The 112622-nt window shown below is 66.8% G+C and carries 108 protein-coding genes and 2 tRNA genes; 55 read left to right on the top strand and 55 right to left on the bottom strand.

The genetic code is table 11. From position 1 onward, the window contains the following. Positions 1–573: 573 nt before the first annotated feature. Positions 574–1401 carry an inositol monophosphatase family protein gene (locus tag ACJ7C5_RS02445; protein WP_049435104.1) on the bottom strand — a complete coding sequence of 276 codons (828 nt, stop codon included), beginning with the start codon at positions 1399–1401 and terminating at the stop codon, positions 574–576. Positions 1402–1521: 120 nt separating this feature from the next. Here ACJ7C5_RS02445 and ACJ7C5_RS02440 point away from each other — a divergent pair, with 120 nt between their 5' ends. The 3 genes from ACJ7C5_RS02440 to ACJ7C5_RS02430 are packed head-to-tail and all read left to right on the top strand — an operon-like array spanning position 1522 to position 5394. Then, positions 1522–2292: an RNA methyltransferase gene (locus tag ACJ7C5_RS02440; protein ID WP_088026604.1), complete on the top strand. Its 771-nt coding sequence runs from the start codon at positions 1522–1524 to the stop codon at positions 2290–2292. A 46-nt stretch (positions 2293–2338) separates the two neighbouring features. After that, positions 2339–3271 (top strand): phosphate/phosphite/phosphonate ABC transporter substrate-binding protein, encoded by a 933-nt coding sequence (locus tag ACJ7C5_RS02435; RefSeq protein WP_093999886.1) that lies wholly within the window; start codon positions 2339–2341, stop codon positions 3269–3271. Further along, positions 3268–5394 (top strand): putative bifunctional diguanylate cyclase/phosphodiesterase, encoded by a 2127-nt coding sequence (locus ACJ7C5_RS02430; RefSeq protein WP_093999887.1) that lies wholly within the window; start codon positions 3268–3270, stop codon positions 5392–5394. The genes ACJ7C5_RS02435 and ACJ7C5_RS02430 overlap by 4 nt, the downstream gene beginning before the upstream one ends. A gap of 69 nt (positions 5395–5463) precedes the next feature. On the opposite strand, the gene epmB is transcribed toward ACJ7C5_RS02430, so the two are convergent. Then, positions 5464–6480, bottom strand: a complete 1017-nt coding sequence (gene epmB / locus ACJ7C5_RS02425; protein ID WP_412702959.1) for an EF-P beta-lysylation protein EpmB — start codon at positions 6478–6480, stop codon at positions 5464–5466. A gap of 120 nt (positions 6481–6600) precedes the next feature. Here epmB and efp point away from each other — a divergent pair, with 120 nt between their 5' ends. The 5 genes from efp to ACJ7C5_RS02400 all read left to right on the top strand — a co-directional run bounded on the left by efp (position 6601) and on the right by ACJ7C5_RS02400 (position 10863). Next, on the top strand, positions 6601–7167 hold the full coding sequence (gene efp, locus ACJ7C5_RS02420; protein WP_014037874.1) for an elongation factor P: 567 nt from the start codon (positions 6601–6603) through the stop codon (positions 7165–7167). Between the two features lie 202 nt (positions 7168–7369). Next, positions 7370–8713: a TRZ/ATZ family hydrolase gene (locus ACJ7C5_RS02415; RefSeq protein ID WP_014037873.1), complete on the top strand. Its 1344-nt coding sequence runs from the start codon at positions 7370–7372 to the stop codon at positions 8711–8713. A gap of 25 nt (positions 8714–8738) precedes the next feature. Next, entirely contained in the window at positions 8739–9455 is a 717-nt protein-coding gene (ubiG, locus tag ACJ7C5_RS02410) for a bifunctional 2-polyprenyl-6-hydroxyphenol methylase/3-demethylubiquinol 3-O-methyltransferase UbiG (protein ID WP_014037872.1), read from the top strand. Then, positions 9452–10147, top strand: a complete 696-nt coding sequence (locus tag ACJ7C5_RS02405) for a phosphoglycolate phosphatase (RefSeq protein ID WP_014037871.1) — start codon at positions 9452–9454, stop codon at positions 10145–10147. The genes ubiG and ACJ7C5_RS02405 overlap by 4 nt, the downstream gene beginning before the upstream one ends. Before the next feature lie 11 nt (positions 10148–10158). Next, the gene (locus ACJ7C5_RS02400; protein WP_412702958.1) at positions 10159–10863 is read left to right on the top strand and encodes an isoprenoid biosynthesis enzyme family protein; all 705 of its coding nucleotides are present in this window, start codon (positions 10159–10161) and stop codon (positions 10861–10863) included. A gap of 89 nt (positions 10864–10952) precedes the next feature. Here ACJ7C5_RS02400 and ACJ7C5_RS02395 read toward each other — a convergent pair whose 3' ends face one another. From ACJ7C5_RS02395 to yidD, 3 genes are read right to left on the bottom strand one after another with little or no spacing between them, the layout of a single operon-like run. Beyond that, the gene (locus ACJ7C5_RS02395; RefSeq protein ID WP_071229709.1) at positions 10953–11801 is read right to left on the bottom strand and encodes a M23 family metallopeptidase; all 849 of its coding nucleotides are present in this window, start codon (positions 11799–11801) and stop codon (positions 10953–10955) included. Continuing rightward, positions 11801–13147, bottom strand: a complete 1347-nt coding sequence (locus ACJ7C5_RS02390) for a dihydroorotase (RefSeq protein WP_412702957.1) — start codon at positions 13145–13147, stop codon at positions 11801–11803. The genes ACJ7C5_RS02395 and ACJ7C5_RS02390 overlap by 1 nt, the downstream gene beginning before the upstream one ends. A 1-nt stretch (position 13148) precedes the next feature. Continuing rightward, positions 13149–13403: a membrane protein insertion efficiency factor YidD gene (gene yidD / locus ACJ7C5_RS02385; RefSeq protein WP_005414016.1), complete on the bottom strand. Its 255-nt coding sequence runs from the start codon at positions 13401–13403 to the stop codon at positions 13149–13151. A 272-nt stretch (positions 13404–13675) separates the two neighbouring features. Between yidD and dksA the strand changes: the two genes are divergently transcribed. Beyond that, positions 13676–14905 (top strand): RNA polymerase-binding protein DksA, encoded by a 1230-nt coding sequence (gene dksA / locus ACJ7C5_RS02380; protein WP_412702956.1) that lies wholly within the window; start codon positions 13676–13678, stop codon positions 14903–14905. A 369-nt stretch (positions 14906–15274) separates the two neighbouring features. On the opposite strand, the gene ACJ7C5_RS02375 is transcribed toward dksA, so the two are convergent. The 3 genes from ACJ7C5_RS02375 to cysS are packed head-to-tail and all read right to left on the bottom strand — an operon-like array spanning position 15275 to position 18402. After that, positions 15275–16522 (bottom strand): MFS transporter, encoded by a 1248-nt coding sequence (locus tag ACJ7C5_RS02375; RefSeq protein WP_088026594.1) that lies wholly within the window; start codon positions 16520–16522, stop codon positions 15275–15277. Further along, positions 16519–16971: a SufE family protein gene (locus ACJ7C5_RS02370; protein ID WP_412702955.1), complete on the bottom strand. Its 453-nt coding sequence runs from the start codon at positions 16969–16971 to the stop codon at positions 16519–16521. The genes ACJ7C5_RS02375 and ACJ7C5_RS02370 overlap by 4 nt, the downstream gene beginning before the upstream one ends. Before the next feature lie 54 nt (positions 16972–17025). Next, a complete protein-coding gene (gene cysS, locus ACJ7C5_RS02365; RefSeq protein ID WP_412702954.1) occupies positions 17026–18402 on the bottom strand; it encodes a cysteine--tRNA ligase in 1377 nt (458 codons plus the stop codon). A 188-nt stretch (positions 18403–18590) separates the two neighbouring features. On the opposite strand from cysS, the gene ACJ7C5_RS02360 reads away from it, so the two are divergent. The 11 genes from ACJ7C5_RS02360 to ACJ7C5_RS02310 all read left to right on the top strand — a co-directional run bounded on the left by ACJ7C5_RS02360 (position 18591) and on the right by ACJ7C5_RS02310 (position 30024). Beyond that, entirely contained in the window at positions 18591–19160 is a 570-nt protein-coding gene (locus tag ACJ7C5_RS02360; protein ID WP_093999895.1) for a glycine zipper 2TM domain-containing protein, read from the top strand. A 319-nt stretch (positions 19161–19479) separates the two neighbouring features. After that, positions 19480–20490: an N-acetylornithine carbamoyltransferase gene (locus tag ACJ7C5_RS02355; protein ID WP_014037861.1), complete on the top strand. Its 1011-nt coding sequence runs from the start codon at positions 19480–19482 to the stop codon at positions 20488–20490. 120 nt (positions 20491–20610) lie between these two features. Then, entirely contained in the window at positions 20611–21807 is a 1197-nt protein-coding gene (locus ACJ7C5_RS02350; RefSeq protein ID WP_412702953.1) for an argininosuccinate synthase, read from the top strand. A gap of 152 nt (positions 21808–21959) precedes the next feature. Next, on the top strand, positions 21960–23048 hold the full coding sequence (locus ACJ7C5_RS02345) for an acetylornithine deacetylase (RefSeq protein ID WP_412702952.1): 1089 nt from the start codon (positions 21960–21962) through the stop codon (positions 23046–23048). A gap of 75 nt (positions 23049–23123) precedes the next feature. Continuing rightward, on the top strand, positions 23124–24452 hold the full coding sequence (locus ACJ7C5_RS02340) for an acetylglutamate kinase (RefSeq protein ID WP_412702951.1): 1329 nt from the start codon (positions 23124–23126) through the stop codon (positions 24450–24452). Between the two features lie 3 nt (positions 24453–24455). Further along, on the top strand, positions 24456–25058 hold the full coding sequence (locus ACJ7C5_RS02335; RefSeq protein ID WP_088026588.1) for a GNAT family N-acetyltransferase: 603 nt from the start codon (positions 24456–24458) through the stop codon (positions 25056–25058). After that, entirely contained in the window at positions 25055–26008 is a 954-nt protein-coding gene (argC, locus tag ACJ7C5_RS02330; protein WP_412702950.1) for an N-acetyl-gamma-glutamyl-phosphate reductase, read from the top strand. Before ACJ7C5_RS02335 ends, argC begins: the two co-directional genes overlap by 4 nt. A gap of 20 nt (positions 26009–26028) precedes the next feature. After that, a complete protein-coding gene (gene argH / locus ACJ7C5_RS02325; RefSeq protein WP_412702949.1) occupies positions 26029–27324 on the top strand; it encodes an argininosuccinate lyase in 1296 nt (431 codons plus the stop codon). Then, entirely contained in the window at positions 27324–27587 is a 264-nt protein-coding gene (locus ACJ7C5_RS02320) for a YciI family protein (RefSeq protein WP_412702948.1), read from the top strand. The genes argH and ACJ7C5_RS02320 overlap by 1 nt, the downstream gene beginning before the upstream one ends. A gap of 11 nt (positions 27588–27598) precedes the next feature. Continuing rightward, positions 27599–28756, top strand: coding sequence for a glutamate 5-kinase (proB, locus tag ACJ7C5_RS02315; protein WP_412702947.1), 1158 nt, complete (start codon positions 27599–27601; stop codon positions 28754–28756). A gap of 20 nt (positions 28757–28776) precedes the next feature. Next, entirely contained in the window at positions 28777–30024 is a 1248-nt protein-coding gene (locus tag ACJ7C5_RS02310) for a glutamate-5-semialdehyde dehydrogenase (RefSeq protein WP_412702946.1), read from the top strand. Between the two features lie 137 nt (positions 30025–30161). On the opposite strand, the gene pgaD is transcribed toward ACJ7C5_RS02310, so the two are convergent. The 10 genes from pgaD to ACJ7C5_RS02260 all read right to left on the bottom strand — a co-directional run bounded on the left by pgaD (position 30162) and on the right by ACJ7C5_RS02260 (position 40852). Further along, entirely contained in the window at positions 30162–30632 is a 471-nt protein-coding gene (gene pgaD, locus ACJ7C5_RS02305) for a poly-beta-1,6-N-acetyl-D-glucosamine biosynthesis protein PgaD (protein ID WP_093999903.1), read from the bottom strand. Further along, positions 30629–31885 carry a poly-beta-1,6-N-acetyl-D-glucosamine synthase gene (gene pgaC, locus ACJ7C5_RS02300; protein WP_412702945.1) on the bottom strand — a complete coding sequence of 419 codons (1257 nt, stop codon included), beginning with the start codon at positions 31883–31885 and terminating at the stop codon, positions 30629–30631. Before pgaC ends, pgaD begins: the two co-directional genes overlap by 4 nt. Position 31886: 1 nt before the next feature. After that, on the bottom strand, positions 31887–33773 hold the full coding sequence (gene pgaB, locus ACJ7C5_RS02295; protein WP_412702944.1) for a poly-beta-1,6-N-acetyl-D-glucosamine N-deacetylase PgaB: 1887 nt from the start codon (positions 33771–33773) through the stop codon (positions 31887–31889). A 1-nt stretch (position 33774) separates the two neighbouring features. Beyond that, entirely contained in the window at positions 33775–35802 is a 2028-nt protein-coding gene (gene pgaA / locus ACJ7C5_RS02290) for a poly-beta-1,6 N-acetyl-D-glucosamine export porin PgaA (protein ID WP_412702943.1), read from the bottom strand. Between the two features lie 341 nt (positions 35803–36143). Next, a complete protein-coding gene (locus ACJ7C5_RS02285) occupies positions 36144–37349 on the bottom strand; it encodes a CynX/NimT family MFS transporter (RefSeq protein ID WP_093999907.1) in 1206 nt (401 codons plus the stop codon). A gap of 222 nt (positions 37350–37571) precedes the next feature. Then, positions 37572–37648, bottom strand: a tRNA-Pro gene (locus tag ACJ7C5_RS02280). Positions 37649–37788: 140 nt separating this feature from the next. Then, a tRNA-Pro gene (locus ACJ7C5_RS02275) sits at positions 37789–37865 on the bottom strand. A 55-nt stretch (positions 37866–37920) separates the two neighbouring features. Further along, positions 37921–38037: a cytochrome bd-I oxidase subunit CydX gene (gene cydX, locus ACJ7C5_RS02270; protein ID WP_005410354.1), complete on the bottom strand. Its 117-nt coding sequence runs from the start codon at positions 38035–38037 to the stop codon at positions 37921–37923. Positions 38038–38095: 58 nt separating this feature from the next. After that, positions 38096–39247: a cytochrome d ubiquinol oxidase subunit II gene (cydB, locus tag ACJ7C5_RS02265; protein ID WP_412702942.1), complete on the bottom strand. Its 1152-nt coding sequence runs from the start codon at positions 39245–39247 to the stop codon at positions 38096–38098. Positions 39248–39262: 15 nt separating this feature from the next. Next, the gene (locus tag ACJ7C5_RS02260) at positions 39263–40852 is read right to left on the bottom strand and encodes a cytochrome ubiquinol oxidase subunit I (RefSeq protein ID WP_071229725.1); all 1590 of its coding nucleotides are present in this window, start codon (positions 40850–40852) and stop codon (positions 39263–39265) included. Positions 40853–41080: 228 nt separating this feature from the next. Here ACJ7C5_RS02260 and cydD point away from each other — a divergent pair, with 228 nt between their 5' ends. Together cydD and cydC are read left to right on the top strand one after the other, a co-directional pair. Beyond that, positions 41081–42826 (top strand): thiol reductant ABC exporter subunit CydD, encoded by a 1746-nt coding sequence (gene cydD, locus ACJ7C5_RS02255; protein ID WP_412702941.1) that lies wholly within the window; start codon positions 41081–41083, stop codon positions 42824–42826. After that, the gene (cydC, locus tag ACJ7C5_RS02250) at positions 42823–44502 is read left to right on the top strand and encodes a thiol reductant ABC exporter subunit CydC (protein WP_412702940.1); all 1680 of its coding nucleotides are present in this window, start codon (positions 42823–42825) and stop codon (positions 44500–44502) included. The genes cydD and cydC overlap by 4 nt, the downstream gene beginning before the upstream one ends. 55 nt (positions 44503–44557) lie before the next feature. On the opposite strand, the gene ACJ7C5_RS02245 is transcribed toward cydC, so the two are convergent. The 11 genes from ACJ7C5_RS02245 to ccmA all read right to left on the bottom strand — a co-directional run bounded on the left by ACJ7C5_RS02245 (position 44558) and on the right by ccmA (position 53139). After that, positions 44558–44902: a DUF1294 domain-containing protein gene (locus ACJ7C5_RS02245; protein WP_135966624.1), complete on the bottom strand. Its 345-nt coding sequence runs from the start codon at positions 44900–44902 to the stop codon at positions 44558–44560. After that, positions 44903–46015 (bottom strand): homoserine O-acetyltransferase MetX, encoded by a 1113-nt coding sequence (gene metX, locus ACJ7C5_RS02240; RefSeq protein WP_412702939.1) that lies wholly within the window; start codon positions 46013–46015, stop codon positions 44903–44905. A 161-nt stretch (positions 46016–46176) separates the two neighbouring features. Continuing rightward, positions 46177–47163, bottom strand: coding sequence for a tetratricopeptide repeat protein (locus ACJ7C5_RS02235; protein ID WP_412702938.1), 987 nt, complete (start codon positions 47161–47163; stop codon positions 46177–46179). Further along, entirely contained in the window at positions 47160–47609 is a 450-nt protein-coding gene (locus ACJ7C5_RS02230; RefSeq protein WP_412702937.1) for a cytochrome c-type biogenesis protein, read from the bottom strand. Before ACJ7C5_RS02230 ends, ACJ7C5_RS02235 begins: the two co-directional genes overlap by 4 nt. A gap of 4 nt (positions 47610–47613) precedes the next feature. After that, positions 47614–48231 carry a DsbE family thiol:disulfide interchange protein gene (locus ACJ7C5_RS02225; protein WP_014037838.1) on the bottom strand — a complete coding sequence of 206 codons (618 nt, stop codon included), beginning with the start codon at positions 48229–48231 and terminating at the stop codon, positions 47614–47616. Between the two features lie 8 nt (positions 48232–48239). Continuing rightward, positions 48240–50159, bottom strand: a complete 1920-nt coding sequence (locus ACJ7C5_RS02220; RefSeq protein WP_412702936.1) for a heme lyase CcmF/NrfE family subunit — start codon at positions 50157–50159, stop codon at positions 48240–48242. Next, positions 50160–50621 carry a cytochrome c maturation protein CcmE gene (ccmE, locus tag ACJ7C5_RS02215; protein WP_014647764.1) on the bottom strand — a complete coding sequence of 154 codons (462 nt, stop codon included), beginning with the start codon at positions 50619–50621 and terminating at the stop codon, positions 50160–50162. Beyond that, a complete protein-coding gene (locus tag ACJ7C5_RS02210; protein ID WP_088026569.1) occupies positions 50618–50806 on the bottom strand; it encodes a heme exporter protein CcmD in 189 nt (62 codons plus the stop codon). Before ACJ7C5_RS02210 ends, ccmE begins: the two co-directional genes overlap by 4 nt. Then, positions 50803–51573, bottom strand: coding sequence for a heme ABC transporter permease CcmC (gene ccmC, locus ACJ7C5_RS02205; protein WP_087923100.1), 771 nt, complete (start codon positions 51571–51573; stop codon positions 50803–50805). The genes ACJ7C5_RS02210 and ccmC overlap by 4 nt, the downstream gene beginning before the upstream one ends. Positions 51574–51616: 43 nt before the next feature. Then, positions 51617–52312: a heme exporter protein CcmB gene (gene ccmB / locus ACJ7C5_RS02200; protein ID WP_006456616.1), complete on the bottom strand. Its 696-nt coding sequence runs from the start codon at positions 52310–52312 to the stop codon at positions 51617–51619. Continuing rightward, positions 52309–53139: a heme ABC exporter ATP-binding protein CcmA gene (ccmA, locus tag ACJ7C5_RS02195; RefSeq protein ID WP_412703034.1), complete on the bottom strand. Its 831-nt coding sequence runs from the start codon at positions 53137–53139 to the stop codon at positions 52309–52311. Before ccmA ends, ccmB begins: the two co-directional genes overlap by 4 nt. Here ccmA and ACJ7C5_RS02190 point away from each other — a divergent pair. From ACJ7C5_RS02190 to ACJ7C5_RS02180, 3 genes are all read left to right on the top strand, one after another. Then, the gene (locus tag ACJ7C5_RS02190) at positions 53126–54274 is read left to right on the top strand and encodes a pyridoxal phosphate-dependent aminotransferase (protein WP_093999917.1); all 1149 of its coding nucleotides are present in this window, start codon (positions 53126–53128) and stop codon (positions 54272–54274) included. The two genes, ccmA and ACJ7C5_RS02190, sit on opposite strands and share 14 nt — an antisense overlap. Before the next feature lie 14 nt (positions 54275–54288). After that, positions 54289–55095, top strand: a complete 807-nt coding sequence (locus tag ACJ7C5_RS02185) for an amidohydrolase (protein ID WP_049447367.1) — start codon at positions 54289–54291, stop codon at positions 55093–55095. Positions 55096–55198: 103 nt separating this feature from the next. Further along, positions 55199–55633: a hypothetical protein gene (locus ACJ7C5_RS02180; protein WP_049447368.1), complete on the top strand. Its 435-nt coding sequence runs from the start codon at positions 55199–55201 to the stop codon at positions 55631–55633. Here the strand turns inward: ACJ7C5_RS02180 and ACJ7C5_RS02175 are convergent. Continuing rightward, complete coding sequence (locus tag ACJ7C5_RS02175) at positions 55620–55913, bottom strand: hypothetical protein (protein ID WP_412702935.1); 294 nt, start codon at positions 55911–55913, stop codon at positions 55620–55622. The genes ACJ7C5_RS02180 and ACJ7C5_RS02175 overlap by 14 nt on opposite strands. A gap of 353 nt (positions 55914–56266) precedes the next feature. Here ACJ7C5_RS02175 and ACJ7C5_RS02170 point away from each other — a divergent pair, with 353 nt between their 5' ends. After that, positions 56267–56674, top strand: coding sequence for a hypothetical protein (locus ACJ7C5_RS02170; RefSeq protein ID WP_012511621.1), 408 nt, complete (start codon positions 56267–56269; stop codon positions 56672–56674). A gap of 77 nt (positions 56675–56751) precedes the next feature. On the opposite strand, the gene ACJ7C5_RS02165 is transcribed toward ACJ7C5_RS02170, so the two are convergent. Continuing rightward, complete coding sequence (locus ACJ7C5_RS02165) at positions 56752–57906, bottom strand: MFS transporter (RefSeq protein ID WP_412702934.1); 1155 nt, start codon at positions 57904–57906, stop codon at positions 56752–56754. A gap of 90 nt (positions 57907–57996) precedes the next feature. Between ACJ7C5_RS02165 and ACJ7C5_RS02160 the strand changes: the two genes are divergently transcribed. Next, on the top strand, positions 57997–58785 hold the full coding sequence (locus tag ACJ7C5_RS02160) for an AraC family transcriptional regulator (protein ID WP_412702933.1): 789 nt from the start codon (positions 57997–57999) through the stop codon (positions 58783–58785). A 116-nt stretch (positions 58786–58901) separates the two neighbouring features. Here the strand turns inward: ACJ7C5_RS02160 and ACJ7C5_RS02155 are convergent, their stop codons facing one another. The 3 genes from ACJ7C5_RS02155 to ACJ7C5_RS02145 are packed head-to-tail and all read right to left on the bottom strand — an operon-like array spanning position 58902 to position 62323. Further along, complete coding sequence (locus tag ACJ7C5_RS02155) at positions 58902–60536, bottom strand: pseudouridine synthase (RefSeq protein ID WP_197578428.1); 1635 nt, start codon at positions 60534–60536, stop codon at positions 58902–58904. Beyond that, positions 60529–61404 carry an SMC-Scp complex subunit ScpB gene (scpB, locus tag ACJ7C5_RS02150; RefSeq protein ID WP_088026564.1) on the bottom strand — a complete coding sequence of 292 codons (876 nt, stop codon included), beginning with the start codon at positions 61402–61404 and terminating at the stop codon, positions 60529–60531. The genes ACJ7C5_RS02155 and scpB overlap by 8 nt, the downstream gene beginning before the upstream one ends. A gap of 13 nt (positions 61405–61417) precedes the next feature. Further along, positions 61418–62323 carry a segregation and condensation protein A gene (locus tag ACJ7C5_RS02145; protein WP_088026563.1) on the bottom strand — a complete coding sequence of 302 codons (906 nt, stop codon included), beginning with the start codon at positions 62321–62323 and terminating at the stop codon, positions 61418–61420. A gap of 368 nt (positions 62324–62691) precedes the next feature. On the opposite strand from ACJ7C5_RS02145, the gene ACJ7C5_RS02140 reads away from it, so the two are divergent. The 10 genes from ACJ7C5_RS02140 to ACJ7C5_RS02095 all read left to right on the top strand — a co-directional run bounded on the left by ACJ7C5_RS02140 (position 62692) and on the right by ACJ7C5_RS02095 (position 76578). Next, positions 62692–62997: a YciI family protein gene (locus ACJ7C5_RS02140; RefSeq protein WP_412702932.1), complete on the top strand. Its 306-nt coding sequence runs from the start codon at positions 62692–62694 to the stop codon at positions 62995–62997. Positions 62998–63017: 20 nt separating this feature from the next. After that, positions 63018–63269 (top strand): BolA family protein, encoded by a 252-nt coding sequence (locus tag ACJ7C5_RS02135; RefSeq protein ID WP_088026562.1) that lies wholly within the window; start codon positions 63018–63020, stop codon positions 63267–63269. Between the two features lie 149 nt (positions 63270–63418). Then, positions 63419–64456, top strand: coding sequence for a LacI family DNA-binding transcriptional regulator (locus ACJ7C5_RS02130; RefSeq protein ID WP_032129774.1), 1038 nt, complete (start codon positions 63419–63421; stop codon positions 64454–64456). Between the two features lie 79 nt (positions 64457–64535). After that, positions 64536–67613 carry a TonB-dependent receptor gene (locus tag ACJ7C5_RS02125; protein ID WP_412702931.1) on the top strand — a complete coding sequence of 1026 codons (3078 nt, stop codon included), beginning with the start codon at positions 64536–64538 and terminating at the stop codon, positions 67611–67613. Positions 67614–67863: 250 nt separating this feature from the next. Further along, complete coding sequence (locus ACJ7C5_RS02120; RefSeq protein ID WP_088026560.1) at positions 67864–69468, top strand: glucoamylase family protein; 1605 nt, start codon at positions 67864–67866, stop codon at positions 69466–69468. Further along, positions 69437–70813: a sugar ABC transporter substrate-binding protein gene (locus ACJ7C5_RS02115; protein ID WP_412702930.1), complete on the top strand. Its 1377-nt coding sequence runs from the start codon at positions 69437–69439 to the stop codon at positions 70811–70813. Before ACJ7C5_RS02120 ends, ACJ7C5_RS02115 begins: the two co-directional genes overlap by 32 nt. Then, positions 70810–71691: a carbohydrate ABC transporter permease gene (locus ACJ7C5_RS02110; protein WP_125427280.1), complete on the top strand. Its 882-nt coding sequence runs from the start codon at positions 70810–70812 to the stop codon at positions 71689–71691. Before ACJ7C5_RS02115 ends, ACJ7C5_RS02110 begins: the two co-directional genes overlap by 4 nt. After that, positions 71688–72524: a carbohydrate ABC transporter permease gene (locus ACJ7C5_RS02105; protein WP_006378064.1), complete on the top strand. Its 837-nt coding sequence runs from the start codon at positions 71688–71690 to the stop codon at positions 72522–72524. Before ACJ7C5_RS02110 ends, ACJ7C5_RS02105 begins: the two co-directional genes overlap by 4 nt. Further along, positions 72521–75688 (top strand): discoidin domain-containing protein, encoded by a 3168-nt coding sequence (locus tag ACJ7C5_RS02100; protein WP_412702929.1) that lies wholly within the window; start codon positions 72521–72523, stop codon positions 75686–75688. The genes ACJ7C5_RS02105 and ACJ7C5_RS02100 overlap by 4 nt, the downstream gene beginning before the upstream one ends. Before the next feature lie 62 nt (positions 75689–75750). Continuing rightward, on the top strand, positions 75751–76578 hold the full coding sequence (locus ACJ7C5_RS02095) for an endonuclease/exonuclease/phosphatase family protein (RefSeq protein ID WP_412702928.1): 828 nt from the start codon (positions 75751–75753) through the stop codon (positions 76576–76578). 386 nt (positions 76579–76964) lie between these two features. On the opposite strand, the gene rne is transcribed toward ACJ7C5_RS02095, so the two are convergent. After that, complete coding sequence (rne, locus tag ACJ7C5_RS02090; RefSeq protein WP_412702927.1) at positions 76965–80213, bottom strand: ribonuclease E; 3249 nt, start codon at positions 80211–80213, stop codon at positions 76965–76967. Positions 80214–80620: 407 nt separating this feature from the next. On the opposite strand from rne, the gene ACJ7C5_RS02085 reads away from it, so the two are divergent. Next, positions 80621–81595 carry an RluA family pseudouridine synthase gene (locus ACJ7C5_RS02085; protein ID WP_049433696.1) on the top strand — a complete coding sequence of 325 codons (975 nt, stop codon included), beginning with the start codon at positions 80621–80623 and terminating at the stop codon, positions 81593–81595. 98 nt (positions 81596–81693) lie between these two features. Here the strand turns inward: ACJ7C5_RS02085 and zupT are convergent, their stop codons facing one another. From zupT to ACJ7C5_RS02070, 3 genes are all read right to left on the bottom strand, one after another. Further along, a complete protein-coding gene (zupT, locus tag ACJ7C5_RS02080) occupies positions 81694–82503 on the bottom strand; it encodes a zinc transporter ZupT (protein ID WP_006456115.1) in 810 nt (269 codons plus the stop codon). Between the two features lie 98 nt (positions 82504–82601). Further along, a complete protein-coding gene (locus tag ACJ7C5_RS02075; RefSeq protein ID WP_088026554.1) occupies positions 82602–83018 on the bottom strand; it encodes an energy transducer TonB in 417 nt (138 codons plus the stop codon). Continuing rightward, on the bottom strand, positions 83015–83365 hold the full coding sequence (locus tag ACJ7C5_RS02070) for a 4a-hydroxytetrahydrobiopterin dehydratase (RefSeq protein ID WP_006456031.1): 351 nt from the start codon (positions 83363–83365) through the stop codon (positions 83015–83017). The genes ACJ7C5_RS02075 and ACJ7C5_RS02070 overlap by 4 nt, the downstream gene beginning before the upstream one ends. Before the next feature lie 90 nt (positions 83366–83455). On the opposite strand from ACJ7C5_RS02070, the gene ACJ7C5_RS02065 reads away from it, so the two are divergent. Together ACJ7C5_RS02065 and ACJ7C5_RS02060 are read left to right on the top strand one after the other, a co-directional pair. Further along, a complete protein-coding gene (locus ACJ7C5_RS02065; RefSeq protein WP_088026553.1) occupies positions 83456–84055 on the top strand; it encodes an NfuA family Fe-S biogenesis protein in 600 nt (199 codons plus the stop codon). A gap of 10 nt (positions 84056–84065) precedes the next feature. Next, positions 84066–85835 (top strand): hypothetical protein, encoded by a 1770-nt coding sequence (locus ACJ7C5_RS02060; RefSeq protein ID WP_412702926.1) that lies wholly within the window; start codon positions 84066–84068, stop codon positions 85833–85835. Between the two features lie 150 nt (positions 85836–85985). Here ACJ7C5_RS02060 and ACJ7C5_RS02055 read toward each other — a convergent pair whose 3' ends face one another. Beyond that, positions 85986–86399 (bottom strand): barstar family protein, encoded by a 414-nt coding sequence (locus ACJ7C5_RS02055; protein ID WP_032129660.1) that lies wholly within the window; start codon positions 86397–86399, stop codon positions 85986–85988. Next, positions 86396–86869 (bottom strand): guanyl-specific ribonuclease, encoded by a 474-nt coding sequence (locus ACJ7C5_RS02050; RefSeq protein WP_412702925.1) that lies wholly within the window; start codon positions 86867–86869, stop codon positions 86396–86398. Before ACJ7C5_RS02050 ends, ACJ7C5_RS02055 begins: the two co-directional genes overlap by 4 nt. A 220-nt stretch (positions 86870–87089) precedes the next feature. Between ACJ7C5_RS02050 and ACJ7C5_RS02045 the strand changes: the two genes are divergently transcribed. Next, a complete protein-coding gene (locus ACJ7C5_RS02045) occupies positions 87090–87701 on the top strand; it encodes a superoxide dismutase (RefSeq protein WP_005410310.1) in 612 nt (203 codons plus the stop codon). 174 nt (positions 87702–87875) lie between these two features. Here the strand turns inward: ACJ7C5_RS02045 and ACJ7C5_RS02040 are convergent, their stop codons facing one another. Beyond that, positions 87876–88724, bottom strand: a complete 849-nt coding sequence (locus tag ACJ7C5_RS02040; RefSeq protein WP_088026550.1) for an endonuclease/exonuclease/phosphatase family protein — start codon at positions 88722–88724, stop codon at positions 87876–87878. Between the two features lie 162 nt (positions 88725–88886). On the opposite strand from ACJ7C5_RS02040, the gene ACJ7C5_RS02035 reads away from it, so the two are divergent. Further along, on the top strand, positions 88887–90452 hold the full coding sequence (locus tag ACJ7C5_RS02035; protein ID WP_088026549.1) for a POT-type proton-dependent oligopeptide transporter: 1566 nt from the start codon (positions 88887–88889) through the stop codon (positions 90450–90452). 7 nt (positions 90453–90459) lie between these two features. Continuing rightward, a complete protein-coding gene (locus tag ACJ7C5_RS02030) occupies positions 90460–91086 on the top strand; it encodes a rhomboid family intramembrane serine protease (protein ID WP_088026548.1) in 627 nt (208 codons plus the stop codon). A gap of 43 nt (positions 91087–91129) precedes the next feature. Here ACJ7C5_RS02030 and ACJ7C5_RS02025 read toward each other — a convergent pair whose 3' ends face one another. Continuing rightward, a complete protein-coding gene (locus ACJ7C5_RS02025) occupies positions 91130–91315 on the bottom strand; it encodes a hypothetical protein (protein WP_088026547.1) in 186 nt (61 codons plus the stop codon). A gap of 185 nt (positions 91316–91500) precedes the next feature. Between ACJ7C5_RS02025 and ACJ7C5_RS02020 the strand changes: the two genes are divergently transcribed. From ACJ7C5_RS02020 to cfa, 3 genes are all read left to right on the top strand, one after another. Next, positions 91501–91803 carry a GNAT family N-acetyltransferase gene (locus ACJ7C5_RS02020; RefSeq protein ID WP_006455911.1) on the top strand — a complete coding sequence of 101 codons (303 nt, stop codon included), beginning with the start codon at positions 91501–91503 and terminating at the stop codon, positions 91801–91803. A gap of 64 nt (positions 91804–91867) precedes the next feature. Further along, entirely contained in the window at positions 91868–92722 is an 855-nt protein-coding gene (locus tag ACJ7C5_RS02015; RefSeq protein WP_412702924.1) for a DUF3298 and DUF4163 domain-containing protein, read from the top strand. A 19-nt stretch (positions 92723–92741) separates the two neighbouring features. Beyond that, a complete protein-coding gene (gene cfa, locus ACJ7C5_RS02010) occupies positions 92742–93857 on the top strand; it encodes a cyclopropane fatty acyl phospholipid synthase (protein WP_412702923.1) in 1116 nt (371 codons plus the stop codon). A 152-nt stretch (positions 93858–94009) separates the two neighbouring features. Here the strand turns inward: cfa and ACJ7C5_RS02005 are convergent, their stop codons facing one another. Continuing rightward, a complete protein-coding gene (locus ACJ7C5_RS02005) occupies positions 94010–96178 on the bottom strand; it encodes a M3 family metallopeptidase (RefSeq protein WP_412702922.1) in 2169 nt (722 codons plus the stop codon). A gap of 130 nt (positions 96179–96308) precedes the next feature. Here ACJ7C5_RS02005 and ACJ7C5_RS02000 point away from each other — a divergent pair, with 130 nt between their 5' ends. After that, positions 96309–96788 (top strand): glutathione peroxidase, encoded by a 480-nt coding sequence (locus ACJ7C5_RS02000; protein WP_088026543.1) that lies wholly within the window; start codon positions 96309–96311, stop codon positions 96786–96788. Positions 96789–96823: 35 nt separating this feature from the next. Here ACJ7C5_RS02000 and ACJ7C5_RS01995 read toward each other — a convergent pair whose 3' ends face one another. The 5 genes from ACJ7C5_RS01995 to ACJ7C5_RS01975 form a co-directional block, all read right to left on the bottom strand. Continuing rightward, positions 96824–97357, bottom strand: a complete 534-nt coding sequence (locus ACJ7C5_RS01995; RefSeq protein ID WP_093999933.1) for a TlpA disulfide reductase family protein — start codon at positions 97355–97357, stop codon at positions 96824–96826. A gap of 133 nt (positions 97358–97490) precedes the next feature. Continuing rightward, a complete protein-coding gene (locus tag ACJ7C5_RS01990) occupies positions 97491–98270 on the bottom strand; it encodes a ferredoxin--NADP reductase (protein ID WP_049434844.1) in 780 nt (259 codons plus the stop codon). Positions 98271–98349: 79 nt separating this feature from the next. Beyond that, on the bottom strand, positions 98350–100227 hold the full coding sequence (locus tag ACJ7C5_RS01985) for an ABC transporter ATP-binding protein (RefSeq protein ID WP_412702921.1): 1878 nt from the start codon (positions 100225–100227) through the stop codon (positions 98350–98352). Between the two features lie 190 nt (positions 100228–100417). Continuing rightward, on the bottom strand, positions 100418–100867 hold the full coding sequence (locus tag ACJ7C5_RS01980) for a carboxymuconolactone decarboxylase family protein (protein ID WP_049398766.1): 450 nt from the start codon (positions 100865–100867) through the stop codon (positions 100418–100420). A 36-nt stretch (positions 100868–100903) separates the two neighbouring features. Beyond that, positions 100904–101800 (bottom strand): RNA polymerase sigma-70 factor, encoded by an 897-nt coding sequence (locus ACJ7C5_RS01975; protein WP_412702920.1) that lies wholly within the window; start codon positions 101798–101800, stop codon positions 100904–100906. A 149-nt stretch (positions 101801–101949) separates the two neighbouring features. Between ACJ7C5_RS01975 and ACJ7C5_RS01970 the strand changes: the two genes are divergently transcribed. The 4 genes from ACJ7C5_RS01970 (at position 101950) to ACJ7C5_RS01955 (ending at position 105086) form a co-directional block, all read left to right on the top strand. Beyond that, complete coding sequence (locus ACJ7C5_RS01970) at positions 101950–103467, top strand: fumarate hydratase (protein ID WP_006377486.1); 1518 nt, start codon at positions 101950–101952, stop codon at positions 103465–103467. Between the two features lie 117 nt (positions 103468–103584). Next, the gene (locus tag ACJ7C5_RS01965) at positions 103585–103980 is read left to right on the top strand and encodes a hypothetical protein (RefSeq protein WP_088026538.1); all 396 of its coding nucleotides are present in this window, start codon (positions 103585–103587) and stop codon (positions 103978–103980) included. Positions 103981–104057: 77 nt separating this feature from the next. Further along, positions 104058–104393, top strand: coding sequence for a hypothetical protein (locus ACJ7C5_RS01960; RefSeq protein ID WP_097049301.1), 336 nt, complete (start codon positions 104058–104060; stop codon positions 104391–104393). Between the two features lie 57 nt (positions 104394–104450). Beyond that, positions 104451–105086 (top strand): glutathione S-transferase family protein, encoded by a 636-nt coding sequence (locus ACJ7C5_RS01955; RefSeq protein ID WP_097049300.1) that lies wholly within the window; start codon positions 104451–104453, stop codon positions 105084–105086. A 96-nt stretch (positions 105087–105182) separates the two neighbouring features. Here the strand turns inward: ACJ7C5_RS01955 and arsC are convergent, their stop codons facing one another. The 3 genes from arsC to ACJ7C5_RS01940 all read right to left on the bottom strand — a co-directional run bounded on the left by arsC (position 105183) and on the right by ACJ7C5_RS01940 (position 107282). Next, entirely contained in the window at positions 105183–105524 is a 342-nt protein-coding gene (arsC, locus tag ACJ7C5_RS01950) for an arsenate reductase (glutaredoxin) (protein ID WP_125431678.1), read from the bottom strand. After that, positions 105524–106678, bottom strand: a complete 1155-nt coding sequence (locus ACJ7C5_RS01945) for a phospholipase A (protein ID WP_094001008.1) — start codon at positions 106676–106678, stop codon at positions 105524–105526. The genes arsC and ACJ7C5_RS01945 overlap by 1 nt, the downstream gene beginning before the upstream one ends. A 118-nt stretch (positions 106679–106796) precedes the next feature. After that, on the bottom strand, positions 106797–107282 hold the full coding sequence (locus tag ACJ7C5_RS01940; protein ID WP_088026533.1) for a DUF456 domain-containing protein: 486 nt from the start codon (positions 107280–107282) through the stop codon (positions 106797–106799). Positions 107283–107517: 235 nt separating this feature from the next. Between ACJ7C5_RS01940 and ACJ7C5_RS01935 the strand changes: the two genes are divergently transcribed. After that, positions 107518–107727 (top strand): cold-shock protein, encoded by a 210-nt coding sequence (locus tag ACJ7C5_RS01935; protein ID WP_010486802.1) that lies wholly within the window; start codon positions 107518–107520, stop codon positions 107725–107727. A gap of 72 nt (positions 107728–107799) precedes the next feature. Here ACJ7C5_RS01935 and ACJ7C5_RS01930 read toward each other — a convergent pair whose 3' ends face one another. Both ACJ7C5_RS01930 and ACJ7C5_RS01925 read right to left on the bottom strand, forming a co-directional pair. After that, positions 107800–108294 carry a glycine zipper 2TM domain-containing protein gene (locus ACJ7C5_RS01930; RefSeq protein WP_010486804.1) on the bottom strand — a complete coding sequence of 165 codons (495 nt, stop codon included), beginning with the start codon at positions 108292–108294 and terminating at the stop codon, positions 107800–107802. Positions 108295–108430: 136 nt separating this feature from the next. Next, positions 108431–108865, bottom strand: a complete 435-nt coding sequence (locus ACJ7C5_RS01925) for a cytochrome c (RefSeq protein WP_097049298.1) — start codon at positions 108863–108865, stop codon at positions 108431–108433. An 80-nt stretch (positions 108866–108945) separates the two neighbouring features. On the opposite strand from ACJ7C5_RS01925, the gene ACJ7C5_RS01920 reads away from it, so the two are divergent. After that, on the top strand, positions 108946–109773 hold the full coding sequence (locus ACJ7C5_RS01920) for a tRNA threonylcarbamoyladenosine dehydratase (protein WP_094001006.1): 828 nt from the start codon (positions 108946–108948) through the stop codon (positions 109771–109773). Between the two features lie 78 nt (positions 109774–109851). Here the strand turns inward: ACJ7C5_RS01920 and ACJ7C5_RS01915 are convergent, their stop codons facing one another. Continuing rightward, a complete protein-coding gene (locus ACJ7C5_RS01915) occupies positions 109852–110619 on the bottom strand; it encodes a TatD family hydrolase (RefSeq protein ID WP_412703033.1) in 768 nt (255 codons plus the stop codon). 2 nt (positions 110620–110621) lie between these two features. Next, complete coding sequence (locus tag ACJ7C5_RS01910) at positions 110622–110840, bottom strand: DUF6116 family protein (protein WP_088026530.1); 219 nt, start codon at positions 110838–110840, stop codon at positions 110622–110624. A 163-nt stretch (positions 110841–111003) separates the two neighbouring features. Between ACJ7C5_RS01910 and ACJ7C5_RS01905 the strand changes: the two genes are divergently transcribed. Both ACJ7C5_RS01905 and ACJ7C5_RS01900 read left to right on the top strand, forming a co-directional pair. Beyond that, positions 111004–111849: a glycine zipper 2TM domain-containing protein gene (locus tag ACJ7C5_RS01905; protein WP_412702919.1), complete on the top strand. Its 846-nt coding sequence runs from the start codon at positions 111004–111006 to the stop codon at positions 111847–111849. Between the two features lie 126 nt (positions 111850–111975). Further along, on the top strand, positions 111976–112518 hold the full coding sequence (locus ACJ7C5_RS01900) for a GNAT family N-acetyltransferase (protein WP_097049296.1): 543 nt from the start codon (positions 111976–111978) through the stop codon (positions 112516–112518). The last annotated feature ends 104 nt before the right edge of the window (positions 112519–112622 follow it).

Here is a 112622-nt window from a genome sequence, read left to right as displayed (position 1 = left end):
TCACTTTCTTTGCTCGTGCAAAGAAAGTAACCAAAGAAACACGCCGCCAGGGCGCGAGCCGTCGCTACGCGCCGGTACCCTGCGCTTCTCGGCGAATCAGGGGACGGCGCCGAACTCGCTGCGCTCAAACACCGGCGCCTCTTCGCCCCTGATCCCCCTGCGATGCTCGGCTCGCTCAAGGCGGACCCAAGGTCAAATGCTACAGCTGCACCCCGTAGATTCACGCCATGCGTGGATGCTGTTGCTCTTGATCTTGACCTTCCAGTCCGCCTTCAAGCGAGCCGAGCACCGCAGGTCCGGCGAGGGCGAAGAGGTGCGGGTGTCTGAGCGCAGCGAGTTCCCGCACCGTCCCTCGACGGGCCGAGGAGCGCAGGGCACCGGCGTGCGCAGCACGTCGGCTCGCGGCCGGCGGAGCGTTTCTTTGGTTACTTTCTTTGCGCGCAAAGAAAGTGACACCCCACCGCGGTCGCGGAAATGATCCCCAGGCATCGCCTGGCGCGCCAATGCGTCGGCGCGCAAACGAAAACGGCACCTTCGCAGGTGCCGTCTCCATGAACCGCGTCTACGCGTAGATCAGAACTTCGCGTCGAACTCCGCCGCGTAGCCAGTGTTCACCAGCACCTTCTGCAGCGACTCGGCCACCTTCAGGTTGCCGGCCACGATCTGATGGGTGTCCGGGCCACGGTTGTCCATGCGGCCCAGGGTCGCGCCCTTGAAGTCGCAGACCTTGCCGCCCGCTTCGCGGACCAGCAGCAGGCCGGCGGCGATGTCCCATGCCTTCACGCCGGCTTCGAAGTAGGCGTCGGCGCGGCCGCAGGCCACGTAGGCCAGGTCCAGTGCGGCCGAGCCGGTGCGGCGGATGTCCTCGCCGTGCACCAGCAGGGCGTCCACCGCCTTCAGCTGGGCGCTGGCGCGGCTGCGCTCGCGCGGGGCGAAGCCGGTGTGGATCATCGTGCCTTCCAGATCCTTGCGGTCGGCCACGCGGATGCGGCGGTCGTTCAGCACGGCACCAGCGCCACGGCTGGCGGTGAACAGTTCATTGCGCAGCGGGTCGAAGATGACCGCATCGGTCGGCTCGCCGTTTTCGACCAGGGCGATCGACACGCAGTAGTGCGGCACGCCGCGCAGGTAGTTGCTGGTGCCGTCCAGCGGGTCGATGACCCACATCTGGCGGCGCTCGCCCTGCACACCACCTTCTTCACCGAAGATGCCGTAGTCCGGGTAGGCGCGCTTGAGTTCCTTGACGATGACCTTTTCCGCGTCCGCATCCACTTCGCTGGCGTAGTCCATCCGGCCCTTCTGCACCACGTTCAGTGCCTCGAGCTTGTTGATGTTGCGCAACAGGACGTTGCCGGCGAGGCGGGCGGCCTTGACCATGACGGTTACGGCGGGTTTCTGCATGGCGTGGGCTCCCGGAAAGGCAGAAGAGATGGACTGGCGGGGGAAAAGAGCGGGTCCGGCGCAGTGGCCGGCCGCACAGTTTACCATTGGTCATCGTCCAGCTCGACCTTTTCCCTGTTCATGTCCCAGTTTCCTGCCGCCACCCGCCTCCGATTCGTCCTGGTCGGTACCCAGCACCCCGGCAACATGGGTGCTGCCGCCCGTGCCCTGAAGACCATGGGCCTGGCCCGCCTGGTCCTGGTTGCCCCCGAAAAGCCGCTGGATGAGGAGGCCTTCCGCCGCTCGGCCGGTGCCGAAGACGTGCTGGGGGACGCCCCGGTGGTGGCCACCCTGGCCGAAGCCGTGGCTGACTGCCGCCTGGTGCTGGGCTGCACCGCCCGTGCCCGCCGCGTGCAGCTGGAGGAGTACCTGCCGGCCGATGCCGCTGCCCGCGCGGTGGCCAAGGCCGGCGAGGGGGCCGAGGTGGCGCTGGTGTTCGGCCGTGAGCGCACCGGCCTGACCAACGAGGAACTGCAGCTTTGCCATGCAGCGGTGCACATCCCGTCCGACCCGGAGTTCAGCTCGCTCAACCTGGCTGCCGCCGTGCAGGTGCTGGCCTATGAAACGCGCATGCAGCTGCTGGGTGCGCAGCCTGCGGCCGACGCCGAGCCGGGCTTCCGCGAGCAGGCGGCCAGCCACGAGCAGATGGAGAGCTTCTTCGCCCAGCTTGGCGACACGCTGGACGAGATTGATTTCCACAAGGGCCGCGCCCCGGAATCGGCGATGCGCAAGCTGCGCCGCCTGTTCCTGCGCAGCGAGCCCAGCGAGCAGGAAGTGCGCCTGCTGCGCGGCATCCTCGCCGACACCCAGCGCATGGCGCGACTGGCCCAGGCAGGCGGCAAGGACAGCTGACGACGTTCTCATTTTTTCGGGTAGTCTGTCTGGATACCCAGGGGGGATGAAGCCTGTGTCGGGTCTGCGAAAGGCAATGCAGGGGGGACTGCTGAGCCTGGCCATGGTCCTGCTGGCCGGGACGGTGCATGCAGCACCGGACCCGGTGCTGGTGCTGGGCCGGATCAGCGATGATCCCAAGGCCCACTACGAGCAGCTGCAGCCCTTGCTGGACTATGTGGTGGCGCGCATGCACGACGTTGGCATCAAGGAAGGGAGGATCCTGATGGCACGCGACCCGCAGCAGATGGCCAGCTATCTGCGGCGGGGCAGGGTCGACTGGGTCACCGAAACCTCGGGTACGGCGGTGGCGCTGGGCCAGCGCAGTGGCGCACGGCCGCTGCTGCTGACCGAGCGCAATGGCGTGCGCGAGTACCAGACAGTGTTCTTCGTGCGCAGCGACAGCCCGATCCAGCGCGTGCAGGATCTGCGCGGGCACCGCCTGGCGCTGCAGAACACGGCGTCGACCAGCGCCTATCTGGTGCCGGTGATGACCCTGCTGCAGGAAGGGTTGTCGCCGCAGATCCTGGCGGGGACGTGGGACATGCCGGGGCGGGACAGCGTGGGCTATGTGTTCGCGCGCAGCGAGTTGAACATCGCGACGTTCGTGCACAAGGGCGTGGTCGATGTGGGGGCGGTGAGCAGCGTGGACTGGAATGACGAGCGGCGGGTGCCGGCTGCGTTCCGCCGCGACTTCCGCGAACTGCTGCGTACCGAACCCTACCCCCGCGCGGTGGAAATGGTCCGCGCCGACCTTGATCCGCGGGTGCGGGATCGCTTGCAGGAAGTGCTGCTGCAGGCGGCCAGCGACCCACAGGCACAGGGAGCGTTGCATCGGTTTTTTGGCACTTCCGGTTTCCATCGCGTCGATGCGCATGCGCAGCAGCGGTTGGATGAATTGAAACAAGGATTGACGCGCGTGCGGATGGAAGTGGAATGAAGTGGCTCGGCTCGGGAATGCAGGCCCGGTTCCTGCTCGCGATGGGCGGGGCGATGGTCGTGGTGGTGGCGATTCTGGCGGTGCTGCTGGGACGGCAGGCAGCGATGCAGGGCGAGGTGCGCAACCTCAGTGGTGGCGTCATCCATGAACTGTTCGACCGCAGCGTGCGCAGCCGCGGCGAAGCGATGGCGCGCGAGTTGTCCGATTCACTGGCCAATCCCCTGTACTACCGCGATCTGGACCAGGTCGGCGCGCTGGTACGCGGCACCGCGCGGCAACCGGTGGTGCGCTATGTGCTGGTATTCGACGAACGTGGCCGGCTGGTGCATGACGGTTCGATCGAGGTATCCGGATTCGGCCAGCCGATGGCCGATCCACTGGCACCCGGGGCTGCCGCCGCGCAGGCGTTGGTGGTGCAGGAATCGCCGAAGGTGCTCGACAACGCGATGCCGATCATGATCGGCAACCAGCGCATTGGTGGCGTCCGGGTCGGCATGGCGCTGGATGAGGTGCAGCAGCGCGAGCAGGCGGCCAACGCCACCCTGGGCGAGCGCCTGCAGCAGGTCGGCAGCCGCCACCTGGGCTGGCTGCTGCTGATGCTGGGCCTGCTGGTGGTGATCGGCGTTGTGGTGATCCTGTACGTGCAGCGCACCCTGGTTGCGCCGATCCGTGATCTTGCCATCGCCGCCCGTCGCATCGAAGCCGGTGACTACCAGACGCCCCTGGCCGAGAACACCCGCGACGACGAGGTCGGCGAGCTGGTGCGCGGTTTCGCCCGGATGCGTGATGCGATCGCCCGCCATGACCGCGAAGTGCGGCGCATGGCCTATACCGACGCGCTGACCGGGCTGACCAACCGGCTGGCATTCCGCGAGGCGCTTGATCATCGGCTGATGGCTGCCCGTGCCGCCAATCACCGGTTGGGCCTGTTGTTCGCCGATATCGACGATTTCAAGCGGGTCAATGACACCCTTGGCCACGAAGCCGGCGATGAGGCATTGCTGCAGTTCGCCCAGCGTATTGGCCGCGCGGTTACCGAGGCCGGGGGCGATGAAGCCCTGCTGGCCCGCTTCGGCGGCGACGAGTTCGTGATTCTGGTGGGCGACGGTGATGTGGCCGCCAACGCGCGGCTGCTGGCCGAAGTGCTGGTGCGCGAGCTGGGCAAGCCGTTGGTGGTGCAGGGCAGGGAACTGTTCCTGGGCACCTCGATCGGCGTGACCCTGTTCCCCGACGATGCGGCCGATGCGACCACCCTGCTGAAGAACGGCGACATCGCCATGTACCAGGCGAAAATGGCCGGCAAGAACTGCTATCGCTATTACAGCCGGGCGATGGACCACGCGGTCGAGCGTCGCGTGCATATGGAACAGGAGCTGCGCGGTGCCTGGGAGCGCGGCGAACTGCGGCTGGCCTACCAGCCGATCTTCCGCATGCGCGACCGCCGCATGGTCGGCGTCGAAGTGCTGCTGCGCTGGCAGCATCCGACCCTGGGTACGATTCCGCCGTCGGTGTTCATCGAAGTGGCCGAGCAGAGTGGGTTGATCGAGATCATCGGCCCGAAGGTGCTGCGTGCGGCCTGCATGGAGGCCTCGCAGTGGCCACGCGGGGCGAGCGGTGATGATCTGTTCGTGTCGGTCAATGTGTCGCCGCGGCAGCTGCGCGGCGGCGAGCTGCCGGCACTGGTTGCGCAGTGCCTGCATGAATCCGGGCTGCCGGCCTCGCGCCTGCATCTGGAGCTGACCGAAACCGCCGTGATCGGCGACGAGATGGTTGCCGCGCAGCTGCTGGACAAGCTGCACCGCACCGGCGTGAAGGTCTGGCTGGATGATTTCGGTACCGGCTTCTCCGGTCTCAGTCACCTGCGCCAGGTGCCGGTGGATGGGGTGAAGATCGACAAGAGCTTCGTGGCCGACATGCAGCGCGATCCCGACGACCTGGCGCTGACCACGGCAATCATCGCCATGGCCCACGCGCTGGGCATCACGGTGGTGGCCGAGGGCATCGAGCAGCAGGCGCAGTACGAGCTGCTGGCCCAGCGCGGCTGCGACCTCGGCCAGGGCTATTGGCTGAGCCACCCGGTGACCGCCACCGAAGTGGTGCGGATGATCGAATCGGGCGTCTGACCGATTGACGTTGTGCTGGGGTCAGATCCCTTTTCCGCGGGAAAAGGGATCTGACCCCCGGTAGTGCTCTTACACCGGCCGCTTGCTCGGGTCGCCGGGCAGTTCGCGCACCAGTTTCGGGATCAGATAGCCGGACAGGCGTGCGGTCAGGCCGGCAATCAGCGCCTTGGCCTGGGCATCGTCCACTTCGAAGTGGGCTACGCCCTCGACCCGGTCCAGCTGGTGCAGGTAGTAGGGCAGCACGCCGGCGGCGAAGCTGCGCTCGCTCAGGTCCTGCAGGGCCTGCACGCTGTCGTTGACCCCGCGCAGCAGGACGGCCTGGTTCAGCAGCTGGGCACCGACGCCGCGCAGGCGGCCCATCGCCGCGTCCACGCTGGCGTCAAATTCGTTGGCATGGTTGGCATGGACCACGATCGCCAGCGGCCACGGCAGGCTGCCCAGCCAGGAGACCAGTTCATCGTCCACGCGCTCGGGCAGCACGATCGGCAGGCGGGTATGGATGCGCAGGCGGCGGATGTGCGGTATCTGGCGCAGGGCGTCGGTCAGTTCCACCAGCTTGTGCGTGGCCAGCGACAGCGGGTCACCGCCAGACAGGATCACCTCGTCGATGTCCGGGTCGGCCGCGATGGCGGCTACGGCCTCCTGCCAGCCACCCTTGGCGGCGTTCTCCGCGCCATAGTCGAAGTGGCGGCGGAAGCAGTAGCGGCAATTGATCGCGCAGCTGCCGGTGGCGACCAGCAGGGCACGGCCACGGTACTTCTGGATGACGCCGGTGGCCTTCTTGGCCGCGCCATCGCCCACCGCGTCGAAGCTGAACCCGGGCGCCGGGCGCATTTCCGCGTCGATCGGCAGCACCTGGCGCAGCAGCGGGTCGGCCGCATCGCCCGGGCGCATGCGGGCCACGAAGCCCTCGGGTACGCGCAGCGCGAACTGGGCCATGGCCGCCTCCGAGACGCCCAGCGCGGCCGGGTCCAGCTGCAGCCGGGCCAGCAGCGCGTGCGGGTCGCGCAACGCCTGGCGCCAGAGCTGCTGCCAGCGCGCGGGCGCACCTGGCGACTGGGGCCGTGGGAAGGCGGAAAGCTGCATGGAGAGGGGGCCTGCGGTTATCATGGGGGCAGAAAAACAGTCGCCCACCGGCATCCGGTGGGCTTTCCATTCTAACGGCTCGCCGCACCCGCGGCGTTTTTGCCACTCAGGAGTTTACGCATGGCCAGCTACGGCATGAACGACGTCAAGAACGGGATGAAGATCCTGGTCAACAACCAACCGGCCGTCATCATCGACACCGAATACGTCAAGCCGGGCAAGGGCCAGGCCTTCACCCGCGTGAAGTACCGCCTGATCAAGGACGGCCGTACCCAGGAAGTCACCATGAAGTCGACCGACTCGCTGGATGCAGCCGACGTCGTCGATACCGACATGAACTTCATGTACAGCGACGGCGAGTACTGGCACTTCATGGACCCGGAATCCTTCGAGCAGGTCCAGGCCACCAAGGCCGGCATGGGCGGCGCCGAGAAGTGGCTGAAGGGCGAAGAGTCCTGCGTGGTCACCCTGTGGAACGGTGAGCCGATCTTCGTGCAGCCGCCGAACTTCGTTGAACTGAAGATCACCGAAACCGATCCGGGCGTCCGTGGCGACACCTCGGGCGGCGGCGGCAAGCCGGCCACCCTGGAAACCGGCGCCGTGGTCCGCGTGCCGCTGTTCGTGAACCAGGAAGAAGTGATCCGCGTCGACACCCGTTCGGGCGAATACTCCGCACGCGTCAAGTAATCCGGCGCAGCCGGATCATGGTAGTGCCGGCCGCTGGTCGGGTACGCGCCATCGCATTCGCGCTGGCGCTCCCATGATCTGCTTCGGCAGATCATGGGCCCCGCTTCACGAGTCTCCAGACCCCGCCGCTTCGCGGCAGCCCCTGACTCAGGGGCGTGTCCCCCAGAAGTATCTCGCCGCCCCCCCCAGCCAGTGAGCCCGCATGAGCGATAGCCCGCACCTCCCCGAAGCCTGCGACCTGCTCATCGAAGCCGGTTACGTCGTTCCGATCGAGCCGCACGCGGTGGTGCTGGAAGACCATGCCGTTGCCGTGCGTGGCAGTGAAATCGTGGCCATCCTGCCGCGTGCCGAAGCCCGCGCGCGGTTCCGCGCCACCCAGGTGGTGAGCCGCCCCGAGGCTGCCCTGATGCCGGGCCTGGTCAATGCGCACACGCACAACCCGATGACGCTGCTGCGCGGCGTCGCCGATGACCTGCCGCTGATGACCTGGCTGCAGCAGCACATCTGGCCGGTGGAAGCGGCGGTGATCGGCCCCGAATTCGTTGCCGACGGCACCACCCTGGCCATCGCCGAGATGCTGCGCGGCGGCACCACCTGTGCCAACGAGAACTACTTCTTCGGCGACGTACAGGCGGCGGTCTACAAGAAGCACGGTTTCCGCGCGCTGGTCGGCGCGGTCATCATCGATTTCCCCACCGCCTGGGCCAAGACCGACGACGAGTACTTCGCCAAGGCCGGTGAACTGCACGACCAGTGGCGCACCGATCCGCTGATCGGCACCGCGTTCGCGCCGCATGCGCCGTACACCGTCAACGATGCCAACTTCGAGCGGGTGCGGATGCTGTCCGACCAGCTCGACATGCAGGTGCACCTGCACACCCACGAGACCGCGCAGGAGATCAACGATTCGATCAAGCTGCACGGCCAGCGCCCGCTGGCGCGGCTGGATCGGCTCGGCCTGGTCAACGACCGCCTGATCGCGGTGCACATGACCCAGCTGACCGATGCGGAAATCCACCTGTGCGCCGAACGCGGCGTCAGCGTGGTGCACTGCCCGGAATCGAACCTGAAGCTGGCCTCCGGTTTCTGCCCGGCCTGCGCCCTGCAGCGTGCTGGCGTGAACCTGGCGATCGGCACCGATGGCTGTGCCAGCAACAACGACCTGGACATGTTCAGCGAAAACCGCACCGCGGCGATCCTGGCCAAGGCCGTGGCCGATGACGCGACCGCGCTGGACGCCGCCACCACGCTGCGCGCGTCCACGCTGGGCGGCGCCCGCGCGCTGGGCTTCGGCGATCGCATCGGTTCGATCGAAGTCGGCAAGCAGGCCGACCTGGTCTGCGTCGACCTGTCCGCGCTGGAAACCCAGCCGCTGCACAACGTGCTGTCGCAGCTGGTGTATGCCACCGGCCGCCAGCAGGTCAGCGACGTCTGGATTGCCGGCAAGCCGAAGCTGGTGCAGCGCGAGCTGGTCGGCATGGACCTGCCGGGCATCATCGCCAACGCGCGCCAGTGGCGCGAGCGCATCCGTCATATCCGCGCCTGAACCCCGGCGCCGCAAGGACTCCCTCATGACTGCCCCCCACGCTTCCTCCAATTTCGATCAGGCCGAGCTGGACAAGTTCGCCGCGCTGGCCAACCGCTGGTGGGACGCTGACGGCCCGCAGAAGCCGCTGCATGCGCTGAATCCGGTGCGCCTGCAGTACGTGGCCGACCGCGTGCCGTTGCGCGGCGCACGCGTGCTCGACATCGGCTGCGGTGGCGGCCTGTTGAGCGAAGCGCTGGCGCAGGCCGGTGCGGACGTGACCGCCATCGACCTGGCCCCGGAACTGGTCAAGGTCGCGCGCCTGCATGCGCTGGAAAGCGGTGCCAAGGTCGACTACCGGGTGCAGGCCGCCGAGGACCTGGCCGCCGAGCAGCCGGGCAGCTTCGATGTGGTCACCTGCATGGAAATGCTGGAACACGTGCCGGACCCGGGCGCGATCATCGAGGCCTGCAAGCGCCTGCTGAAGCCGGGCGGTCACCTGTTCCTGTCGACCATCAACCGCACCGCCGCCGCCTTCGCGGTGGCGATTGTCGGTGCCGAGTACGTGGCGCGGCTGCTGCCCAAGGGTACCCACCACTACCAGGAATTCATCAAGCCGGCCGAGCTGGCGCGCTGGCTGCGCGAGGCCGACATGCAGCTGGTGGATGTCAGCGGCATGGCCTACGAGCCGTGGCGCAACCATGCCCGCCTGAGCAGCCGTACCGACATCAACTACTTGGCCTACGCGGTCAAGCCGGCATGACCGCGGCCCGCTTCCCGCGCGCGGTGCTGTTCGACCTGGATGGCACGCTGCTGGACAGCGCACCGGACTTCGTCGCCACCTGCGACGCGATGCTGGCCGAGCGTGGTCGCGCGCCGATCGACCCGGCAATGTTGCGTCCGGTGGTCTCCAAGGGCTCGCGTGCAATGGTGAGCGCCGCCTTCCCGGAGCTGGATGTTGCCGCACGCGATGCGCTGATTCCGGAATTCCTGCAGCGCTACGAAGCGCTGATCGGCCAGCACGCGGTGCTGTTCGATGGCGTGGCCGGCATGCTTGCCGCGCTGGATGACGCCGGCACCGTGTGGGGCATCGTCACCAACAAGCCCGAGTACCTGGCGCGCTTGATCCTGCCGCAGCACGGCTGGCAGCAGCGCTGCGCGGTACTGGTCGGCGGTGACAGCCTGGCCGAGCGCAAGCCGCACCCGCTGCCACTGCTGCACGCCGCGCAGGCGATTGCCGTTGCCGCCGAAGACTGCGTGTACGTGGGCGACGACGAGCGCGACATCATCGCGGCACGCGCCGCGGCAATGCCGTCGGTGGCGGCACTGTGGGGCTACCGCCTGCACAGCGACGACCCGCTGGCCTGGCAGGCCGACGTGCTGGTCGAGAACGCCGAACTTCTGCAACTGGCCAGTCTGTGGCCGACCCGGCCGGCAGCCCCGGCCCAGCCGTAAGGAATCACGTAGTGAGCAGTACCGCGCTGGACAGTTTCCTCGACAAGTGGCGCAGCCGTTGGCCGGAATGGTCGGTGGCCGCCCCGTTCGTGGCCGAATCGCAACGCGAGCTTGCAGTGGCGTGGTTCGCGCTGCTGCAGGAATTCGACGACATGCTCAACACCAGCGGCGACCCGTTGCCGGCCGACGCCAAGCTGGCATGGTGGGGCGAGGAGCTGCGCAGCTGGGCCGCGCATCGTTCGCGCCATCCGCTGGGCCGGCTGCTGGAGCCGGTGCGTGCGCCGTGGGCGCAGCTGGCCGAAGCACTTCCGGATCTGGTTGAAGCGCGCACGGTCGCGCTGGATGCGGCCGGTGCCGAGCGCGCGCTGGTGAACTATGCCGAGGCCGTAGCCGCGGTGGAGGCGGCCTTGTTCGCCGACAAGCCACGGACCGGCGCCGGTCGCGCGGTGCAACTGCAGACCCTGGCCCAGCGCCTGCAGGATGCGGGCGTGGCCGGTGTGCCGCGCAGCCTGCTGGACGAAGACGCCAGCAATGCCGCACAGCGCTGGGCGCAGCATCTGTTGAAGGGGTGGGGCACCCGCGTGCCCGGCCCGCGCCCGCGCCGCGTGTGGTCCAGCCTGGCGCGTGCACGGGTGGCGGCACAGGCCGCAGGCAAGCCGATCGAAGCCACGCCGGTGCGCACGCTGCTGCGCGTGTGGTGGGCTGCCCGCGGTTGATCGATTTCTGGTGGGTGCGGACCTTGGTCCGCACGCTCTGAGGGGCTGTGCCGACCAAGGTCGGCACCCACCAAAGCGCATTGCTTGCGTTACTTCCGTTCCAGCACCAGCAGCGGGTCGATGCGGGTGTCGAACCAGTTCATGCCCCAGTGCAGGTGCGGGCCGGTGGCGCGCCCGGTGGCGCCGACGGCGGCGATCACCTGGCCTTGTTCCACACGGTCGCCGACCTTCACGTCGATGCGCGACAGGTGCAGGAAGTTGGAGCTGACTCCGAAGCCGTGGTCGAGCAGCAGCGTGCCACCGGTCAGGTACAGGTCCGGACCGGCGAAGGTGACGATGCCGGCGGCCGGTGCCTTGACCGGCGTGCCGGTCGGCACCGCGATGTCCATGCCGGAATGACCGGCACCGGGCTGCCCGTTGTACACGCGCGCATTGCCGAAGCGACCGCTGATGCGACCCTGCACCGGCCAGATGAAGGTCTGGGTGAAATCGGTACGGTCGTCATCGCGGGCACGCGCGGCAGTCACCTGCGCCTGTTCGCGCTTGATCCGCTCGGCAATCGCCGGTGGCGGATTGACCGTCTTCGGCGGCACGCCGTTGACCCGCTCGGTGGGCCAGTCGCGCGGCGTCACCGCAATGGTCGCGGTCTCGCTGCCACCATCGGGGCGCTGCACCTGCACGCGCAGCGGGCCCTTCTCGTCACGGCCGATGCCGAACACCACGCTGCCGTAGCCGCTCACCCGCAGCTGACGGCCGGCGTACTGCACGCGGCTGCCTGCGGGTACCTTGCCGATCACCAGCGCGCCCTGCGACGCGCTGGCCGGGAACACCACGCGGCTGTCGATCAGGCTGCCGATGCCGTCCTGCGCCTGCGCTGGGGATGAGGAAAACAGGGGCGCGGCCAGCAGCAGCGCCCCGATCAGAAGTGCCGAACGCATCAGCGGTCGTAGGTCATGCGCTGGCCGGCGGGTTCACCCACCAGCGTGCTGCCGTCCCACACCAGCTGGCCGTTGACCCAGGTGGAGGCGATGCGCGAACGGAAGGTGGTGCCTTCAAACGGAGACCAGCCGCACTTGGACAGCACGTCCTCGCGCTTGACCGTGAACGGCACGTCCTCGACCAGCACCAGATCGGCGAAGTAGCCCTCGCGCAGGAAGCCGCGCTCCTCGACGTCGAACAGCTGCGCCGGGGCATGAGCGAACTTCTGCACCACCTGCTCGCGGGTCAGCTTGCCTTCGTGCACGCGCTCCAGCGCGGCCACCAGCGCGTACTGCACCAGCGGCAGGCCCGACGGCGCCTGTGCGTAGGGCTTCTGCTTCTCTTCCCAGGTGTGCGGCGCATGGTCGGTGGCCAGCACGTCCAGCACGTCATCGGCCAGCGCCGCGGTGATCGCCTCGCGGTCGGACACTTCCTTGATCGCCGGGTTGCACTTGATCAGGTTGCCCTTGGTCGCATAGTCCGGGCGCGCGAAGTGCAGGAAGTGCACGCAGGTTTCGGCGGTGATCTGCTTGCGGCTGCCGTCGGCGCGGATCAGCGGACCCTTCTCGAACAGCGCCAGCTCGTCGGCGGTGGAGATGTGCAGCACGTGCAGGCGGGTGCCGTGCTTGCGCGCCAGCGACATCGCCAGGCGGGTGGACTTGATGCAGGCCTCGCGCGAACGGATGTCCGGGTGCATGTCCGGGGTCAGCGCGTCGCCGTACTTCTCCTGGAAGGCCTTCAGGTTGGCATCGATCATCGGCGTGTCTTCGCAGTGCGTGATGATCGGGGTCGGGCATTCGCGGAAGATCGCGTCCAGCGTTTCCGGGTTGTCGACCAGCATGTTGCCGGTCGAAGCACCCATGAACACCTTCACGCCGGGCGCCTTCTTCGGGTCCAGCGCGCGGATCGCCTCCAGGTTGTCATTGCTGGCGCCGTGGTAGAAGCCGTAGTTGGCCCAGGCGCGGCCGCGCGCGAGCTCGTACTTGGCTTCCAGGATGGTCGAATCCAGCGTCGGCGGGTTGGTGTTGGGCATGTCCATGAAGCTGGTCAGGCCACCGGCCACGGCCGCGGCCGATTCGCTGGCGATGTCGCCCTTGTGGGTCAGGCCCGGCTCGCGGAAGTGCACCTGGTCATCGATCATGCCGGGCAGCAGCCAGCGTCCGGCTGCGTCCACCACCTGCTCGCCGTCGCGCGGCGCCAGCCCGCTGCCGATCTGCGCGATGCGGCCGTTCTCGATGCGCAGGTCGCCGTCGAAGGTGCGGCCTTCGTTGACCATGCGGGCGTTGGTGATGAGGGTGGAGGACATGTCAGTGTTTTCCTGTGCAACGGCAAGAGGGGGCGTTGGGAGACTCGGGCACGGGGTCGAAGCCGCCGGGATGGAACGGGTGGCAGCGACCGAGCCGGCGCGCAGCCAGCCAGCTGCCGCGCAGCGGGCCGTGCCGCGAGATGGCTTCCATCGCGTATTCAGAACAGCTCGGCACGAAACGGCAGCGTGGCCCCAGCAAGGGGCTGATGAAGCGCTTGTAGAAGCGCAGCAGGGCGATGAGCAGGCGCGAGATCACCCAGTCATCTTATGCCAGTTGGCATGAAGGCCGCATTTGTGCAGGATGGGCCGTTGGTCGCATGTCGCCGATGGCCTGCGACCGGTACCAGCACCTTCGGGTGCTGGCCAGGTTCCGTACCGCGCAAGGCGGTCCGTGTTCGTCGGACTGCCTCCAAGGGCACCTTGACTCCAGGACTGAATGGAGCAGGGGGTCGAGGTTGCTGCTGCGGGTCGGGTAGGCTATAAAGGCCCGCTTTCCCGGGCCCCGGGGAATCCAAGGAAGAGCGTTTCGTGGCTGCTAAAAAAACTGCAAAGAAGGCCGCAACGGCCGCCAAGAAAACCGCCAAGCCTGTTGTGAAGAAGTTGGCGGCAAAGCCCGTTGCCAAGAAACCGGCCAGCAAGCCGGCGACCAAGGCAGCGTCCTCGCAACCGGCGGCCAGGAAGGCCACCGCAAAGAAAACGCCGGTCAAGGCAACCAAGCCGGTGACGAAGAAGGCTGCTGCGCCCGCCAAGGCCAAGCCTGCCGCTGCCAGCAAGAAGGCGCCGGTGGTGAAGAAAGCCGCCAGCAAGGCCGCGCCGGTGAAGAAGGCCGCCGCCAAGCCGGTGGCCAAGAAGGCAGCAGCCAAGCCGGCGCCGAAGGCGGTGGTGAAAAAGGCTGCAGCCAAGCCGGTCGCCAAGCCCGCGGCAAAGAAGGTCGCTGCAGCTAAACCGGTTGCCACGCCTGCCGCTGTAAAGAAGGTTGCCAAGAATGTTGCCGCGCCGGTCGTCAAGCCGACCCCGGCCCCAGTAGTGAAGTCCGCACCGAAGCCTGCTGCCAAGCCGGCTCCGGCCAAGCCTGTCCCGGCCAAGACCGTGGCAGTGGCAGCAGCCCAACCGGCCCCCAAGCCGGCCCCGGCCGCCGCTCCTGCCGCCTCGAAGGCCCCGCAATCCAAGAATCCCGTGCCCGTTTCGAAATCGCCTGCCAAAACCGCCGTGAAATCCGATTCCGCCCCGAAGACCGTGTCGCGCCCTGTCGGCAAGGTTGCCGTGGCCGTCGCCGCCCGCTCGGCGGCACCGGCCCCGCGCAGCAAGTACAAGGTGGTCGAATACAAGACCGACGAGGCCACTGGCCGCCCGATCCTGCCGGCTGGCTACAAGCCGTCCTCGGAAGAGGAATACATGAGCCCGCTGCAGCAGGAATATTTCCGTCAGCGCCTGCAGAACTGGCGCGCGGACCTGGTCGAAGAGTCCAAGCAGACCATCGAGAATCTTCGTGAGGAAGTGCGTGACATCGGCGACGAAGCCGAGCGTGCGACCCGCGAGACCGAGAACTCGCTGGAACTGCGTACCCGCGACCGCTATCGCAAGCTGATCGGCAAGATCGACAGCACCCTGAAGCGCCTGGAAGCGGGCGACTACGGCTACTGCGTCGACACCGGCGAAGAAATCGGCCTGGAGCGCCTGGAAGCGCGCCTCACCGCCGAACGCACCATCGACGCCCAGGAGCGTTGGGAGCACCTGCAGAAGCAGCAGGGCGACTGATTCCTGATCGTTGTATGGTCATGCGAAAAACCCGGCTCCGGCCGGGTTTTTTGTTGGGTGTTCGATGGTGCACGGCCGCGGTTGGCACGGGCGACTGTGGCCGTTGACCTGGGTCCGCCTTGTAGCGAGCCGAGCACCGCAGGGGAATCAGGGGCGAAGAGGCGCGGGTGTCTGAGCGAAGCGAGTTCCGCGCCGTCCCCTGATTCGCCGAGGAGCGCAGGGCACCGGCGCGCAGCGCCGGCTCGCGGATGGCGGAGCGTTTCTTTGGTTACTTTCTTTTCGCGAAAAGAAAGTGACAAGCCCAATCATCGAGGGAGAGCAACGGCCCCAGCCAAACGCCCGGCGCCGCCGAATCCGCTGTTCGCAGCATCACTGCAGGTCGCGAAGATTCAATTTCCGCAGCGTCGGGTTCTTCCACGCGGTGATCCCGGCCACGCTCAGCACCGCGAATCCACCCAGCACCACTGCCGGCACCAGACCGAGCAGCTTCGCCATCGTGCCGGCATAGAACGCGCCCAGCTCGTTGGAGGAGCTGATGAAAATGCCGTTGATCGACGACACCCGTCCGCGCATTTCTTCCGGCGTGGCCAGCTGCAGGATGGTCGAGCGGATCACCACCGAGACGCCATCGAAGGCGCCATAGAACAGCAGGATCAGCGCCGACAGCCAGAAGTGCTGCGACAACCCGAAGCTGATCACGCACAGGCCGAAGCCGGCCACCGCAAACAGCAGCACGCGGCCGGCATTGCGGTGCAGCGGGTGGCGGGCCAGCCACAGGCCCACGCAGACCGAGCCCAACGCCGGCATTGCGCGCAGGATGCCCAGGCCTTCCGGGCCGTGGTGCAGGATCTCGTGCAGGAACGCCGGCAGCATCGCCACCACGCCGCCCAGCAGCACCGAGAACATGTCCAGCGCCATCGCCCCGACCATGATCCGGTTGCCGACCACGAAGCGCGCGCCTTCAGCGATGCTCTTGAAGATCGGCGCGGCAGGACCGGTGTGCACCGGTTCTTCCACCTTCAACGTAGCCAGGCAGGCCATCGCCACCAGCGCAAAGGCTGTAGCCACCGCGTAGGACAGGCCCTTGCCGCCGAAGCCGACCAGCACGCCACCCAGCGCCGGACCAGCCACCATGCCGGCCTGGAACACCACCGCGCCGAGGCCGGCGCCGCGCGCGAACTGGTCACGGGCCAGCACGCGGGCGAACAGCGCGTTGTAGATGGGCGAGAGAAACGCACGGACCATGCCGGTCAACGCGATGGCCGCATAGATGGGCCACACCCCTTCAAACGGCAGCCAGCCCGTGGCCACGCCGGTCAACACCAGCGCGGTGGCGATCAAGCCGGAGCAGGCAACCATGCCGAGCCGGCGCCGCGGCAGATGGTCGACCAGGTATCCGGCAAACGGCGCCACGCAGAAGAACGGCAGCACCTCGGCCAGGCCGATCAGGCCCAGCGAGAACGGATTGCGGGTGACTTCGTAGATGTGCCAGCCGACGGTGACCGCCACCACCTGGTAGGACAGCATCGCGAAGATGCGGTATGCCAGCAGCTTGGCGAAGCCGGGCCGGGACAGCAGGCCCAGCGCGGTGTCTTCCGCTGTGGCAGGCTCGCTCACGACGGATCGCGCTGCAGCTGGGCCTGCGCGGTCTCGCGGATGAAGGCCAGCATCGCCGCCACACCGTTGCTGCGGGTCGGCGAGAGGTGGCGGGCCAGGCCGATGTCCTGGATGTAGCTTGGTTCGGTGGCCAGGATCTCCTGCGCCGAGCGCCCGGAGTACACACGCAGGGCCAGGAAGATCAGGCCGGAGACGATGGCCGAATCACTGATGGCGTGGAAGCGCAGCGACTGCGCGTTGCCTTCCGGCACGATCCAGACCATCGACTGGCAGCCGAGCAGGCGGTGCTCTTCGGTCTTCCATTCGTCCGGGAAGGCGGGCAGCTTGCGGCCGAGGTCGATCAGGTACTGGTAGCGCTCGGACCAGTCGCCGAAGAAGCCGAATTCCTCGGCGATGGCGGTCTGTGCCTCGGCGGCGGTGGGTTCAAGCGGGAACGGGGAGTCGATCACAACAGTCTCTACGGTGGGGGCGTGGCCGGCGTACCGGCCACGGGGCAGGGCGGGTCAGCTGCGCTTGCGCGACCAGCGCACGCCCTGCGGGGTGTCTTCCAGCACGATGCCTTCGGCGGCCAGCTGGTCGCGGATGGCGTCGGAACGGGCGAAGTCGCGCGCCTTCTTGGCAGCGGCACGCTCATCGATCAGGCCCTGGATGCGGGCATCGTCGCCATCATCGCCAGCGGCGGTGCCGAACCACTGTGCCGGATCGGCCTGCAGCAGGCCCAGCGCCAGGCCGGCGCCGAGCAGCTCGCCCTTCAGGCGTGCCTGTTCGGCCGAGTCGGTGGCGCGGCGTGCATCGGCGGCGATGCGGGCCACTTCGGCCAGTGCCTGGGGGGTGTTCAGATCGTCATCCAAGGTCGCCTCGACCGTGGTCGGGATCGCCACGACCGCCTCGACCGACGCCAGTTCGCGCAGGGTGCCGTACAGGCGGTCCAGGGTGCGCACCGACTGCTCGATCAGGCCATCGGACCAGTCCAGCGGCTGCCGGTAATGGGCAGACAGCAGGGCCAGGCGCAGCGCTTCCGGCGGATGCTGGCGCACCAGATCGTGCACGCGCTCGATGTTGCCCAGCGACTTGCTCATCTTGGCGCCGCCGAAGTTGAGCATGCCGTTGTGCAGCCAGAAGCGGGCGAAGATCTTGCCGCCATGGGCGCATTCGCTCTGCGCGATCTCGTTCTCGTGGTGTGGGAACTGCAGATCGACGCCGCCGGCGTGGATGTCGATGGTCTCGCCCAGATGGGCGGCGGCCATCGCCGAGCACTCGATATGCCAGCCCGGGCGGCCACGACCCCACGGCGATTCCCAGCCGGGCAGGTCGTCGCTGGACGGCTTCCACAGTACGAAGTCGCCCGGGTCGCGCTTGTACGGGGCGACATCGACGCGGGCGCCCGCCAGCATTTCATCCGGGTCACGGCGCGAGAGCTTGCCGTAGCTCTCGAAGCTGGCCACCGCGAACAGCACGTGGCCTTCGGCGGCGTAGGCATGACCATTGGCGATCAGCTGCTCGATCATGGTGATGATCTGCGGCATGTGCGCGGTCACTTCCGGCTCGATGTCCGGTGGCACCACGCCCAGCGCGGCCATGTCTTCACGGTAGGCGGCGGCGAACCTGTTGGTGACGGTGCTGATCGGCACGCCCTGCTCACGCGCGGCGGTGTTGATCTTGTCGTCCACGTCGGTGATGTTGCGCGCGTAGCGCAGCGCGCCGAAACGGCGCCGCAGCAGGTCGGCCAGCACCCCGAACACCACCGGGCCACGGGCGTTGCCGATGTGCACGTAGTTGTAGACCGTGGGGCCGCACACATACAGGGTCGGACAGGCCGGGTCGAGCGGGGTGAACGGTTCGAGCTGGCGAGTCAGGTTGTTGTGCAGGCGCAGGGTCATGGGGCTGTGGCTGGGGGACAAGCCTGTGATTTTAGAACGTGTCGGCCCCCTTTGGGGGCACCGCCTGCCACCGGTGGACGCCGGGTCCACCCAGGGTGGGGTGGGCAGGAGCAGCGTGGACGGGTAATGTTCAGCCCCTTGCGCTCGCCACTGCCTACACTATTGCCGTGTCCTTGCTCCCTTCGCCAATGAAATCCACCGCGTTGCTGACCCTGGCCTGCCTGTCGGCGCTGGCCGCCGTGGCCCAGGCGCAGGAGGCCGAGCCCCGCAACCGGGTGGTGATCGTGGAGAACGTGAAGTTCGACTACGCGCAGGTGCTGAATGTCGAGCCCGTGTTCCAGACCCTGCGCGCGACCCGCACCGAAGAACACTGCGAGCCTGTCTCGACCCGGACCCTGGCGCCGGTCAATGTCACCGGCGAGGAGCCGGTCGAGGACAAGGGCCGGATCAGCCGCTTCTGGGACTCGGTGCGCTCGATGTTCAAGCGCAGCGATGAAGAGGTCTCCGAGGATACCGCCGCCGAGTCGCCATCCCCGGCGCCGGCACCGGCCAACAATGGCCCGATGCTGACCCGCGACTGCCGCATCGTGCCCGTGGGGCGTGAATTCCGCAGGCCCATCGCCTACGACGTGGATTACGTCTACAAGGGCACCAAGTACCGCTCACGGCTGCCGGAAGACCCCGGCAACCGGCTCAAGATCCGGGTGTCGATCACCCCCTGGGTCGGCCCCGAGCAGGGCGCCGCCGGCAATCCCTGATTCTGAGACCCCGGCCCCTTGCGTCGGTCCCGGACGCATGCAAAGATATTTGACCATGAAGCTCACCGACTTCCAGCACGACAGCAGCGCAGCCCGACAGGCGTCTGGCATGACCTCGCGTGCGCGTCGACCGGAACCCCACATCCTCGCTGGGTAACCGGAGCTTTTTGCTGTTCGTCCGAAAAAAACCCAGCCGCCCGGCTGGGTTTTTTCGTTTCTGCGTTCTGAAAGCTGCAACTGCAACCTTTTCGCTCCACCTTTGGTTCCTGCTTTTCCCTTCCACTGCGTCGAACCCGGCGCCGCCACGCAAGGAAAGATGATGTCCCCCAAGCACTTCCTGAACACCCAGGACTGGAGCCGCAGCGATCTCGACGCGCTGCTGACCCAGGCCGCGCTGTTCAAGCGCAACAAGCTCGGCGACCAGCTCAAGGGCAAGTCGATCGCGCTGGTGTTCTTCAATCCGTCCATGCGCACCCGCACCAGCTTCGAGCTGGGCGCATTCCAGCTGGGTGCCCACGCGGTGGTGCTGCAGCCGGGCAAGGATGCGTGGCCGATCGAGTTCAACCTCGGCACGGTGATGGACGGCGATACCGAAGAGCACATCGCTGAAGTGGCCAAGGTGCTGGGCCGTTACTGCGACATCATCGCCGTGCGCGCGTTTCCCAAGTTCATCGACTGGGCCTACGACCGCCAGGACATTGTCCTCAACAGTTTCGCCAAGTACTCGCCGGTGCCGGTCATCAACATGGAGACCATCACCCATCCGTGCCAGGAGCTGGCCCACATCATGGCCTTGCAGGAGCACTTCGGCACCCAGGACCTGCGCGGCAAGAAGTACGTGCTGACCTGGACTTACCACCCCAAGCCGCTGAACACCGCCGTTGCCAATTCGGCGCTGACCATCGCCACCCGCATGGGCATGGACGTGACCCTGCTGTGCCCGACCGCCGACTACATCCTCGACGACCGCTACATGGGCTGGGCCGAGCAGAACGTGGCCGAGAGCGGTGGCTCGCTGAAGATCAGCCATGACATCGACAGCGCCTACGCCGGCGCCGACGTGGTCTACGCCAAGAGCTGGGGCGCGCTGCCGTTCTTCGGCAACTGGGAACCGGAAAAGCCGATCCGTGACCAGTTCAAGCACTTCATCGTGGACGAACGGAAGATGGCGCTGACCAACAACGGTGTGTTCAGCCACTGCCTGCCGCTGCGCCGCAACGTGAAGGCCACCGATGCGGTGATGGATTCGCCGCAGTGCATCGCCATCAACGAAGCCGAGAACCGCCTGCACGTGCAGAAGGCGATCATGGCGGCTGTTGCCGGGCGCTGAATCAAACAAGGGGGTAGAGCCGACCGTTGGTCGGCTGCTCCCGCAGCGGCGCATCCAACATTTCAGCCGACCAGCGGTCGGCTCTACCGAATCCCCATCCCCCAAGTGGACCTGATCCCCATGAGCAACAAAGACGTCGTTCTCGCCTTCTCCGGCGGCCTGGATACCAGCTTCTGCGTTCCGTACCTGCAGGAGCGCGGCTACAGCGTGCACACCGTGTTCGCCGATACCGGCGGCGTGGATGATGAAGAGCGCGATTTCATCGAGAAGCGCGCCGCCGAGCTGGGCGTGGCCAGCCACCAGACCGTCAACGGTGGCCCGGCCATCTGGGAAGGCTTCGTCAAGCCGTTCGTGTGGGCCGGCGAAGGCTACCAGGGCCAGTACCCGCTGCTGGTCTCGGACCGCTACCTGATCGTCGATGCCGCGCTGAAGCGTGCTGCCGAGCTGGGCACCAACATCATCGCCCACGGCTGCACCGGCATGGGCAACGACCAGGTCCGTTTCGACCTGGCCGTGAAGGCCCTGGGGGACTACCAGATCATCGCGCCGATCCGCGAGATCCAGAAGGAACACACCCAGACCCGCGCCTACGAGCAGAAGTACCTGGAAGAGCGCGGCTTCGGCGTGCGTGCCAAGCAGCAGGCCTACACCATCAACGAGAACCTGCTGGGCCTGACCATGTCCGGCGGCGAGATCGACCGTTGGGAAGCCCCGGGCGAGGGCGCGCGTGGCTGGTGCGCACCGCGCAGCGAGTGGCCGGAACAGGCGCTGACCGTGACCCTGAAGTTCGTCGAGGGCGAAGCCGTCGAACTGAACGGCAAGGCGCTGCCGGGTGACCAGATCCTGGCCCAGCTCAACAAGCTGTTCGCCCCGTACGGCGTTGGCCGCGGCGTCTACACCGGTGACACCGTGATCGGCCTGAAGGGTCGCATCGTGTTCGAGGCCCCGGGCCTGGTCTCGCTGCTGGCCGCGCACCGCGCGCTTGAAGACGCCGTGCTGACCAAGCAGCAGAACCGCTTCAAGCCGGACGTGGCACGCAAGTGGGTGGAGCTGGTGTACGAAGGCTTCTACCACGACCCGCTGAAGACCGACATCGAGGCCTTCCTGAAGTCCTCGCAGGCCAAGGTCAACGGCGAAGTGATGCTGGAAACCCGTGGTGGCCGCGTCGACGCGGTGGCAGTGAAGTCGCCGCACCTGCTCAACACCAAGGGCGCCACCTACGCGCAGTCGGCCGACTGGGGCGTGGAGGAGGCTGAGGGCTTCATCAAGCTGTTCGGAATGAGCTCCACTGTCTATGCGCAGGTCAATCGCGGTTGACCTGTGACGGGGGTGCCGGCCGCTGGCCGGCGCCTCGCAACGTCAATGGAGGGTAATGCCGGCCGCTGGCCGGCTCGTGGCACGGCTGGATCATTGCGGAGCCGGCCAGCGGCCGGCACTACCGATTTCGAACCCTACGGATATTCAGACACATGCTTGAACAGACGCTCGATCACCTGCAGGCCCTGGTGTCCTTCGACACCCGCAACCCGCCGCGTGCGATCACCACCGGTGGCATCTTCGATTACCTGCGCGCGAACCTGCCCGGCTTCAACGTCGAGGTGATCGACCATGGCGCCGGTGCGGTCAGCCTGTATGCCGTGCGCGGCACGCCGAAGTACCTGTTCAACGTGCACCTGGATACCGTGCCGGACTCCCCGCACTGGAGTGCCGGCCCGCACGTGATGCGCCGCCTGGACGACCGCGTGGTCGGCCTCGGCGTGTGTGACATCAAGGGCGCGGCCGCTGCGCTGGTGGCCGCGGCCAATGCCAGCGATGGCGACGCCGCGTTCCTGTTCTCCAGCGACGAGGAAGCCAACGATCCGCGCTGCATCGCCGCGTTCCTGGCCCGTGGCCTGCCGTATGAAGCGGTGCTGGTGGCGGAGCCGACCATGAGCGAAGCGGTGCTGGCGCACCGTGGCATCAGTTCGGTGCTGATGCAGTTCGCCGGCCGCGCCGGGCACGCTTCGGGCAAGCAGGATGCGGCCGCCAGCGCGCTGCACCAGGCCATGCGCTGGGGCAGCCGCGCATTGGACCATGTGGAATCGCTGGCCTCGGCACGCTTCGGCGGCCTCACCGGCCTGCGCTTCAACATCGGTCGCGTCGAAGGCGGGATCAAGGCCAACATGATCGCGCCGGCCGCCGAAGTGCGGTTCGGGTTCCGTCCGCTGCCGTCGATGGATATCGATGGATTGCTCGCCACTTTCGCCGGCTTCGCCGAACCGGAAGCGGCACTGTTCACCGAAACTTTCCGTGGCCCCAGCCTGCCGGCCGGTGACATCGCCGAGGCCGAGAACCGCCGCCTGCTGGCGCGCGACGTGGCCGATGCGCTGGAGCTGCCGATCGGCAACGCGGTGGACTTCTGGACAGAGGCCTCGCTGTTCTCCGCTGCTGGCTACACCACGCTGGTGTTCGGCCCGGGCGACATCGCCCAGGCCCACACCGCCGATGAGTTCGTGACGCTGGACCAGCTGCAGCGCTACACCGACGCCGTGCACCGCATCATCGCCGCCGGCGCCTGATCGACCCCACAACGCCGCCCGGCCCTGGCCGGGTGGAACTGCAACGCGGCGACCGCCGCCTGTGACGAAACCGAAATGTCTCCTGCCCTCCAGCCCCACCGCCAGACCCGCCAGACCATCGTGCGCCTGCTTTCCAGCATGGCCAGCGCGAAGGAGATCAGCCAGTACCTCAAGCGCTTCTCGCAGCTGGACGCCAAGCGTTTCGCCGTGGTCAAGGTCGGCGGCGCGGTGCTGCGCGACGACCTCGACGCGCTGACCTCCTCGCTGTCGTTCCTGCAGGAAGTCGGCCTGACCCCGATCGTGCTGCACGGCGCCGGCCCGCAGCTGGATGCCGAACTGTCCGCCGCCGGCATCGAGAAGCAGACCGTCAACGGCCTGCGCGTGACTTCGCCGGAAGCGCTGGCGATCGTGCGCCGGGTGTTCCAGCAGTCCAACCTGCGCCTGGTCGAGGCGCTGCAGCAGAACGGTGCGCGTGCCACCTCCATCACCGGTGGCGTGTTCGAGGCCGAGTACCTGGACGTGGACACCTATGGCCTGGTCGGCGAGGTGAAAAAGGTCAACCTGGCACCGATCGAGGCCAGCCTGCGCGCCGGGTCGATCCCGGTCATCACCAGCCTGGGCGAAACCGCTGGCGGCCAGATCCTCAACGTCAACGCCGACTTCGCCGCCAACGAGCTGGTGCAGGAGCTGCAACCGTACAAGATCATCTTCCTGACCGGCACCGGCGGCCTGCTGGACGAGCAGGGCAACGTGATCGATTCGATCAACCTGTCCACCGAGTACGACCACCTGATCGCGCAGCCGTGGATCCACGGTGGCATGAAGGTGAAGATTGAACAGATCAAGGATCTGCTCGACCGCCTGCCGCTGGAATCGTCGGTGTCGATCACGCGTCCGGCCGACCTGGCCAAGGAACTGTTCACCCACAAGGGGTCGGGCACGCTGGTGCGCAAGGGCGAAAAGGTGCTGCGCGCCACTGCCTGGAACGAGCTGGACCTGCCGCGCCTGAAGGGCCTGATCGAATCCAGCTTCGGCCGCACCCTGGTGCCGGAGTACTTCGAAAAGACGAAGCTGCTGCGTGCCTATGTCAGCGAGAACTACCGCACCGCAGTCATCCTCACTGACGAAGCCGAGGGCGTGTACCTGGACAAGTTCGCCGTGCTCGACGATGCACAGGGCGAGGGCCTGGGCCGCGCGGTCTGGAACGTGATGCTGGAAGAAACGCCGCAGCTGTTCTGGCGTTCGCGCCATGGCAACCCGATCAATCACTTCTACTACGCCGAATCCGATGGCTGCTACAAGCAGGACCATTGGAAGGTGTTCTGGTACGGCGCCGATGGCATCGACCGCATCAGGACCTATGTCGATCATTGCGCGCAGCGCACCCCAAGCCTGCAGGGCTGAGCGATGAGCAACCTCGATGCCTGGAACACGGTTCCCACCCTGCGCGGCCAGCACGTAACCCTGCAGCCGCTGCAGATGGAGCACGTGCCGGGTCTGCGCGATGCGCTGGAAGGCAGCGGCCTGGACCGGCTCTGGTACACCCAGGTGCCGTCACCGGACCGGGCTGAGGCCTATGTGCAGGCCGCGCTGCAGGCGCAGGCCGAAGGCAAGGTGCTGCCCTTCGTGATCCGCGATGCGGCGGGTGAGATCATCGGCAGCACGCGCTTCTACGACATGGATGCCGGCGTGCCCAAGCTCAGCCTCGGCTACACCTGGTATGCGCCGCGCGTGCAGCGCACCGGCGCCAACACCGAAGCCAAGCTGTTGCTGCTGCAGCACGCCTTCGAGGCCATGGGCTGCATCAGCGTGGTGCTGGAAACCAGCTGGTTCAACTTCACCTCGCGCACCGCCATCGCGCGCCTCGGCGCCAAGCAGGATGGCGTGCTGCGCAACCACAAGCGGCATGCCGACGGCACGCCGCGCGACACCGTCATCTTCTCCATCATCGATGCGGAATGGCAGGGCGTGAAGCGCCACCTGCAGTACCGCCTGGACAGTCACGCATGAACGATTCGACTTTCACCCTGGGCATCGTCGGTGCCCGCGGCCATACCGGCGCCGAGCTGATCAAGCTGGTGGCCGCCCATCCGCGGCTGAAACTGGCTTTCGTCTCCTCACGCGAGCGCGCCGGGCAGCGCCTGTCCGACCACCATCCGGAATTCCAGGGTGACCTGCAGTACGAAAACCTGGATGCCGACGCGGTGGCGGCCAAGGGCGTGGATGCGGTGATCCTGGCCCTGCCCAATGGCCTGGCCGCACCGTTCGTGGCCGCGCTTGAAACCGCGAAACCGGACACCGTCATCGTCGACCTCTCCGCCGACTACCGTTTCGACAACAGCTGGTACTACGGCCTGCCGGAGCTGACCCGCGGCCGCTACAACGGCCAGAAACACATCAGCAACCCGGGCTGCTATGCCACCGCGATACAGCTGGCGGTGCATCCGCTGCTGGACCTGCTGGCTGGCCCGCCGCAGTGCTTCGGTGTCTCCGGCTACTCCGGTGCCGGTACCACGCCGTCGGACAAGAACAACGTCGAACTGCTGGCAGACAACCTGATGCCATATGCGCTGACCAACCACGTGCATGAGCGCGAGGTGTCGGTGCAGCTGGGCGTGGCGGTTGAGTTCATGCCGCATGTCGCGCCGCATTTCCGCGGCATCACGCTCACCGCCAACCTGTGGCTGAACCGCGTGCAGACCCGCGAACAGATCGTCGAACGCTTCCAGCAGGCCTATGCCGGCGAACCGCTGATCGAAGTGGTGGATGACGCGCCGTGGGTCAGCCGCATTGCTGGCCGACACGGTGCCCAGGTCGGCGGCTTCACACTGGCCCCGGGCGGCAAGCGGGTCGTGGTGGTGGCGACCCTGGACAACCTGCTCAAGGGTGCAGCCACCCAGGCCATGCAGAACCTCAACCTCGCGCTGGGCATCGACGAACTGACGTCGATCCCGCACTGAACACGTATTCCGGAGCCCTCATGGCAGACCTTCTTTGGCAGAAGCCCGGCGTCGCCGTCGACGCCCAGATCCAGACCTTCCTCGCCGGCGACGACGTGATCCTCGACCGCGAGTTCTTCCTGCATGACATCGCCGCCAGCGCCGCGCATGCGCAGGGCCTGCAGCACATCGGCATCCTCAGCGCCGACGAGCTGGCCGGCCTGCTGCGCGAGCTTGACGTGCTGGCGCAGGACTTCCGCGAGGGCCGCTTCGTGCTTGATACGCAGTACGAAGATGGCCACTCGGCGATCGAAGCGCGCCTGACCGAACGCCTCGGCGATGCCGGCCGCAAGATCCACACCGGCCGCAGCCGCAATGACCAGATCCTGGTTGCCACCCGCCTGTGGCTGAAGGAAAAGCTGCAACGCGTGGCCCAGCTCAGCGCCGAAGTGGCCAAGGTTGCGCTGGACCGCGCGCAGGCCGAGAAGGACCTGCCGATTCCCGGCTACACCCACATCCAGCGCGCCGTGGTGTCCTCGGCGGGCATGTGGTGGGCCGGCTGGGCCGAGGCCTTCATCGACAACGCCGTGCGTGCGCGTGATACCCACGCGCTGGTCGATGCCAACCCGCTGGGCACGGCTGCCGGCTACGGTGTGAACCTGCCGCTGGACCGTGAGCACACCACGGCCGCGCTCGGTTTCGCCCGCATGCAGATCTCGCCGATCTATGCGCAGCTGTCGCGCGGCAAGTTCGAACTGGCTGCGCTGGAAGCCCTCGGCGGTGCCACGCTGGACCTGCGCCGCATTGCCTGGGATCTGTCGCTGTTCACCAGCGCCGAGTTCGGTTTCGTCGCGCTGCCGGCGCAGTACACCACCGGCAGCTCGATCATGCCCAACAAGCGCAACCCGGACGTGATCGAACTGATGCGTGCGACCCACGCCAGCGTCGCCGCCGCACGCACCGAGATCGAGCAGTTGCTGTCGCTGCCGTCGGGCTACCACCGCGACCTGCAGTCGTCCAAGGGCGCCATCTTCCACGGCTTCGGCCGTGGCCTGGCCGCGCTGGAACTGCTGCCGGCGCTGCTGGCCAATCTGGAGTGGCGTGACGACCGGTTGCGCGCAGCGATCGACTCGGGCATGTATGCGACCGACGTGGCGGTGGAAGCGGCCGTGGCCGGTGTGCCGTTCCGTGAGGCCTACAAGGCTGCGGCGGCCGGCGCCGACAGCGCAGGGCAGGGGCGTACCCCGGAAGGCAGCCTGGCCGCCCGCGTGTCGCCCGGTTCGGCCGCCGACCTGCGCTTGGACGAGCTGCGCACGCGCTGGCAGGCGCTGTCCTGATGGCGGGCACCGTCTACCTGGTGCTGGCGATGCGCCGGCCGGACTTCAACGATGCAGCGGTGCAGCCGCACCGCGATTTCCTCGACGCGTTGCAGGCGCAGGGCAAGCTGCAGCTGACCGGTGGTTTCGCCGACGGCAGCGGTGGAGCCTATGTGCTGTGCAACGTGGACAGCCTGGCTCACGCGCAGGCCATCGTCGCCACCGATCCGCTGGTGACGATGCAGGCCTCCGACCTGACCGTGCACGAATGGAATACCCGCTGAGGCCCTGACCGATGACCCTGCATGCCGCCAACGTCGCCTCGCCGTTCCCCGAACAAGCGCTGCCACCCTGGCGGCGTGCGGTGCTGAAGGTCGGCAGCAGCCTGCTGGCAGCCGATAGCGGCGGCCTGTCGCCACGCCACGCGCTGGGCCTGGCACAGTTCGTCTCGGCCAACGTGCTGGCCGGACGCGAGGTGGTGATCGTGTCGTCCGGCGCGGTCGCTGCCGGGCGCGCGATCCTGCCGCGCGCCGACGAGCCCGGCGCGGCGATGGCCGCACGCCAGGCCCTGGCAGCGCTGGGCCAGGCGCAGCTGATCGGGCTCTGGCAGCGCTTCTTCGAGCGCCCGGTGGCGCAGGTGCTGCTGACCCACGACGACCTGCGCAACCGCCGCCGCTATCTCAATGCACGCGCCACGCTCAGCGAGCTGCTGCGGCTGGGCGCGCTGCCGGTGGTCAACGAGAACGACACCGTGTCGGTGGACGAGCTCAAGCTCGGCGACAACGACAACCTGGCCGCCACCGTGGCGGCGCTGGTCGATGCCGATGCGCTGTTCATCGCCACCGACATCGACGGACTGTACAGCGCGGACCCGCGCAGCGTGGCCGACGCACGGCCGTTGCACGACGTGCCGGAGCTGAGTGACGATGTGCTGGCGATGGCCGGCGGCGCAGGTTCGCGCGCCGGTACCGGCGGCATGCGGACCAAGCTTGAGGCGGCGGCCAAGGCCGGTCGTCTCGGCATCGAGACCTACCTGTTCAACGGCCGCAGCAGCGACGTGGTGCGTGCACTGGCGCAGGACCGCCTGTTCGGTACCCGCATCCACGCCGCGCGCAGCCGCGAGGCGGCCCGCAAGCACTGGCTGCGGCATGCACCGCTGGCCGAAGGCGCGATCGTGATCGATGCCGGTGCGGCACAGGCCATGCGCGAGAAGGGCGCCTCGCTGCTGCCCGGTGGCATCACAGGTGCGGAGGGCGCGTTCCGCCGCGGTGACATGGTGCAGGTGTGCTGGATCGCGCCGCAGGGGCGTGTCTGTGTCGCCCGCGGCGTCAGCCAGTACGCCGCAGATGACGTGCGCCGGATCGCCGGCCACCATTCGCGCGACATCCAGGCCGTGCTCGGCTACAACTACGGCGGCAGCGTCGTCCATCGCGATGACCTGGTACTGCCATGAACGGTTTGAAGGACACCCCGATGAGCGAAATCGAAGCGCAGGTGCGCGCCTGCCGCGATGCGGCGCAGATCGTTGCCGGCCTCGACAGCGCGGCGCGGCGCACGCTGCTGCTGGCAATGGCGCAGGCACTGGAAGTGAATGCCGGGCTGATCCTGGCCGGCAATGCGCGGGACCTTGCTGCCGCGCGCGACAAGGGCGTTGGCAGTGCCATGCTCGACCGCCTGGCGCTGGACCCGGCACGCCTGTTCGCGATGGCCGAAGCCGTGCGTGAGGTCGCCGCGCTGCCCGATCCGGTCGGCCAGATCACCCGCGACGATGTGCGTCCAAACGGCATCCGGGTGCAGAAGGTGCGCGTGCCGCTGGGCGTGATCGCGATGATCTACGAAGCCCGCCCGAACGTGACCGCCGAAGCGGCCGCCCTGTGCCTGAAGGCCGGCAATGGCGTGATCCTGCGCGGTGGTTCCGAGGCGATCCACTCCAACACCGCCATCGCCCAGGCGCTGTCCGGCGCATTGAAGGCCAACGGCGTACCGCCGGCTGCGGTGACCGTGCTGACCGACCTGCGCCGCGAAGCGATGCTGGAACTGCTGCAGCTGCATGCGCTGATCGATCTGGCGATTCCGCGCGGCGGCGAGGGCCTGATCCGCTTTGTTGCCGAGCATGCGCGGGTGCCGGTGATCAAGCACTACAAGGGTGTCTGCCACCTGTTCGTGGATGCCAGCGCCGACCTCGGCAAGGCCATTGACCTGCTGGTGGATGGCAAGTGCAGCCGCCCTGCAGCCTGCAATTCGCTGGAGACCCTGCTGGTGCACCGCGATGTGGCCGAGGCGTTCCTGCCGCGCGTGGCACAAGCGCTCGGTGAGCGCGGCGTGCAGCTGCGCGCCGATGCAATGGCGCAGCCGCTGCTGCCGGGCAGCACGTTGGCCACCGAAGACGACTACGCCGCCGAGTTCCTCGATCTGGTACTGGCGGTGCGCGTGGTTGATGATCTTGATGCGGCCATCGCGCACATCCGCACCTATACCTCCGACCACACCGAAGTGATCGCCACCGAAGACGCCAGCCACGCCGAGCGCTTCGTCAACGCACTGCGCTCGGCGGTGGTGATGGTCAACGCTTCGTCGCGTTTCTCCGATGGTGGCCAGCTGGGCCTGGGCAGTGAGATCGGCATTTCCACCACGCGCCTGCACGCCTACGGCCCGATGGGCCTGGAAGCGCTCACCGTCGAACGATTTGTCGTGCGCGGTGAAGGGCAGACGCGCAAGTAGATCCACGCCATGCGTGGATGCTCTTCGCGGTAGACCGCGGTGTCGACCAAGGTCGGCACCCACCAGAGAGAACGCCGACCAAGGCCGGCATCTACCAAAGCAAGTTCCGACCAAGGTCGGCACCCAGGGCAATCGAGTTACACCACCTCGCGGCGGATGCCGATCGGCCGCGCGTGATCGTCCATGTGCAGCGTGGCGGCCTTGCAGCCCAGCAGCCGCTCGGCCAGCCCGGTGCTGGCCCCGAGGTCGGCGGCCACTTCATTGAGGCTGGCCAACGGCCGCGGCAGGCGCCGGTCGCGGCCACGGAAGCGCGCGCGGTTGTACTCGGCCCAGCCGATCAGCAGCACGCTGGCGCACAGCAGCATCAGTGGCAACGCCACCAGCACATAGGGGTCGAACTGGCTTTGCCGTTCGTACAGCTGCCGCCAGGCGAGCTGGCCACCGATCAGCCACGAGAGCAAGGTGACCAAGGGTGCCCACAGATAGAAGTAAAAGCCCCAGAACGCCAGTGTGACAAATCCCCAGGCAGTGCGCTGGAAGCGCGGTTGATGGTGTGGCTTGCGGATCATCCGCGAGTCGAAGCGGTTGGACGGGTGTTGTGCGTTCATCGGATCCCCCGGTCGGGACTGGTCCAGGTGGCACGCTTGCTGCGACGGCGCAGCAGCGTCTTCGGCAGTGCCACCAGGGTGGTGGAAAGGCTGATCAGCCAGTACGCCATCGGGTACCAGATGACCCAGAAATAGTTGCGTCCAATCTGTGTTTCGTAACGACGATCGATGATCAGGCTGCTGGCGAACTGAAGCAGGCAGACCAGGGCCAGGATCACGCCATGCCACTCTGGCAAAAGGCTGGCGATATGCAGTTGCGGCGGCAGTTCGATGAACTTGCCCAGTGCCCACAGCAGCACGATGAACAACATGGTGTAGGCCCAGATCACGCTCAGTACGTACTCCAGCAGTACGCCCCACATGCGCCGCTCCTTCCAGTGCAGCAGCGAGCGGGCGTGGCGCAGCATCACCTCCACGCCACCCTGGGCCCAGCGCAGCCGCTGCCGCCACAGACCCTTGAGTGTCTCCGGCATCAGGATGAAGCACAGCGCGTTGGGTTCGTAGCGGATGTCCCAGTGCGCGCGCTGCAGGCGCCAGCTGATGTCGATGTCCTCGGTCACCATGTCATCCGACCACCAGCCGACCTGGTGCAGGGCGGTGCGTCGGAAGCCGGCGATCACCCCGGAGATGGTGAAGATGCGCCCGTACACCCGCTGCGCGCGCTTGATCATGCCGATGATCGAGGAAAACTCCGCCACCTGCAGGCGACCAAGCAGGGTGGAGCGGTTGCGGATGCGCGGGTTGCCGGTCACCGCGCCGACCCGGTTGCCGCTGACCAGGTGCCAGATCATCCAGTGCAGCGCGTGCTCTTCCAGCATCGCGTCGCCGTCGATGCACACCAGGTATTCCGAGCGCGCGGCGAGTGCACCCATGCGCAGCGCATTGGCCTTGCCCAGGTTGCGGTCCAGGTGCAGCACGCGAAGTCGGGGATGCTTCGCCGCCAACACGTCCAGCCGGGCACCGGTGTCGTCGCTGCTGCCGTCGTCTATGGCGATCACTTCATAGTCGGCTGGATAGCGTTGTGCCAATGCCGCACCGAGCGTGTCGTCCAGGTTTTCCGATTCGTTGTGGCAGGGAATCAGCAGGCTCGCGAACGGTGGATCGACCATCAGCGGCGGGTCGTTGCGTGGACGCGAATGGCGTTCGCGCCGGAAGTAGTAATACAGGCCGCCCGACATCCAGAAGAACGCCATCACCATCGGGTAGTAGAAGGCGAACTGGAACAGGACCTGCAGCAGCGGATGCATGTCCATGTCACTTCTCCGGGTACGGGAAGTTGCCGGCGGACATCGCCGCGCGGGCATCGCGGGTGGAGGGCTGGTCGGCGATGAAGTCGTCCGGATACCAGGCGAAGTGGTGCACACCCTGCGCCTGCAGCTGGCGGATCTGCGCACGCAGGCGCTCGGCGGGAATCGGCTGCCCGTTGCGCCAATCGACGGTCTGCAGCTCGAACAGCGTGTGCTGCAGCTGCGGGTCGTGCGCGCGCACTGCGGCAAGAAGCTGGTCGAGCCAGCGTTCCGGATGCTTGCTGCCTTCCATCCACGGCATCGCCATCAGTGCAGTCTGGTCGTAGGCCTTGTTGAACAGGTCCAGGCGCTGCGCGAACCAGGCTTCACTCTGCGGGCGGAGTACCGGCTCGGCATACAGGTTGCGCACCGTGGCCAGCTTCGGCCGCCAGCGCTGCGCACTGTCGCGCAGGGCCAGGGTGAAGTCGATCAGGGCCTGGGTACGTGCGCTGCCATCTTCACCGGCCGCCAGGGCGGGCAGCTCGGTGTCGCGCAGGTAACCATCGTCATGGAACAGCAGGCCTTCGAAGTAGGAATTGACCGCCAGATCCTCGTAGATGTCGAGCATGATCTGCCTGGCCTTCGGGTTGGTGAAATCCAACCGGTACATGCCGTCGGCATCACCATTGCGGATCGCCAGCGCCTTGCGCTGCACGGGGTCGGGCAGCTCGAAGCCGAGCACCGGCAGCCACGCGTAGACCTTCACGCCGGCGCGGGATTTCAGCTGCCAGGCGACGCGGCTGAACAGGTCCGCCCGCATCGGCATGTGCCGGTTCGGGAAATACAGCGCATCGGCGGTGTTGTTGCCGTCCGGGTCGGCGAAGGCCTGCAGATAGACATGGGTCGGCGCGATGCGCTTGACCCGCTCGATCAATGCATCGAGATTGCGTGCCTGCTGCGCCGGATCCGGGTCATACATATCGTCCAGGTCGATCTGCAGGGCGCGGATGCCATCGAGCGCCACGTCACGGCGCAGTTCATAGGCCAGGCCTTCCACCGTCGGGTTGTCGCTCACCAGGAACCGCGCCAGCCCGTGCAGGTCGCTGGCCACCGGGGTGCTGCGGCCTTCCAGGTCGAACGAGACCGGCATGCCCAGCTGCTCGGCGATGTCGTTGCTCAACTGGTTGTAGGCCGCGTACGGCCAGACGATGGCGCGCGGGCGCACGCCGAGATGCTGTTCGATGCGCTGCACGCTGCGTGCAAGATCGGTGCGCAGGCGCTGCTCATACTGCGCCTCGCTTTCGTAGCTGTGCGTGGCGGGGGTGTAGATGCGGGTGACCACGGCGGGCGTGGAATTGCCCTGTGGATTGGCGAGCACGCCGTGGTGCAGGTCGTCGGTATGGCTGGCCACTTCGATCAGGCCGCTGTCGTGCATCTGCTTCAGCTGCGCCCAGGTGACGAAATCATCGTGGCCGAACGGGCGGTAGCCGTAGTCGATGGTGCGCGCCGGTGCCATGTCCACGTAGTCGGTGATCACCGCCACCAGGGCCGGGTAGTGGTAGGCCTGCAGCAGCGGGAAGGCCTTGTCGTAGACGCTGCGCAGGCCATCGTCGAAGGTCAGCAGCACCGGTTTCGGTGGCAGCGTGGCACGGCCCTGCGAGGCTTCGATGACCTGCGACAGCGAGACCGGGTGGTAGCCATGCGCGCCCAGCCAGTCCAGGTGCGCGGCGAAGTTCTGCGTGCTCACCGCATAGGTATCGGCATCGCCCTTGGCGGCCACCTGGTCGCGGATGTCGTGGTAGCTGAGGATCAGCAGGCCGTTGTCGATCGCATCAAGATGCAGGGGTTGCTGCGCGAACGCCGGCGGCACGCTGGCCAGCAGCAGGAGCACGATCAGTCGCAGGATGCGGGCCATGTCAGTCTCCCCAGCGCAGTGCGGCTTCGAAGCCGATATGACGCTCGCGATGGCCGTCGTAGACCGGCCGTGACCAGCGCACGCCGTACTCGAACACGCGGCCGGGGCCCAGCTGCCACTCGTGCATGTAGGACACCGACGGCACCAGTGCGCTGCCGAAGCCATCCTGCCAGTAGTCGCCCAGCGAGACGGTCAGCCGGTGCCGGAAGTGTCGCTCGTAATGCCGCCACAACTGCTGGTCGATGCGCAGGCCGATCTCGACCATGCGGTCGCGTTTCGGGTTGAAGTAGGGCGCATCATCGCGGCTGCCGCGACTGGTATAGGCACTGGCCAGGCCATCGACCAACCAGCGTGGGCGGGTCAGCAGGCGCTGTTCCAGGCTGGCGCTGAACAGCTCGCGATGGTTGCCATCGTCGTAGCGGAAGCGGCTGGCGCCGAACATCCAGTGGGTGAGCTCGCTGCGCCGGTAGTCCACCTGCGCGCTCACGCTGTCGGCGGTGATGCCGGCCGCGCGCGCCTGCATCGAGGCGTCCGGATCATTGCGCGCGGCCACCACGCCGGCATGCCAGTAATCGTTGAACTGCCAGCCGACACCAGCGCGCAGGCCGGTATCGCCGATGTGGTCGTTGGCGCGCAGTACGGCTGCTTCTGCATCCAGCCGCCCGAAGCGGTAGCGTACGCCCGCGCCCAGCCACAACGGATCGATGCGCTGGTCCTGGAAGTCGGTCGAACGCCGGTCGGCGAGGGCGAACAAGCGCCAGCGGTCATCAAGGATCGGCGTCTCCACTTCCACGCCGTAGTGGCGATCGTTGTTGCCCAGTGGCGAGGTGCCACCGCCCCCGGAGCTGTGGCCGATGTCGGTCCATGCCTTCAGCTGCCAGCCGCGATGCGCACGCCAGGCCTGGTCCATGCGTTCGACCGCCGGCTGGGTGGGATAGCGCGCGACCAGGTCATCGTGCAGCGGCCGCGCCAGGTCGTCGCGCTGCAGGGCGACGTAGGCCTCTTCCATGCCCAGTCGCGGTTCGATGTCACGCGGGTCCAGCGCGTGCGCCATCTGCTGGCGCTGCAGCGCCCTGCGTGGCCAGCCGCGCATCATGTAGACGCTGCCCAGTGCACTCTGCAGTCCCCCGTTGCCGGGTGCGATGTCCACCATCGACTCCAGGTCGTGCTGCGCGGTGTGCAGGTCACCGCTGTAGGCGCGCACCATCGCCAGGTTGAGGTCGGCCTCGTAGCGCGACCAGTTCGCGTAGGGCGACTTGCCGTTGCTCCAGCGCCAGGCCGGCTCCTTGTCACGCCATGCCTGCAGCAGGTCGATGGCCTTTTCCTGCTGTTCGCTTTCCAGGTAGGCGTAGGCCAGTTCCGAATGCGAGGCATCGCGTGTCGGGTCACCGGCCACCGCGGCCTGCAGCACCGGAATGGCTTCCTCGGGGTGCAGGGTGCCCATCAGCGAATCGCCCACTGCAGGCAGCACGTAGTCGGGCAGGGCATGGCCTTCGGCCTGCAGTGTCCGTGCTTCCTCGCGAACCTGCGCATGGCGGCCCAGCCGGTTGAGCAGGATCAGGCGGTCCATGCGGATGCGCAGGGGAGCCTGTGCGGATGGCGTACCTTCACCGCCAAGGTAGCGCTGCATGCGCGCCAGCGTCGATTCGGCCTCTTCCAGTCGGCTGTCCTCGCTGCTGCTGTAGGCCAGGCTCCAGACCACCAGCTTGGCCAGGTAGTCGCCTTCCAGGCGCTGCTTCTGTGCAGCGTCGAACAGCTGAGGGCGCTGCTGGTACAGCTCCCAGGCGCGCCAGGCGTTGCCGATGTCGCCCAGCGTCAATACGCGCAGCTTGAACAGCAGGTCGTCGTTGGGTTGCTGCTGGCTCGCGCGTTCGATTGCGCCCAGGGCATCCAGCCAGCGGGCCTGGTCGCGGTAGCGGCCGATCTCGGTCAGGGCCGCCTCGCGGTCGGGCGGGGCAGCGCTGGCGGCCCAGGCCAGGGCGGTGCAGGCAAGGCCGACGCAGAGCGCCAGCCGGCGGTGGACAACCATTGGGGACCCCCTTGGCTTCCGAACCAGACAACCTGAAAAATGTGACGCACATCACATGCCAGATGTTGGGATGGCCGTGGCCTGCGTCACTCCCCTCGCGAACTCCCATCCAGCAGGGATGGGCGGAACCGGGACAGCGACCTGCAATGTCTTGTCTGAAACGAGAGTCCCCCGCACACCGAGTGGTGGCCCGGGCGGCGATGCCGCCCCCATGCCCGTTGCCGGCACGCGGCAAGGTTGGGCATTCGTGGGCACTATCCGCCCGGAATTGTCAGCCCGGCGTCAAAATGCGCGTGAAGGCTGATGGGCGATGGTCGGGGCCGGCAGGCGGCCCCGGATGATCACCAGAGATCTTCCAGCTTGCGTGGCTTGCAGGCCACCCACGAGGCGCACAGCATCAGGGTGGCGCAGCCGAACAGGAAGCTGAATGGGATCGTCCAGCCGTCGCTGACGGTGTGCAGCCAGCCGACCAGGAAAGGCCCCAGGCAGCTGAAGCTGTAGCCCACGCCCTGCATGAACCCGGACAGCGCCGCCGAGCCGGTGGGGGTGCGGGTGCGCAGGTTGATCAGGGTCAGCGCCAGCGGGAAGGTGGACGGGCCGACGCCGAGCAGGCAGGCCCACAGCAGTGGCGCCTTCATCGGTGCCAGCAGCAGGCCGGTGAAGGCGATCACGAACGAGAAGAAGCCGATCAGCACCAGCGGGAACGGGTTCTGCAGGCGCACCGCCATCGATGGAATGACCAGCGACGGCAGCAGGCCCAGCGCCGAGAACACGGCGACCATCACGCCACCGAACGCTGGCGTGCCACCGGCCTCGACCACGATGCGCGGCAGCCAGGTGAACATCGAATAGGTCATCAGCGAGGTCATGCCGAACATCAGCGTCATGCTCCAGCCCAGCGACGTGCGCCAGACCTTGCCGTGCGGCTGCGCGGTCGGATCGGACGCGTCGGTCTGCGGCTTCGGCGCGCGCGTAGCCAGCACCAGCCACGGCAGTGCGGCAGCCAGCGCCAGCAGCGCCCACATGCCCAGCGACACGCGCCAGCCTGCGGCGTTGGCCACCGGTACCGCCAGCAGCGCCGGCAGCATCGTGCCCAGCTGCAGCACGCTGATGTAGAGCGTGCTCATGGTGCCGACCTTGTTGGCGAAGTAGCGCTTCACCAGCGGCGGCACCACCACGTTGCCGATGCCCATGCCGGCCAGTGCCACCACCGAGCCGAGCAGCAGCGTGCCGACGTTGCCGGCGCTGGAGCGCAGCAGCAGGCCGGCCATCGCCATCACCATTGCCAGCAGCGTGGTGCGCTCCAGCCCGAGGCGCCGCGCCAGTGCCGGCGTGGCCACGCCGAACAGCGCGAACGAGGCGGTCGGCAGCATGCCCAGCACGCCGGTCATGGTGGTGCCGAAGCCGAACTGCTGGCCGAGCACGTCCAGCAGCGGGGTGATCGAGGTGACCGCGGTGCGCAGGTTGACCGCTGCCAGCAGGATCGCGGCAAACGCGAGGACACGGCCGTGCAGCAGCGACGGCGAATCGGAAGTGGAGGAGCTCATCGGTGGTCCTTGCAGGTGTCGCACGCCGACGTGGTGGCATGCAGCGCCGGCATCGGTCTACGCCGAAGCGGCAGGTGGGGGTGGGGGCTGCAGGTGGGCCGGCAGCGCGGCCATTGTACGTGCGCTGCCTGGCAAGGTCCCGTCATGCGGGTGGCCTGGCGCTTGGTACAAAAAAACCCGGAGGACAGTGATGTCTTCCAGGCTTCTTGGTGACCACCGAAGTGGTCGGGGAGACAGGATTCGAACCTGCGACCTCTACGTCCCGAACGTAGCGCTCTACCAGACTGAGCTACACCCCGAAGGGAGCCGCCTATTCTAGCGATTTACCCCGATGGCGGCAAGGGGTAAATGCCGTTTTCTTCACACTGCCGAAGCAGTGCCACTTCAGGGAACAAAAAAGCCTGGACGACTTCACCAGGCTTCAATGCGACCACTTGAGTGGTCGGGGAGACAGGATTCGAACCTGCGACCTCTACGTCCCGAACGTAGCGCTCTACCAGACTGAGCTACACCCCGAAGGAGCCGCCTAAGATACCGTGTGAAGGCCAAGGCGGCAAGGTTTTTTTACAGCTCAGCGACGATTTTCTTTCTCGATGCGGTTCTGCTCGCGGGCTTCGAACCACATGCCGTTGAGGATGGCCACCGTCGAGGCGAGGCCGGCGCCGAGAATCCAGGCGAAATACCACATGATCAGTCTCCTTCATTCCGGGTAGGTGCCGACCGTTGGTCGGCACACATGCAAGCGATCAATACGCGTTCGGGTTGTTGCCCATCTCTTCGGTGGTGGTCTTGCCCTTCAGCACGCGGTACACCCAGGTGGTGTAACCGATGATGATCGGCAGGAACACCGCCGTGGCCAGCAGCATGATCCACAGGGTCAGGTGGCTGGACGAGGCATCCCACACGGTCAGGCTGGAGGTGGGCTGGCTCGAGGACGGCAGCAGGAACGGGAAGATGGCGAAGCCGACGGTCAGGATGATGCCGGCGATTGCCGCACCGGAGGCAATGAAGGCCAGGCCGCCGCGACGGGCACGCAGCAGCACCGCACTGGCCAGCAGGCCGGCCAGGCCGAGCAGCGGGGCCAGGATCGTGGCCGGCATCGTGCTGTAGTTGCGCATCCAGCCACCGGCGGCGCCGAGTTCGGCGGTCTTCAGCAGCGGATTGGTGGCGCCATCGGTGACCACCTGCGAGGTGATCTGGTAACCCGGCAGGCCGAAGGCCACCCAGGCGCCACCGACGGCGAACAGCACGAAGGCGATGACCGCGGCGATGCTGCCGAAGCGGGCCGCACGCTCGGCCACCGGGCCATCGGTCTTCAGCACCAGCATGGCTGCACCGTGGGCGACCAGCATCGACACGCTGAGCAGGCCGGCCAGCAGTGCGAAGGGCATCAGCAGGCCGAAGAACGAGCCGGTGTAGAAGATGCGCATGCTGTCATCGAAGTGGAACGGCACGCCCAGCACCACGTTGCCCACTGCCACGCCCATGATCAGCGCCGGGATGAAGCCACCGATGAACAGCGCCCAGTCCCAGGTGTTGCGCCAGCGTTCGCTGGGCATCTTGCTGCGGAACTTGAAGCCGACCGGACGCAGGATCAGGGCGAACAGGATCACGAACATCGCCAGGTAGAACCCGGAGAAGCTGACCGCATACAGCGGCGGCCAGGCGGCGAAGATCGCACCGCCACCGAGCACCAGCCATACCTGGTTGCCTTCCCAGACCGGGCCGATGGTGTTGATCACCAGCCGGCGCTCGTCATCGTTGCGGGCGACGAAGGGCAGCAGGGTGCCTACGCCCAGGTCGAAACCATCCATCACGGCGAAACCGATCAGCAGGATGCCGAGCAGCAGCCACCAGATCACGCGCAGCGTGGTGTAGTCCAGAAGAATGAAATCCATCTTGGTTCTCCTGCCTCAGGCCTGGCCGGCGGCCGGCGCCGAGGCATTGTGGGAAGCATGCGGCTGGGGAGACTGCAGCGACGGCAGCACCTCGTCCGGACCCTTGCGGATCGCCTTGAGCATCAGCTTGATCTCGACCACGATCAGCGCGGTGTAGATCGCGGTGAAGCCGGCCAGGGTCAGCACGATTTCATGCAGGGCCAGGCCCGATGCTGCATAGAAGGTCGGCAGCACGCCGTCGACCGCCCACGGCTGGCGACCGTATTCGGCCACGAACCAGCCACATTCGATTGCGATCCACGGTGCCGGCAGCGTCCACAGGGCCAGGCGCAGGAACCAGCGCTTGTCCTGGAAGTTGTTGCGGCAGGAGTAGTAGAAGGCCAGCGCGAAGAAGGCGATCAGGTAGAAGCCCAGGCCGGCCATCACGCGGAAGGTCCAGAACAGCGGCATCACGCGCGGCACGGTGTCCATCGCCGCCTGCGAGATTTCCTGCGGGGTGGCGTTGAGGATGTCATCGCGGTAGCGCTTGAGCAGCAGGCCATGGCCCAGGTCCTGCCAGTGGCGGTCGAACATCTCGCGCGCTTCAACGTCGTTCTTGTTCGCGCGCAGGCGTTCCAGCGCACCGTAGGCCAGCTGGCCGCCGCGCACGCGGTGTTCGGCGCGCTCGACCAGTTCCAGGATGCCCGGAATCGGCTGGTTCAACGAACGGGTGGCGATCAGGCCCATCAGGTACGGGATCTTCACCGCGTAGTCGTTCTGGTGGGTTTCCTGGTTCGGGATGCCGAAGGCGGTGAAGTCGGCCGGTGCACGCTCGGTCTCCCACATCGCTTCGATCGCGGCCAGCTTCATCTTCTGGTGTTCGCTGGCGGCGTAACCGCTCTCGTCACCCAGCACCACCACCGACAGCGACGACAGCAGGCCGAAGGCTGCGGCCACGGCGAACGAACGACGGGCCAGGTCCTTGTGCTTGTTGCGCAGCAGGAACAGGGCGCTGATCGCCATCACGAACACCGCACCAGTCACGTAACCGGCGCTGACGGTGTGCACGAACTTGGCCTGCGCCACCGGGTTGAACACCACGGCCATGAAGTCGACGACTTCCATGCGCATGGTTTCCGGGTTGAACACCGCGCCGGTCGGGTTCTGCATCCAGCCGTTGGCAATCAGGATCCAGATCGCCGACAGGTTGGTGCCCAGCGCCATCAGCCAGGTCACCATCAGGTGCTTGACCTTGGTCAGGCGGTTCCAGCCGAAGAAGAACAGGCCGACGAAGGTGGCTTCCAGGAAGAACGCCATCAGGCCTTCGATGGCCAGCGGTGCACCGAAGATGTCACCCACGTAGTGGCTGTAGTAGGACCAGTTCATGCCGAACTGGAATTCCATGACGATGCCGGTGGCGACGCCCATGGCGAAGTTGATGCCGAACAGGACGCCCCAGAACAGGGTCATCCTGCGCCAGATCTCCTTGCCGGTCATCACGTACACGCTCTCCATGATGGCCACCATGAAGGACAGGCCGAGGGTGAGCGGTACGAATAGGAAGTGGTACATCGCGGTCAGCGCGAATTGCAGCCGCGACAGTTCTACGACTGTCTGATCAATCATGGCCTGGCTACCTCGTTGGATAGTGCCGTTGCAGGTGGCGGGAAGGGTGGTCTACGACGTGAATGATGTGACCGACTACTTCAAACAGCCTTGATCCAGATCAATGTATGAACAGGTGTGCGAAGGGATCGTATGCGAACCTGATGAAGACTGCGACCGCCGGCCGCAGGGGCGGGCTATTGCCTGCGCCTACAATGCCGTGTCTCCCCCGTTGCCTGTGAAGACCTCTTGAGCGCTGCCGAAACGACCCCTGACGGCCTGTCCCCGGAAGCTGAAACCGCCCGCCAGCGGCGTGCCCGCACGGCCTGGCTGGCCGATCTTGCGCGCTCCGCTCGAGGTCGCCAGCGTCTGGCCGCGTTGTGCATCAGCCTGTCCGGCGCGCTGTTGATCGGCCAGGCAGCGGCCATTGCCTGGCTGGTGCAGACGGTACTGGTGGAACGCGCGCCGCTGGCGTCGGGCCTGCCGGTGCTCGCTGGACTGGCCGTGATCCTGGTGCTGCGTACGCTGCTGGGCAGCGCCACCCAGGCGGCTGCCGGTGATGTGGCCGATGCCGCGCGGTTGGCACTGCGTGAGCGTGTGTTCGCGCGCCTGCTTGGCCATGGACCGCTGTGGCTGCGCCAGCGACGCACCGGCGAGCTGGGCGAACTGATGCTGCATCACGGCGATGCAATCGAGAGCTATTACAGCGGCTTCCTGCCGGTGCGCACCGAAGTGGTGGTGGTGCCGCTGCTGATCCTGGCCGCTGTCGCCTGGGTGGACTGGGTGGTGGCGCTGATCCTGCTGTTCACCGCGCCGCTGGTGCCGTTCTTCATGATGCTGGTGGGATGGGGCGCCGAAGCCGCCGGGCGCGCGCAGCTGGGTGAACTGGCGCGCATGAGCGGCCATTTCGCCGACCGGATCAAGGGCCTGGGCCTGCTGCGCCTGTATGGACGCGGTGACGCCGAGCTGGAGGGCATCGAGGCCGCCGCCGAAGGCGTGCGCGTGCGCACGCTGAAGGTGCTGCGCATCGCGTTCCTGTCGTCCACGGTGCTGGAATTCTTCGCCTCGGTCAGCGTGGCGATGGTCGCGCTGTACCTGGGCCTGAGCTATCTGGGCATGATGTCGCTGCATGCAGCGGTGCCGACGCTGGGTGCGGGACTGTTCTGCCTGCTGCTGGCGCCGGAGTTCTATGCGCCGCTGCGACGGCTGGCCGCGCACTACCACGATCGTGCCAATGCACTGGCCGCGGCCGCCGAAGTGGAGCGCCTGCTGCAGTCGCTGCCGGATGAGCAGGGCCTGATTGAAAACGAGATTGCACCGCTGGCGGTGGAGCCGGCCGAGGCCGCCCTGCCGCCGTTGCAGGCACAAGGGCTGGTGCTGCGCCCGCTGGGTGCGCCGCAGGATGTGCTGCAGGATCTGGACCTGCTGCTGGAGCCGGGCCAGCGCCTGGCCCTGGTCGGTCCCAGTGGGTCCGGCAAAAGCACGCTGCTGGAGGCGCTGGCCGGCTGGTTGCCGCCGCGTGCCGGCAAGCTGCAGCTGCGGCCCGGCGTGCAGGTGGCCTATGCCAGCCAACGCCCCTACCTGTTCCACGGCAGCATCGCCGACAACCTGCGCCTGGCCGATCCCGGTGCCAGCGATGCGCGGCTGCGCGCGGTGGCCGAGGCCTCGCAGGTCCTGCAGTTTGCCCAGCGCCTGCCGCAGGGGCTGGACACGGTGATCGGCGAGCGCGGCTTCGGCCTGTCCGGTGGCGAAGCCCGCCGCATCGGCCTGGCCCGCCTGTTGCTGCGTGATCCGCAGGTGCTGCTGCTGGACGAGCCCACCGCATTCCTCGATGCCGATACCGAAGCGGCCCTGCTGCGCAGCCTGGCCGCGTATGCACGCGGGCGCAGCGTGGTGGTCGCCACCCACAGCCCGGCGGTGATCGCGTGGGCTGACCGTTGCCTGCTGTTGCCGGAAGGCCGACTGGTCGAGCCGGCACAGGCGGTGCGCGCATGAGCCGTTCGCCTGATTCGCTGCGCGCGGTGTTCCTGCGCCACCGACCGCGCCTGTTGCTGACCATGCTGCTGCTGTGGACCACGATGCTGGCCGGCACGGCGCTGCTCGGCCTGTCCGGTGGTTTCCTCACGGCGGCTGCGCTGGCCGGTGCGGCCGGTCTCGGCCAGGGCTTCAACTTCTTCTCACCCTCGGCCGGCATCCGTGGCCTGACCATGGCGCGCATCGTGTCGCGCTACTTCGAAAAGCTGGTCGGCCACGATGCCACGCTGCGCATCGCCCGCGACCTGCGCGTGTGGTTCTTCCGCCGCGCGCTGCCATTGGCGCCGGCACGATTGGGGGCCACGCGTACCGGCGAGCTGCTGGCGCGGCTGCTGGGGGACATCGGCGAAGTGGATGGACTGCTGGTGCGTGCGATCGGGCCGCTGGTGGCGCTGGGTGCGCTGTCAGTGGTGGCGGTCGCCTCGGCAGCGCTGATCCTGCCCGCGGCAGCGGTGCTGCTGGCGGTGCTGGCGCTGCTGATCGCCTTCGGCGTGCCGTGGCTGGGCGTGCGTGGCCATGACGACGAAGAGGCCGATCGTGCCGCGCATCGTGCCGCACTGCGTACCGCCGCGTTCGAAGGGCTGGAAGGGGCCGGTGATCTGGCCGCGCTGCATGCCGATGCGGCCTGGCAGCTGAAGGTGCGCGTGGCCGCCAAGCAGCTGGCCTCGCGTGATCGTCGTCGGCGTTGGCGCCTGATCGCGGCCTCGACCCTGCACGGCCTGGTCGCCGGGCTGGGGCTGGTGGCGATGCTGGCGTTGGCGCTGCACGCCGCCGAACAACAGCGCATCGCGCCGGAGATGGCCGCGGGCCTCGTGTTCCTGACCGTGGCGCTGATCGAGCTGTGGGCGGGCATGGGCCTGGCCTGGCAGTCGCTGCAGTCCGGGCGCATCGCCGCCGATCGCCTGCAGGCCATTGTCGAGCAACCGCCGACGGTGGAGGATCCGCAGGCGCCGCAGCCGGTGCCGCAGGCGGCGCGCGTGCATTGGGATGACGTGCATTTCCAGTGGCCGGGTGCCGTGCGGCCGGTGTTGTCCGGCCTGCAGCTGACCCTGGCGCCGGGCGAGCGCATTGCGATTCGCGGTGACAGCGGCAGTGGCAAGACCACCCTGTCGAGCCTGCTGCTGCGGCTATGGGATCCGCAGCAGGGACGGCTGACCTACGGCGGCCGCGATCTTCGTGATTTCGCCCAGGCCGACTGGCACCGGCAACTGGCGTGGCTGCCGCAGAACGCGCCGGTGTTTGCCGGCAGCGTGGCCGAGAACCTGCGATTGGGTGATTCCGACGCCAGTGACGCAGCGTTGTGGGCGGTGTTGCGTCGCGTGCGCCTGGGCGAATGGGCCGAGCGCAACGGTGGCCTGCAGACCTGGGTGGGCGAGAACGGCGCGACGATGTCGGCCGGCCAGGCACGACGTCTGGCGCTGGCGCGCGCCCTGCTGCGCAATGCGCCGATCCTGCTGCTGGACGAACCGACCGAAGGCTTGGACGTGGATACCGCACGTGCGTTGCTGCAGGACCTTTCCGGGTTGCTGGAGGGACGCAGCCTGCTGATGATCACCCACGACGAACTGCCCGACGGCGTGGTGGATGCGCAGTACCGGTTGCGTGATGGGGTGTTGGAGCGCGAAGTGCTTCGGTAGATGCCGACCTTGGTCGGCACATCCACGCATGGCGTGGATCTACCCATTCGAACGATTACCGCGAGAACTCGCGCAGCATCACCGCGATCGACGCGACGTTGGCCAGCACGCACAGCCAGAACACCCACTGGAACTCGGCTTTGCGGTGCTTGTGGCGGAACAGCGCCTGGCCCAGCAGCGCACCGGGCCAACCACCGGCGAAGGCCAGCAGCTGCAGGGTGCGCTCGGGAATCCGCCATTGCTTTCGCTGTGCCGCGCGCTTGTCGTGGCCATACAGCCCGAACGACACCGCGCTGGCCAGCAGGCACCAGCCACCCAGCCACAGCGGCAGCACACCGCTGATCATCAAGGCGGTCAGCGCGCCGAATGCGGCCAGCGCGAGATTACGCCGCCACGCCACTTACAGTGCGTCGAGGAAGCCGCGCACGGCCGGACCGAAACGCTCGAAATCGACGAGGAAGGCGTCGTGGCCCTGTGGCGATTCCAGGCCGATGAAGCGGGCATCGGCACCGCCGGCGCGCAGGCCATCGGCGACCTGTTGCTGCTGCTGCACCGGGAACAGGATGTCGGTGTTGGCGCCGATCGCCAGCGCCTTTTCCACCCGGATCTTCGCCAGGCCGGCCAGCACATCGCCATCGGCGTACTCGGCCAGATCGAACCAGTCCATCGAACGGCTCAGGTACAGGTAGCAGTTCGGATCGAAGAAGCGCACGAAACGCCGTGCGTGGCCTTCCAGATAGCTTTCCACCTGGAATTCGAGGCCGAACGGATCGTCGTCGGTCTGGTCCGAATCCAGCCGCACGCGGCCGAAACGGCCATCCCATTCCAGTGCCGAGCGGTAGGTAATCACGCCCAGCTTGCGCGCCATGCGCATACCGGACTCGGGGTATTCCGCATCGTCGTAGCGACCGCCATTCCAGCGCGGATCAAGACGGATTGCCTCGCGCTGCAGTGAACGGATCGCGATCGAGAACGGCAGCGCCTGCGCACTACCAGAAATGTTGACGTGGCTGCGCGCGATGCCCGGTTGCAGCATCAGCACGGCCAGCGCGGTCATGCCGCCCATCGAATTGCCGACCACACAGGCCAGCTGCTCGATGCCCAGTGCCCGCACGACTTCGATCGCGGCGCGTGCGCCGTCTTCGATCGACAGCTCGGGGAAGTCGAGGCGATACGGTTGGCCCGTGGCCGGGTTGAGCGAAGCGGGGCCGGTCGAACCCTTGCAGCTGCCCAGCGAGTTCACGCACACGACGTACCAGCGGTCGGTATCGATCGGCTTGCCGGGACCGACCATGCCTTCCCACCAGCCCGCTGCGGGGTTGGCGTCATTGGCCGCGGCGTGTGCATCCGGCGACAGGCCGGTCACGATCAGGATCGCGTTGCTGGCGTCAGCGGCCAGCGTTCCCCAGGTTTCGTAGGCCACGCGCGCACCGTGCAGGGCGCCGCCGCGCTTGAACGGGAAGGGCGAGGGCAGGGCATGGAAGCGGGTGCCGGGCGGGATGAATTCGGTCATGCAGTCATTCTAGCGGGGCCGCATGTGGAGCTGGCGACATGCTGGTTTCCATCGGTGCCCGTATCCAAGCATGGCGTGGATCTACTGGCGCGCGCAGCCCAGGCTGGGCCCCCGTGGCGTTCCTGGCATTGGGCAGCCGAGCATGGGCTCGGCTCTACAGGTCAGGGGAACCGCAGCTCCACCACGCCCTCATGCGGCAGGCTGACCTTCACTGGCGTGCTCTGCAGATCGTCCTCGCTGCGGTTGGCGCTGCCGCTGCGCGAGATGCGTGCCAGCACTTCCACCTCACGATGGGCCGACAGCGGTGCGGTCGGCATCGGGCTGTCACCGTCGCCCAGCCCGAGCGTGGCCGGGAAACCGGCCAAGGGCAGCTTGCGCGCGGCCACCGGCATCGGCGGTCCGCCCACCGCGCGGGCCAGTACGAATACCTGGGTGCTGGCGGGCCACTCGGCGTTCTTCAGCGCAGGCAGCTGCACACGCACCTGCAGCAGCGCTGGTGGCGCCGCAGCGGCAGCATCGGGTGCCTGGCCGGCGGCCTCGCGGGCGATGGCGATCTGTGCCTGCAGCGCCTGCGCGGCACCGGGCTCAAGCCGTGGCAACAGGGCGCCCCACACGTCAGCGGCCTCGGCATTCTTTCCGCGCTGGCGCAGGGCGATGCCCAGCAACCAGCTGGCGCGCTCGGCATCGGGTGCCTGTGCACGTGCCTGCTGCAACCAGGCCATCGCGGTGTCATCGAACTGCTTTCCGGCATCGGCCTGCGCGCGCGCCTGCGCGGCTTCCACCAGCACGCCGGGGTCTTCCGGGGCGAGAGCGGCGGCCCTCGCGAAGGCGTCTGCCGCGGCCGAGACATTGCCCAGCTCGGCCTGCGACCGGCCCAGCAGCGCCCAGCCATCAGCCCGCTGCGGGTCGCGCTTCAGTGCATCCTGCAGGGCCTGCACGCCATCGCGCAGGGTGGCTACCGATGGCGTCGGTTGTACCTGTGCTGCACGCGGATCACCGACCAGCAGATACAGGCAGGCACCGGCCACTCCCAGTGCGAGCACGCCCACCACGAAACCGCGGCGCCCATGCTGGCGCAGTGGCCACAGCACCAGCGCCGCCATCAGCGCGGCCACCAGCCCGGCCAGCATCGGCAGCCAATGGCTCACCATCCGTCTCCCTCATCGGCCTTGCTGGCCGGCACGGCGGCGACCGCGCGGCCACGGCGGCGGACGATCCCCAGCACCACCAGTGCGCCCGCACCCAATACCAGAAGCGGGCCGCCCCACAGCAGCCAGGTACCCGGCTGCAACGGCGGCTGGTAGAGCACGAACTCACCGTAGCGGGCGACCAGGAACTGCTTGATCTGTGCGTCGTCGTGGCCCTGCTGCATCAGCTGCAGCACCTCGCGGCGCAGGTCCTGGGCGATCTGCGCGTTGGAATCGGCCAGCGACTGGTTCTGGCACTGCACGCAGCGCAGCTGCGCGGCCAGGTCGTGGAAGCGGCGCTCTTCGGCGCCATCGCGGAACTGCAGCGGCCGCGGATCGTGCAGCGGCTGCTGGGCCAGCGCGGCCAGCGGCAGCATCAGGAGCAGCAGCGCCAGCAGCCAGCGCATGGGCTCAGGGCGCCGTATGCAGGGTGTTGCCGGCACTGGCCTGGGCCTTCTCGATCTTCTGCAGCGCCGGGATCAGCTTCTCGTCGACCACGCGCTGGGTCATCGCGCCACTGTACTTCCAGCGCACGATGCCGCTGCCATCGACCAGGAAGGTCTCCGGTGCGGCGGTCACACCCCAGTCGATCGCGGTGCGGCCCTCGACGTCGCTGAGCACCACCATGAACGGGTTGCCCAGCTGTTCCAGCCAGTGCAGCGCGTCGGTCGGGTCGTCCTTCCAGTTGTAGCCGATCACGCGCACGCGCTTGCTCTCGGCGAACCGGGTCAGCACCGGGTGTTCCTCGCGGCAGGCCGCGCACCAGCTGCCCCACACGTTCAGCAGGTAGGGCGCGCCGCGCAGGTCATCGCTGTGCACGATCATTTCCGGGTCGTGCAGCACCGGCAGGGCGAACGCCGGTGCCGGCTTGTCGATCAGCGCCGACGGCAGTACGTCGCGCTGCGGATCACCCGATTTCATCACCCCGTAGATCATCAGCCCGAGCAGGCCGAAGAAGAACAGCACGCCGATCACGATGGCTACCGGCGGCAGCGGGCGGGAGGGGCGCGGGGCGGGGGACTCGGACATGGGAACTCCTACGGACGACGGAAACGGCGGTCGGCGGCGGTGATGAATCCGCCCAGGGCCATCAGCAGCGCGCCCAGCCAGATCCAGCGCACGAACGGCTTGATGTGCACCCGTACCGCCCATGCATTGTTGCCCAGCGGCTCGCCCAATGCCACGTAGACATCGCCGTCGAAGCGTGCATCGATGCCGGCCTCGGTCATCACCTGGCCGCCGCTGGCGTACTGGCGCTTCTCCGGGTGCAGCAGCGCCAGTTCGCGGCCGCCGCGGAACACCCGCAGATGGCCTCGATCGGCGATGAAATTGGGACCTTCGCGATGATCCACGCCCTCGAAGCGCACTTCGTGACGGCCGACCACCAGCTGCTGGCCCGGCGCCAGCGCCACTTCGCGCTGCACGTTCAAGGCTTCCACCAGCAGCGCGCCGGCCAGGAACACGGCAATGCCGGCGTGGGCGACGATCATGCCGAGCATTTCGGCGGTGAAGCGGCCATTGCCGCGCAGTCGCTGCCAGACGAAGCGTGCGGTACCGAACCCGACCCAGGCCGCGGCGGCTACACCAAGACCGGCTTTCCAGCCATTCTGCGGCGCCTGCCACCAGGCCAGCGCGCCCAGCAGCACCGCCAGCCCCAGCCAGGGTGCCAGCAGCGCGAACGCGCGCGAAGGCTGGTCGCGCTGCCACTTCACCAGCGGGCCGAACGGCAGCAGCAGGATCATCGGTGCCATCAGCAGCAGGAACAGACTGCCGAAGTAGGGCGGGCCGACCGAGATCTTGCCCAGCGACAGCGCATCGGCCAGCAGCGGGTACAGCGTGCCGAGCAGCACCATCGCGCAGGCGGTGGCCAGCAGCAGGTTGTTGGCCAGCAGCAGGGTCTCGCGCGAGGTGGCGGTGAAGCCACGGCGCGGATCGTCGGCGTCCACGCTCAGCTGGCTGGCACGCAGCGCGTACAGCAGCAGGCTGCCGCCGACCAGCACCGACAGGAACACCAGGATGAACAGGCCGCGCGAAGGATCTGCAGCGAACGAATGCACGCTGGTCAGCACACCGGAGCGGACCAGGAAGGTGCCGAGCAGCGACAGCGCGAAGGCGGCGATCGCCAGCAGCAGGGTCCAGCTTCCGAACGTGCCGCGCTTCTCGGTGACGGCCTGGGAATGGATCAATGCCGCACCGACCAGCCAGGGCATGAAGCTGGCATTTTCCACCGGGTCCCAGAACCACCAGCCGCCCCAGCCCAGCTCGTAATAGGCCCACCAGCTGCCCAGCGCGATGCCCAGGGTGAGGAAGCCCCAGGCGACGTTGGTCCACGGCCGCGTCCAGCGCAGCCAGCGCGCATCGATGCGCCCCTCCAGCAGGGCTGCCACCGCGAATGCGAACGGAACGGCGAAGCCCACGTATCCGATGTACAACATCGGCGGATGGATGATCAGCCCCGGGTCCTGCAGCAGCGGGTTGAGGTCGCGGCCTTCCAGCGGCGCCGGATTCAGGCGCAGGAACGGATTGGAGGTGAAGATCAGGAAGGCGAGGAAGCCGACGCTGATCACGCCCATCACCGCCAGCACGCGCGCCTGTACCGGTGCAGGCAGGTGCCGCGAGAACAGCGCCACCGCGCCGGTCCACAGTGCCAGCACCAGCGCCCACATCAGCAGCGAGCCCTCATGCGCACCCCAGACCGCCGAGTAGCGGTAGATCATCGGCAGCAGCGAATTGGAGTTCTCGGCCACGTAGCGCACCGAGAAGTCCTGCTGCACGAACGCGGCGGTGAGCACGGCGAACGCGCCGGCGACCAGCAGCAGCTGCGCGAACGCGGCAGGTCGTGCCACCGCCATCCACGCCGTGTTGCTGCGATGCGCGCCGACCAGCGGCAGGCCGGCCTGCAGCAGCGAGGCCAGCAACGCGCACAGCAGCAGGATCTGACCCAGTTCGGGCAGCACTCAGCGCACCTCGGGTGCCGTCACCGGCACGTCGTGCTTGCGATGGGCGTCGCCCATCTTGTCGGCCACTTCCTTCGGCACGTACTTCTCATCGTGTTTCGCAAGCACCTCGTCGGCGACGAAAGTGCCGTCCTGCAGTCGGCCGCTGGCGACCACCGCCGTGCCTTCGGCGAACATGTCCGGCAGGATCCGCGACGTGGTCACCGCCAGTTGCGCGTCGCCGTCGGTCACTTCAAAGCGTGCCTCCAGCGAGCCGACCGGTCGGTTGAAGGAGCCTTTCACCACCATGCCGCCCAAACGGAAACGCGATTGCGCATCGACATCGCCGCGCAGCACTTCCGAAGGCGTGTACAGGTAGGCGATGTTGCGCTCCAGCGCCATCGCCACCAGCGCGGTGGCCAGACCGGAGGCAAGCAGGGCCAGCAGCACCCACACCAGGCGGCGACGCTGTACCGGGGTCATCGTTCCAGCTCCGTCGACAACGGCGCCGCTGCGTCCTGCCTGCCGGCGCGGGTCTGCTGCCGTTGCTGGCGGGCCAGTGCCAGCCGGCGTGCCACACGCAGCCGCAGCCACGAACCGATGGCATCGGCGCTGAGCACCAGCACGAACACGGCGTAGGCGCCGATCACATAGGGCAGGTGGGTCATGGCTGGGCCTCCCGGGCCGGGCGTTCGGCATCGACGCGGCCACCGACCCAGGCCTTGCCGGCCTCGCGGTCGAGATTGTCGGCGCGGGCCTTGGCCAGCACCGAGCCGGCGAACCAGAACTTGGTGCCGATCACCATCCACCACAGTGGCGCGATCATCGCGCTGCTGATCGCCGATTCACCGAAGACGTTGATCGACTGGCGCTGGTGCAGGCCGCCCCACCAGTCCACCGAATAGCGGATCACCGGCAGCAGACTGACTCCGACGATGGCCAGCAGGCCGGCTGCGCGTGCAGCGCTGCGGCGGTCCTCGATGGCGTGGTACAGGCCGATCACGCCCAGGTACAGGAACAGCAGCACCAGTTCGCTGGTCATGCGCGGGTCCCAGTCCCACCAGGTGCCCCAGGTGCCCTTGCCCCAGATGCTGCCGGTCAACAGGGTGATCAGGGTGAAGCCGGCACCCATCGGTGCACAGGCCATGGCCAGGATCTCGCAGACCTTGATCCGCCAGATCAGGGCGATGGCGGCATACAGCGCCATCAGCGCGAACACGAACAGGCTCATCCAGGCACTGGGCACGTGGATGTAGAGGATGCGGAAGCTGTCCAGCTGCTTGGCTTCCGGCGGCACCACCAGCAGCGCCTGCCACATGCCGACCAGCAGCACCGGCACCGCCGCGAGGTAGAACACCCGCGACCAGCGGGCAGCGAATCGGTCGAACGTGGGGGGCGAACCGAGTTGGTGGAACCAGCGGACAATCGGATTCATGCGTGGCGGCTATCCAGCAGGGGTGGATTGGCTCTCAGCTCGGTCAACTCAGAGAAATACGTATTGCAGCGGCGGTGGCCAACGGCGCCAGCACCAGCGCGACCAGCAGGCCGGCGCCCAGCATCAGCAGCGCACCGACCGGATCCTGTCCGCGTCCGGCTGCCGCCAGACTGCCTGCGCCGAACACCAGCACCGGCACGTACAGCGGCAGCGACAGCAACGCCACGAGAATACCAGAGCGTCGGATGCCTACGGTCAGCGCGGCGACCACGCCACCGATCAGGCTCAGCAACGGCGTTCCCAGCAGCAACGATGCCAGCAACATCGGCAGCTGGTCATGCGGCAGATGCAGCATTTCGGCCAGCAGCGGGCTGACCACGATCAACGGCAGGGCGGTTGTGGCCCAGTGCAGCAGCACGCGCACCAGCACCAGCCAGGCCAGCGGCACCGGTGCCAGCAGCCATTGTTCCAGCGAGCCGTCTTCGGCATCGGAGCGGAACAGTGAATCCAGCGACAGCTGCCCGGCCAGCAGCACCGCAAGCCACAGCACTGCGCCTGCGGTGGCGGCCAGAAGTTGCGGCTCGCGCCCCTGGGCCAGCGCGAACAGCACCACCACCAGCACCGCGAACAACAGCGGCTGCAGCGCATCGCCGCGGCGGCGCCAGAGCAGGCGCAGATCACGCTTGAGCAGGGCACCTGCGGTCTGCCACAGGCCCGGTTCGGTACCCGGCGCGATCATGCGGCACCGCCGAGGTCGAGCTGGCGGGTACGCACCGGCGGTGCGGCATAGGCGCCGTGGGTGGTGACCAGCGCCGCGCCACCGGCACGCAGGTGCGCCGAAATCATCCGGTTGACCAGGGTGATGCCCTCCAGGTCGAGGTTGGCGTAGGGCTCGTCGAGCAGCCACAGCGGCGCCGGTGACAGCCAGATGCGGGCCAGTGCCAGCCGCCGCTTCTGCCCGGCCGACAGATGCCGAACGAGAGTGTCCTCATAACCGGCCAGGCCGACGATGGCCAGCGCGTTGCCGGGCATCTGCCGCGCACGCCGTCCGTGCAGGCCGCACAGGAAGTGCAGGTTCTCCAGCGTGTCCAGATCGGGCTTCAATGCGGGCAGGTGGCTGAGGTAGGCCACGTAGCGCGCGCGCTCGGCATTGCTGGCCGGCTTGCCGTCGATCCGCACCTGGCCAGCACCGGGCCGGGCCAGGCCGGCCAGCACGCGCAGCAGGGTGGTCTTGCCGGCGCCATTGCCGCCCTGCACCAGCAGGGCTTCACCGGCGTCCACATGGAAGTCCAGCGGGCCGAACACCGGCTCGTCATTGCGGGAGAAGCTCAGGCCGCTGGCGGCCAGCAATGCAGGGGTGTTCAAGGGGCAAAGGTCTTCATGCCGGAGTGCGGCGGCAATTGTAGCGGTGAATGCATACGGTAGTGCCGGCCGCTGGCCGGCAGGCGCGACCAAGCGTCGCAGATTGTCCGAGGTTGCTGGCCAGCGGCCGGCACCACCGAAGCAGGGATTGCGTAAACTCAGGGGCCTGTCTCCCCATATCCCCAGGCCGATGCAACCGAACACCAAGCTGCCCAAGGTCGGTACCACGATCTTCACCGTGATGTCCCAGCTCGCCGCCGAACACGGCGCGGTCAACCTGGGCCAGGGTTTTCCGGATTTTTCGGCGCCGCAGCGCCTGATCGACGAGACCGCCAAGGCGATGGCCGCCGGGCTGAACCAGTACCCGCCGATGACCGGTGTGGCACCGCTGCGCCAGGCCATCGCGCAGAAGGCGCTGGACTGCTACGGTGCGCAGGTCGACGCGGACAGCGAGATCACTGTCACCAGCGGCGGTACCGAGGCCATCTTCAACGCCATCCACGCCGTGGTGCGTGCCGGCGAGGAAGTGATCGTGCTCGACCCGGCCTATGACTGCTATGAGCCGGCGATCGACCTGGCCGGTGCCAAGGCCGTACATGTGTCGCTGGATCCGCAGACGTTCGCGGTCGACTGGGACCGCGTGCGTGCCGCGATCACTCCCCGCACCCGCATGTTGATCGTCAACACTCCGCACAACCCGTCCGGCGCGATGCTGTCGGCGCAGGACATGCAGGCACTGGCCGAGCTTCTGCGTGGCACGCAGATCTACCTGATCTCCGATGAGGTGTACGAACACATCATCTACGACGGCCGCCGCCATGAATCGGCGCTGCGCTACCCGGAACTGCGTGAGCGCGCGTTCGTGATCTCCAGCTTCGGCAAGACCTACCACTGCACCGGCTGGAAGATCGGCTATGCGATCGCGCCACCTGCGCTGACCGCCGAGTTCCGCAAGGTGCACCAGTACAACACCTTCACCAGTTTCGGCCCGGCGCAGTACGGCTTCGCCGCGATGATCCGTGACGAGCCCGAGCACCACCTGGAGCTGGGCGCGTTCTACCAGGCCAAGCGCGACCGCTTCCGCGAGCAGCTGGCCGGCACCCGCCTGAAGGCGCTGCCGGTGCCGGGTGGCTACTTCCAGCTGGTCGATTACTCGGCCATCAGCGACCTGCCAGACCATGAGTTCGTGAAGTGGCTGACCATCGAGAAGGGCGTCACTGCCATTCCGCTGTCACCGTTCTACGAGAACCCGCCGGCCGGCCAGCGCCTGGTGCGTCTGTGCTTCGCCAAGAACGAAGCGACCATGGACGCGGCCATCGAACGCCTGCGCCTGCTGTGAGCGGAGGGCTGAACATGCAGGACCTGCGCATTTCCCTCGTCCAGGGCGACACCCGCTGGCACGACCCGGCGGGCAACCGCGCCTACTACGGCGCGCTGCTGGCGCCGCTGGCCGGCAACACCGATCTGGTGATCCTGCCGGAGACCTTCACCAGTGGCTTCTCCAACGAAGCCATTGCCCAGGCCGAAGGCATGGACGGCCCGACCGTGGCCTGGGTGCGCGAGCAGGCCAGGGCCTTGGACGCGGCGGTGATCGGCAGCGTGCAGCTGCGTGATGGCGATGGCGTCTACAACCGCCTGCTGTTCGCCACGCCCGATGGTGAGCTGCAGTACTACGACAAGCGCCACCTGTTCCGCTACGGCGGCGAGCACGAGCGTTATGCCGCCGGTCGCGACCGCCTGAGCGTGGAATGGAAGGGTTGGCGGATCAATCCGCAGGTCTGCTACGACCTGCGTTTCCCGGTGTTCTGCCGCAACCGCTACAACGTGGAGCGTCCGCAGCAGCTGGATTTCGACCTGCAGATCTTCGTCGCCAACTGGCCGTCGGCACGCGCCTATGCGTGGAAGACACTGCTGCGTGCACGTGCGATCGAGAACCTGTGCTTCGTTGCTGCGGTGAACCGTGTCGGCGTCGATGGCAACCAGCTGCACTACGCCGGCGACAGCGCGGTGCTGGATTTCCTCGGCCAGCCGCAGGTGGAGATCCGCGAACGCGAACAGGTGGTCACCACCACCATTTCGGCCGAGGCGCTGGCGGCACACCGCGCACGTTTCCCGGCGATGCTTGATGCCGACGCCTTCCATCTGGACGAACAGGCCTGAGCGACGGCCTGAACGCTGCCGCACCAGCGCGCGCGCCTGCATTCAACCTGCACGCGCGCGCTGCTAGATTCGCCGCCAGTCCGACCGAACGGGAAGTCCCGCCATGAACAAGCCCTTCGCCCTGCTGCTGGCCCTGTCTGCCGCATCGCTCGCCCCGGCCGCGCACGCTGCCGGCAACCTCGATTGCGAGCTGCGCTACAACCTGTCCGGCTGGTCGCTGATCTACAAGACGGCCTCCGGCAATGGCACGGTCACCTGCAGCAACGGCGCCAGCATGCCGGTGCACATCCAGATGAAGGGGGGCGGCCTGACCGTGGGCAAGTCGAAGATCACCAACGGGCGCGGCAATTTCACCGGCGCGATCAGCATCGACCAGCTGCTGGGCACTTACGCGTCGGTTGGTGCACATGCCGGTGCGATGAAATCCAGCAATGCGCAGGTGATGACCAAGGGCGACATCTCACTGGCCCTGTCCGGTACCGGCAAGGGCTGGGACCTGGGCGTGGACGGTACCGCGTTCACCCTCAGCCGGCGCTGAGGCGCGACGGTTCGGTAGATCCCCAGCTGATGCGGATGTAGTGCTGTTCGGAATCGCTCAACAACCGTTCGACACCGAAACCATTCTTCAGCAGCTGCGCGACCACGTCTTCGACGAGCTGCTCGCTGGCCATCACCTGGCTGAAGCCGAACACGATATAGCGGCGGCCATTTTCCGAGCCGATCTGGATCGAGTTGTCGAGGTCGCGGTAGAACTGTTCGATCGGGCGCTTGGCGGCATCGGCGTTGGCGCGGGCCTGTTCGGCGGTGATGGTGATCATGGGCATCTGCCTTGTGTGGGAGAGCGCGCACGATAGCCAGCGCCCTGATGTGAATTCCGGGCGTGGCGCACAATGCCTGGTGTTTGCAGAAATTCCTAACATGAGCTGTGAACGTCGAGACGCGCAGGAAAAGTGTCGCGCGGCGGTGAGCATCCTGCATCGACAGGAAGTCATCAGGAAGGGATGGGTGTCAGCAGCAGTACAGGCGTGCAACGCACCGCCCAGAGGGGATCCTGCACCCATCCGATGCTGTGGGCACGCAGTGCATTTACGTTTCCTTGACCCTGCAGTAACCCCGCAATGCCTAACAGGGACGTCCCAGCGATTCTGCTGGGATCATTGGAGACGCTGGAATGGAGTTCAGAACGTCCGTGCTGCTCGTGGCCCTCATCGCCACACCCGCGATCGCCCACGCCGAAGTCTGCCTGTCCGACAGCGGCATCGTTGTGTCCTGTCCTAGCCTGTTACCGCATCCGGTGACGGCCAGGTTCGAGATCGGGACCCTGCCGCGTGTGGCCGGCTCGCCATCGGAGATCTACATCACAGGCGGCGGCCAGGTGGATGGAACGAGTAATTTCTCGGTCTATGCCAATGGTCAGTTCCTGTGCCGTACCAATGACAATTACGACGGTGGCAACACCACGCCGATCCGCCATTGCACGGCGACCATCGCAACACCCGGGACCTATGTGATCTCGGCATCGCGCAACAGCCCTGGCAACTTCCTTGCGCCGATGGACGAAGTGATCAACGTGCAGTAATCGATTGTCCGCTGATCCAGGCCCCGGGGGTATAACCCCGGGGCCTCTGCTGCCTCATGGCAGCAGGACCGGCTCCTTCACCGTTGCGATCCACAACCAGGCCTTCTGCCGTCAACGGCCCGGTCCCGCTGCAGCCATAAGGCCAGCAGGCCACACGCGATGAGGGGTGGTGCCAGCAGCTGCACTGCACCGACCAGCGCCATTGCCGCGCCGATCAACAGGTAGTAGAGCAGGCCGAACAGCGCGCCTGCGCTGCCAAGACAATGTGGATAGCCGCGCAGGGCCTGGCCGAGCACATTGGGAATGGCAAGGCCGAAGCCCGTCACCACCGGCACCATCGCCGCGACCAGGGCAGGGTGATCACGCAGCAGCGCAGCCAGCAGTCCTCCCATCAGAACCAGTCCTGCGGCGATGCGGATGCGCGTGGTTGTGGCAACGCCTGCATGCAGCAGGTGGCCATTGCCCCACGCGCCCAGTGCCGAGCCCAGTGCCAGCACCGCACCGCTGGCGCCGAACCAGATGGCTGGCCAGTGCAGGCGCGCAAACACGAAGGGGCCGAGTACATACCAGCTGTACATCGCCACGTTGAAGGCCATCACCAGCAACGCGTGTGACCAGATCCAGCGATCGCGCAGCAGCTCCCGCAGCAGCGGCAGCATGGGCGTGTGCGGGGTCTGGGCAGGACGGCTTTCGCGCAGGCCTGCCAGGCATGCCACTGCCAGCAGGGCAGCAATCAGCAGCAGGCCGGACTGTACGCCGACATAGCCATTGGCGGCGACCAGCAGCGTGCCCAGTGCAAGACCGATGGCCGGGCTCAGGGCCAGGGCCATGCCGATCCAGGAGAATGCCTGGGCCAATGCCGGCCCCTGCAGATGGTCGCGCAGCACGGTCTGGGTGACCACCGAAGCGGCGGCGGCGCCGACTGCGGCCAACGCCTGGGTCAGCAGCACCTGGCCGAAGCTGCCAGCCATCAGGCCGCCCAGTGCAGCCACTGCGAAGACGCCGAGGCCACAGAGAAGGGCAGGGCGACGACCGATACGATCGGCCAGGCGCCCCCACAGCAGCACGCCTGCAGCGAAGCCGAACAGGTACAGGCTCATGGCCTGGCTGGCGGCACTCGGCGGCAGGGCGAAGCGTTCGGCCAGATCGGCCAGGGCCGGGCTGTACAGGGTCTGTGCCAGCTGCGGAAACATCAGCAGTGCAATGGCAAGCAACAACAGGCGGCGCGACATGCGGGCGCTCCAGGAACAGGGCCGCGCATTGTGGTCGCGTCCGCAATGGCGCACCCTGTCTATCCTGTCATCAAATACATGAAATCAGACATGGCCTGGTTGCAGCCGGACGCGCACTTCGACGCCGATGCCTGGAGCGCTCCGGTGCTGGGGATCGCGGCCTCACTGGCGGATCACGATTCGGGTTGGCACCAGCACGCACGCGCGCAGCTGCTGTACACCCGACAGGGCTGTACGCGCCTGACCTATGGTGATCGCATCAGCCTGCTGCCGCCCGCGCGCGCCGCGTGGATTCCGGGTGGGCTGCGCCATCGTGCGCAGATGCGCCAGGCGGTCGATTACCGTTCGTTGTACTTCGACGCCAGCCTGTCGGCCCAGCTGCCCCGGCAGCCGGCGATCATCGGCGTAGGTCCGCTGCTGCAGGCCTTGCTGGAGCCGATCGCACAGGCACCGTTCGACCGTGACTGGCAGTCGCCGCGCGCGCACCATCAACTGGCGTTGTGCGTGCTGGAAATCGCCGCTGCACCGGTGGCACCGATGGACCTGCCTTTACCGCGTGATCCACGAATCACACGTTGTCTGCCGCCGGCCGAACAGCTGCCGCCCGAACTCGGGGAGCTGGCCGCGCGCACGGGCCTGAGCACGCGCACCGTCGGCCGGTTGATGCAACGCGATACCGGCATGAGCTATCAGGCCTGGCGCCAGCAGTGGCGCCTGATGCGGGCCATGGAGCTGCTGCTGCTCGGCCATCGCGTCGCGCATGTGGCCCAGGACACCGGCTTCTCCGCCGAGAGCCCGTTCATCGCCTTCTTCCGCGGCATGAACGGCACCACACCCGCCGCGTTCCAGCGCCACGCAAAAGGGGACGGAGGGGATTAAGTCGCTTTTGCCCCTTCGATGTACACCGTGGCAAAAACGACTTAATCCCCTCCGCCCCCTCTTTAAAGAAAAACCCCGGCCGGAGCCGGGGTTTTTCATTTCAGTCGGGTCGGTGATCAGCCGCCGCGCGGGCCGCTGCGGCGCGGGCCACCCGGACCGCGGTTGCCGCCGGGGCCACCCGGGCCACGGTTGCCACCCGGACCACCCGGGCCGCGGTTACCGCCCGGGCCACGGTTGCCACCGCCCGGACCGCGACTGCCCGGACGGGCGCCCTGCGCCGGCTTCGGGCTGCCATACGGGTTGAAGCCCGGGGTGGCGTGGTCGGACGGGAAGCTCGGGGCATTGCCCGGATGGCCGTACGGGTGCTTGTTGCCCTGGCCCTGCGAGCGGTTGCCCGCACCGGCCGGACGACCCTGGCCGCCTGCGCCGCCACGGCCTTCACCGCCGAAACCGCCACGGCCCTGGCCGCCACCGGCGCCAGCACCCGGACCCTTCGGCTTGCCGTATGGACGGCCCTGGCCGCCTGCGCCCGGACCACGAGCACCCGGGCCACGTGCGCCCGGACCGGCATTGCGATGTCCGCTCGGGCCGGTGCTCACGCCATCCGGCACGTACCAGGTGCGGAACGCGGCCGGGTTGCCTTCCGGCAGCGAACGGTCGTTCTTCTGGGCGCGCTGCTTGAACGGCTTCTGCGACTGCTTGGCCGCCGCTTCACCGCTGACCGTCAGGCCACCCTTGAAGCCGCCGCCCTTGCCACCGCGGCCACGGCCGCGGTCTTCGCGCACGTTGTCGAAGCGACGCAGCTCGCGGCCTTCGTCAGCGGTGTTGTGGCCGTTGACGTAGGCATTGCCACGGCCACCTTCGCGCACGCGCACGGTGGTCTTGGCGGCGCGGCGCTGGCCGATCACCGGCTGCAGGGTCAGTGCCGACGGCGCGCCTTCTTCCAGCTTCAGCTGCGCGCGCAGGGCTTCCACCTGCGTGGTGCCCAGTTCAACCGAATGGCCACGGGCCAGTTCGCGCGGCAGGCTCACCTTGCCATAGCGGGTGCGCTTCAGGCGGCTGACCTGGCAGCCCTGCGATTCCCACAGGCGGCGCACTTCGCGGTTGCGGCCTTCCTTCACCACGACGCGGAACCAGTCGTGCGAATCGGTGCCACCGATGCGTTCGATCTCGTCGAACTTGGCCGGGCCGTCTTCCAGTGCCACGCCACGGGTGAGGCGGTCGACGATGGCGTCGGAGACCTTTTCCTCGCCTTCCGGCGCACGCACGCGGACCACGTATTCGCGCTCGACCTCGAACGACGGGTGCATCATGGCGTTGGCCAGTTCACCGTCGGTGGTGGCCAGCAGCAGGCCGGTGGTGTTGATGTCCAGGCGGCCGATCGCGATCCAGCGCGCGCCCTTCAGCGGCGGCAGCGATTCGAACACGGTCGGGCGGCCTTCCGGATCATCGCGGGTGGTCACTTCGCCTTCCGGCTTGTTGTAGACCAGCACGCGCGACGGCTCGGCCAGGGCGGTGGCGACGAAGCCGCGGCCGTCCAGCTCGATCTTGTCGCCGCTCTTGACCGACATGCCGGTCTGCGCGACTTCACCGTTGACCTTGACCAGGCCTTCGGCGATGCGCTGTTCCAGCGCGCGGCGCGAGCCGAGGCCGGCCTGGGCCAGTACCTTGTGCAGGCGCTCTTCCAGCTTGAACTGTTCGGAGGTGGCTTCGCGCTTCAGCGAGAGCTTGTTACGGGGGGTGTCACTCATCAGTTTTGCTCCGGCCGACGGTTTCGAGGTCGGCCTCTGGTTCGGAATCGGCTTGGTCAACAGCCACGGTCGTCATCGCGACGGCGTTGTCTTCGCGTTCGTTCACTGGCACCGCGCGCTCGCCCGGCGCGGAATCGGGGTGCCCATCATCGAGGGGCGAAGGTGCTTGCTCATCGGAGGCCGATGCAGGGGCTGCATCGGCGGAATCGGGGGTGTCACTGCCGGCCAGGCCGGCGTCATCGTTCGCGGCAGCGCCTTCGTCGCCGGCCGAGATGTCAGGGCCATCGGCACTCGCCGCCGCAGGTGCATCGCGGTCCAGGGACAGCTGCGGTTCCAGCTCGCCCAGGTCCTTCAGTTCCGACAGTGGCGGCAGCTCATCCAACCGCTTCAGGCCGAAATAATCCAGAAAGCCCTTGGTGGTGCCAAACAGCGCCGGCTTGCCGGGCACATCGCGGTGGCCGACCACGCGGATCCATTCGCGTTCTTCCAGCGCCTGGATGATGTTGCTGCTGACCGCCACGCCGCGCACCTGTTCGATCTCGCCGCGGGTGATCGGTTGCCGGTAGGCGATCAGCGCCAGGGTTTCCAGGGTGGCGCGGGTGTAACGGGTCTTGCGTTCGGTCCACAGCCGGCTGATCCAGCCATGCACTTCGCCGGTGACCTGGTAGCGGAAGCCGGAGGCGACCTCGACCAGTTCCACGCCGCGCCCTTCGCAGGCTTCGCGCAGCCGTTCCAGTGCGCGTTCGATGCTGCCCGGCGGTGCCGGTTCCTCTTCCGGGAACAGGTCTTTCAGCTGGGCCAGGGTGAGCGGCTGGCTGGAGGCCAGCAGGGCACCCTCGACAATGCGGTTGATCAGCAATTGATCCATCGGCAGTCAGCGCTCACTCGTCTGCATTGGCGGCGTCGTTGTCGTCGAACTCGCTGCTGAACTGCAGCGGGGCATTGGTGTTGCCGGCGGCCAGCGATTTGACGTAGATCGGCGCCAGCGGTTCTTCCTGGACGATGTCCAGCAGCTGTTCCTTGGCCAGTTCCAGCACCGCCAGGAACGTGACCAGCACGCCCAGCTTGCCTTCTTCCGCCGTGAACAACCCTTCAAAACGATAGAACTTGCCATCTTCCAGGCGTCCCAGCACTTCGCCCATGCGTTGCCGCACGCTCAGTGCCTCACGCTTGATGGCGTGACCGCTGAACAGCTCGGCGCGCTTGAGCACGTCGTGCAGGGCCAGCAGCATCTCCTTCAGGTCCACCGGCGGCGGCAGCTTCACCGCAGCGCGTTCGGGCATGAAGGCGTGGGCCAGGCTGGTGTCGCGGTCCTGGCGGGGCAGGGCGTCGATGTCCTCGGCGGCCTGCTTGAAGCGTTCGTACTCCTGCAGCCGGCGCACCAGCTCGGCGCGCGGGTCGGCCTCATCGCCTTCCTCGCTGACCGGGCGCGGCAGCAGCATGCGCGACTTCACCTCGGCCAGGATCGCCGCCATCACCAGGTACTCGGCGGCCAGTTCGAAGCGCAGCTCGCGCATCACGGTGATGTATTCCACGTACTGCCGGGTGATCTCGGCGACGGGAATGTCCAGTACATCCAGGTTCTGGCGGCGGATCAGGTACAGCAGCAGGTCCAGCGGGCCTTCGAAGGCATCCAGGATGACTTCCAGCGCGTCCGGCGGAATGTACAGGTCCTGCGGAATCTGCAGGACCGGTTGCCCATGCACCACGGCCAGCGGCATTTCCTGCTGCTGTGGGGCGGGCGGCCGGGTTGGCGGGTTCGCGTCGAGCGCGAGTTCGGAAGTCATCTAATGGACATCAGGATTGCAACGGACCAGTCGCGGCACCGGGTTCGCCGGGCCAACGCCACGGAGCCCCAGGGCACCAGACACGCCGGGATCGGCGCGATTCCACACATATCAAACAGCAGGACGCGCCGCAGGAAACGGCAGCGACGGAACTACGGGGAGGTCGTCTACGTGGCCCGGCCAGGTGGACCGGTTTGAAGCAGCGGGACGGTCGTCGGGGGCTGCGTTGGCCGCAAAAACCGACGGGCTGCTGCATCCAGCCACGTGCAATGGAGTCTAGGGTAAGCCTTTGTCGCGCCAGTGTCCAGCGGGCCGGGGCAGGGGCCGCATTGGCTAGAATCTGCGGACCCGACAACGCAAGCGAGGAAATGCCGGTGTGGTATGTGATCGAAGGGTATGACGGCCAGGATGTGCTGGCGCAGCGGCTGCAGGCGCGGCCTGAACACCTGGCGCGGCTGCACGCGCTGCGCGACGAGGGACGTCTGCTGCTGGCCGGCCCATGCCCGGCGGTGGACAGTGACGACCCGGGCCCGGCCGGTTTCAGTGGTTCGGTGGTGATCGCGCAGTTCGAGTCGCTGCCGCAGGCCCAGGCCTGGGCCGACACCGACCCGTACGTGGCGGCCGGCGTCTACACCCATGTGCAGGTGCGACCGTTCCGCAAGGTGTTGCCGTGAACGCGGAACGGATCTCACGAATGCGTGATGCGCTGCAGCATGCACTGGCGCCGAGCGTGCTCGAGATCGAAGACGACAGCCATCGCCACGCCGGCCATGCCGGTGCGCGCGATGGTCGCGGCCATTTCAACGTGCATGTGGTCAGTGAACGCTTCGCCGGACTGGGCCCGCTGGCCCGGCATCGCGCGGTGTACGCCGCGCTGGGGGAGATGATGGAGACCGATATCCACGCGTTGTCCATCCGCGCGCAGACCCCGTCAGAACAGGGCTGAGCCCTTGTCCCACGCTGTCCTGGCGGGTCCCTGCGGGGGCTCGCTGCAGACAGATTTCCATGTCCATTTCGGGACATTCGCCTAACGGACTGTTTACAAGCCCAGATGGAAACGCTTACATTCCGCGCCAATGCTGGTAGGTCCAAGCCGTGGAGGGCGGCTTCGTGAACAAGGCAGCTATCACAATCAAAGACGTCGCTCGCGAAGCCCGGGTCTCCGTGGCCACGGTTTCCCGCGCGCTCAACGGGCATGAAAATGTCGCCGAACCGGTCCGCCAGCTTGTGCTGGAGGTGGCCGCACGGCTGCGTTACACCCCGCACGCCGCCGCCCGCAGCCTGAGCAGTCGCCGCACCAATACGGTGGGCGTGGTGCTGCCGGACCTGTACGGTGAATTCTTCTCCGAGCTGATGCGTGGCATCGACAACGTCGCCCGTAGCCGTCGCCAGCACCTGCTGGTGTCCAGCTACCACGGTGACCAGGAGCAGCAGGGCGCGGCCCTGCGCGCCATGCGCGGCCGCGTCGACGGCCTGCTGGTGCTCTCGCCCTATGCCGAGAGCCCCGGTTTCCTGACCGACAACCTGCCGCAGTCGTTGCCGACGGTGTTGATCAACACCTATCTGCCCGGGCAGGACCACCCGGTGCTGAGCATCGACGACCATGCCGGTGCGATGGCGATGACCCGCCATCTGCTCGACGCGGGCCACCGTCGCATCGCTTTCATTTCTGGCCCGGATCTCAACTTCGACGCGCGCGAGCGCCTGCGCGGCTTCCGTGACGCGCTGGCGGCTTTTGGCGGTGGCGCCGAGGGCATCGAGCTGCCCGGTGATTTCGACGAAGCTTCCGGCCATCGCGCCGGTCAGGAGTTGCTGGCAGCCGGAGCGCTGCCTGATGCCGTGTTCGCCGCCAACGACATGATGGCCCTGGGATGCCTGTATGCATTCACGCAGGCCGGTGTCCGTGTTCCGACCGATGTCGCCCTGGCGGGCTTCGATGACATTCCACTGGCGCGTTTCGTCCACCCCTCGCTGACGACCATGCAGGTCAGCATCGCCGAGCTCGGCGACCGGGCCATGACGCGCCTGCTGCAGTTGATGGACGGCACCTCCACGGACGGGACAGGGGACAAGCAGACCCTGGTTCCCCGCTTGATAGTTCGCGATTCCACCACTCCGCCATCGGGCCATTGAAGCCAGAGGCGTTCCTTCTTTTTTGATTGATCGCAGGGACCGCGCAAGCGGTCACCGCCACCCGGAGATTGAGTTGATGATGCACACCACCTTCCGCACGCCGGCGCGCCGGCTGCTGAGCACCGCACTGGTCAGCTGCCTGATGCTGGCCGCCGCTCCGAACGTCATGGCGCAGTCGGCCAATGCCAGCCTGCGCGGCCAGGTATCCGGCGCCCAGGCCGGCGCCGAAGTGACCGCCACCAACGTCGCCACCGGCACCGTCCGTCGCGGTACCGTGCGTGCCGACGGCAGCTACTCGCTGATGGGCCTGGACCCGGGCACCTATGACGTGGTCGCCAACGGCCAGACCCAGAAGGTCACCGTCACCGTGGCCTCGACCGCTACGCTGAACTTTGCCGGCGCCGCCAGCAGCACGCCGGGTACGACCGCAGCCACCAACCTGGACACCGTCAACGTCGTCGCGCCGACCCTGCTGCAGGAAGTGCGTACTTCGGAAGTCGGCAAGACCGTCAGCCTGCAGCAGATCCAGACCACCCCGCAGGTCTCGCGCAACTTCCTGGAGTTCGCCGACGCGGTGCCGGGCATGATCTTCACCCGCGATGCCAAGGGCAACACCTCGCTGCGCGGTGGTGCCACCAACGCTGACGGCACCAACGTCTACATCGACGGTGTGGGCCAGAAGAGCTACGTGAAGGGCGGCGGCATCTCCGGCCAGTCCGGCAGCGCCGGCAACCCGTTCCCGCAGCTGGCCATCGGTGAATACAAGGTCATCAGCGGCAACTACAAGGCCGAGTACGGCCAGGTCTCCAGCGCCGCGATCACCGCCGCGACCAAGTCGGGTACCAACGAGTTCAAGGGTGAGACCTTCTACCGTTATACCAACGAAAGCATGCGTGCGATGACCCCGGCCGAACGCCAGCCGGGCAAGCGCAAGGAAGACTCGGCCGAGAAGGAATACGGCTTCGCGCTGGGTGGCCCGATCATCAAGGACAAGGCCCACTTCTTCGTCACCTATGAAGCCAAGCGCTTCGATCTGCCGGTGACCATCGCGCCGGACGGTGCGGTGACTGCATCGGCCGCCAATCTGCCCGCTGACGGTGCCGCCGGCCTGGGCCCGGCCAGCCAGCCGTTCCAGCAGGACCTGATCTTCGCCAAGATCGATTTCGAGCCGACCGACAACGATCGCATCGAACTGACCTTCCAGGACCGCGACGAGAACCAGCAGCAGTTCAGCGGCCAGACCGCCAAGGTGCACGGCAAGGTGGTGGACAACACCGACCGTCGCTATGCCCTGCGTTGGAACCACAGCGGCGAGCGCTTCTACAACGAGTTGATGGTCACCCATGAAGAGGCGTTCAACAATCCGCTGCCGTTGAACTACGGCAACGGCATCATCTACACCGCGCCTGACTTTGGTGACAAGAACCGGAACACCCCGCAGGAAAAGACCCTCGTCCAGATCGGTGCAGCCGATGCGTTCGCCTCGCAGGTAAAGGGCCAGAAGGGTTGGGCGATCGAAGACAACCTGACTCTGGATGGCCTGCAGTGGGCCGGCGACCACACCGTCAAGATGGGTGCCAAGTACAAGCAGATCGATCTGTACGCCTCCGACGCGGCGCAGATCAATCCGCAGTTCTTCTACACCATCGACAACCCTGCCTTCTCGTCCGGTACCCCTTACAAGGCGCAGTTCACCAAGGCCAGCACCGGTGTCACCGGCGTGCAGTCTGAAGTGCGCGCCAAGGTCAAGCAGATCGGCCTGTTCATCCAGGACGACTGGCAGGTCAATGACCACCTGCAGCTGAACATCGGCCTGCGCTGGGATTACGAAAAGAACCCGGTCTATACCGATTTCGTGACCCCACCGGAGGTTGTGAACGCATTGTTCTCGCAGGACAAGCATGCGCCTCCGGGTCAGACCTATGCGCAGACGCTGGCGCTCAGTGGTTTGAACGTCAACGACTACATCAGCACCGGTCACAATCGCAAGAATTTCAAGAATGCATGGCAGCCGCGCCTGGGCTTCTCGTATGACGTCAACGCCGACGAGCAGCACGTGTTCCATGGTGGCGCCGGCCGGTCCTATGATCGCGACCTGTTCGACAACCTCGCGCTGGAGACCACCAAGCTGGCACTGCCGCAGCCGACCGTGTTCTTCCGCAACCCGACCACCGGCAGCTGCATGTACGGGCAGACCCCGTGCTTTGACTGGAACCCGAACCTGCTGAACGGCATCGAGAACGTGCAGGCACTGCTGGGCGCCACCAGCAATGAAGGCATGGAAGTCGACCTGCTGAACAACAACATGAAGGTGCCGTACGCCGACCAGTTCAGCCTCGGTATGAGCAATCAGTTCGGCGAGTGGCTGACTGACGCCACCATTTCGCGCACGCTGACCTACGATGGCTTCGCCTACACGCTGGGCAATCGCTTCAACAACGGCAATTTCTTCGACAACCAGATGCTGTGCGGTGCTGAAGAACCGACCTATGGTCAGCCGTGGGGCTGCAACATTCCGGGCTTCGGCAGCCTGATCATCGGCCAGCAGGGCATCAAGACCCGCGCCACCCAGATCCTGCTGTCGGCGCAGAAGCCGTACAGCAAGGAAAGCGGCTGGGGCACCTCGATCGCCTATACCTGGACCAATGCCCGCCACAACCGCAACATCAACGAGCACTATTCGTTCGATCGCGGCACCATCGGTGAGTACCCGACCATCAAGTCCAACGGCGCGCCGCGCCACCGCCTGGTGGTCACCGGTTCGTACGATGGCATCTGGGGCATCACGTTCGGCGGCAAGCTGACCCTGGCCACGCCGACCCCGGGCAACGACTGGTCCTGCATCGCCCAGGCCGGCAATTCCAACTGCCTGCCGACCCCGGCTGCCGGCACGCCGTCGGGCAATGGTCACTTCCTGCTTGGCGGCAAGATCTTCGGCTACCGCTCGCTCGACCTGCAGGCGACCAAGACCTTCAAGCTGGCCGGCGATACCGAGCTGTATGCGCGTATCGACATCATCAACGTGCTCAACTTCGACAACTTCTCGAACCTGAACTACGTGAAGAGCGATGGCAAGCTGCTGGTCAGCTACAACGAGACCGGCGACATCATCGGTACGCCGCGCCAGGTCAAGGCGGAGGTCGGCTTCCGCTTCTAAGCGGAACCGCCCGATGCAGTACCCCGATGCCGCTGCTCCGTCGGCGGCATCGGGCGCGTGAAAACGGCAATGGCCGGCCCCGTGCCGGTCCATTGCCCATGCCGCTGCCGGCCAGAGGGCAGCGGCATGGGCAATGATCGCGGTGTCAAACCACGTTTTTCGTGGTTTTTTCAGAGCAGACCTTGTAAACGATTTCAGATCATTGGACGGTATGCTTTCCCATCGATCAGACCACCGGAGGAATCGCGCCATGCAGGCACGCCATCTGTTGTCCGCCGCGGCGTTGAGCCTGGCCGTTGCTGCCTGCCAGCCGGCCCAGCAGGAGCCTGCCAAGCCGCGGCCGCCGGTGATCCTGATCGAGGCCGATGCACCGCCGCGGCCGATGAAACCGGAACTGCCGCCGCTGTTCGATGACATCGAACGCCGCACCTTCCAGTTCTTCTGGGACACCACCAACGAGATCAATGGCCTGACCCCGGACCGCTATCCGTCGCGGCCGTTCGCCAGCATCGCCTCGGTCGGCTTCGCGCTGACCGCGTACCCGATCGGCATCGAGAACGGCTGGGTCAGCCGCAACCAGGCGATTGACCGCACCCTGACCACGCTGAAGTTCTTCCGCGACGTGCCGATGGGCCCGCAGCGCACCGGCAAGGCCGGCTACAAGGGCTTCTACTACCACTTCCTGGACATGCAGGAAGGCCGCCGCTACGACAGCTGGGTCGAACTGTCCTCGGTGGATACCGCGCTGCTGATGATGGGCGTGCTGTTCGCGCAGTCGTACTACGACGGCGACGATCCGCGCGAGAAGGAGATCCGTCAGATCGCGGACACCCTGTACAAGAAGGTCGACTGGCCGTGGTTGCAGCAGCGTGCGCCGCTGATCTCGATGGGCTGGTTCCCGGAGAGCGGCTTCATCGACCACGACTGGATGGGCTACAACGAGGCGATGATGGTCTACATCCTCGCCCTGGGCTCGCCGACGCACCCGGTCAGCCCGGATGCGTGGACCGTGTGGACGCGTACCTACGACAACGACTGGGGTGTCTACCAGGGTCAGGAATACCTGTCCTTCGGCCCGCTGTTCGGCCACCAGTACAGCCACGTCTGGATCGACTTCCGCGACATCCAGGACGCGTACATGCGTGAGCGCGGCAGCACTTATTTCCTCAACAGCCGCTCGGCCGCGCTGGCCCAGCGCGAATACGCCATCGCCAACCCGATGCAGTGGAAGGAGTACGGCGAGAACGTGTGGGGTTTGACCGCCAGCGACGGACCGCAGAACACCACCCAGGACTATCGCGGCGAGCAGCGCCAGTTCCGCCATTACTCCTCGCGCGGCGCGGGCCTGCGCGAGAACTTCGACGACGGCACCATCGCTCCCACCGCCGCGATCGCGTCGGTGGTGTTCGCCCCCGAGCAGGTGATCCCGGCCACGCTGGAGATGCACAAGCGCTTTGGCGACTACATCTATTCCAGCTACGGCTTCCTGGATTCGTTCAACCCCAGCTTCAACTACGACATCCCGATCAAGACCGGCCGCCTGGTGCCGGATCGCGGTTGGGTCGCCAGCGACTACATCGCCATCGACCAGGGCCCGATCCTGACCATGATCGCCAACTACCGGAATGATTTCGTGTGGGAAGTGATGAAGAAGAATCCGTACATCCGCAAGGGACTGGAGCGGGCCGGGTTCAGTGGTGGCTGGCTGGCGCCGGAAGGCTCGTTCCAGCCGCTGGAACTGCAGAAAGACGAAAAGGCCGCGGCGGCACGCGCGGTGGGTATCGCCGAATCACGCGCGGCTGCCGCGCAGGAACAGAAGAACAATGCCAACCGCACCACAGGCCAGGGCAAGTAACCCGATGCCGAACTGGATCGACCGCCTGCGCCGCTGGGCGCTGCCTGCCCTGGCCGCACTGGCCGTGGCCGGCTGCGCCCGCACCGAGCCGGGCACCACCACCGTGCGCTTCTGGGCGATGGGCCGCGAAGCAGAGGTGGTCAGCGAGCTGATCCACGAATTCGAGGCCGAGAACCCGGGCATCAAGGTGGATGTACAGAACATCCCATGGACCGCCGCGCACGAGAAGCTGCTGACCGCATTCGCCGCCGACGGTCTGCCAGACGTGTGCCAGCTCGGCAACACCTGGGTGCCGGAGTTCGCCGAGCTGGATGCGCTGACCCCGCTGCAGCCATTCGTGCAGCATTCGTCGGTGGTCGACCCGAAGGACTACTTCCAGGGTATCTGGGATACCAACGTGATCCATGGCGAGCTGGTGGGCGTGCCCTGGTACGTCGATACCCGCCTGATCTTCTACCGCAAGGACCTGCTGGCCAAGGCCGGCTTCGACCATCCGCCGCGTACGTGGGCCGAGTGGGACGAGCAGATGGCGGCGATCAAGAAGATGCAGGGCCCGAACCGCTACGCGGTGCTGATGCCGATCAACGAGTTCGAGCAGCAGCTGTCGCTGGCCCTGCAGCAGCCCGACCCGCTGCTGCGCGACGAGGACACCCGCGGTAATTTCTCCAGCCCCGGTTTCCGTCGCACCCTGGCCTTCTACGCCAACATGTTCGAGCAGGGCTGGGCGCCGAAGATGTCCGAGACGCAGATCTCCAACGTCTGGGATGAGTTCTTCCGCGGCTTCAATGTGTTCTACATTTCCGGCCCCTGGAACATCCGCGAGTTCAAGAAGCTGCAGCCCAAGGAGCTGGAAGGGCAGTGGGGCACGGCCGCGCTGCCGGGTCCGGACGGTCCGGGCGCCGGCATCGCCGGAGGCACCAGCCTGGTGATCTTCCGCAAGTCGCAGCAGAAGGAAGCCTCCTGGAAGCTGATCGAGTTCCTGTCGCGCCCGGAAATCCAGGCGCGCTTCCATTCCATCATCGGTGACCTGCCGCCGCGTCGCAGCACCTGGAACGCACCGTCGCTGGCCAACGATCCGCTGGCGGCTGCGTTCCGTGACCAGCTGGAGCGGGTCAAGCCGACGCCGAAGGTGCTTGAGTGGGAGCGCATCGTGCAGGAAATGCGCATCGTCACCGAGAAGGTAGTGCGTGGTGGCCTGGCGCAGGACAAGGCCGTGGAAGAGCTGGACCAGCGCGTGGACAAGGTGCTGGCCAAGCGCCGCTGGATGCATGAACAACAACGCCTGCAGCAGCGCGTGCCGTCGCCGCAATCGAGCAGTGCCGTGGCCGCCGGGAGCGTGCAATGAAACGTACTTCACTTGCCGGCTGGATCTTTGCCGGCCCCTCGCTGATCGTGCTGGGCATGTTCTTCGGCCTGCCGGTGGCTTCGGCGCTGGCGCTGAGCGTGACCGACTTCGACCTGTATGCCCTGGCTGACAGCAGCAACCTGCGCTTCGTCGGTCTGGGCAACTACATCGACCTGCTGCAGACGCCGATGTTCTGGAAGTCGCTGTGGAACACCACGTACTTCGTGTTGATCGGCGTGCCGTTGTCGATCGCCGTGTCGCTGGGCGCGGCGATGCTGCTGAATGCACCGGCCGCCCGCTTCAAGGCGCTGTTCCGCACCGCACTGTTCGCGCCGGTGGTGACCACGCTGGTGGCGGTGGCGGTGATCTGGCGCTACCTGTTCCATACCAGTTACGGTCTGGTGAACTACGGTCTGGGCCACCTGGGCATCAGTCCGATCGACTGGCTGGGTGATCCCAACTGGGCGATGCCGACCATCATGCTGTTCGCGGTGTGGAAGAACTTCGGCTACAACATGGTGATCTTCCTGGCGGGCCTGCAGGCGATCCCGCATGACCTGTACGAGGCCGCCCGCATCGACGGTGCCTCGCGCTGGAAGCAGTTTCTGCACATCACCCTGCCGATGCTCGGCCCGGTGTTGCTGGTGGTCGGCGTGATCACCGTGTCCGGCTACTTCCAGCTGTTCGCCGAACCCTATGTGATGACCCGCGGCGACCCACTGCAGAGCACCGTCAGCGTGCTGTATTTCATGTTCGAGGAAGGCTTCAAGTGGTGGAACCTGGGACGCGCCTCCGCGGTGGCGTTCCTGCTGTTCCTGATCATCCTGGCGGTGACCACCGTGATGCTGCGTTTCGGCCGCAAGAGGCAGTTGGTATGAGTCGTGAAATCGGCCAGTCGCGCTGGTATCCATGGTTGATCAATGGTGCGTTGCTGGTGCTGGCCCTGGTCAGCCTGGCACCGCTGCTGTGGATGCTCTCGGTCTCGTTCATGCCGCAGGGCGAGGCGACCCACTTCCCGCCGCCGCTGCTGCCATCGAGCATCACCACGCGCAACTACCATGAGTTGTTCGCGCGCACCGGCATGGGCGGCAACTTCGCCAACAGCCTGCTGGTGTCGGTCGGCATTACCCTGGGGTCGCTGCTGCTCAACACGATGGCCGGCTACGCCTTCGCCAAGCTGAATTTCGTCGGCCGCGAGCGCCTGTTCCAGGTCCTGATGGCGGCGCTGGTGATCCCTGCGCAGGTGGCGATGCTGCCGTTGTTCCTGCTGATGAAGCAGCTGGGCCTGGTCAACAGCTTCGGCGGCGTGATCGTGCCGGCGCTGGCCAGCGTGTTCGGCATCTTCCTGGTGCGCCAGTACGCGCGTTCGATTCCGGACGAACTGCTGGAAGCGGCGCGCATCGACGGGGCGGGGGAGCTGCGCATCTTCTTCCAGATCGTGCTGCCGATGCTCAAGCCGGTGCTGGTGACCCTGGCGATCTTCACCTTCATGGGCGCATGGAACGATTTCATGTGGCCGTTGATCGTGTTGACCGATCAGGAGCACTACACTTTGCCGGTGGCGCTGGCCACCCTCTCGCGCGAGCACATCATGGACGTGGAAATGATGATGGCCGGCGCGGTGGTCACCGTGGTTCCGGTGCTGGCGCTGTTCCTGGTGCTGCAGCGGTACTACATCCAAGGTCTGTTGTTGGGGAGCGTCAAAGGATGAAGCGAGCGATCGCCGTTGGACTGGGCCTGTTGTGGACCTCCCTGGCGATCGCCGCACCTCCGGCGCTGCCGGCACCGAAGGTGCTGGACGATTTCGACGACATTGGCGCCTGGAAGCTGGTGCTGTCCGACCAGGTCAGTGGTTCTCTGCGACCGGTCAGTGGCGCTGGCGGCGGCCGCGCGCTGTGCCTGGACTATGACTTCCACGATGTTTCCGGCTACGTCGGCATCCGCCGCGCGCTGAACATCGAATACCCGGTCAATTACCGCTTCGGGTTCCAGCTGCGTGGTGATTCGCCGGGCAACGACCTGCAGTTCAAGCTGATCGATGCCAGCGGCGACAACGTCTGGTGGGTCAATCGTCCCGGCTACAGTTTCCCCAAGGGGTGGACGCCGGTCGAATATCGCCGCCGCCAGATCGACAAGGCGTGGGGGCCCTCGCCCGAGAAGGAGATGGCGCGCAGCGCCGCGGTCGAGTTCACGATCTACAGCAAGGTCGGCGGCCGCGGTACCGTGTGCTTCGACAAGCTGACCCTGCAGGGATTGCCGCCGCAGGATGATTCGGCGCTGGTGCCGTCGGTGATCGCTGATACCGCCACCGCGCTGCAGGACCGCATGATCGACGGCAAGAGCGATACGTTCTGGATCAGTGGCGGGGTCAAGCAGCAGACCATCAGCCTGGATCTGCACAAGAGCCGCGAGATCGGCGGTGCGGTGATCGACTGGCTGCCGAACCTGGAGGCGCGCCGCTACACCGTGCGGACTTCGGAGGATGGTCGTGACTGGCGCACCGTGCGTGAAGTCACCAGTGGTGCCGGTGGGCGTGACTGGCTGGCCCTGCCGGACACCGATGCGCGCTACGTGCGCTTCGATCTGCAGGATGGCCCGAACTGGCGCTACGGCATCCGTGACATCGCGCTCAAGCCGCTGGCCTTCGCGGCCACGCCGAACGCGTTCCTGTCCTCGGTGGCCGCCGACCTGCCGCGCGGTTCGCTGCCGCGCGCCTATGTGGGCGAGCAGCCCTACTGGACCCTGCTCGGCCTTGATGGCGGCCAGGAACAGGCGTTGATCAGTGAGGACGGCGCACTGGAGCCGGCCAAGGGCAGCTTCAGCATCGAACCATTCATCCGCCTCGACGGCAAGCTGCTGGACTGGTCCAAGGTGGCCATCACACAGTCGCTGCAGGATCACTACCTGCCGATCGCCAACGTCGACTGGGTGCATGAGAAGGTCGGCCTGGCGGTGACCAGCTTCGTGCAGGGCACGCCGGAGCGCGCGCAGCTGATCGGCCGTTACCGGCTGAGCAATCCGGACAAGGTCGCACACGAGTACACGCTGGCACTGGCGATCCGGCCGTGGCAGGTCAACCCGCCCACCCAGTTCCTCAACACCGTCGGTGGCTTCAGCCGCATCGATGCGCTGGACGTGGGCGAGCAGCTGGTGCGGGTCAACGGTGAGCCGCGTATCTACCCACTGCAGGTGCCGGACGCGCGCTTTGCCAGTACGTTCGACGGCAAGCTCGATGCGATGCATCTGGAAAGCGGCACGTACCCGGCGACCACGGCGGTGAAGGACAGTACCGGCATGGCGTCGGGTGCGCTGATGTACACGATCAAGCTGGAGCCCGGGCAGAGCCGTGAAGTGGCGGTGGTGCTGCCACAGACCGGTGGCTGGGCGCCGCAGGCGCTGGACGTGGCCAAGGCGCAGGCGCAGGTGGCCGAGCAATGGCGGCAGAAGCTGGGCGTGGTCTCGCTGCAGGTGCCGGCTGCGGGCCAGGCGCTGGTCGATACCCTGCGCACCGCGGTCGCGCACATGCTGATTTCGCGCGTGGGGCCGCGCCTGCAGCCGGGTACGCGTTCGTATGCGCGCAGCTGGATCCGCGATGGCGCGATGATCTCTGAGGGGCTGCTGCGCATGGGCCGCAGCGATGCCGTGCGCGATTACATCAACTGGTATGCGCCCTACCAGTTCGAGAACGGCAAGGTGCCATGCTGTGTCGACGCACGTGGTAGCGACCCGGTGCCGGAGAACGACAGCCATGGCGAGCTGATCTACAGCATCGCCGAGTATGGGCGCTATACCGGCGACAGCACCTTCGTCGAGCTGATGTGGCCGCACGTGCAGGGCGCCTACAGCTACATGGAGCAGTTGCGTGCCAGCGAACGCACCGAGGAGAACCGCGCGCGCAACCCGGCCTTCTACGGCATGATGCCGGCCTCGATCAGCCACGAAGGCTATTCGGCCAAGCCGATGCATTCGTACTGGGACAACTTCTGGGCACTGCGTGGCTACAAGGATGCAGCGCTGCTGGCGACCCAGCTGGGCAAGGTCGAGGCGATGCAGATCGCCGAATCGCGCGACCAGTTCCGCGATGACCTGCAGGCCTCGTTGCTGTTGGCGATGCAGCAGCACAACATCGACTACCTGCCGGGCTCGGCCGAGCTGGGCGACTTCGACGCGACCTCGACCACCATCGCGCTGGCCCCGGGCGGCGAACAGGATCGCCTGCCGCAGCAGGCGCTGGGTGCGACCTTCGAGCGCTACTGGAAGGAGTTCGTGGCGCGTCGCGACGGCAAGCGCGAGTGGAAGGACTACACGCCCTACGAATGGCGCAACGTGGCTGCGTTCGTGCGCCTGGGCTGGCGCGACCGCGCCTGGCAGGCCACCGAGTTCTTCTTCAAGGATCGCGCACCGCAGGCCTGGAACCAGTGGGCCGAGGTGGTTTCGCGCACGCCACGCAAACCGTTCTTCGTCGGTGACCTGCCGCATGCCTGGGTGGCTTCGGACTTCGTGCGCTCGGCGCTGGACATGTTCGCCTATAACCGCGACATGGACGATGCGCTGGTGCTGGCCGCCGGCGTACCGACCGCATGGCTGCAGGGCGAGGGCATCGCCGTGCAGGGCCTGCGTACGCCGCAGGGCCAGCTCAACTACCGCCTGCAGCGCAGCGACAAGCAGCTGGTGCTGGAGGTGCAGCCGGGCCTGGTGCCGCCGGTGGGGGGCGTGGTGCTGCCATGGCCGTACGCGGGTGATCCGGGCGAGGCGACGGTCAACGGCGAAGCCGCCGAGTGGATCAACAAGGAACTGCACGTGCACCAGCTGCCGGCGCGGATCGAGATCGACGTGCCGAGCGCGGTGCGCCGCGCCGAGCGCAAGGGACAGTAGCGATGAAGCAGCAGGGGGCGAGGGTGCGCACATCGGTGCGGGCCCTGGGGCTGGCAATTGCCTTGGCATTGCCGGGCGTGATGATGGCGGCCGAACCGGCTGCCACGACTGCGGCGGCCGACGTTGCCAGTGCGCCGGGCATGAGCATGGTCACCTTCAACCTGCATCATGACCGCGAAGACTGGCCGAGCCGGCGCCGCACCATCCTGGCCGAGCTAAAGCGCCTGCAGCCGGATGCGGTTGCCCTGCAGGAGGTGATCCAGCGCCGCAACGTGCGCAACCAGGCGCAATGGCTGGCCGGCCAACTCGGCTACAGGTACGTGTTCGTGTCCACCGACCCGGTGGGCGCACCGAAGCGCTACGGCAATGCGCTGCTGACCCGGCGGCCGATCCTCGGCCAGGGGGAACATCTGCTGCAGCCGTTGGACGACTACCGCACGGTGGCTCACCTGCGCATCGACGTCGACGGCACGCCGGTGAACGTCTATGCCACGCATCTGAACGAGCGCAACGACGCGAGTGGTCAGCGCATCCGCCGCACCCAGGTCGAGGACCTGCTGCGCTTCATCACTGCAACTTCGGCCGGTGCACCGGTGGTGATCGCCGGCGATTTCAATGCGCTGGTGGACGCCGGCGACCTGAGCGAGCTGCGCAGTCACTACGGCGACAGCTACGGCAGCGTGCACGTCAGCACCGACCTGGCCGGGGTCAGTACGCTCAATCGTCATTACTACCAGGCGCCTTCGCGGATCGACCACATCTTCTTCCAGCAGGACGAGATGGTCGCGCGCGAGGCGAAGCTGCTGTTTGACCAGCCCGACGACAGCGGTCGCTGGGCATCCGATCACTACGGCGTGTGGACCCGGTTGCAGTTCGCACCGGCGCGCTGATGTCCTGGTAGCTGCCAACCTTGGTTGGCACGGGCGTGTCCGCGTCCGCTCCAACAACGGCGCCAACCGAGGTTGGCCTCTACCAGAGCAGTGACCGTGCGCGGGTTGTGCCCTGGTGGGTGCCAACCCTGGTTGGCACGGGCGTGTCCGCGTTCGCTCCAACAACGGCGCCAACCGAGGTTGGCCTCTACCAGAGCAGTGACCGTGCGCGGGTTGTGCCCTGGTGGGTGCCAACCTTGGTTGGCACGGGCGTGTCCGCGTTCGCTCCAACAACGGCGCCAACCGAGGTTGGCCTCTACCAGAGCGCTGCACGCGCCTGACGCACAAACAAAAACGGCGGGGATCATTGATCCCCGCCGTTTCGCTTTCACGCGATCAAAGCGCGATCAGTTCGCCGGCGGCGTGCGCTTGGCGGCCTCTTCGTCTTCTTCGTCGGCCTTGGCTTCTGCAGCCTGGGCTGCAGCGTCGGCATGGCCATCGGCGACCGGGTCGATCGACGGCGTCACCACCGCTTCGGCGACCGGGGCAGCGGCTTCGATCGGCGCGGCTTCCACCGCCACCGGAACGACCGGCTGTTCGGCGGCCACGACGGGCTCGACGACCGGCTTGGCTTCAACCACCGGCGCAGCCTCAACGGCCACCGGCTTGGCTTCGACCACCGGCGCGGCTTCAACGATCTCCGGCTTGGCTTCCACCACCGGCGCAGCCTCGACCGCCGCCGGCTTCGCTTCGATCACCGGAGCGGCTTCAACCACCGGGGCTGCTTCAACCGCGACCGGCTTGGCTTCGGTCATCGGCGCAATGGCTTCGATTGCCGGCGCGGCAACGGCCACCGGCTGGACCGGGGTCGCGGCGTCGATGGCATCAAGCATGCTGGTCTGTACCGGCGAGGACACCGCTTCGGTCTTCGCGGCAGCTTCGACCGGGGCGGCGGCTTCGACCACGGCGCTGCTCACCACGGCGACCGGTGCGGCGGCAACGGCGGCGGCAGCACGGACCGGCTTCGCGGCGTCGGCAGCGGCCGGCTCGGCTTCGTCATCGAAGTCGAACTCCGGCTGCGAACGGGTCGGCTGCGCAGCGCCGACCGGCGCAGTGCCGGCAGTGCTGTCGACGTTCGGCTCGGCGTCATCACCGTCGTCACCATCGTCCTGGTCATCGCCCAGGGCGTCGCTGCCGGCGGCGTTCTCGGCGCCACCGCGACGACGACGACGGCCACCACGACGGCCACGACGACGGCGGGTCGCGCCTTCGCCTGCCTGCTCGCCATTGGCGTCGGTTGCAGCCTCTTCACCGGCAACCACAACCACCTCGGCCTCGCTGGCAGTGTTGGCAGCGGTCTCGACCGGTGCTGCGGTGTCCACCGGAGCGGCGGCGACCGGGGCAACCGGGGCGACCGGTGCAGTGGCTTCCTGCGCGGTCACCACATTGGCGGCGACGGCGGTGGCGGCCACGGCTGCAGTCGCGGTCACGGCTTCGGCCGGTGCTTCGGCGGCGTTGCGCTGCGGCTTCTCGGCCGGCTTGTCAGCGTCCTGCTGCGGGCGCGGCTGCTTCGGCTGCTTCAGCTTGGGCTGCTGCGGGTTCTGGTTCTGGCCCTGCTGCTCGTTGCGCGGCTTGTTCTGCTGCTGCGGCTGCTGCTGGCCATCCTTCTGCTGCGGCTCCTTCTGCTTGCCCTGCTGCGGCTGCTGCTGGGCATTGCCGTTGTTACCGTTGCGGCCGTCCTTGCTGCGCTGCTCACCGCGGTCCTTTCGGTTGCCGCCGTCCTTCTGCTGCTGCGCGTTGCCGTTGCCGCCATTGCCACGGTTGTCGTCGCGACGGTCCTTGCGGTCCTTGTTGCGATCCTTGTTGCGGTCCTTGCGGCCGCCGTCCTGCTGCTGGCGTGCAGCAGGGGCTGCCGGCGCCGGCGCGGGGGCCGGTTCGCCACCGAACACGCGCTTGAGCCAACCGATCACGCCGCCGCTCGGGGCCGGCGCCACCGGCGCTGCCACGACCGGGGCCGGGGCCGCTGCGGCCGGCTCCACTTCCTCGCGCACCGGGGCGGGGGAGGTGTGCTTGACCTGGGTCACCGCCGGCGGCGGGATGTTCAGCTGGCCCTTGGTCAGCGCGTGCACCGGCAGCTTGCGCGGGGTGCCGCGCTGGTAGCTGGGCTTGTTGCTCTCTTCACCCAGCTCGTTCTCGCGCAGGCGGGTGACGGTGTAGTGCGGGGTGTGCAGCTGCTCGTCGGCGACGATCACGATCGGCGCCTCGTGGCGCTGCTCGATCTCGCGCAGGGCGCTGCGCTTTTCGTTCAACAGGTAGTTGGCGATCTCCACCGGGGCCTGCACCAGCACCTGCCCGGTGTTCTCCTTCATCGCATGCTCTTCGGCGACGCGGATGATCGACAGCGACAGCGACTCGACGCTGCGCATGCGGCCGTGGCCGTCGCAACGCGGGCAGACGATCTGGCTGGACTCGCCCAGGCTCGGGCGCAGGCGCTGGCGGCTCATTTCCAGCAGGCCGAAGCGCGAGATGCGGCCGACCTGGACACGCGCGCGGTCGTACTTCAGCGCGTTGGCCAGGCGGTTCTCAACTTCACGCTGGTGCTTGTTGGAGGCCATGTCGATGAAGTCGATGACCACCAGGCCGCCCAGGTCGCGCAGGCGGAGCTGGCGGGCCACTTCCTCGGCTGCTTCCAGATTGGTCTGGAAGGCGGTGTCCTCGATGTCGCTGCCCTTGGTGGCGCGCGAGGAGTTGACGTCGACGGCGGTCAGCGCTTCGGTCTGGTCGACCACGATCGAGCCGCCCGACGGCAGGCGCACGTTGCGCTCGTAGGCGCCTTCGATCTGCGATTCGATCTGGAAGCGGTTGAACAGCGGGATGTCGTCCTTGTAATGCTTGAGCTTGCGCAGGGTCTGCGGCATCACCTGCTGCATGAACTCGCGGGCGTGCTCGTACATCTCCTCGGTGTCCACCAGGATCTCGCCGATATCGGCACGCAGGTAGTCACGCAGGGCGCGCACGATCAGGCGCGATTCCTGGTAGATCAGGAACGGGGCCGGCTTGCTCAGGGCCGCTTCGGCGATGGCGCGCCAGACGTTCAGCAGGTAATCCAGATCCCACTGCAGCTCTTCGGCATCGCGGCCAACACCGGCGGTGCGGATGATCACGCCCATGTCGTCGGGGATGTTCAGCTTGTCCAGGGCGTCCTTCAGGGCAGCCCGGTCTTCGCCTTCGATGCGGCGGGAGACACCGCCCGCGCTCGGCGAGTTCGGCATCAGTACCATGTAGCGGCCGGCCAGGGAGATGAACGTGGTCAGGGCAGCGCCCTTGTTGCCGCGCTCTTCCTTGTCCACCTGGACGACGATCTCCTGGCCTTCCTTCAGCAGCTCGCGGATGCCGGCCTTGTTGTGGTCGACACCGGCCTGGAAGTAGTCGCGGGAGATTTCCTTCAGCGGCAGGAAGCCATGGCGGCCGCCACCGTATTCAACGAAGGCCGCTTCCAGCGAGGGCTCGATGCGGAAGATCCGGCCCTTGTAGATGTTGGACTTCTTCTGTTCCTTCGACGGCTGCTCGATGTCGATGTCATACAACGACTGGCCATCCACGATGGCAACACGCAGCTCTTCAGCCTGCGTGGCGTTGATCAGCATTCGCTTCATTGTTGCGTTCCTCGCAAGCGGCTACCGCGCGGAACGCCATGGGGTTTCGCCTCTGGACACGGTTCGCCGCCCATTCGCGCAAGCGCGGGGAGGGCGGCTTGGGTTTCCAGCGCTACGACACCACGGCAGGCCGCGGGAGCGCTTCACTCTTATGGGTTTTGGGGTGTTACAGGCCGCAGGCAGCTGTCAGCCAGGCTGGAGCGCCACGCGGGACATGTTCAGCACGGTTGCGTGTCAGGCATCCGGCGATGGCCGGGAAGGCCGGTGAGCCGCTAACATGGCCGCCCCGCGGGCGGTGGTCGCGCACTGTGCCGGATTCGTCGGAAGCTGGGCTTCTGGCCCTGAGTAACTTCCAACGAAATCAATCCCTTATCTCGCCCCCCGAGTGTAACAGAATAAACAGCCTGATGACTGCCCAAGACCCCACCAAGCCCGCTGGCGACAAGCCTTCCGTGCGCATGATCACCGTTCCCGCCGACCGTGCCGGCCAGCGTCTGGACAACTTCCTGCTCGGCCAGCTGAAGGGCGCCCCGCGCAGCCTGGTCTACAAGCTGGTGCGCAGCGGCCAAGTACGGGTGAATGGTGGCCGCGCCAAGGCCGAACGCAAGCTCGAGGCGGGTGATGAGGTGCGTGTGCCGCCGGTTCGTCTCAGTGAGGAAGGAGACAAGGCCGGTCCGCCGGAGGCGTTCATGCGCCGCCTGGAGCAGGCCATCGTCTTCGAGGATGCCCGCCTGCTGGCCCTGAACAAGCCGACCGGCGTGGCCAGCCACGGTGGCAGCGGCATCAGCTTCGGCGCCATCGAGACGCTGCGTGCCCTGCGCCCGGGCCAGACCCTGGAGCTGGTCCACCGGTTGGATCGCGACACCTCGGGCCTGCTGATCGTGGCCAAGAAGCGCTCGGCGCTGAGCGAACTGCAGGCGCTGCTGCGTGAAGACCATGGCGCCGGCATCCGCAAGCGCTACCTGACCCTGCTGGCCGGGCGCATGCCCGACGGTGTGATGACGGTCGACGCGCCGCTGCACGTGGGTCTGCGCCAGGGCGGCGAGCGCCATGTGCAGGTGAACGCGATCGGCAAGGAATCGATCAGCCACTTCCGTGTGCTGGAGCGTCGCGGCGGCCATTCGTACTGCGAAGTGCGCATCGAGACCGGCCGCACCCACCAGATCCGCGTGCATGCCCAGCATCTGGGGCATCCGGTGGCCGGTGACGACAAGTACGGCGATCCTGCGGTCAACAAGCGGCTTCGTGAGCAGATCGGCCTGAAACGCCTCTTCCTGCACGCGGCCTCGCTGGAGTTCGCACTGGACGATGGCAAGAGCCCGTATGTACTGAACGCGCCGCTGGCCGATGAGCTGGTCGAGGCGCTGGACCGGCTCCGCTGAAAGCAGTGCAGGGCGCCAGTCACTGTCGCCAGGCCTGGCCTGGCGCTACCTGGGGGCGGTAGATCCACGCCGTGCGTGGATGCGTCCTGCTGCGCCCCTCACCACTTGAACAGCACCAGGCTGATCGCCAGCGTGCCCATGCCTGCCACCAGCCCGTACACCGTCTCGTGGCCCTTGGCATAGCGCTTGGCCGCCGGCAGCAGCTCGTCCAGCGCCAGGAACACCATCACGCCGGCGATCAGCCCGAACACCCAGCCGAAGGTGGCGTGCGACAACGACCCGGACAGCAGCCAGTAGCCCAGCGCCGCGCCCACCGGTTCGGCCAGGCCCGACAGCAGGCTGGCGCTGAACGCATAGAACTTGTTCTGGGTAGCGAAGTACACCGGCACCGCAATCGCAATGCCCTCGGGAATGTTGTGGATGGCGATGGCGAAGGCCAGCGGCATGCCCACCGACGGGCTTTCCAGCGTCGCGAAGAAGGTCGCCAGCCCTTCCGGGAAATTGTGCGCGGTGATCGCGATCGAGGTCAGCAGGGCAACCCGCTTCAGGTACTCGCGGCTGTTCTCGCGGAACGCCGGGTCCTGTTTGTCCAGACTGTCATGCGGATTGGGAATGAAATGGTCGATCAGCACGATCACGATCACGCCCAGCAGGAAGGCCAGGGTGCCGTAGGTGAAGCCGGTGCGCTCGCCATAGGCCAGTGCGAACGAGGCAATGGACTTGTTGAGGATCTCCGACAGCGACACATAGACCATTGCGCCGCCGGCAAAGGCCAGGCCGAACGCCAGCAGGCGCGGATTGGGCCGGCGCGAGAACAGCACCAGCAGGCTGCCGATGGCGGTGGCGAGGCCGGCCGCAAGGGTGACCGCCAGTGCGATCCAGACATTTTCGGGGGGAATCTGCAGCATGTACCGACGCGGTCCTGGTCAACAGACAACCGCCCCGGGCTGTGCCGGGGCGGCGAGGGCGAGGCGGGCGTCGGCTGGCCTCGTCGGGGTACGGGCGATCAGCCGCCGCGACGCAGGCGTTCTTCGATGGCGAAGCACTGGTCTGGCTTCGGCTGCGGCGGGTTGAAGCTGACCGGCACCTGGATGGTGGCCGGCACCGGTTGGCCGTTGCGGGTGGCGGCATTGAACTGCCAGCCCTGCACGGCGGTCTTGGCCAGCTCGTCCAGCTGCGGGTTGCCGGCGCCGGTCAGCAGAGCCACTTCGCTCGGCTTGCCGTCGGTGCCGATGGTCACCTTGAAGGTGCTGGTGCCACCCACGCCCATGCAGGCCAGTTCCAGCGGGTACTGCGGCGGCGGCGTCTTCACCGCGGCCACTTCGGTCGGCGGCGGCGGTGGTGGTGCCGGCGGTTCGGACGGGCCACAGCCGGCCAGGCCGGTCGCAGCGATCAGGGACAGGCTCAGCAAACGTATGTTCATGGCAGTTGCTCCGTCAGGGCCGAAGTCTTTGCCGCGCAGATGAAGTCGTTCTCGCTCAGGCCGCCCACGTCATGGGTGGAGAAGCGCACGACCGCGCGGTCGTAGTGCACGCCAAGGTCCGGATGGTGGTCCTCGCGATGAGCGATCCAGGCCAGCGCGTTCACGAAGGCCATGGTGGCGTAGTAATCCTTGAAGCGGAAGGTGCGCGACAGGGCCTGACCACCCTCGCTCAGCTCCCAGCCGGGAATCTGCGGCAGCAGTTCGGCCAGGCGGGCTTCGCCAAGCTTGTGGTCGCTGCCTTTGCGCGGCACGCAACGGGCCTGGGCCAGTGGAATCAGGTCGGCCATGGGAATCTCCACCTCGTGTTGACTGAACAATGCGCCGGACGGTGTATAAACCGAATGAGCGGCTGACGCTTACTTGGCTAGAATAGCCTGATGATCCAGATCTCCGACACTGCCCAGACCCATTTCCGCAAGCTGATCGAACGCGAGGGCGTGCCCGGCATGGGCGTGCGCTTGAGTGCGGTCGACCCCGGCACCCCGCGCGCCGATGCCCGGCTTGAGTTCGCCGAGCCCAGCGACCTGCTCGGTGACGAGTGGGCGGTGGACTGCGATGGCTTCACCCTTTACGTCGATGCCGGCAGCGTCGGATGGCTCGATGGCGCCGAGATCGACATCGTCGCCGGCACGGCGGGCGCCCAGCAGCTGACCATCAAGGCACCGCGCATCAAGGGCGAGGCGCCCGGCGATGCCGCCTCGCTGGTCGAGCGCGTGCACTGGGTGGTCGAGAACGAAATCAATCCGCAGCTGGCCTCGCATGGTGGCAAGGTGGCCGTGCAGGAAGTCTCGGCCGAAGGCGTGGTGCTGCTGCGCTTCGGGGGTGGCTGCCAGGGCTGTGGCATGGCCGATGTGACCCTCAAGCAGGGCATTGAAAAGACCCTGATGGGCCGCGTGCCGGGCGTGACTGCCGTGCGCGACGCGACCGACCACGACAGCGGCCACGCGCCGTACATCCCTCGCGGCAACGCCGCCTGATCGCTGACGCGTGCCTCTGACCCGGGCCGAGCAACTCATCGACCTGCTGCTGGCCCGCCAGCAGCCACGCGCCGTCCTCGAGAAGACCACGCGCCTGCCCTATGGCTGGGCGCTGTGGCTGCGCTCGCTGGGCCCGCTGCCGCGGCCGTTCCACGCCCGCGAAGTGATTGCGGTATTGCTGCCGCGCCCACTGCCTGGACCGCCGGGCCAATCGCCCCGGCTGTCAACGTGGCAGTCGCTGCGCCGGTTGTTCTGGCAGGACTGGGATGCTGCGCCGCGCGATCAGCGCTGGATGCGCTGGACCTCGGCGTTGGCCAGCGCGCTGCTGCACCTGCTGTTCTTCGTGCTGCTGCTGTGGGTGGCGGTGATCCGCACCACGGCACCGGAAGCAGAAGGCGCCGAAGGCGAGCGTGTGCAGGTGGAATTCGTCGGTCGCGCCACCCAGGAAGGTGGGGGCGATCAGCCGGGTGCCGAGGCGGCTGCGGCGGCACCGGCCGGCCAGGTTGCCGCCGGCCAGGACGGGGGGGCAGCGACTGCACCTGAGCCGCGTCCTGCGGCCGCGTCGGCGCCTGCGCCCGCACCGGCTCCAGCACCGACAGCCACCAGCGTGCCGTCGCCGCCGGCCGAAGCCGAGCCCGCACCGGTTGCCGCGCCGCCACCGTCGCCGGTGCAGGCCACCGAAGTGGCGCAGGCCAGCACCGATTTCGTGGTGCCGCCGGTCAGCGTGCCGCGCACCGAGGTCAGTATCGTGCCGCGTGACACCACACCCACGGTGCGCGAGCGCAGCGTGCAGCCGGTGCAGGCGCCGCCAACCCCAACCGCGATGCGTGCGCCGCAGATCGCGGTGCGGACGCCGCAGCTGCGTGACATCCCGGTGCAGGAACGCGAAGTCAGTACGGTCGATGCACCGGCGGTGTCGCAGCCGCTGCGCACGGCCGATGTGCAGGTGCGCGTGCCGCAGCGTGACGTGCAGGTGCGCGAGCGTGAAGTGCAGGCGGTGGTCGATCCGCAGGTGCGGATGGCGACCGTCGCCGGTCGTGAACCGGCGGTGCATGCGCCGGCGGGTCGTGACGTACAGGTGCGCGAGCGCGAAGTAGCTTCGGCACCGGCGGCAGCCCCTTCGTCTTCCAGTGGCAATGCACCCGCGGCAACGCCCGCGCCGGCAGCCAATGGCAGCGCGACGCAGGCGAGCAGCAGCGCTGCGCGGCCTGCTGCATCCAGCACGACCCCGGCCCAGGCTGGAGCGCGCCCGGCCCCCAATCCGGGCAACTGGGCCACGCCCGCCAAGGGTGATGACTGGGGTGCGTCAAGCCGCAACCATGATGGCGCCGACAACGGCGCCCGCCAGGCCAGTACCAGCGGCAAGGGCAGTGGCCTGTTCAATGCCGATGGCAGCGTCCGCGTGCCGGGCCAGGAAGGCGAGGGTCGTGCCGAGCGCGGTGCGCCAGGTGGGGCAAACGACGGCTGGAGCAAGGAACGCATCGCGCAATCGGGCACCTGGTTGAAGCGACCGCCTTACGACTACACGCCCACTTCGTTCGATAAGTACTGGGTCCCGCAGGAATCGCTGCTGGCCGAGTGGGTGCGCAAGGGGGTCAAGGCAATGGAGATTCCGTTGCCGGGTACCAGCACGAAGATCTCCTGCGTGATCTCGATCCTGCAGGCCGGTGGTGGCTGCGGCCTGACCAACCCCAACATGCAGGACCAGCCGGCGGTGGCGCGACCGCCGCCGGACATCCCGTTCAAGAAAGAGCTGCAGGAAGATAACGGGAGCCGCTAGGCAGGGCGCGCGGGCCCCACACGCTGGCCGGCTCGCGCGTTGGTAGGTGCCAACCTTGGTTGGCACAGAAGCGCCGACCAAGGTCGGCATCTACCGGAGCACGCCGGAGCACGTGCGCCGACCAGGGTCGGCCTCTACCTGGGCGGTGACTTACGCGCTCTGCGACAGGAACACCCAGAACGGCACGTCGCGGCCAACCCAGTCACGACTGGCTTCATCCATCACATCCAGTAGGGTGTCGAAGTCCTTCTGCGTGGAGGCACGCAACGTGTCCACGTCGGCCAGGAACAGCGCGTAACCGTTGGCTGGCAGCCACTGCAGGTCGCGCAGGTTGTCCGACAGCGCATCCCAGTTGCCGCCGAAGCCGGCCGGGAAATCCAGTTGCGCGGCCAGCCGGGCGAGCAGGGTGCGCTTGTCGGCCACGCCTTCCAGATCGATGCGGATCACCTTCAGCCCGGCATCGCGCATCGCTGCGGCCAGTGCGCCGATGTCGTCGCTGTCGATGGCGTAGACGCCGGCATTGTTGATGTCATGCAGGCCGAGGCCGAAATCATCGTGGCTCATTGCTGCGCTCCCTGGGCTGGCACGGTGAAGCTGCGGAACGATGCGTAGTGGTCGTCGGTGTAGTACCACGCCTCCGGCGGATAGCCACCGGTGACGATGCGGCGCGTGCCGCGGGTACGCGCACCGGGGGTGTCGACGGTGTATTCGCGGTAGTAGCCGCGCGGGCGCTGCGGCAGCTGCTGCTCGCGGTTGCCGAAGGTGCTGCCGTCCTGGCGGTGAGGGAATGGGCCGCCACGCTGGATCAGGGCGATGGTCTGCCGGGCTTCAGCGGGCAGGAATGCGGGCAGGCGGCTGTCGTTGCCGGTTGCGGGCGTGGCCGTGGCCGTGGCCGTGGCCGGCGCGCGCGCGGCAGGCGCACCCTGCAGGTCCGGCGCGAACTGCGGCGCCGGTGGGCGCTGCATGAAATGGTTGACGACCAGGCCGAGCAGCAGCAGGGCGATGGCGGTGATCAGCAGCCGGGGGTTGCGCATGGGCAAGGAGCGGGCGAGGGCGGTGCAGGCACTGTAGCGCCTGCGCGCTGCACGGTGCATGAGGATGGCATCGCGTCACTGCTGCGTAACAATTGCCGTCGTGCTCACTGGCAGGACGCAATTTCCTTTACATCCCCCTTGGTAATCTGGCGGTCTGTCCCCATCATTCACCGCGCAACGCCCGACACCGTCGGGTGCCCTCGCAATCAGGAGATGCATCATGGCCTATACCCTGCCCAAGCTGTCCTACGCCTACGACGCGCTGGAACCGCATATCGATGCGGCGACGATGGAAATCCATCACACCAAGCATCACCAGACCTACATCAACAACGTCAACGCGGCGCTGGAAGGCACCGAGTACGCTGACCTGCCGGTCGAAGAACTGGTGAAGAAGCTCAAGTCGCTGCCGGAGAACCTGCAGGGTCCGGTACGCAACAACGGTGGCGGCCATGCCAACCACTCGCTGTTCTGGACCGTGATGGCTCCGAATGCTGGCGGTAACCCGGTGGGCGACGTGGCCAAGGCCATCGACAAGGACCTGGGCGGCTTTGACAAGTTCAAGGACGCCTTCACCAAGGCTGCGCTGACCCGTTTCGGCAGCGGCTGGGCGTGGCTGAGCGTGACCCCGGACAAGAAGGTCGTGGTCGAGAGCACCGGCAACCAGGACAGCCCGCTGATGGAAGGCAACACCCCCATCCTCGGCCTGGACGTGTGGGAACACGCGTACTACCTGAAGTACCAGAACCGTCGTCCGGAATACATCGGCGCGTTCTTCAACGTCATCGACTGGAACGAAGTCGAGCGCCGTTACCAGGAAGCGATCGCCTGATCGCGGTAACGGGATGAACTGAAAAGGCCGGGGGAGACCCCGGCCTTTTTTGTCTGTCAGTCCAGGGAATGGGGCCGATTCTGGTAGGTGCCGACCTTGGTCGGCACGGAAGCATGTGCGCGCGCGGTGGGAATGTGCCGACTAAGGTCGGCCCCCATCGGGGCGAAGGCGTGGCTATTCGGCAGACGCCGTATCCCCCTGCAGGCGCAGGGTCGCCATTACGCCCAGGCGCAGGCCGGGCAGGTCGCCGTCGGCCGGCAGCAGGATCGGCTGCTGGCGGATGCCGCCGAAGTGCTTGACCTGGAACAGCACGTCCAGCCCATGGCCACTCGCACCGCCGCCACTGGCCGCGGGCGGATCGGCGCGGCCGCCGGGATTGCGCCGGGCCGGCTGGAAGCCGGGCGTGCTGCGCACCAGTTCCACCGTGTTGGCGGAGAAATCACCGGCGATCAGGCTGGGCATGCCCTCGGAGGTGGCGCCGATCCAGGTCATCAGATCGCTGGTCTGATGCTGGCGGGCGGTGGCCTCGTCCAGGTCCGGGCGCAGTCGCGCCACATAGATGTTGACCAGCGCCTCGCCCAGCTTCAGCCGCATCATGCCGGCGGCGCTGAAGGTGCCGGGTGGATGCAGCAGGGTGACCCCGTCTTCGCTGACCGGCAGCCGGGTCAGCATCGCGTTGCCATGCCGCAGTGGCTGGCTGGGTGGATCGGCGGTAACGAAGTCGCAGCTGTAGCGCAGCCGGCTGGCCAGCCAGCAGGCCGGGTTGCGGCCCTGTTGCTGCAACACCTGCTGCACCGAAATCACGTCCGGTTGCAGGTCGGTCAGCAGCTGCGCGACCTGTTCGCGGCGCTGTTTCCATTGCGTGTCATCGCGGCTGGGCAATTCCAGCGCGGCCACGGTCAGCTGCCGGGGCTCGCCCCCGCCAGTGGCGGACGCCGGCGCCTGCGGCCGCGCCTGGGCCTGCAACGCCAGCAACAGCGCAAGACAGCTGAGCAGGAGGCGGGCGTGGGCGAGGGGGCGCATAACGATAAGTTTACGCTTTTGTCGTGCAGGTGCCGTGACTTCCGGCACGGCCAACACTGCCTGCCATGGATTGGCACCGTTGTCATGCAGCCCTGCAGCGTGCTTCGCAAGCCCTGGTTCCGGTAACCTTGCGCCTTTCGCTTTGCAGGAATGCCTTACAGGATGAGCCACGACGCAGTCGCCCCCATCGCCGGCCAAGGAAAGATGCCGCGCCAGATTCCGTACATCATCGGCAATGAGGCCTGCGAACGGTTCAGTTTCTACGGGATGCGCAACATCCTGGTGCAGTTCCTGATCACCTCGCTGCTGCTGCAGGAAATCACGGCGGAAGGCCGTGCCGGTGAAGCCAAGGACATCATGCACAGCTTCATGATCGGCGTGTATTTCTTCCCGCTGCTTGGTGGCTGGCTGGCCGACAAGTTCTTCGGCAAATACCACACCATCCTCTGGTTCAGCCTGGTCTACTGCGCCGGCCACCTGTGCCTGGCGCTGTTCGAGAACAGCCGTGAAGGCTTCTTCCTCGGCCTGGGCCTGATCGCGCTGGGCGCCGGTGGCATCAAGCCGCTGGTGGCCTCGTTCATGGGCGACCAGTTCGACCAGAGCAACAAGCACCTGGCCAAGATCGTCTTCGACGCCTTCTACTGGATCATCAATTTCGGCTCGCTGTTCGCCTCGCTGCTGATTCCGCTGGTGCTGAAGAACTGGGGCCCGCAGTGGGCGTTCGGCATCCCGGGCATCCTGATGTTCATCGCCACCTTCGTGTTCTGGCTGGGCCGCAAGCGCTACGTGCTGGTACCGCTGCCGCCGAAGGATCCGCATTCGTTCGCCAACGTGGTGCGCACCGCGCTGACCGCGCGCGTGGCGGGCCAGGGCCGTCCGGGCCTGGTGATCGCCGTGCTCGGTGGGGTGCTGGCAGTGGCCTCGTTCGGCCTGGTCGGTTCGTTGGGCATCGTGATCTGCCTGTGCCTGGCGCTGGTGGCCATCCTCGCCGGCATCGGTGGCGGTACCTGGCTGCAGCTGGACCGCGCCCGCGGCCAGCATCCGGCCGAAGCCGTGGAAGGTGTGCGTTCGGTACTGCGCGTGCTGGTGATCTTCGCGTTGACCACGCCGTTCTTCTCGCTGTTCGACCAGAAGGCCTCGACCTGGGTCCTGCAGGGCCAGCAGATGCAGATGCCGAGCTGGTTCACCGCCTCGCAGATGCAGGCGCTGAACCCGCTGCTGGTGATGATCCTGATTCCGTTCAACAACCTGGTGCTGTACCCGGCCCTGCGCCGCTTCGGTTTCGAGCCGACCGCGCTGCGCCGCATGACCGCCGGTATCGCCTTCAGCGGCCTGGCCTGGATCGTCATCGGTGGCATCCAGGTGGTAATGGACGGTGGCAATGCCATGTCGATCTTCTGGCAGATCCTGCCGTACGCGCTGCTGACCTTCGGTGAGGTGCTGGTCTCGGCCACTGGCCTGGAGTTCGCCTACAGCCAGGCGCCGCAGGCGATGAAGGGCGTGGTGATGAGCTTCTGGAACCTGACCACCACCATCGGCAACCTGTGGGTGCTGCTGTCCAACGCGGCGGTGCGCAATGACACGGTGACCCACCAGATCGCCGGTACGGGCCTGAGCGAGGCGGCGTTCCTGATGTTCTTCTTCGCCGGCTTCGCCTTCATCGCGGCGTTGGCCTTCGGTTGGTATGCGAAACGCTATCGTATGGTCGACAACTACCGTAGCGCCTGAGCCTGACATGACCCCCGTCAATCTGCTGTTGATCGCCGTCACCGCCATCCTGTCGTGGATGGCGTTCAACAACCGCAAGCTGGCCGACCGCCTGATCCTGTGGCCGCCGGCCATCGACCGTCACCGCCAGTACGACCGGCTGGTGACCTATGGCTTCATCCACGCCGACTGGTCGCACCTGATCTTCAACATGATCACCCTGTTCTTCTTCGGGGGATTCATCGAGAGCGTGATGGTGCAGCTGACCGGCAGCTACCTGACCTATCCGGCGTTCTACATCGGCGCGCTGCTGGTCTCGATCCTGCCCAGCTACCTGAAGAACCAGAAGAATCCGAACTACCTCAGCCTGGGTGCGTCCGGTGCGGTGTCGGCGGTGCTGTTCGCCTTCATCCTGATCAAGCCGTGGTCGATCATCCTGGTGTTCTTCATCCCGGCGCCAGCCATCGTCTACGCCGCGTTCTATGTCGGCTACAGCATCTGGATGGACAAGCGCGGCGGTGACCGCATCAACCACAGTGCCCACCTGGCGGGCGCGGCGTTCGGCGTGATCTTCATGCTGGCCATGCAGCCGAGCATCTTCAACCACTTCCTGCGCGAACTCTCCAACCCGACCTTCCGCCTCGGCGGCGGTTGATGGCGGGAGCGGGGCGGATCGGCAGCGATCCGCCCCGGCAGGCTCAGGCCGCGGTCTGCTGGCCGTAGGTGTCCAGCAGGCGGGCGAACACTTCCTCGCCGATGCGCTGGAAATCCTGGTCTTCGGTCTGCCCTTCCACCGCCAGTTGCAGCAGGCCCTCCAGCAGGGCGCGGTCGGTATCGGAATGGGGATCGCTGGGGTGCATCGGTGCCTCCGCGGTGGTACGCATGGTCAACGGTCGCAAGGGCCGTGCCAGCCTGGCCGGACCCCTCCACAGGCGATAGCGGCCTGCGGCCCTCCAGCTTGAGGGGCGAAAACTGACGTGAACGGACTGGACTTGCCCCTGTTCAGGCTTCACGCGATCATGGCGCCCGGCTGCGCACCATCCACGCAGTCGCCGCAGGAGACAGTTCCATGGCTTCGGTCACGCCCCCCGGTCTGGCCTACGAGGTCGAACACGACCTGGCCAACCACCGCTTCACCGCCCGTGTGCGTGGACAGCTGGCGGTGCTCGATTACCAGATCAAGCGCAGGCGCATGGTCATCACCCACACCGAAGTGCCCGAGCCGATCGCCGGCCGTGGCATTGCCGGTGAGTTGACCCGCGTGGCACTGCGTTTCGCCCGCGAGCAGAAATACAAGGTGGTGCCGGCATGCTCCTACGCCGAGGCCTTCCTGCAGCGGCACGAGGAGTACCACGACCTGCTCGTTGGCTGAACGCCAGCGGGTCACGCTTCAGCCATGGCAGGCGATGATGTACAAACATGAACAGGGGATCCCGATGAAGATTGGAAACAACCGGCCACTGCGCGGCAGCGTGCTGGCCGGCGTGGTGGGCGTGCTGTTGCTGGCCGGTTGCCAGCGTGAAAGCGAGCCGGCACCGGCGGCCGACGCGGCACCCGCCGCCGAGGCCACCGCCGCAGGCGAAACGCCGGCCACGGAAGCGCCGCTGGACCTGCGCGACGTGATCGAGAACAACGAACGCGAAGTGGTGGGTATCAGCTACCCGGCCGGCATCGACCGCTACCCGGGCCTGGCGCGCGCGCTGCAGGACTATGCCACCAGCGCTCGCAGCGACCTGCAGCAGGCACTGGACGGGCTTGGCAACGACAAGCCGACCATGCCCTACGAGCTGTCGCTGAGCTTCGAGAAGCTGTTGGAAACCCCGCAGCTGGTGGTGGTCAGTGCCGACGGCAGCCGCTATACCGGTGGCGCCCACGGCGAACCGCTGGTGGCGCGCTTCGTGTGGCTGCCGGCGCAGCAGCAGATGCTCAGCGCCGAAAAGCTGGTGGCCGATGCCAAGGGCTGGAAGGCGATCAGCGATTTCGTCGCCGACCAGCTGCGCGAACGCGTGGCAACCCGCCTCAGCGGCGAGGACATGGACCCGGCCCAGCTGCAGGAATCGCTGCGCAACGCATCGCGCATGATCGCCGACGGTACCGGCCCGCAGGCCGACAATTTCAGCCAGTTCCAGCCGCTGACCGACGACAAGGGGCAGATCACGGCGCTGCGCTTTGTTTTCCCGCCGTACCAGGTGGGTCCATACTCGGACGGCACCCAGACCGCCGATGTACCGGCGGCGGTGCTGTTGCCGCACGTGGCCAAGGACTACGTGGAGCTGTTCGCACGCGGTTGACCGTAGTCGAGGAGGTGGCGTGGATACAGGGTTGCAGGAGCGGGTCGCCGGCCTGCTGCAGGAAGCCGGGGTCCGCATCGGCGGTACCCAGCCACAGGATATCCAGGTGCATGACCCGCGCTTCTTCGCGCGGGTCATGGCGCACGGCTCACTCGGCCTCGGCGAAAGCTACATGGACGGTTGGTGGGACGCCAACGTCCTGGATGAATTCCTCGTCCACCTGATGCAGGCGCACCTGGACGAACGGGTGCACGGCTGGCGCGAAGTGGCCGATGCACTGAAGGCACGCCTGTTCAACCTGCAGGTGGGGCAGGGCAGCTACGAGGTGGGCCGCCGCCACTACGACCTCGGCAACGATCTCTACCAGGCCATGCTCGGTCAGCGCCTGGTGTACAGCTGCGGCTACTGGCGCAATGCCGACGATCTTGACGCCGCGCAGGAAGCCAAGCTTGACCTGGTCTGCCGCAAGCTGGGCCTGCGCCCGGGGCAGCGTGTGCTGGATATCGGTTGTGGCTGGGGCGAAGCCCTGAAGTTCGCCGCCGAGCGCTACGGTGTAAGTGGCGTTGGCGTGACCATTTCGCAGGAGCAGGCCGAGTTCGCGCGCGAACTGTGCGCCGGTCTGCCGATCGAGATCCGTCTGCAGGACTACCGCGAACTGCACGAACCGTTCGATGCGATCTTCTCGATCGGCATGTTCGAGCACGTCGGCGACAAGAACTACGCCAGCTTCTTCGAGGTGGCCAAACGCTGCCTGTCGCCGCGCGGCCTGCTGTTGCTGCACAGCATCGGCACCAATATCTCGCGGCATCGCACCGATCCGTGGATCGCGCGCTACATCTTCCCCAACTCGATGCTGCCGTCGGCAGTGCAGATCAGCAAGGCGTTCGAAGGGCATTTCGTGCTGGAGGACTGGCACAACTTTGGCACCGACTACGACCTGACCCTGCAGGCCTGGCGGCGCAACGTGGAAGCGGCATGGCCACGGCTGGATGCGCGCTACGACGAGCACTTCCGGCGCATGTGGCGCTTCTACCTGGCTGGCTCGATGGCCACGTTCCGCTGCCGGCACGCGCAGTTGTGGCAGCTGGTGCTGTCGCCGGAAGGTGTGCCGGGTGGGTACGTAGCGCCGCGGTGAGTTCATGGTCGGGTCGGAGCCCTTTCCGTTGGAAAGGGATCCGACCCCGGGGTCAGATCCCATTTCGCAGAAATGGGTTCTGACCCCAACCCCAACAAAAAAAACCGCCCGGTCTCCCGGGCGGCTTTCGTTTCAGGCGACTGCGCTGGCGATCAGTTGCCGGCGCCGGTCAGGCCACGCTTTTCCAGCAGCGGTTCGATCTGCGGCTCGTGGCCGGCGAAATCGCGGAACAGCTGCATCGCGTCGACGCTGCCGCCCTTGGACAGCAGAGTGGCGCGGAAGTGGTCACCGTTCTTGCGGCTCAGGCCGCCGTTGTCCTTGAACCACTTCTGGGTGTTGGCGTCGAGCACTTCCGACCAGATGTAGGCGTAGTAGCCGGCCGAGTAGCCGCCCATGATGTGGCTGAAGTACGGGGTCTTGTAGCGGGGCGGAACCGGCGCGTAGTAGATGCCGTCCTTCTCCAGCGCGGCGCGCTCGAAGGCCATCACGTCCTTGGCGGCCGGCACCTGGTCGGCGCCGATCTGGTGCCAGCGCTGGTCAAGCATGGCCGCACCCAGGTACTCGGTGGTGGCGAAGCCCTGGTTGAACTTGGCAGCGGCCAGCACCTTGTCCAGCAGTGCCTGCGGCATCGCCGAACCATTCTGGTAGTGCTTGGCGTAGTTCTTCAGGATGACCGGATTGTCCGACCACATTTCGTTGACCTGCGAGGGGAACTCGACGAAGTCACGCGGCACCGAAGTGCCCGAGAAGTACGGGTACTTCACGTTGGAGAACATGCCGTGCAGGGCGTGGCCGAACTCGTGGAAGGTGGTGTTCACCTCATCCCAGGTCAGCAGGGTCGGCTGGCCGGCCGGCGGCTTCGGGATGTTCAGGTGGTTGGCGACCACCGGCTTGAAGCCGGTCAGCTTGGACTGCGAAACGTAGGAGTTCATCCACGCACCACCGCGCTTGGAGGCACGTGCATACGGGTCGAAGATGAAGATCGCCAGCTGGCTGCCGTCGGCGTCGAACACGTCGTAGACGGTGACGTCATCGTGGTAGACCGGCAGATCGGTGCGCTGCTTGAAGGTCAGGCCGAATTCCTGGCCGGCGGCGTAGAACACGCCGTTCTCCAGCACGTTCTTCATCTCGAAGTACGGCTTCAGCTGCGACTCGTCGAAGTTGTACTTGGCCTGGCGCACCTTCTCGCTGTAGAAGGCCCAGTCCCACGGTTCCAGCTGGAAGGTCGGCTTGCGCGCGGCTTTCTGTTCCTTGTCGATCATCGCCTGCAGGTCGGCGGCTTCGCGCTTGGCATTGGCCACCGCGGCCGGGGCCAGCTTGCCCAGCATCGCGTTGACCGCTTCCGGGGTCTTGGCGGTCTGGTTGGTCAGGTTGTAGGCGGCGAAGTTCGGGAAGCCCATCAGCTTGGCCTTGTCGGCACGCAGCTGCATGATGCGCGAGACCAGCGCGGTGTTGTCGAACTCACCGCCGCGGCTGCCGCGGGTGGTCGAAGCTTCGTAGATCTTCTGGCGCAGGGCGCGGTTGGCCAGGTTGGTCAGCGGCGGCTGGCCGGTGGTGTTGAGCAGGGTGATCACGTACTTGCCTTCCAGGCCACGAGCCTTGGCGGCTTCGGCGGCGGCAGCGATCTGCTCCTTGGACAGGCCGTCCAGCTCCTTGACGTCGTCAACGGTGATCGCCGAAGCGTTCACTTCCGACTGCACGTTCTGGCTGAACTTGGTGCCCAGGTTGGCCAGCTCGGCGTTCATCTCCTTCAGCGTGGCCTTGTCGGCCTCGGACAGCTTGGCGCCGGCGCGCACGTAGTTGTCGTAGTACTTCTCGACCAGGCGCACGCCTTCGGCGTCCAGGCCCAGCTGGCTGCGGGTGTCGTACAGCGCCTGGATGCGGGCGAACAGCTTGCCGTTCAGCGCGATCGCATCGCTGTGCGCGGCGAACCTGGCCGAGTAGTCGGCCTGCAGCTTCTTCCGGGAGTCGTTGGTGTCGGCGCCGACCAGGCTGAAGAACACGGTGGTCGCACGGTCGAGGATGTCACCGCTCTTTTCCAGGGCGATGATGGTGTTGTCGAAGGTCGGCTTGGCCTTGTTGTTGGCGATCGCCTCCACTTCCTTCAGCTGCTGCGCCATGCCGGCGTCGAAGGCCGGAGCGAAGTCACTGTCCTTGATCTTGTCGAACTGCGGGAAGTGCAGCGGCAGCGGGCTTTCGGCAAAGAACGGATTGGCCTGCTGGGCATTGGTGCTGGCAGCCGGGGTGGCGGCGCCGGCAGAGAAGGCGGGCAGGGCAAGGCCGAGGGACATGGCCACGGCAAGGGCAAGGCGAGTGGTCAAGGTAGGAACTCCGGTAAGGCAAACAAGGGCCCGAGGGTAACCCGGCCGGCGGCGCCCGCACTTGTGTCAAAAGGCATGTTGCCGGGGCCGGGCGCGGGTATCATCCGTTCACCGCCCACGGCCCGCTGCCATGACCACTGCCTACGATTTCAGCTTCCGCGACCTCGACGGCCAGCCGCAGACCCTGGCCCAGTACCAGGGCCACCCGTTGCTGCTGGTCAATGTCGCCAGCCGTTGTGGCTTCACCCCGCAGTACACCGGGCTGGAGCAGCTGTGGCAGGACTACCGCGAGCGTGGCCTGGTGGTGATCGGCTTCCCGTGCAACCAGTTCGGTGCGCAGGAACCCGGCGACGCCGCGCAGATCCGCCAGTTCTGTTCGCTGGACTACCCGGTCAGCTTTCCGTTGTCGGAGAAGATCGAGGTCAACGGCGAGGGGGCTGATCCGTTGTGGGCATGGCTGTCACGCGAGAAGTGCGGCCTGCTGGGTAGCGCCCGCATCAAGTGGAATTTCAGCAAGTTCCTGGTTGACCGCCAGGGGCGGGTGGTGTCGCGCCATGCGCCCACCACCAAGCCGGAGCAGCTGCGCGGGGAGATCGAAGGACTGCTGTAACACCCCCTCGTTCGCGCTGGAGGCGACGTACGGAATCAGTGCCCCAGCGCCGCTGCGCCTGCCTCGCGGTTGCGCACCTCTTCGGGCAGTGCATCGATTACCTGTTGCATGATCCGCGGCAGGCTGGCTTCGCTGTAGCCGCGGTGGGCATGGGCGAGGGTGCCGTCGCGGCCGACGATGAACATGTGGGGTACTGCGACGATGCCGAATTGCTCGGCCAGCGCGCCGCCGGGATCATGCAGGTACTCCAGCTTCGGCCAGTCACGCTGACGGATCAGACGGCTGACTTCCAGCCGGGGTTCGCCCCAGTTGACCGCGTAGACCTTCAACGCGTCCTCGCCGACCACCTGTTGCAGATGGGCCAGGATCGGCAGTTCCTTGCGGCAGGGGCCGCACCAGGAGGCCCAGAAGGTGACGATCACGACCTTGCCGCGCTGATCGGCCAGATTGACCGCATTGCCTTTGCGGTCGTTGCCCAGTGCCTGCGGCGGCACGTCGCCACGGGCGGGCGGCGCAGCCCACGCTGGAATCGCCGCCAGCAGAAGACCGGCAATTGCCCACGCCCGCATCCGATGCGGGATCCATGTGTCCATCATCCGTGTATTCCCAAGAGGGCCATCGGCCCGTGTGTTGCGGACCATGCCGGCAATGCGCAAGGTATGCAACAGGTCGGGTGCAGAGGCGGGGTCGGTGCCCCGCGCTTTACTTTTCGACGAACGCGCGCTCGAACACGTAGTGGCCTGGCTGGCCGATGCGCGGCGAGACCTGGAAGCCGCGGGCATCGAGCACAGTGCGCAGGTCGGCCAGCATCTGCGGGCTGCCGCAGATCATCGCGCGGTCGTTTTCCGGGCTCAGCTCCGGCAGGCCGAGGGTGCGCTGCATCTCGCCGCTTTCCATCAGCTGGGTCAGGCGGCCCTGGTTGGCGAACGGCTCGCGGGTCACCGCCGGGTAGTACAGCAGCTTGTCGCCGATCATCTCGCCCAGGAACTCATGCTCGCGCAGTTCCTTCTCGAAGTAATCGCGGTAGGCCAGGTCCTTTTCGTAGCGCACGCCGTGGCAGAGGATCACCTTCTCGAAGCGCTCGTAGGTTTCCGGGTCCTTGATGACCGACAGCCACGGCGCCATGCCGGTGCCGGTGCCCAGCAGGTACAGGTTCTTGCCCGGGTGCAGGTCGCTGATCAGCAGGGTGCCGGTGGGCTTCTTGCCGACCAGCACCTTGTCGCCTGGCTTGATGTGCTGCAGACGCGAGGTCAGCGGGCCGTCCTGCACCTTGATGCTGAAGAACTCCAGATGCTCTTCCCAGTTGGCGCTGGCGATGGAATACGCACGGAGCAGCGGCCGCGCCTCGGTTTCCAGGCCGATCATCACGAACTGGCCGTTCTCGAAGCGGAAACCGCTGTCGCGGGTGAGGGTGAAGCTGAAGTAGGCATCGGTCCAGTGACGGACCTCAAGCACCGTTTCGGCGCCAAAAGCGGAGGACATGGGCGTATCTATCGAAAGTCGTCGGGGTGATTCTATCTCAAATGAGACAGGTTCTCATTAGGCGGAACGAGAGGCGTTCTCAGCGGTAACCGGCCGCCTGCAGCTCGAACAGCTCGGCATAACGACCGCCCTCGGCCATCAGCTGCTCGTGGGTGCCGCTGGCCTCGATCCGGCCATCGGCCAGCACCAGGATGCGATCAGCCATGCGTACCGAGGAAAAACGGTGGGAAATCAGCACTGCGGTGCGATTATCCGCCAGTTCCCTGAACCGCTGGAACACCTCGAACTCACTTCGCGCATCCAGAGCCGCCGTTGGCTCATCCAGGATCATCACCTGCGCATTGCGCATCCATGCACGGGCGATGGCGATCTTCTGCCATTGACCACCGGACAGGTCCACACCCTGCTTGAAGCGGCGGCCGATCAGCTGGTTGTAACCGCCGGGCAGGTCGTCGATCACTTCCTCGGCCATGCCTCGGCGGGCGGCGTCGGCAATGCGTGCCTGGTCGTCCATCGCCTCGACCTGGCCGACGCCGATGTTCTCGCCGGCGCTGAGGTTGTAGCGCACGAAGTCCTGGAAGATCACCCCGAGATTGGCGCGCAGGTCGTCCAGGTCGTAGTCGCGCAGGTCTCGGCCATCGAGCAGGATGCGGCCCTCGTCCGGCTCATACAGCCGCGCCAGCAGCTTGACCAGGGTGGTCTTGCCGGCACCGTTCTCGCCGACCAGGGCCAGCACTTCACCGGCGTGCAGCTGGAAATCCAGATGGCGCACTGCCCATTGCTCGGCATCGGGATAGCGGAAGCCGACGTTCTCGAACACGAAGCCCTGGCGGATCGGCTGCGGCACGCGCACGGCACCTTCGCGCGAGTGGATTTCCGGCTCGATCTGGAAGAACGAAAACAGGTCATCCAGGTACAGCGCCTGGCTGGCCACCTGCGAGAACCCGATCAGCAGGCCTTCCAGCAGTTGGCGCAGGCGCAGGAAGCTGCCGGCGAGGAAGGTCAGGTCGCCGATCGAGAAGTCGCCGCGCACCGTGCGCCAGGCGATGTAGGCGTAGGCGGTGTAGTAGCCCAGCGTGCCCAGCGCGGCCAGCAGCGTGCCCCAGAACGCGCGGCGCCGGGCCAGGGCACGGTTGGCCTGGAACAGCGCCACCGACAGGCGCCGGTAGCGCTCCACCAGGAAGCGGTGCAGGTTGTAGATCTTCACTTCCTTGGCCGTTTCCACGCTGGCACCGAGCTGGCGCAGGTAGTCGAGCTGGCGGCGCTCGGGCGTCCACTGGAAGTTGAGGCTGTAGCCGGCCGCGTTGAAGTGCGATTCGCCGATGAAGGCCGGCACCAGTGCCAGCGCCAGCAGCAGGATCAGCCACGGCGCGTAGACCAGCAGGCCGACGGCGAGGCTGGCCACGGTGATCGCGTCCTGCACCTGGCCGAACAGCTGGCTCATCAGGTTCATCCGGCCCATGGTCTGGCGTCGCGCACGGTCCAGCTTGTCCTGCAGGTCCGGGTCTTCGAAGTCCTCCAGATCCAGCGTTGCGGCGTGTTCCATCAGCCGGATGCTGGTGACGTTGGCGAACAGTTCCGAGAGCAGGGCATCGGCGTAGCTGACCAGCCGGCCGAGCAGATCCGAGGCGATGGCCAGGCCGAATTCCAGCGCGAGCAGGCCCAGCAGCGGATTGAGCACGCCGCTGGACAGCGCCTCGCCCAGCGGCGGGAAGCCCGCATCGTGCTGGCTCAGGTGCAGGGCGCTGTCGATGATCAGCTTGCCGACGTACAGCATCGCCACCGGCAGCAGGGCGCGGATCAGGCGCAGCCCCAGGCTGGCCAGGGTGAGCGCGGGGCTGGTCTGCCAGACCATGCGCAGGAACGGCGGCAGGTTGCGCATCGCCTTGAAGCGCTGGCGCAGGCTGGGTTTCTTCGCAGCGGCAGCGGCAGCGGCAGCGGTGGGGGTAGCAGGCATGCGCGTATTGTGCGCGCCTGACGCGTGCAGATGGGGTCAGTGCAGGCGTGTGGCAGCGCCGGGGTCAGAGCCCTTTGCGACGCAAAGGGCTCTGACCCACCACATCCACGCATGGCGTGGATCTACCGTGTCGACCAAGGTCGACACCTACCAACAGCTGCAGAACCTGACCTGCCCGGCTGGCCTCTCTCTACGGCAGCGGCGGCAGCAGGCCCGCACCCAGCCGGTTCCAGGCATTGATCACCGCAATGCCCATGCTCAGGTCACTGATGCCCTTCTCGTCGAAGTGCGGCGCCAGTGCATCGAACGCCGCCTGCGAGGGCGCACCGTCGGTCAAGCGGGTCAGTGCCTCGGCCCAGCCCAGCGCCGCGCGTTCGCGCGCATCGAAGAAACGGCTTTCATGCCAGGCGGGCAGGGTGTCCAGCTTGCGCGGCTCGATGCCGCCCTTGCGCAGCGCGGTGCCATGCATGTCCATGCAGTAGCCGCAGCCGTTGAGCTGCGACACGCGCAGGAACACCAGTTCCATCAGGGTCGGATCAATCGAGCTGTCATGCACCGCCTGGCTGGTGGCCAGCAGGCCCTTGAAGGCCTCGGCGGCCAGGCGGGTGTAAGGGACGCGGGGAGAGGCGTGGTCGGACATTTTCGGCTCCACGGCGGCCACGATGGCCGCCTTTCATTACAAGGACGCCGCACCGTCACCGCGCGTGACAACGTCCGGCAACTTTTCCGGATTCAACACGCTGTACACGTTGGCGATGCGGCCATCGACCACTTCGATGGTGGTGATCGAGTGCAGGCGATCGCCTTGGAAGCGCAGGATCGCAGGCTCGCCGTTGACGTAGCCCAACTGCGCCGGATGCGCCGCGCCACGGCGGGCGATGGCCCAGAACAGACGTCCGATGCGTTCGGCGCCCAGCAGGGGCCGCACCGCCGCAGTAACCACGCCACCGCCGTCGGAAACCAGCAGCGCGTTGGCGTGCAGCAGGGCCTGGATCGCTTCGCTGTCGCCGCGCTGCGAGGCGTCCATGAAGCGCGCCAGCAGCTGCCGATGCTGGCTGGCGTCGGCGTTGAAGCGCGGCCGTCCGGCCTGCAGGCGCTGCCGGGCACGGTGCACCAGCTGGCGGCAGTTGGCCTCGCTGTGGCCGATCAGGTCGGCGATCTCGCGGTAGTCGTGGTCGAAGGCCTCCTTCAGCAGGAAGGCAGCGCGTTCCTCGGGGCCGAGCTGTTCGAGCAGGGTCAGGAAGGCGACCGAGACGTCGTCGGCCAGCGCATGCAGCTGGGCGGGGCCGGGCGCCGGGTCGGGCTCCAGGGTGACCGCCAGCGGCTCGGCCAGCCACGGGCCGACGTAGTGCACGCGCTCGCGCTTGGCCGCGCGCAGCCGGTCCAGGCCAAGCCGGGTGGTGGTGGTGACTAGCCAGGCCTCGGCATCGCGGACGCTGGCCGGATCGGCACCGGACCAGCGCAGCCAGGCGTCCTGGACCACGTCTTCGGCGTCGGTGCGGCTGCCGAGCAGGCGGTAGGCCAGGGCCATCAGGCGCGGGCGGTGGGTCTGGAAAGCGGTTTCGGCGTTCATGTGGGCAAGGACGCGCCAGCGGGGCGTCGCGTGACAGAGGGTTCGGGGTCTGATCTTGCCGGCCAGCGGCCGGCACTACCACCCCGCGGCCGGGGGAGGGGGTAAAATGGGCGGATTACCCCCGCCAGCCTCGAGCAAGCGAGCAAGACGTGACATCGATCAAGCAGGAAGACCTCATCCAGTCCATCGCCGACGCGCTGCAGTACATCTCGTACTACCACCCGGTCGACTACATCAAGAACCTTGCCGCCGCCTACGAGCGCGAGGAGTCGCCGGCCGCGAAGGAAGCGATGGCGCAGATCCTGATCAATTCGCGCATGTGCGCCGAAGGCCACCGTCCGATCTGCCAGGACACCGGCATCGTCACCGTGTTCCTGGAAATCGGCATGGACGTGCGTTGGGATGACGCCACCATGGGCGTGGAAGACATGGCCAATGAAGGCGTTCGCCGCGCCTACATGCACCCGGACAACAAGCTGCGCGCTTCGGTGCTGGCTGATCCGGCCGGCAAGCGCATCAACACCAAGGACAACACCCCGGGCGTGGTCAACGTCAAGGTGGTGCCGGGCAACACCGTCGACGTCATCGTCGCCGCCAAGGGTGGTGGTTCGGAAGCCAAGACCAAGTTCGCCATGCTCAACCCGTCCGATTCCATCGTCGACTGGGTGCTGAAGACCGTGCCGACCATGGGCGCCGGCTGGTGCCCGCCGGGCATGCTTGGCATCGGCATCGGCGGCACCGCCGAGAAGGCGATGCTGCTGGCCAAGGAAGCGCTGATGGAGCCGATCGACATCACCGAGCTGCAGGCTCGCGGTGCCTCCAACCGCATCGAAGAGCTGCGCCTGGAGCTGTACGAGAAGGTCAATGCGCTGGGCATCGGTGCGCAGGGCCTGGGTGGCCTGACCACCGTGCTCGACATCAAGATCAACGACTACCCGACCCACGCGGCCAACCTGCCGGTGGCGATGATCCCGAACTGCGCGGCCACCCGCCATGCGCACTTCACCCTGGATGGCAGCGGCCCGGTGATGCTGGACCCGCCGTCGCTGGAAGACTGGCCGAAGCTGACCTACGATTCGTCCAAGGGCACCCGCGTGGACCTGGATACGATCACGCCGGAAGATGTGGCCAGCTGGAAGCCGGGCCAGACCCTGCTGCTCAACGGCAAGCTGCTGACCGGGCGCGATGCTGCGCACAAGCGCATGGTCGACATGCTCAACAAGGGTGAGGAACTGCCGGTCGATCTGAAGGGCCGCTTCATCTACTACGTCGGCCCGGTCGATCCGGTGCGCGACGAAGTGGTGGGCCCGGCCGGTCCAACCACGGCGACCCGCATGGACAAGTTCACCCGCCAGGTGCTGGAGCAGACCGGCCTGCTGGGCATGGTCGGCAAGGCCGAGCGCGGCCCGGCGGCGATCGAAGCGATCCGTGACAACAAGTCGGCCTACCTGATGGCGGTCGGCGGTTCGGCCTACCTGGTGTCCAAGGCCATCAAGGCGGCCAAGGTCGTCGGCTTCGCTGACCTGGGCATGGAAGCGATCTACGAGTTCACCGTGCAGGACATGCCGGTGACCGTGGCCGTCGACTCCACCGGTGAATCGGTGCACAAGACTGGTCCGCGTGAGTGGCAGGCCCGCATTGGCAAGATTCCGGTGGTGGTGGAGTAATTCCGCACGTTTCGGTTCAGACAACGGCGCCCGTGTGGCGCCGTTGTTGTATGCAGCCTGCCCGCACGCGGCCTGCTCTGCTAACGTACTGGCCGGCGTACTGGAAGGGAGTCCATCGTGCTGCAGTGGTCGCGTGTTTTCGTGTTGCTTTTCGCTACGCTGGCGTGCAGCGCCTGCGTGCCACGTTATTTCGTCGAGCCACCCACCCACGAAGCGGGGAAGATCTGCGCGTCAGTCTGCGAGAGCCAGAAGGCGACGTGCGACTTCCACAACCGCGCCCGTGCCGAATCGGATCAGCGCAGCTGCGAAAGCGAGAAGAGCCGGATCATCAGCCGTTGCAGTGGTATCGCCGACGACAAACAGCGGCACAACTGCGAAGGGGGCAACGGTGCAGGCAACTACTGCGGCCCCCCGGCGCTTCCTTCATGCAGTGCTCCGTACGCCCAGTGTCTGCTCTCCTGCGGCGGCACCGTGAATGAAGTCCGCACCGACACCGGTATTCCCGTGTACTGATCGCGGGCGCGCGTCGCTGCCTGCGCGAGCAACCGTAGTCTGCTAGGGTCCGCACACCCCTGCACTGGATGGTGCCTATGCGCCTGCATCAATCCGTCGCGGCTGTGTTCCTGCTGGTCCTGGCCGGCTGCAGCACAACCTCATCCTACGAAGGTGCGGATTTCTCCGCCTCCTCGCAGTGCCGCATGCAGTGCCAGGCCAGCTATCGCAGCTGCATGGCGCGGGGCAGTATCGGCAGCAACGACTTCAGCTGCGAACAGCAGGTGGTGCCGGCGCCGGACAAGCGCTGCAAGGACGTTGCCAACCCCGAACTGCGCCGTTCCTGTGAACTGAAAACGCACGACTGCGCGATACGCACGCCGATCATGTCCTGTGGCGAAAGCCGCGATACCTGCATGAGCAGTTGCGGCTGAGCAGCGACAGCCCGTGTGGGCGCATAATCGGCCGATCCATCCACACAGGACCCGCGCATGAGCACCACGCTGTATGGTTCAACCAGTACCGCCGCGCTGGTGGTGCACTGGCTGCTGATCGAGCTGGGCATCGAACACGAGCTGGTGCTGCTGGATTTCGACGCGCGCGAGCACAAGTCCGCGGAGTACCTGGCGCTGAATCCGGCCGGTGTGGTGCCGACGCTGCTGATCGATGGCTTGGTACTGACCGAAGCGGCGGCGATCGCACTGTATCTGGCTGACCGCCATCCAGACGCCAACCTGCTGCCCGCGCTGGGTACGCCGCAGCGTGCCGATGCGTACCGCTGGATGTTCTGGTGTGCCAATACGCTTCAGCCGGCCTATCGTGCCTGGTTCTATCCGCACGAAATGGCGGGGGAGGCGAACATCGAAGCGAGCCGCGAGATGGCCCGTCAGCGCCTTGAAGCGGCCTGGCAGCACGTGGCCACCCACCTGCAGGCACACGGACCGTATCTGCTGGGCGCCACGCCCTGCGTGGTCGACTACATGCTGGTGATGCTGATGCGCTGGTCGCGCAACATGCCCAGGCCGAGCGACACCTGGCCGGTGCTCAAGGCGCATGCCACGTCGATGAAGGCGCGCCCGGCGTTCGCCGAGGTGTACCGCCGCGAGGGCATCACTGACTGGCGGTAACCCGTTCTGTAGAGCCGAGCCATGCTCGGCTGCATTCATGGGTAGCACGCGAACCGCAGCCGAGCATGGCTCGGCTCTACCAAAAGTAGGGCGGGCTTAGAGGATCTCCAGCACCGTTTCCGGCGGGCGGCACAGCCGTGTGCCCTTGGGCGTGCGCACCACGGGGCGGTTGATCAGGCGAGGGTGTTCGGACATCGCGGCCAGCAGCGTGGCCTCGTCCGCATCTTCCAGGCCCAGTTCGGTGAACTGCGCTTCCTTGCTGCGCACCAGCGCCTGCGCGTCCAGCCCGGATTCGGCCAGTACCTGGCGCAGCGTAGCCACGTCCGGTGGGTTGCCCAGGTACTCGATCACCTCCGGCTCGAAGCCCGCATCGCGGATCAGCTTCAGTGCGCCGCGCGAATTGCTGCAGGCCGGGTTGTGCCAGATCGTCACGTCCATCAGAACCACTCCAGCAGAGACACGCCCACGCCCACGTAGGTGGCCTTGTGGTTGTAGTCGATCAGGCTCTCGCCATAGCCATCGAAAATCTGCACATGGCCGCGCAGCAGATTGCTGATCGGGAAGCCGTAGTCCAGTTGCAGGGCGCCGTGCGAACGGCTGCCGGTGCGCAGCGAATGGCGCGCCATCAGTGAGACTTCGTGGCCGTTGCGGTTCCAGGTCAGGGTCGCGTCACCGCGGCCCATGTAGTCCTCGATATCCGGATTGTTGTCGTCGCTGCGGGTTTCCGGGATGCGGTACCACGGGCGCAGTACCAGCGCCCAGTTCTCACGGTCCAGGCCGATGTTGAGCATCACCCGGTTCCAGCTGCGCGACAGTGGATCAGCGCGGCCATTGGACTGATGGTTCAGCGCGATGCCGGTCATGCGCCCGCGCCAGCCACCGATCGAGTAGCCGTTGCGGAACACCATCATCACTTCCGGCTCGTAATTGGTTTCGCGGAACGGGCGCGAATCCTCGCCGTTGTAGGCCTGCCAGCGCGAGCTCTGGGTGTAGCCGGCCCAGATGTCGCCGTTGTCGCCGAACAGGTTCTCGGCGATCTTGGTCTTGAAGCTGATCTGGAACTTCAATTCGGCACTGTCCAGCACCTGCGGCGTGGTGACCGTGTTGGCCGGGTTCGGCGAATGCGGGGTGGTGTTGCGGTCGCTGGTCCAGAACGCCGGCAGCAGGTACACCGGCTTGTAGGCACGCAGCTGGAACGGGCCCAGCTTGGAGTCCTCGGCCAGTTCCCAGCGGCTGTCCAGCAGCGAACCACGGCCGGCGTTGGCCAGTGCGCTGTCCGGTGTTGCCGGACGGAACAGGTCGCTGACCCGTTCGCGCAGTTTCTCTTCGCCCTGGCTCACGCGTGCGGTCTGGCGCTCTTCGCGACGGGCCTGCGCGGCCGCCTCGGCAGCGGCGTCGGCAGCGGCCGTGGCCTGCGGGGTGTGCGCGAACAGGCGGTCATAGCAGGCCAGGCGCGCCGCGTCGGTGGTGATGGCCGCGCAAGCGGCCGGCGAGGTGTCGGTGCTGGGCACGAACTCCTGCGCGGCCAGCGGAGCACTGGCCAGGGCCAGCGCCAGCGGCGCAAGGCGGGGAAGCAGCGAGGGGAGGGTCATTCCAGCAGGCCCTTCGGTGAATATGGGGATCGCACAGTGTGGCGGCTGCACCGCATCGCGGCCAGCCCCACGGTTTATGCACGGCCACTGCGTGCGTGTGGCGTGAAGGCTGCGCCGGTCACAGGAACCAGGCGAAGGCGAACAGCCCCAGCATCGCGATCACCACCGCCAGCTTCAGCGCCAGGCCGAGCAGGATGCCGAGCCAGGTGGCCAGGCCGACCTTGGTCGAGCGGCCCAGCTCGCGGGTGTGCCAGTACTCTCCGAGCAGGGCGCCGATCAACGGGCCAGCGAACAGGCCGATCGGCATGAAGAACAGGCCGACGATGCTGCCGACGAACGTACCCCATAGCGCCTTCCGGCTGGCACCGACCCGCTGCGCACCCACCACTGTGGCCAGCACGTCCGCCAGTAGCGAGAGCACGGTCAGTACACCCAGTGCGACCAGGGTTGGCCAGCCCACATGGACGAAGCCGTCGGCCCACGCCGCCAGCAGCAGTCCGATGAACACCAGCGGGATGCCGGGGAGGGCCGGCAGGATGATCCCGGCGATGCCGACCAGGACAAAAATGACCGCTAGCAGATATAAGATGAATGAGAGTCCCATGCTGTCCCGTATGGTGGCCGTTTTGGGGTTGACAGTGAAAGATTTTGCCAGTTGATTTTTCGTTTTGGGCGGGTTAAGTTGCAGTCGCTGAGCTTGGCAAGGTCACCGTGGATCGTGGCCTGATGAAGCAAGATCTTCCCGATCCGCTGCATCGATGCACCTCGCTTCCCCCTTGCTTGTCAGCCGCCCACCAGGCGTTTCCAACAACAAGAGAGAGTCAAAGGGAGTTAGTGAGATGGCTGATCGCGAGACCGGTACCGTAAAGTGGTTCAATGATGCGAAGGGCTTCGGCTTCATCAGCCGGCAGAATGGCGAGGACGTGTTCGTGCACTTCCGCGCCATCGAGACCCAGGGCTTCAAGAGCCTCAAGGAAGGCCAGACTGTGAGCTTCGAAGTCGTGCAGGGCCAGAAGGGTCTGCAGGCTGACAAGGTGCAGCCGGTGTAATACCCGCCGCCTGTCGGCATGAAAAAGGCCCGCGCAAGCGGGCCTTTTTCTTTGCGCATGGCCCGGTGCGGATCAGCGCAGGATGACCTTGCCGTTGACCACGCGCACGTAGGTGTTCTCGCGGATGCCGCCGAGGTCACGCTGGTTGACCACGATGGTGCGGCCATCGTCCATGCGCACGCTGATGTCGTAGGTATCGCTGGTCACGTTCTTCTGGATCTGGTTGCCGGCCAGTGCGCCACCAACCGCGCCTGCAGCAGCGGCGATGTTCTTGTTGCCGCGGCTGCCACCGGTGTGGTCGGAGATCTCATGGCCGGCTACGGCGCCGACGATGCCGCCGAGGATGGCGCCGGTAGCGCTGGGGGCGGTACGGCCGGACTGCACGGTGTTGATGCGGGTGACGATGCCGCAGTCGGCGCAGCGGCCCTGGTTGTAGCCACCATTGTTGCCGTAGCCGCCATTGTTGTAGCCGTTGTTGTAACCACCACCGCCGTAGCCGGGCGAGGTGGCACAGCCTGCCAGGGCGAGGGTAGCGATGGCGCTGGCGGCAATGAGCTGGATCTTCATGGGGCGTCTCCTGGCCGTGAAGGCGGGTGTCTGGGGTGGTACTGCGTCATGCAGCAGGGTGGACGAATCCTCTCCTTTCGAACGTGAACGACGCGCCAACCGTGCGTGCCTTGCCCGGCTGCAGGATGAATGCGGCTCAGCGGAAGTCCTGGTGGCAGGCGCGGCAGTCGGCCTGCACCGTTTCCACCACCTGCGCCAGCGCCTTGCAGTCGCTGGGCGGAGCCGCCAGGGCGGCGTTGAGGTTGCCGCGCAGCTGGCTGGCGTGCTGCTGGAACTGCGCGTTGTCCTTCAGCCCGGGAAAGGCCAGATCCAGGTCATTGGACAGCAGGCGTATGGCCTGCAGGCGCGGCACGCTGTCGGCCAGGCTGCAGCGGTTCTGCTGCTGGGCCTGCTGCAGCAGCTGTGACTGCCGCTGCATCACCTGCATCAGGCTGTCCGGGAACGGGTCACGGCGCGCCTGCAGGGCGCGGCCCACCATGACCGTGGCGATCAGGCCGATCAGCAGGCCCAGGCACAGCACGAACAGGTAGCGGTAGGCGGTGGACGGGCGGCGGGGCGGGCTGGCGTTCATGGCGGGCTCTCCGGGCGTGCAACGGTGGGTTCGATGCCGGTGCGCTGTAGGCGCCGGCGCCTGCACGTTAAAATAGCCGGATGAACGAACAGGTCAAACAACGCTTCGCCGGCATCGAACGGCTGTATGGCGTGGGTGCGCTCGAGCGCCTGCAGGGCAGCCGCGTGGCGGTGGTGGGCATGGGCGGCGTCGGCTCGTGGGTGGTGGAGGCGCTGGCGCGCTCGGCGGTCGGCCACCTGACCCTGATCGATGCCGATGACATCTGCGTGTCCAACACCAACCGGCAGCTGCCGGCGATGGAAGGCAACTACGGCCGCAACAAGGCCGAGGCGATGGCCGAGCGTTGCCGTGCGATCAATCCGGATATCGAGGTCGATGCCGTGCAGGCGTTCCTGACCGTGTCCAACATGGCCGAACTGCTGGAGCGTGGCTTCGATCTGGTGATCGATGCCTGCGACAGCTTCCGGGTCAAGGTGGAGACGATCGCCTGGTGCCGCCGCCGCAAGCTGCCGTTGCTGACCGTTGGCGCTGCCGGTGGCCGTACCGACCCGACCCTGGTGCGCATCCGCGATGTCTCGCGCACCGAGCACGACGCCATGCTGGCGCTGATCCGCAAGAAGCTGCGCAGCGAGTTCAACTTCCCGAAGAACGCCAAGCGCTATTTCGGCGTGCCGGCGGTGTATTCGCTGGAGAATGTGAAGTACCCGCAGGCCGATGGCAGCGTCTGCGGCATCCGTCCGAACCTGGGCGCTGATGCGGCGTTGAAGCTGGACTGTGGCGCCGGCCTGGGCGCTGCAACCCACATCACCGGCGCGTTCGCCTTCGCGGCGGTTGGCAAGGCGCTGGAGATGCTGCTGGAGCCGAAGAAGGTGAAGGCCGAAGTGGTCGAGGATCACGCCGACGCGTGACGGTAGTGCCGGTCGTTGGCCGGCAACTCCGGAATGCTTGAATCAGCGCAGATGCCGGCCAGCGGCCGGCACCTACCGCTACATTGCCGGCAGCGCGAACAGCCGCCGCGCATTCTCCGTCGTAGCCTGGGCCACGGCATCCAGCTCCATCCCACGCAGCGCGGCCACGTGGCGGGCGATGACCGCCAGCCGTGCCGGTTCGTTGCGCTGGCCGCGGATGCCGGCGTCAGGCTGGTCGGGCGCGTCCGTCTCCAGCAGCAGTTGTTCCAGCGGCATTTCGCGCACCAGCCGCTGCAGGCGCTGCGCGCGTTCGTAGGTCAACGGGCCGCCGAGCCCGAGCAGGAAGCCCTGCCTGTGCAGTTGCGCTGCCTGTTCCGGACTGCCGGAAAAGCTGTGCACCACGCCGCGCAGGCCGCCGACGCGACGGATCGCGGCGATCACCGCATCCACCGCACGCCGTGCATGCACGATCACCGGCAGTTCGAACTCATGGGCCAGTTCCAGCTGACCGATGAAGTACGCCTGCTGTGTCTCTGCATCCAGGCCTTCGACAAAGAAGTCCAGGCCGCATTCGCCGATCGCGCAGGGGCGTTCGCGCTCGATCCACTCGCGCAGCAGCGGCAGGTGGCCGGGCTGGTGCTCGGCCAGGAACATCGGGTGCAGGCCGTAGGCCGGGTACAGTCCCGGCGCCTGCTGGCAGACCTCACGCAGCTTCGGCCAGCTGGCCGCGGTCACCGCCGGCACCACCTGCAGGCGCACGCCAGCGGCCTGCGCGCGTGCGATCACGGCGGCGCGGTCATTGTCGAACTCGCCGGCATCGAGGTGGCAATGGCTGTCGACCAGCACGCTCAACGCTGTTCCAACGGCGGCGGCGGCGTCGCGGCGTTACGGCGCTTCCAGTTGGCCAGCAGCAGGGTGCCGAAGCCCAGCACCAGCTCATCGACGAACGGAATCGGGTCCGGGATGAACAGGGTCAGCGCGAACAGGCCGGCGGTGAGCTTGAACAGCGTGGGGTAGCGCAGCCGGCGCGCCCATTGCAGTACCGGCAGCAGCATCGGGTTGGCCATGGCGGGAATCCTCGTGGGGAATATGCAAACGCTACCACGGGCCCAGCATTTCCCGATGCTGAATGGGTTACAGCAATGAGCAGGAAATGTGGAGATTCCGTTCAGGCAGCGCATGCTGCAATCTGGCCCGAGAACGTTGCGGATGGTCCGCAAGGAGCAGGTCATGAAAAGCACAACTACAACTGTCCTGGTCGCAGCGGGCGCGCTGCTGGTCGGTGGCATCGCCACCGCCGCCTTCATGAAGAGTGGCGACAAATCGCCCGATTCCATCAGCGCCGGAACCCCCAATGGTGAATCGCGCCTGGTCGACGGCAACGCCGCCGACGATGGCGCACGTGGTGACACGCTGGATCCGACCGCACCGCGCGGCCTGGAATATGCCGACGTGCTGAAGGTCGACCCGATCACCGAGAAGCAGAAGGCATATGCCACCGTGATTGGCACCGATGCGGTGCGTGAGACCTCCACCACCCAGACCCCGCATGAGGTCTGCCAGGACGTGACGGTGCAGGAGCGCCTGCCGGAGCGTGACGGCAATGTCGGCGGCACCGTGGTCGGTGCTGTGGTGGGTGGCCTGCTGGGCAACCAGGTCGGCGGCGGCAATGGCAAGAAGGCCGCGACTGCAGCCGGCGCGGTGGCCGGTGGCTTCATCGGCAACCAGATCGACAAGCGCCATGTGGGGGGCCGCGTGGTCAACCGCACCGAGCGCCAGTGCCACACCGAGACCGCGACCTCCGAGTCGAGCCGCGTCACCGGCTACAACGTGACCTACCGCAACGAGGACGGCACCACCGGCACCATGCGCATGGCCAGCAAGCCGGGTAACCGCATCGCCATGGGCAATACCGATGTGGTCAAGGGTTACAACGTGACCTACCGCTACGATGGCGCCGAGAAGACCGTGCGCATGGACAACAAGCCGGCCAGCGATCGCCTGCCGGTGGTCGACGGCCAGCTGGTCACGCAGACCGCTGCTGCCGGTGCCACGGCGGCTGGCACGCGCCAGTAATCCAGACGCAGCATGCAGTACCTGACGGGCCGGCTTATGCCGGCCCGTTTCGTTGCAGCCCGCGAAATTCATCCGCGCGGGGCTCTAATCCACCATCATGGACGCTTCCTTCGACATGGAGCCGGCATGAGCATCTTCGACCTGCGCATCGAAACCGAGCGCCTGATCCTGCGCCCGCTGTTGCGCGAGGACTACGAACCGTATCTCGCGTTCTGCGCCGACGAGGAAACGATGCGCACCCTCGGTGGCGTGCAGCCGCCGTCGGTGGCCTGGCGCGGCTTCTGCAGCCTGGCGGGCGCCTGGCAGCTGTTCGGCTTCTCGATGTTCAGTGTGATCGAGAAGTCCAGCGGTGACTGGATCGGGCGGATGGGGCCCTGGCAACCGCAGGACTGGCCCGGTACCGAGGTCGGCTGGGGCATCCGCCATGCCAGCTGGGGCCGGGGCTATGCGCCGGAAGCCGCAGTCGCCGCGATCGATTGGGCATTCGACACGCTCGGATGGGACGAGGTGATTCATACCATCGCCGAGAACAACGACAACTCGCGGGCGGTCGCGCGCAAGCTCGGCAGCACGCTGCTGCGGATGGGGGAGTTGCCAGCGCCGTACAACGACAAGCCGATGCAGATCTGGGGCCAGTCGCGCGATCAGTGGCGGCAGCGCGCGCGCTGAGCCTTGCCCGGTAGTGGCGGGGGGGGGGGGGGGCCCCCCGGGGGGGGGGGGGGGGGGGCACCGGGCCCCCCGGCGGCCCCAAGCACGGTGGAGAGAGGTCACCC

It is taken from the genome of Nocardiopsis yanglingensis, from assembly GCF_045809185.1.
In the GTDB taxonomy this organism is placed as follows: Bacteria; Pseudomonadota; Gammaproteobacteria; order Xanthomonadales; family Xanthomonadaceae; genus Stenotrophomonas; species Stenotrophomonas yanglingensis.
Note: the sequence above shows the minus strand (reverse complement) of the source record. Positions and strands in the feature narration are given on the sequence as shown.

Coding starts and splice junctions, on each gene's coding strand:
- ACJ7C5_RS01990 (WP_049434844.1), bottom strand. CDS start 98,270: ATGTCCTCCGCTTTTGGCGCCGAAACGGTGCTTGAGGTCCGTCACTGG.
- ACJ7C5_RS02445 (WP_049435104.1), bottom strand. CDS start 1,401: ATGCAGAAACCCGCCGTAACCGTCATGGTCAAGGCCGCCCGCCTCGCC.
- ACJ7C5_RS02085 (WP_049433696.1), top strand. CDS start 80,621: ATGACTGCCCAAGACCCCACCAAGCCCGCTGGCGACAAGCCTTCCGTG.
- ACJ7C5_RS01955 (WP_097049300.1), top strand. CDS start 104,451: ATGAGCACCACGCTGTATGGTTCAACCAGTACCGCCGCGCTGGTGGTG.
- ubiG (WP_014037872.1), top strand. CDS start 8,739: ATGACTGCCCCCCACGCTTCCTCCAATTTCGATCAGGCCGAGCTGGAC.
- ACJ7C5_RS02050 (WP_412702925.1), bottom strand. CDS start 86,869: ATGCGCAACCCCCGGCTGCTGATCACCGCCATCGCCCTGCTGCTGCTC.
- ccmE (WP_014647764.1), bottom strand. CDS start 50,621: ATGACCCCGGTACAGCGTCGCCGCCTGGTGTGGGTGCTGCTGGCCCTG.
- ACJ7C5_RS02340 (WP_412702951.1), top strand. CDS start 23,124: ATGTCTCCTGCCCTCCAGCCCCACCGCCAGACCCGCCAGACCATCGTG.
- pgaD (WP_093999903.1), bottom strand. CDS start 30,632: ATGAACGCACAACACCCGTCCAACCGCTTCGACTCGCGGATGATCCGC.
- ACJ7C5_RS02140 (WP_412702932.1), top strand. CDS start 62,692: ATGCCGGTGTGGTATGTGATCGAAGGGTATGACGGCCAGGATGTGCTG.
- cydC (WP_412702940.1), top strand. CDS start 42,823: ATGAGCCGTTCGCCTGATTCGCTGCGCGCGGTGTTCCTGCGCCACCGA.
- ACJ7C5_RS02395 (WP_071229709.1), bottom strand. CDS start 11,801: ATGCGTTCGGCACTTCTGATCGGGGCGCTGCTGCTGGCCGCGCCCCTG.
- ACJ7C5_RS02020 (WP_006455911.1), top strand. CDS start 91,501: ATGGCTTCGGTCACGCCCCCCGGTCTGGCCTACGAGGTCGAACACGAC.
- argH (WP_412702949.1), top strand. CDS start 26,029: ATGGCAGACCTTCTTTGGCAGAAGCCCGGCGTCGCCGTCGACGCCCAG.
- ACJ7C5_RS02435 (WP_093999886.1), top strand. CDS start 2,339: ATGAAGCCTGTGTCGGGTCTGCGAAAGGCAATGCAGGGGGGACTGCTG.
- ACJ7C5_RS02135 (WP_088026562.1), top strand. CDS start 63,018: ATGCGTGATGCGCTGCAGCATGCACTGGCGCCGAGCGTGCTCGAGATC.
- ACJ7C5_RS02040 (WP_088026550.1), bottom strand. CDS start 88,724: ATGCGCCCCCTCGCCCACGCCCGCCTCCTGCTCAGCTGTCTTGCGCTG.
- arsC (WP_125431678.1), bottom strand. CDS start 105,524: ATGGACGTGACGATCTGGCACAACCCGGCCTGCAGCAATTCGCGCGGC.
- ACJ7C5_RS02070 (WP_006456031.1), bottom strand. CDS start 83,365: ATGGCCGACCTGATTCCACTGGCCCAGGCCCGTTGCGTGCCGCGCAAA.
- metX (WP_412702939.1), bottom strand. CDS start 46,015: ATGACCGAATTCATCCCGCCCGGCACCCGCTTCCATGCCCTGCCCTCG.
- ACJ7C5_RS02120 (WP_088026560.1), top strand. CDS start 67,864: ATGCAGGCACGCCATCTGTTGTCCGCCGCGGCGTTGAGCCTGGCCGTT.
- ACJ7C5_RS02335 (WP_088026588.1), top strand. CDS start 24,456: ATGAGCAACCTCGATGCCTGGAACACGGTTCCCACCCTGCGCGGCCAG.
- rne (WP_412702927.1), bottom strand. CDS start 80,213: ATGAAGCGAATGCTGATCAACGCCACGCAGGCTGAAGAGCTGCGTGTT.
- ACJ7C5_RS01995 (WP_093999933.1), bottom strand. CDS start 97,357: ATGCGGGCGTGGGCAATTGCCGGTCTTCTGCTGGCGGCGATTCCAGCG.
- cysS (WP_412702954.1), bottom strand. CDS start 18,402: ATGACCCTGCGCCTGCACAACAACCTGACTCGCCAGCTCGAACCGTTC.
- ACJ7C5_RS01905 (WP_412702919.1), top strand. CDS start 111,004: ATGAAAAGCACAACTACAACTGTCCTGGTCGCAGCGGGCGCGCTGCTG.
- ACJ7C5_RS01900 (WP_097049296.1), top strand. CDS start 111,976: ATGAGCATCTTCGACCTGCGCATCGAAACCGAGCGCCTGATCCTGCGC.
- ACJ7C5_RS02310 (WP_412702946.1), top strand. CDS start 28,777: ATGAGCGAAATCGAAGCGCAGGTGCGCGCCTGCCGCGATGCGGCGCAG.
- ACJ7C5_RS02155 (WP_197578428.1), bottom strand. CDS start 60,536: ATGAGTGACACCCCCCGTAACAAGCTCTCGCTGAAGCGCGAAGCCACC.
- ACJ7C5_RS01975 (WP_412702920.1), bottom strand. CDS start 101,800: ATGAACGCCGAAACCGCTTTCCAGACCCACCGCCCGCGCCTGATGGCC.
- ACJ7C5_RS02145 (WP_088026563.1), bottom strand. CDS start 62,323: ATGACTTCCGAACTCGCGCTCGACGCGAACCCGCCAACCCGGCCGCCC.
- ACJ7C5_RS02260 (WP_071229725.1), bottom strand. CDS start 40,852: ATGATTGATCAGACAGTCGTAGAACTGTCGCGGCTGCAATTCGCGCTG.
- ACJ7C5_RS02440 (WP_088026604.1), top strand. CDS start 1,522: ATGTCCCAGTTTCCTGCCGCCACCCGCCTCCGATTCGTCCTGGTCGGT.
- ACJ7C5_RS02355 (WP_014037861.1), top strand. CDS start 19,480: ATGTCCCCCAAGCACTTCCTGAACACCCAGGACTGGAGCCGCAGCGAT.
- ACJ7C5_RS02125 (WP_412702931.1), top strand. CDS start 64,536: ATGCACACCACCTTCCGCACGCCGGCGCGCCGGCTGCTGAGCACCGCA.
- ACJ7C5_RS02345 (WP_412702952.1), top strand. CDS start 21,960: ATGCTTGAACAGACGCTCGATCACCTGCAGGCCCTGGTGTCCTTCGAC.
- ACJ7C5_RS02185 (WP_049447367.1), top strand. CDS start 54,289: ATGCAGGACCTGCGCATTTCCCTCGTCCAGGGCGACACCCGCTGGCAC.
- ACJ7C5_RS02230 (WP_412702937.1), bottom strand. CDS start 47,609: ATGCGCTGGCTGCTGGCGCTGCTGCTCCTGATGCTGCCGCTGGCCGCG.
- ACJ7C5_RS02285 (WP_093999907.1), bottom strand. CDS start 37,349: ATGAGCTCCTCCACTTCCGATTCGCCGTCGCTGCTGCACGGCCGTGTC.
- ACJ7C5_RS02210 (WP_088026569.1), bottom strand. CDS start 50,806: ATGACCCACCTGCCCTATGTGATCGGCGCCTACGCCGTGTTCGTGCTG.
- ACJ7C5_RS02115 (WP_412702930.1), top strand. CDS start 69,437: ATGCCAACCGCACCACAGGCCAGGGCAAGTAACCCGATGCCGAACTGG.
- ACJ7C5_RS01940 (WP_088026533.1), bottom strand. CDS start 107,282: ATGGGACTCTCATTCATCTTATATCTGCTAGCGGTCATTTTTGTCCTG.
- ACJ7C5_RS02175 (WP_412702935.1), bottom strand. CDS start 55,913: ATGATCACCATCACCGCCGAACAGGCCCGCGCCAACGCCGATGCCGCC.
- ACJ7C5_RS01985 (WP_412702921.1), bottom strand. CDS start 100,227: ATGCCTGCTACCCCCACCGCTGCCGCTGCCGCTGCCGCTGCGAAGAAA.
- ACJ7C5_RS02030 (WP_088026548.1), top strand. CDS start 90,460: ATGACCCCCGTCAATCTGCTGTTGATCGCCGTCACCGCCATCCTGTCG.
- ACJ7C5_RS01980 (WP_049398766.1), bottom strand. CDS start 100,867: ATGTCCGACCACGCCTCTCCCCGCGTCCCTTACACCCGCCTGGCCGCC.
- ACJ7C5_RS02110 (WP_125427280.1), top strand. CDS start 70,810: ATGAAACGTACTTCACTTGCCGGCTGGATCTTTGCCGGCCCCTCGCTG.
- ACJ7C5_RS01925 (WP_097049298.1), bottom strand. CDS start 108,865: ATGAACGCCAGCCCGCCCCGCCGCCCGTCCACCGCCTACCGCTACCTG.
- ACJ7C5_RS02065 (WP_088026553.1), top strand. CDS start 83,456: ATGATCCAGATCTCCGACACTGCCCAGACCCATTTCCGCAAGCTGATC.
- ACJ7C5_RS02360 (WP_093999895.1), top strand. CDS start 18,591: ATGAAATCCACCGCGTTGCTGACCCTGGCCTGCCTGTCGGCGCTGGCC.
- ACJ7C5_RS02015 (WP_412702924.1), top strand. CDS start 91,868: ATGAAGATTGGAAACAACCGGCCACTGCGCGGCAGCGTGCTGGCCGGC.
- ACJ7C5_RS02045 (WP_005410310.1), top strand. CDS start 87,090: ATGGCCTATACCCTGCCCAAGCTGTCCTACGCCTACGACGCGCTGGAA.
- cydX (WP_005410354.1), bottom strand. CDS start 38,037: ATGTGGTATTTCGCCTGGATTCTCGGCGCCGGCCTCGCCTCGACGGTG.
- pgaC (WP_412702945.1), bottom strand. CDS start 31,885: ATGGACATGCATCCGCTGCTGCAGGTCCTGTTCCAGTTCGCCTTCTAC.
- ACJ7C5_RS01945 (WP_094001008.1), bottom strand. CDS start 106,678: ATGACCCTCCCCTCGCTGCTTCCCCGCCTTGCGCCGCTGGCGCTGGCC.
- ACJ7C5_RS02430 (WP_093999887.1), top strand. CDS start 3,268: ATGAAGTGGCTCGGCTCGGGAATGCAGGCCCGGTTCCTGCTCGCGATG.
- ACJ7C5_RS01960 (WP_097049301.1), top strand. CDS start 104,058: ATGCGCCTGCATCAATCCGTCGCGGCTGTGTTCCTGCTGGTCCTGGCC.
- ACJ7C5_RS02035 (WP_088026549.1), top strand. CDS start 88,887: ATGAGCCACGACGCAGTCGCCCCCATCGCCGGCCAAGGAAAGATGCCG.
- ACJ7C5_RS02105 (WP_006378064.1), top strand. CDS start 71,688: ATGAGTCGTGAAATCGGCCAGTCGCGCTGGTATCCATGGTTGATCAAT.
- ACJ7C5_RS02390 (WP_412702957.1), bottom strand. CDS start 13,147: ATGTCCTCCACCCTCATCACCAACGCCCGCATGGTCAACGAAGGCCGC.
- ACJ7C5_RS02180 (WP_049447368.1), top strand. CDS start 55,199: ATGAACAAGCCCTTCGCCCTGCTGCTGGCCCTGTCTGCCGCATCGCTC.
- ACJ7C5_RS01910 (WP_088026530.1), bottom strand. CDS start 110,840: ATGGCCAACCCGATGCTGCTGCCGGTACTGCAATGGGCGCGCCGGCTG.
- ACJ7C5_RS02000 (WP_088026543.1), top strand. CDS start 96,309: ATGACCACTGCCTACGATTTCAGCTTCCGCGACCTCGACGGCCAGCCG.
- zupT (WP_006456115.1), bottom strand. CDS start 82,503: ATGCTGCAGATTCCCCCCGAAAATGTCTGGATCGCACTGGCGGTCACC.
- ACJ7C5_RS01930 (WP_010486804.1), bottom strand. CDS start 108,294: ATGAAGATCCAGCTCATTGCCGCCAGCGCCATCGCTACCCTCGCCCTG.
- ACJ7C5_RS02225 (WP_014037838.1), bottom strand. CDS start 48,231: ATGTCCGAGTCCCCCGCCCCGCGCCCCTCCCGCCCGCTGCCGCCGGTA.
- ACJ7C5_RS02160 (WP_412702933.1), top strand. CDS start 57,997: ATGGCCTGGTTGCAGCCGGACGCGCACTTCGACGCCGATGCCTGGAGC.
- ACJ7C5_RS02075 (WP_088026554.1), bottom strand. CDS start 83,018: ATGAACATACGTTTGCTGAGCCTGTCCCTGATCGCTGCGACCGGCCTG.
- ACJ7C5_RS01920 (WP_094001006.1), top strand. CDS start 108,946: ATGAACGAACAGGTCAAACAACGCTTCGCCGGCATCGAACGGCTGTAT.
- ACJ7C5_RS02415 (WP_014037873.1), top strand. CDS start 7,370: ATGAGCGATAGCCCGCACCTCCCCGAAGCCTGCGACCTGCTCATCGAA.
- pgaA (WP_412702943.1), bottom strand. CDS start 35,802: ATGGTTGTCCACCGCCGGCTGGCGCTCTGCGTCGGCCTTGCCTGCACC.
- efp (WP_014037874.1), top strand. CDS start 6,601: ATGGCCAGCTACGGCATGAACGACGTCAAGAACGGGATGAAGATCCTG.
- argC (WP_412702950.1), top strand. CDS start 25,055: ATGAACGATTCGACTTTCACCCTGGGCATCGTCGGTGCCCGCGGCCAT.
- ACJ7C5_RS02100 (WP_412702929.1), top strand. CDS start 72,521: ATGAAGCGAGCGATCGCCGTTGGACTGGGCCTGTTGTGGACCTCCCTG.
- ACJ7C5_RS02170 (WP_012511621.1), top strand. CDS start 56,267: ATGGAGTTCAGAACGTCCGTGCTGCTCGTGGCCCTCATCGCCACACCC.
- ACJ7C5_RS02405 (WP_014037871.1), top strand. CDS start 9,452: ATGACCGCGGCCCGCTTCCCGCGCGCGGTGCTGTTCGACCTGGATGGC.
- ACJ7C5_RS02025 (WP_088026547.1), bottom strand. CDS start 91,315: ATGCGTACCACCGCGGAGGCACCGATGCACCCCAGCGATCCCCATTCC.
- ACJ7C5_RS01935 (WP_010486802.1), top strand. CDS start 107,518: ATGGCTGATCGCGAGACCGGTACCGTAAAGTGGTTCAATGATGCGAAG.
- scpB (WP_088026564.1), bottom strand. CDS start 61,404: ATGGATCAATTGCTGATCAACCGCATTGTCGAGGGTGCCCTGCTGGCC.
- cydB (WP_412702942.1), bottom strand. CDS start 39,247: ATGGATTTCATTCTTCTGGACTACACCACGCTGCGCGTGATCTGGTGG.
- ccmC (WP_087923100.1), bottom strand. CDS start 51,573: ATGAATCCGATTGTCCGCTGGTTCCACCAACTCGGTTCGCCCCCCACG.
- ACJ7C5_RS02165 (WP_412702934.1), bottom strand. CDS start 57,906: ATGTCGCGCCGCCTGTTGTTGCTTGCCATTGCACTGCTGATGTTTCCG.
- ccmB (WP_006456616.1), bottom strand. CDS start 52,312: ATGATCGCGCCGGGTACCGAACCGGGCCTGTGGCAGACCGCAGGTGCC.
- ACJ7C5_RS02350 (WP_412702953.1), top strand. CDS start 20,611: ATGAGCAACAAAGACGTCGTTCTCGCCTTCTCCGGCGGCCTGGATACC.
- pgaB (WP_412702944.1), bottom strand. CDS start 33,773: ATGGCCCGCATCCTGCGACTGATCGTGCTCCTGCTGCTGGCCAGCGTG.
- ACJ7C5_RS02055 (WP_032129660.1), bottom strand. CDS start 86,399: ATGAGCCACGATGATTTCGGCCTCGGCCTGCATGACATCAACAATGCC.
- epmB (WP_412702959.1), bottom strand. CDS start 6,480: ATGCAGCTTTCCGCCTTCCCACGGCCCCAGTCGCCAGGTGCGCCCGCG.
- ACJ7C5_RS02190 (WP_093999917.1), top strand. CDS start 53,126: ATGCAACCGAACACCAAGCTGCCCAAGGTCGGTACCACGATCTTCACC.
- proB (WP_412702947.1), top strand. CDS start 27,599: ATGACCCTGCATGCCGCCAACGTCGCCTCGCCGTTCCCCGAACAAGCG.
- ACJ7C5_RS02320 (WP_412702948.1), top strand. CDS start 27,324: ATGGCGGGCACCGTCTACCTGGTGCTGGCGATGCGCCGGCCGGACTTC.